General features: G+C 64.4%; 89 protein-coding genes and 1 pseudogene. 49 read left to right on the top strand and 41 right to left on the bottom strand.

The genetic code is table 11. The features are described from left to right. The 5 genes from ACS8YF_RS08580 to ilvN form a co-directional block, all read right to left on the bottom strand. Positions 1–1203, bottom strand: a 1203-nt coding sequence (locus tag ACS8YF_RS08580) for a hypothetical protein (protein WP_440849803.1), incomplete at its 3' end; no start/stop codon positions are given. A 429-nt stretch (positions 1204–1632) separates the two neighbouring features. Continuing rightward, positions 1633–2412 carry a CDP-alcohol phosphatidyltransferase family protein gene (locus ACS8YF_RS08575; RefSeq protein WP_440849802.1) on the bottom strand — a complete coding sequence of 260 codons (780 nt, stop codon included), beginning with the start codon at positions 2410–2412 and terminating at the stop codon, positions 1633–1635. Positions 2413–2469: 57 nt separating this feature from the next. Next, positions 2470–3126, bottom strand: coding sequence for a hypothetical protein (locus tag ACS8YF_RS08570; RefSeq protein WP_440849801.1), 657 nt, complete (start codon positions 3124–3126; stop codon positions 2470–2472). Between the two features lie 42 nt (positions 3127–3168). Beyond that, positions 3169–4185: a ketol-acid reductoisomerase gene (gene ilvC / locus ACS8YF_RS08565; protein ID WP_440849806.1), complete on the bottom strand. Its 1017-nt coding sequence runs from the start codon at positions 4183–4185 to the stop codon at positions 3169–3171. A 96-nt stretch (positions 4186–4281) separates the two neighbouring features. Further along, complete coding sequence (ilvN, locus tag ACS8YF_RS08560; protein WP_440849800.1) at positions 4282–4803, bottom strand: acetolactate synthase small subunit; 522 nt, start codon at positions 4801–4803, stop codon at positions 4282–4284. Between the two features lie 145 nt (positions 4804–4948). Between ilvN and ilvB the strand changes: the two genes are divergently transcribed. Beyond that, positions 4949–6793, top strand: coding sequence for a biosynthetic-type acetolactate synthase large subunit (ilvB, locus tag ACS8YF_RS08555; RefSeq protein WP_440849799.1), 1845 nt, complete (start codon positions 4949–4951; stop codon positions 6791–6793). 316 nt (positions 6794–7109) lie between these two features. On the opposite strand, the gene ACS8YF_RS08550 is transcribed toward ilvB, so the two are convergent. Then, positions 7110–7805, bottom strand: a complete 696-nt coding sequence (locus tag ACS8YF_RS08550; RefSeq protein ID WP_440849798.1) for a glutathione binding-like protein — start codon at positions 7803–7805, stop codon at positions 7110–7112. Between the two features lie 130 nt (positions 7806–7935). Between ACS8YF_RS08550 and ACS8YF_RS08545 the strand changes: the two genes are divergently transcribed. Both ACS8YF_RS08545 and ACS8YF_RS08540 read left to right on the top strand, forming a co-directional pair. Beyond that, positions 7936–8574: an SDR family oxidoreductase gene (locus ACS8YF_RS08545; protein ID WP_440849797.1), complete on the top strand. Its 639-nt coding sequence runs from the start codon at positions 7936–7938 to the stop codon at positions 8572–8574. After that, positions 8567–9250, top strand: coding sequence for a DNA-3-methyladenine glycosylase family protein (locus ACS8YF_RS08540; protein WP_440849796.1), 684 nt, complete (start codon positions 8567–8569; stop codon positions 9248–9250). Before ACS8YF_RS08545 ends, ACS8YF_RS08540 begins: the two co-directional genes overlap by 8 nt. 9 nt (positions 9251–9259) lie before the next feature. Here the strand turns inward: ACS8YF_RS08540 and ACS8YF_RS08535 are convergent, their stop codons facing one another. Continuing rightward, positions 9260–9577, bottom strand: a complete 318-nt coding sequence (locus ACS8YF_RS08535) for a trehalose-6-phosphate synthase (protein ID WP_440849795.1) — start codon at positions 9575–9577, stop codon at positions 9260–9262. On the opposite strand from ACS8YF_RS08535, the gene ACS8YF_RS08530 reads away from it, so the two are divergent. Further along, positions 9578–9742 carry a hypothetical protein gene (locus ACS8YF_RS08530; protein ID WP_440849794.1) on the top strand — a complete coding sequence of 55 codons (165 nt, stop codon included), beginning with the start codon at positions 9578–9580 and terminating at the stop codon, positions 9740–9742. 53 nt (positions 9743–9795) lie between these two features. On the opposite strand, the gene ACS8YF_RS08525 is transcribed toward ACS8YF_RS08530, so the two are convergent. Beyond that, positions 9796–9981 carry a hypothetical protein gene (locus ACS8YF_RS08525; protein WP_440849793.1) on the bottom strand — a complete coding sequence of 62 codons (186 nt, stop codon included), beginning with the start codon at positions 9979–9981 and terminating at the stop codon, positions 9796–9798. Between ACS8YF_RS08525 and otsB the strand changes: the two genes are divergently transcribed. Then, positions 9980–10744: a trehalose-phosphatase gene (otsB, locus tag ACS8YF_RS08520; RefSeq protein WP_440849792.1), complete on the top strand. Its 765-nt coding sequence runs from the start codon at positions 9980–9982 to the stop codon at positions 10742–10744. The two genes, ACS8YF_RS08525 and otsB, sit on opposite strands and share 2 nt — an antisense overlap. Positions 10745–11217: 473 nt before the next feature. Here the strand turns inward: otsB and ACS8YF_RS08515 are convergent, their stop codons facing one another. Then, complete coding sequence (locus tag ACS8YF_RS08515) at positions 11218–12222, bottom strand: NAD(P)H-quinone oxidoreductase (protein ID WP_440849791.1); 1005 nt, start codon at positions 12220–12222, stop codon at positions 11218–11220. A gap of 393 nt (positions 12223–12615) precedes the next feature. Between ACS8YF_RS08515 and ACS8YF_RS08510 the strand changes: the two genes are divergently transcribed. Both ACS8YF_RS08510 and ACS8YF_RS08505 read left to right on the top strand, forming a co-directional pair. Then, positions 12616–13077 carry an RT0821/Lpp0805 family surface protein gene (locus ACS8YF_RS08510; protein WP_440849790.1) on the top strand — a complete coding sequence of 154 codons (462 nt, stop codon included), beginning with the start codon at positions 12616–12618 and terminating at the stop codon, positions 13075–13077. 75 nt (positions 13078–13152) lie between these two features. Beyond that, a complete protein-coding gene (locus tag ACS8YF_RS08505; RefSeq protein WP_440849789.1) occupies positions 13153–13581 on the top strand; it encodes an acyl-CoA thioesterase in 429 nt (142 codons plus the stop codon). Positions 13582–13913: 332 nt separating this feature from the next. Here the strand turns inward: ACS8YF_RS08505 and ACS8YF_RS08500 are convergent, their stop codons facing one another. Beyond that, on the bottom strand, positions 13914–14981 hold the full coding sequence (locus tag ACS8YF_RS08500) for an SDR family oxidoreductase (RefSeq protein ID WP_440849788.1): 1068 nt from the start codon (positions 14979–14981) through the stop codon (positions 13914–13916). A 103-nt stretch (positions 14982–15084) separates the two neighbouring features. On the opposite strand from ACS8YF_RS08500, the gene ACS8YF_RS08495 reads away from it, so the two are divergent. From ACS8YF_RS08495 to ACS8YF_RS08480, 4 genes are all read left to right on the top strand, one after another. After that, positions 15085–16029: a LysR family transcriptional regulator gene (locus tag ACS8YF_RS08495; RefSeq protein ID WP_440849787.1), complete on the top strand. Its 945-nt coding sequence runs from the start codon at positions 15085–15087 to the stop codon at positions 16027–16029. Between the two features lie 68 nt (positions 16030–16097). Continuing rightward, the gene (locus tag ACS8YF_RS08490) at positions 16098–16877 is read left to right on the top strand and encodes a DUF1295 domain-containing protein (protein WP_440849786.1); all 780 of its coding nucleotides are present in this window, start codon (positions 16098–16100) and stop codon (positions 16875–16877) included. A 41-nt stretch (positions 16878–16918) separates the two neighbouring features. After that, positions 16919–17980 carry an SAM-dependent methyltransferase gene (locus tag ACS8YF_RS08485; protein WP_440849785.1) on the top strand — a complete coding sequence of 354 codons (1062 nt, stop codon included), beginning with the start codon at positions 16919–16921 and terminating at the stop codon, positions 17978–17980. A gap of 37 nt (positions 17981–18017) precedes the next feature. After that, positions 18018–18854 carry a hypothetical protein gene (locus ACS8YF_RS08480; RefSeq protein WP_440849784.1) on the top strand — a complete coding sequence of 279 codons (837 nt, stop codon included), beginning with the start codon at positions 18018–18020 and terminating at the stop codon, positions 18852–18854. A gap of 80 nt (positions 18855–18934) precedes the next feature. Here ACS8YF_RS08480 and ACS8YF_RS08475 read toward each other — a convergent pair whose 3' ends face one another. After that, positions 18935–20179, bottom strand: a complete 1245-nt coding sequence (locus ACS8YF_RS08475; protein WP_440849783.1) for a pyridoxal phosphate-dependent aminotransferase — start codon at positions 20177–20179, stop codon at positions 18935–18937. Positions 20180–20366: 187 nt separating this feature from the next. On the opposite strand from ACS8YF_RS08475, the gene ACS8YF_RS08470 reads away from it, so the two are divergent. From ACS8YF_RS08470 to ACS8YF_RS08430, 9 genes are all read left to right on the top strand, one after another. Beyond that, positions 20367–21383, top strand: a complete 1017-nt coding sequence (locus ACS8YF_RS08470) for a D-2-hydroxyacid dehydrogenase (protein ID WP_440849782.1) — start codon at positions 20367–20369, stop codon at positions 21381–21383. A 112-nt stretch (positions 21384–21495) separates the two neighbouring features. After that, positions 21496–22950: an NAD-dependent succinate-semialdehyde dehydrogenase gene (locus ACS8YF_RS08465; protein WP_440849781.1), complete on the top strand. Its 1455-nt coding sequence runs from the start codon at positions 21496–21498 to the stop codon at positions 22948–22950. A gap of 974 nt (positions 22951–23924) precedes the next feature. Beyond that, positions 23925–24938 (top strand): histone deacetylase family protein, encoded by a 1014-nt coding sequence (locus ACS8YF_RS08460; RefSeq protein ID WP_440849780.1) that lies wholly within the window; start codon positions 23925–23927, stop codon positions 24936–24938. A gap of 295 nt (positions 24939–25233) precedes the next feature. Then, complete coding sequence (locus ACS8YF_RS08455; RefSeq protein ID WP_440849779.1) at positions 25234–26157, top strand: J domain-containing protein; 924 nt, start codon at positions 25234–25236, stop codon at positions 26155–26157. Positions 26158–26164: 7 nt separating this feature from the next. Further along, positions 26165–26572: a hypothetical protein gene (locus ACS8YF_RS08450; protein ID WP_440849778.1), complete on the top strand. Its 408-nt coding sequence runs from the start codon at positions 26165–26167 to the stop codon at positions 26570–26572. 56 nt (positions 26573–26628) lie between these two features. Further along, positions 26629–27036, top strand: a complete 408-nt coding sequence (locus ACS8YF_RS08445; RefSeq protein ID WP_440849777.1) for an ester cyclase — start codon at positions 26629–26631, stop codon at positions 27034–27036. 166 nt (positions 27037–27202) lie between these two features. Further along, positions 27203–27445, top strand: a complete 243-nt coding sequence (locus tag ACS8YF_RS08440; RefSeq protein WP_440849776.1) for a type II toxin-antitoxin system Phd/YefM family antitoxin — start codon at positions 27203–27205, stop codon at positions 27443–27445. Continuing rightward, positions 27442–27705, top strand: coding sequence for a Txe/YoeB family addiction module toxin (locus ACS8YF_RS08435; protein ID WP_440849775.1), 264 nt, complete (start codon positions 27442–27444; stop codon positions 27703–27705). Before ACS8YF_RS08440 ends, ACS8YF_RS08435 begins: the two co-directional genes overlap by 4 nt. Positions 27706–27776: 71 nt before the next feature. After that, the gene (locus ACS8YF_RS08430; RefSeq protein WP_440849774.1) at positions 27777–28238 is read left to right on the top strand and encodes a hypothetical protein; all 462 of its coding nucleotides are present in this window, start codon (positions 27777–27779) and stop codon (positions 28236–28238) included. 128 nt (positions 28239–28366) lie between these two features. Here ACS8YF_RS08430 and purU read toward each other — a convergent pair whose 3' ends face one another. Then, complete coding sequence (gene purU, locus ACS8YF_RS08425) at positions 28367–29224, bottom strand: formyltetrahydrofolate deformylase (protein ID WP_440849773.1); 858 nt, start codon at positions 29222–29224, stop codon at positions 28367–28369. Positions 29225–29893: 669 nt separating this feature from the next. Here purU and ahpC point away from each other — a divergent pair. Further along, complete coding sequence (gene ahpC / locus ACS8YF_RS08420; protein WP_440849772.1) at positions 29894–30457, top strand: alkyl hydroperoxide reductase subunit C; 564 nt, start codon at positions 29894–29896, stop codon at positions 30455–30457. Between the two features lie 83 nt (positions 30458–30540). After that, positions 30541–32136 carry an alkyl hydroperoxide reductase subunit F gene (gene ahpF / locus ACS8YF_RS08415; protein ID WP_440849771.1) on the top strand — a complete coding sequence of 532 codons (1596 nt, stop codon included), beginning with the start codon at positions 30541–30543 and terminating at the stop codon, positions 32134–32136. Positions 32137–32250: 114 nt separating this feature from the next. On the opposite strand, the gene ACS8YF_RS08410 is transcribed toward ahpF, so the two are convergent. The 6 genes from ACS8YF_RS08410 to ACS8YF_RS08385 form a co-directional block, all read right to left on the bottom strand. Continuing rightward, a complete protein-coding gene (locus ACS8YF_RS08410; RefSeq protein ID WP_440849770.1) occupies positions 32251–33105 on the bottom strand; it encodes a 23S rRNA (adenine(2030)-N(6))-methyltransferase RlmJ in 855 nt (284 codons plus the stop codon). Between the two features lie 152 nt (positions 33106–33257). Further along, on the bottom strand, positions 33258–34844 hold the full coding sequence (locus ACS8YF_RS08405; RefSeq protein WP_440849769.1) for a gamma-glutamyltransferase family protein: 1587 nt from the start codon (positions 34842–34844) through the stop codon (positions 33258–33260). A gap of 21 nt (positions 34845–34865) precedes the next feature. Continuing rightward, positions 34866–35708 (bottom strand): sulfite exporter TauE/SafE family protein, encoded by an 843-nt coding sequence (locus tag ACS8YF_RS08400; RefSeq protein ID WP_440849768.1) that lies wholly within the window; start codon positions 35706–35708, stop codon positions 34866–34868. 6 nt (positions 35709–35714) lie between these two features. Then, on the bottom strand, positions 35715–37037 hold the full coding sequence (locus ACS8YF_RS08395; protein WP_440849767.1) for a TRAP transporter large permease: 1323 nt from the start codon (positions 37035–37037) through the stop codon (positions 35715–35717). After that, positions 37027–37569: a TRAP transporter small permease subunit gene (locus ACS8YF_RS08390; protein WP_440849766.1), complete on the bottom strand. Its 543-nt coding sequence runs from the start codon at positions 37567–37569 to the stop codon at positions 37027–37029. Before ACS8YF_RS08390 ends, ACS8YF_RS08395 begins: the two co-directional genes overlap by 11 nt. Further along, entirely contained in the window at positions 37569–38660 is a 1092-nt protein-coding gene (locus ACS8YF_RS08385) for a TRAP transporter substrate-binding protein (protein ID WP_440849765.1), read from the bottom strand. Before ACS8YF_RS08385 ends, ACS8YF_RS08390 begins: the two co-directional genes overlap by 1 nt. 360 nt (positions 38661–39020) lie before the next feature. Between ACS8YF_RS08385 and ACS8YF_RS08380 the strand changes: the two genes are divergently transcribed. Beyond that, positions 39021–39467, top strand: a complete 447-nt coding sequence (locus ACS8YF_RS08380) for an Lrp/AsnC family transcriptional regulator (RefSeq protein ID WP_440849764.1) — start codon at positions 39021–39023, stop codon at positions 39465–39467. A gap of 180 nt (positions 39468–39647) precedes the next feature. Here ACS8YF_RS08380 and ACS8YF_RS08375 read toward each other — a convergent pair whose 3' ends face one another. Next, positions 39648–40835: a sensor histidine kinase gene (locus ACS8YF_RS08375; protein WP_440849763.1), complete on the bottom strand. Its 1188-nt coding sequence runs from the start codon at positions 40833–40835 to the stop codon at positions 39648–39650. A 160-nt stretch (positions 40836–40995) separates the two neighbouring features. After that, positions 40996–41673 carry a murein L,D-transpeptidase catalytic domain family protein gene (locus ACS8YF_RS08370; protein ID WP_440849805.1) on the bottom strand — a complete coding sequence of 226 codons (678 nt, stop codon included), beginning with the start codon at positions 41671–41673 and terminating at the stop codon, positions 40996–40998. Between the two features lie 92 nt (positions 41674–41765). Between ACS8YF_RS08370 and ACS8YF_RS08365 the strand changes: the two genes are divergently transcribed. The 6 genes from ACS8YF_RS08365 (at position 41766) to ACS8YF_RS08340 (ending at position 47766) form a co-directional block, all read left to right on the top strand. Continuing rightward, the gene (locus ACS8YF_RS08365; RefSeq protein ID WP_440849762.1) at positions 41766–43505 is read left to right on the top strand and encodes a L,D-transpeptidase family protein; all 1740 of its coding nucleotides are present in this window, start codon (positions 41766–41768) and stop codon (positions 43503–43505) included. A gap of 344 nt (positions 43506–43849) precedes the next feature. Continuing rightward, the gene (locus ACS8YF_RS08360; protein WP_440849761.1) at positions 43850–44926 is read left to right on the top strand and encodes a GGDEF domain-containing protein; all 1077 of its coding nucleotides are present in this window, start codon (positions 43850–43852) and stop codon (positions 44924–44926) included. A 75-nt stretch (positions 44927–45001) separates the two neighbouring features. Further along, positions 45002–46087 carry a DNA polymerase IV gene (gene dinB, locus ACS8YF_RS08355; protein ID WP_440849760.1) on the top strand — a complete coding sequence of 362 codons (1086 nt, stop codon included), beginning with the start codon at positions 45002–45004 and terminating at the stop codon, positions 46085–46087. 81 nt (positions 46088–46168) lie between these two features. Then, positions 46169–46873, top strand: coding sequence for a glutathione S-transferase (locus ACS8YF_RS08350; RefSeq protein ID WP_440849759.1), 705 nt, complete (start codon positions 46169–46171; stop codon positions 46871–46873). After that, on the top strand, positions 46870–47526 hold the full coding sequence (gene tmpT / locus ACS8YF_RS08345; protein ID WP_440849758.1) for a thiopurine S-methyltransferase: 657 nt from the start codon (positions 46870–46872) through the stop codon (positions 47524–47526). Before ACS8YF_RS08350 ends, tmpT begins: the two co-directional genes overlap by 4 nt. Before the next feature lie 48 nt (positions 47527–47574). Further along, on the top strand, positions 47575–47766 hold the full coding sequence (locus ACS8YF_RS08340; RefSeq protein WP_440849757.1) for a hypothetical protein: 192 nt from the start codon (positions 47575–47577) through the stop codon (positions 47764–47766). A gap of 458 nt (positions 47767–48224) precedes the next feature. Here ACS8YF_RS08340 and ACS8YF_RS08335 read toward each other — a convergent pair whose 3' ends face one another. Then, positions 48225–49916: an NAD-dependent malic enzyme gene (locus tag ACS8YF_RS08335; protein ID WP_440849756.1), complete on the bottom strand. Its 1692-nt coding sequence runs from the start codon at positions 49914–49916 to the stop codon at positions 48225–48227. A 172-nt stretch (positions 49917–50088) separates the two neighbouring features. On the opposite strand from ACS8YF_RS08335, the gene ACS8YF_RS08330 reads away from it, so the two are divergent. Further along, on the top strand, positions 50089–51861 hold the full coding sequence (locus ACS8YF_RS08330; protein WP_440849755.1) for an SLC13 family permease: 1773 nt from the start codon (positions 50089–50091) through the stop codon (positions 51859–51861). Positions 51862–51874: 13 nt separating this feature from the next. On the opposite strand, the gene betA is transcribed toward ACS8YF_RS08330, so the two are convergent. The 7 genes from betA to tadA form a co-directional block, all read right to left on the bottom strand. Then, positions 51875–53539: a choline dehydrogenase gene (gene betA, locus ACS8YF_RS08325; RefSeq protein ID WP_440849754.1), complete on the bottom strand. Its 1665-nt coding sequence runs from the start codon at positions 53537–53539 to the stop codon at positions 51875–51877. A 151-nt stretch (positions 53540–53690) separates the two neighbouring features. Beyond that, positions 53691–55157: a betaine-aldehyde dehydrogenase gene (gene betB / locus ACS8YF_RS08320; RefSeq protein WP_440849753.1), complete on the bottom strand. Its 1467-nt coding sequence runs from the start codon at positions 55155–55157 to the stop codon at positions 53691–53693. A gap of 681 nt (positions 55158–55838) precedes the next feature. After that, positions 55839–58223 carry a mechanosensitive ion channel domain-containing protein gene (locus tag ACS8YF_RS08315; protein ID WP_440849752.1) on the bottom strand — a complete coding sequence of 795 codons (2385 nt, stop codon included), beginning with the start codon at positions 58221–58223 and terminating at the stop codon, positions 55839–55841. A gap of 285 nt (positions 58224–58508) precedes the next feature. Beyond that, complete coding sequence (locus tag ACS8YF_RS08310; RefSeq protein WP_440849751.1) at positions 58509–59837, bottom strand: DUF2254 domain-containing protein; 1329 nt, start codon at positions 59835–59837, stop codon at positions 58509–58511. A 115-nt stretch (positions 59838–59952) separates the two neighbouring features. Further along, positions 59953–61215, bottom strand: a complete 1263-nt coding sequence (locus tag ACS8YF_RS08305) for an aspartate aminotransferase family protein (RefSeq protein ID WP_440849750.1) — start codon at positions 61213–61215, stop codon at positions 59953–59955. A 130-nt stretch (positions 61216–61345) separates the two neighbouring features. Then, a complete protein-coding gene (locus tag ACS8YF_RS08300) occupies positions 61346–62509 on the bottom strand; it encodes an isocitrate/isopropylmalate dehydrogenase family protein (protein WP_440849749.1) in 1164 nt (387 codons plus the stop codon). A 71-nt stretch (positions 62510–62580) separates the two neighbouring features. After that, positions 62581–63198 (bottom strand): tRNA adenosine(34) deaminase TadA, encoded by a 618-nt coding sequence (tadA, locus tag ACS8YF_RS08295; protein ID WP_440849748.1) that lies wholly within the window; start codon positions 63196–63198, stop codon positions 62581–62583. Between the two features lie 44 nt (positions 63199–63242). Between tadA and ACS8YF_RS08290 the strand changes: the two genes are divergently transcribed. After that, the gene (locus ACS8YF_RS08290; RefSeq protein WP_440849747.1) at positions 63243–63956 is read left to right on the top strand and encodes an SDR family oxidoreductase; all 714 of its coding nucleotides are present in this window, start codon (positions 63243–63245) and stop codon (positions 63954–63956) included. 209 nt (positions 63957–64165) lie between these two features. Beyond that, the gene (locus tag ACS8YF_RS08285; RefSeq protein ID WP_440849746.1) at positions 64166–64918 is read left to right on the top strand and encodes a tetratricopeptide repeat protein; all 753 of its coding nucleotides are present in this window, start codon (positions 64166–64168) and stop codon (positions 64916–64918) included. Here ACS8YF_RS08285 and ACS8YF_RS08280 read toward each other — a convergent pair. From ACS8YF_RS08280 to ACS8YF_RS08240, 9 genes are all read right to left on the bottom strand, one after another. Next, positions 64898–65614 (bottom strand): hypothetical protein, encoded by a 717-nt coding sequence (locus tag ACS8YF_RS08280; RefSeq protein WP_440849745.1) that lies wholly within the window; start codon positions 65612–65614, stop codon positions 64898–64900. The two genes, ACS8YF_RS08285 and ACS8YF_RS08280, sit on opposite strands and share 21 nt — an antisense overlap. Before the next feature lie 12 nt (positions 65615–65626). Continuing rightward, positions 65627–66280, bottom strand: a complete 654-nt coding sequence (locus ACS8YF_RS08275; protein WP_440849744.1) for a TIGR02466 family protein — start codon at positions 66278–66280, stop codon at positions 65627–65629. Positions 66281–66417: 137 nt separating this feature from the next. Continuing rightward, positions 66418–68340 carry an ABC transporter substrate-binding protein gene (locus tag ACS8YF_RS08270; protein WP_440849743.1) on the bottom strand — a complete coding sequence of 641 codons (1923 nt, stop codon included), beginning with the start codon at positions 68338–68340 and terminating at the stop codon, positions 66418–66420. Positions 68341–68463: 123 nt separating this feature from the next. After that, positions 68464–68739 carry a DUF2160 domain-containing protein gene (locus tag ACS8YF_RS08265; protein WP_440849742.1) on the bottom strand — a complete coding sequence of 92 codons (276 nt, stop codon included), beginning with the start codon at positions 68737–68739 and terminating at the stop codon, positions 68464–68466. Between the two features lie 15 nt (positions 68740–68754). After that, on the bottom strand, positions 68755–69552 hold the full coding sequence (locus ACS8YF_RS08260) for a carbohydrate ABC transporter permease (RefSeq protein WP_440849741.1): 798 nt from the start codon (positions 69550–69552) through the stop codon (positions 68755–68757). 1 nt (position 69553) lies between these two features. Then, positions 69554–70438, bottom strand: coding sequence for a carbohydrate ABC transporter permease (locus tag ACS8YF_RS08255; RefSeq protein WP_440849740.1), 885 nt, complete (start codon positions 70436–70438; stop codon positions 69554–69556). Next, positions 70435–71541 carry an ABC transporter ATP-binding protein gene (locus ACS8YF_RS08250; protein ID WP_440849739.1) on the bottom strand — a complete coding sequence of 369 codons (1107 nt, stop codon included), beginning with the start codon at positions 71539–71541 and terminating at the stop codon, positions 70435–70437. The genes ACS8YF_RS08255 and ACS8YF_RS08250 overlap by 4 nt, the downstream gene beginning before the upstream one ends. 19 nt (positions 71542–71560) lie before the next feature. Next, positions 71561–72652: an ABC transporter ATP-binding protein gene (locus ACS8YF_RS08245; protein ID WP_440849738.1), complete on the bottom strand. Its 1092-nt coding sequence runs from the start codon at positions 72650–72652 to the stop codon at positions 71561–71563. Between the two features lie 212 nt (positions 72653–72864). After that, on the bottom strand, positions 72865–73662 hold the full coding sequence (locus tag ACS8YF_RS08240) for a DeoR/GlpR family DNA-binding transcription regulator (RefSeq protein ID WP_440849737.1): 798 nt from the start codon (positions 73660–73662) through the stop codon (positions 72865–72867). 272 nt (positions 73663–73934) lie between these two features. Between ACS8YF_RS08240 and glpD the strand changes: the two genes are divergently transcribed. The 9 genes from glpD (at position 73935) to ACS8YF_RS08195 (ending at position 84054) form a co-directional block, all read left to right on the top strand. Continuing rightward, on the top strand, positions 73935–75431 hold the full coding sequence (gene glpD / locus ACS8YF_RS08235) for a glycerol-3-phosphate dehydrogenase (protein WP_440849736.1): 1497 nt from the start codon (positions 73935–73937) through the stop codon (positions 75429–75431). 179 nt (positions 75432–75610) lie between these two features. After that, positions 75611–77113, top strand: coding sequence for a glycerol kinase GlpK (gene glpK / locus ACS8YF_RS08230; protein ID WP_440849735.1), 1503 nt, complete (start codon positions 75611–75613; stop codon positions 77111–77113). Positions 77114–77365: 252 nt separating this feature from the next. After that, complete coding sequence (locus ACS8YF_RS08225; RefSeq protein WP_440849734.1) at positions 77366–78031, top strand: Fe2+-dependent dioxygenase; 666 nt, start codon at positions 77366–77368, stop codon at positions 78029–78031. A 366-nt stretch (positions 78032–78397) separates the two neighbouring features. Then, the gene (locus tag ACS8YF_RS08220; RefSeq protein ID WP_440849733.1) at positions 78398–79909 is read left to right on the top strand and encodes an aldehyde dehydrogenase family protein; all 1512 of its coding nucleotides are present in this window, start codon (positions 78398–78400) and stop codon (positions 79907–79909) included. A gap of 113 nt (positions 79910–80022) precedes the next feature. Beyond that, positions 80023–80394, top strand: a complete 372-nt coding sequence (locus tag ACS8YF_RS08215; RefSeq protein ID WP_440849732.1) for an ArsR/SmtB family transcription factor — start codon at positions 80023–80025, stop codon at positions 80392–80394. After that, positions 80382–80792 carry an arsenate reductase (glutaredoxin) gene (gene arsC / locus ACS8YF_RS08210; protein ID WP_440849731.1) on the top strand — a complete coding sequence of 137 codons (411 nt, stop codon included), beginning with the start codon at positions 80382–80384 and terminating at the stop codon, positions 80790–80792. The genes ACS8YF_RS08215 and arsC overlap by 13 nt, the downstream gene beginning before the upstream one ends. Continuing rightward, on the top strand, positions 80792–81520 hold the full coding sequence (gene arsH / locus ACS8YF_RS08205) for an arsenical resistance protein ArsH (protein ID WP_440849730.1): 729 nt from the start codon (positions 80792–80794) through the stop codon (positions 81518–81520). Before arsC ends, arsH begins: the two co-directional genes overlap by 1 nt. A 28-nt stretch (positions 81521–81548) precedes the next feature. Continuing rightward, positions 81549–82859 (top strand): arsenic transporter, encoded by a 1311-nt coding sequence (locus ACS8YF_RS08200; protein WP_440849729.1) that lies wholly within the window; start codon positions 81549–81551, stop codon positions 82857–82859. 241 nt (positions 82860–83100) lie between these two features. Then, entirely contained in the window at positions 83101–84054 is a 954-nt protein-coding gene (locus ACS8YF_RS08195) for an anion permease (RefSeq protein ID WP_440849728.1), read from the top strand. Positions 84055–84137: 83 nt separating this feature from the next. On the opposite strand, the gene ACS8YF_RS08190 is transcribed toward ACS8YF_RS08195, so the two are convergent. From ACS8YF_RS08190 to ACS8YF_RS08180, 3 genes are all read right to left on the bottom strand, one after another. Further along, positions 84138–85940, bottom strand: a complete 1803-nt coding sequence (locus tag ACS8YF_RS08190; protein WP_440849727.1) for an NAD(P)-binding domain-containing protein — start codon at positions 85938–85940, stop codon at positions 84138–84140. Between the two features lie 41 nt (positions 85941–85981). After that, positions 85982–87061, bottom strand: coding sequence for a 2,3-butanediol dehydrogenase (locus tag ACS8YF_RS08185; protein ID WP_440849726.1), 1080 nt, complete (start codon positions 87059–87061; stop codon positions 85982–85984). Between the two features lie 196 nt (positions 87062–87257). Continuing rightward, positions 87258–89132: a sigma-54-dependent Fis family transcriptional regulator gene (locus ACS8YF_RS08180; RefSeq protein WP_440849725.1), complete on the bottom strand. Its 1875-nt coding sequence runs from the start codon at positions 89130–89132 to the stop codon at positions 87258–87260. Positions 89133–89284: 152 nt separating this feature from the next. Here ACS8YF_RS08180 and ACS8YF_RS08175 point away from each other — a divergent pair, with 152 nt between their 5' ends. Continuing rightward, positions 89285–90523 carry a YeeE/YedE family protein gene (locus ACS8YF_RS08175; protein ID WP_440849724.1) on the top strand — a complete coding sequence of 413 codons (1239 nt, stop codon included), beginning with the start codon at positions 89285–89287 and terminating at the stop codon, positions 90521–90523. 165 nt (positions 90524–90688) lie between these two features. After that, positions 90689–91444 (top strand): FadR/GntR family transcriptional regulator, encoded by a 756-nt coding sequence (locus tag ACS8YF_RS08170; protein WP_440849723.1) that lies wholly within the window; start codon positions 90689–90691, stop codon positions 91442–91444. On the opposite strand, the gene ACS8YF_RS08165 is transcribed toward ACS8YF_RS08170, so the two are convergent. After that, positions 91434–91721, bottom strand: coding sequence for a helix-turn-helix domain-containing protein (locus ACS8YF_RS08165; protein WP_440849722.1), 288 nt, complete (start codon positions 91719–91721; stop codon positions 91434–91436). The genes ACS8YF_RS08170 and ACS8YF_RS08165 overlap by 11 nt on opposite strands. 541 nt (positions 91722–92262) lie before the next feature. Between ACS8YF_RS08165 and ACS8YF_RS08160 the strand changes: the two genes are divergently transcribed. The 6 genes and pseudogenes from ACS8YF_RS08160 to ACS8YF_RS08135 all read left to right on the top strand — a co-directional run. Next, complete coding sequence (locus ACS8YF_RS08160; RefSeq protein ID WP_440849721.1) at positions 92263–93660, top strand: MFS transporter; 1398 nt, start codon at positions 92263–92265, stop codon at positions 93658–93660. Positions 93661–93714: 54 nt separating this feature from the next. Then, positions 93715–95238, top strand: coding sequence for an arabinosylfuranosidase ArfA (gene arfA / locus ACS8YF_RS08155; protein WP_440849720.1), 1524 nt, complete (start codon positions 93715–93717; stop codon positions 95236–95238). Positions 95239–95403: 165 nt separating this feature from the next. Continuing rightward, the gene (gene araD / locus ACS8YF_RS08150) at positions 95404–97137 is read left to right on the top strand and encodes an L-arabinonate dehydratase (RefSeq protein WP_440849719.1); all 1734 of its coding nucleotides are present in this window, start codon (positions 95404–95406) and stop codon (positions 97135–97137) included. Positions 97138–97147: 10 nt separating this feature from the next. Then, complete coding sequence (locus ACS8YF_RS08145; RefSeq protein WP_440849718.1) at positions 97148–97918, top strand: SDR family NAD(P)-dependent oxidoreductase; 771 nt, start codon at positions 97148–97150, stop codon at positions 97916–97918. 1 nt (position 97919) lies between these two features. After that, positions 97920–99074, top strand: a pseudogene (locus tag ACS8YF_RS08140) (fumarylacetoacetate hydrolase family protein); the annotation flags it as partial. Between the two features lie 57 nt (positions 99075–99131). Next, positions 99132–99484: aldehyde dehydrogenase family protein (locus ACS8YF_RS08135; RefSeq protein WP_440849804.1), on the top strand; the 353-nt coding region annotated here is incomplete at its 3' end.

The following is a 99484-nucleotide window of genomic DNA, read 5'->3' as shown; positions in this document are numbered from 1 at the left end:
CTGGCGCGGGGCCCGGGTCGCGCCGGCCAACGCCAACGCGACAAGTGCGGCCGACGCCATCAGGATGGCCACGCCCCGACTCGCCCAGACCAGCGCCGCCTGGGTCGACGGCTCGCCGCGGCCGAGTATCAGCAACGCGCCAGCCGCGGCGACACCGGCCAGCACATACACTCCGGCCGCCGGCAACGCGCCGCCGCGCGCTCCGGTCGACATCAGCGGGGTCGTCCACCAGAGCAGCACCAGTGGTGCGAGCGCGGTCACCGCCAGTGGCGGCGTGCGCGGCGCGCAAGACAGCACGACGGCGCCAATCGCCAGAATCGCCAGCAGCTGCCCCGCCATGCCCGCCGGCCGGCGCAGGGTTTCGGCTACGGCCATCAGGCTCGGCACGATGACGCCCGCGGCAATGATCGCGACGGGCACGGGCAGCGCGCTGCGCTCGATCGCGAAGTCGAGCTTGCGATACAGCCCCAGCCAGTGCGCGCCCGTGGGCAGACCGAGCACGCCCACGAACGTCAGCCCGGCGATGATCAAGCCCGCCAGCACGGTCAACCGCCGACTCGCGAACAGCCGCCACTCGCCGTGCGTGAGCCCGGCGTTCAGCCACACACCGAGCCCGACCGCGATCGCGTACACGCCAGAGCCGTCGTAGATGAGCACGACCAGGGCAAGCAGCAAGCCGAGCAACGCGCCCGCCCGAGGACGCTCCGCCGGCCGACGCGCCACCGCGTACAGGACGGCGGTCGCCGCGGCGTCGACGAGCAGACCCGGCGGCCCCGCCACGGCGGCCCAGAGCGCGGGCGAGGCAACAAACAACAGTGCCGCGAGCACCCCCGCCGATCGCGTTTCCGCCACCCGCACGACAACGGCCGCAACCAGCGCCGCCGCGAGCACATCGGCCAGGCGCAGCGCAAACAGCGCGCCCACCGCCGGGGCCGATTTCAGCACCACCGCGGCCGCAAGCAGGCAAACCAGCGGCCGATCCGGCGTGGCTGCCGCGCGCGCGATGAGATGGCGAAACGGTTCGCCCCAGCCCATGCCGGGCGTCGCCGTATCTTTCAGCCAGCTGAGGCTCGGGGCTTCCGCCGCCCCGACAGGCAACACCAGCGCCACCAACATCGCCGCGGCCAGAGCAACGATGGCGCCGCCCCAGACCCATGCCTGCCGCGCCGACCGCCGCGCGGGCTGTTCAGCCACCGGATTCATGCGACACGCCGGTCCGTGGCGGGGGGCACGCCATCGATATATCGACAGATCAGGCTCATGGGCACCCCCGCATCGGGTCGATCGCTATCAGCGTTGGATCGCGCATGCCGCGCGAAGTTGCACTCCAGGCCTAATGTCCTGCCCTGGGTATTTTGTCGCATTCAGCGAGGCGGCGCGCGTTCGTGGCAAGGCGCGACGCGCCGGCCAGGGCATCATCCCCCTGGCCAAGCGGCGCAACGCCGTCCACGGGCGCGCGCCGCCTCGCCCCGCACCCGATATCCCGAAGGGAACGCCTGTGCGCGCCCATCACCGCGTTGCGCCCCTTTGCCATAGCATAGGCACGGCATGCTATGGCGCAGTCGCGCGCCTTGTGCTGGGCGCGCACAGGCGTTCTGAATACGGCAAATACCCAGGGCAGGACACTGAACTCTAGGAGGATCCGCTGCGACCGGAACGCAGTCGATGGCGACGCCGCAGGGCCATGATCGGTCCGGACAAGGCGTACGCCAGAAAGCCCAGGAACAGCACGCGCGGCGGATCGAGCATGATCAGTACAAACGCAACCACCACGAACAGAATGTAGCGAAACGGCACGCGGTCGCCGATATTGAAATCCTTGAAGCTGTTGTAGCGCACGTTCGAGACCATCAGCCCCCCGGCGCCCACGGTGAACAGGAACACCGGAATCACCAGATCGCCGCCGGGGATGCCGAAGTCGGCCCCGACCCAGACGAACCCCACCAACAACCCCGCCGCCGCCGGGCTCGGCAGGCCGAGAAAGACTTTCTTCTCCAGCGCGCTGCCGCGGGTGATATTGAACCGCGCCAGGCGCAAGGCCGCCGCGGCGGTATAGAAAAACGCGGCCAGCCAGCCCAGCTTGCCGGCGACATTGCTGTAGGCGGCCAGCGTGTGGAGGCTGTACATGTAGGCCAGCAGGCCGGAGGCGAGCCCGAACGACACCAGATCGGCGAGGCTGTCGTACTGAATGCCGAAATCGGACTCGGCGTTGGTCAGCCGGGCCACGCGTCCATCCAGCATATCGGTGAGCATGGCCACGAATATGGCAATGCCCGCCACCGCGAACCGATCCTGCGTGGCCGCGATGATGGAATAGAATCCGGCAAACAGCGTGCCGGTCGTGAACAGGTTCGGCAACAGATAGATGCCGCGCTTGCGGCGGCTGCCAGGTTCGCTGGGGGATTCAGACATAGGCGCTAGTCTAGCGTATCGGCCGCCGGTCTCGCTCGGCCGAAATGGGCAAACCGATCAGGCGGCGCCGTCCAGCCGGGCCCGACAGCTGCCGTTCTTCTTGTGCACGAGCTTCGCCAATACGCAGGCCCCGGCACGCACATGATCGCCGAGCTCAACTTCCATGCGGCAATTCACGGGCAGGAACAATTCCACTCGCTGTGCCAGCCGACGCTTGCCGCAGCAGCGCCCCTGGCCCACCCGCTCGCCATAGCTGTTCCGGCACGGGCGTTCGCCCAGCAGGCTGCCGCGCCGGATCGCCATGACCAGTTCATCGCCCTCGTCGGTGCGGATCATCGAGGCCACGCCGCCGAGCCGCTCGACAGTTTCCCCGGCCAGCTCCAGCACCGTGCCCTCCACTGGCGAGCGCAGCAGATAGGCGCCGAACGGATTCACCCGAATGGCCACCTTGACCGCCTCGCGATCAAGATAGGGGTCGTAGCATTCACGCCGGTGAATGACGGTGCCATCCACCGGCGCAACCACCGACAGCGGTTCCGCCGGCGCATGCCGCGGCGAATCCCGGAAAAACAGCACGCAAATCGCCATGAGTACCAGCACCGGCAGTGCCACCCACACGCCGATGGCCGCATTGACGATCAGAAACACGATCGCCAGCACGAACAGCGCAGCCCAGCCTTCCGGGACTATCTGAAACAGCGTTTTGCGCTGCATACCGATCGCTCGCTTGAACTCGCGTTCGGGGCGGACACGTAATCAGTTACGTGTCTTGTCGACGATCTTGTCCTTGGCGATCCAAGGCATCATGCCGCGCAGCTTCTCGCCCACCTGCTCCAGTTCCGAGGCGGCGGCGTTGCGCCGGCCGGCCTTGAGCATGGGGCTGCCGGCCTGGTGCTCGGCCATGAACTCGCGCGCGAAGCTGCCGTTCTGGATCTCGGTGAGCATCTTGCGCATCTCGGCTCGGGTTTCGTCGGTGATCAGACGCGGGCCGCGCGAGATATCGCCGTATTCGGCGGTGTTGGAGATCGAGTAGCGCATGTTCGCGATGCCCCCCTCGTAGATCAGGTCCACGATCAGCTTGACCTCGTGCAGGCACTCGAAATACGCCATCTCCGGCTCGTAGCCGGCCTCGGTCAGCGTTTCGAAACCGGCCTGGATCAACGATACCAGACCACCGCAGAGCACGGACTGCTCGCCGAACAGGTCGGTTTCGGTCTCGGCCTGGAAGGTGGTCTCGATCACGCCGGCACGGCCGCCGCCGTTGGCCACGGAATAGGCCAGTGCCACGTCCTTGGCCTGGCCGGAGGCATCCTGGTAGACCGCGATCAGGCTCGGCACACCCCCGCCGTTCTCATAGGTCGTCCGTACCAGATGGCCCGGGCCTTTCGGCGCGATCATGATCACGTCGAGATCGGCACGCGGTTCGATCAGCTGGTAATGAATATTGAAGCCGTGCGCGAAACCGAGGGTCGCACCCTGCTTGATGTTCGGCTCGATGAGGTCGTTGTACAGAGACAGCTGGTGTTCATCCGGTGTGAGGATCATCACCACATCGGCCGAGGCGGTGGCCTCTTCGATGCTGGCCACGGCCAGGCCGGCGTCGGTGGCCTTCTTGGCCGAGGACGAACCCTCGCGCAGGCCGACCACGACGTCCACGCCCGAATCCTTGAGATTGTTGGCGTGGGCATGGCCCTGCGAACCATAACCGATGATCGCAACCTTCTTGCCCTGAATCAGGGACAGGTCGCCATCCTTGTCGTAATACACGGTCATGCTCACGGTTTTTCTCCTGCTGATGGTGTCGGCTCGGCTGGCGGGAGGTGCCAGCCGTTTCATTACAAATTCGCGGTATCGTTGCCGCCCGGCGTATCAGGACGCCGCGGCTTGCTCGTCTTCGGCGTGATAGCTCAGCCCGCCGCTGCCCGGCGTCATGGTCACGGCCCCACTGCGCGCCAGCTCGACCAGCATGCCGGCGTCCTCCAGTACCGCCACGAACCGATTGAGTTCGTCGCCACTGCCCAGAAAGCGCAACAACGTCAGGCCTTCCTCCTCGCTGATCACGCGCACATCGAACCCGGCGGCCATGGTCTCGACCGGCGTCGCGGCTGCGCCGCGCTGGATCTTGATCAATGCCAACTCGTATTCCAGATGCTCATCGCCGGTCATGTCCAGCACGTCGATCACATCGACCAGCTTGAGCAGCTGGCGGTTGATCTGCTCGACGACGTTTTCCGTGCCCCAGGTCACCAGCGTCAGGCGCGACATGGTCGGGTCCTCGGTGGGACCGACGTTGAGTGTTTCGATATTGAAGCCGCGCTGCGAGAACAGCCCGGCCACGCGTACGAGAGCCCCAGCCTCGTTGGCCATGAGGACGGATATCACATGTCGCATCGTGATCACCTCGCACGCACTGATTGGCAAAGCGCGCAAAATACGCCGATCCCCGGGGTGAAGCAAATCGATTGGCGCAACCGCAGGGGGAAAGCCGTACTTTCGGTTACAATCAGGGTTTTTCCACGTCGTTCGGAAAACTGCCATGACTGAACTGCACACCGCCCCCGCAACCCGCACGCCCCATCCGTTGACCGGCCGCGTCATGACCGGCGCCGAGGTGCTCGTGCAGGTGCTGGCCGACGAGGGCGTGGATACGGTATTCGGCTATTCCGGCGGCGCCATTCTGCCGACCTACGATGCCATCTTCCGCTTTAACGAAGAGCATCACGATCTGATGCCCTTGATTGTACCCGCCAACGAACAGGGCGCGGGCTTCATGGCCGCCGGTTACGCGCGCGCCTCGGGCAAGGTCGGCGTGGCGCTGGTGACTTCCGGCCCGGGCGCGACCAACGCGGTCACGCCGGTGCGCGACTCGATGGCCGATTCCGTGCCCATGGTGCTGATCTGCGGCCAGGTCGCACGCGCGGCCATCGGCACCGATGCGTTCCAGGAAGCGCCGGTCACCAACATCATGAGCTCGGCTGCCAAGCATGTGTTCATGGTCACCGACCCGGACAAGCTGGAAGCCACCGTGCGCACGGCGTTCGAGATCGCGCGCTCCGGCCGCCCGGGCCCGGTCGTGATCGATGTGCCCAAGGACGTACAGAACGCCGATTGCCGCTTCGCCGGATCCGGCGTGCTGCCGGTGCCGGGCTATCGCCAGCGCATGCGCGATCTGCGTTCGAACAAGCTCTCCGACGAAAAATGCGCCGAGTTCTTCCGCCTGCTGGGTGAATCCAAGCGCCCGCTGATCTATGCCGGCGGCGGCGTGATCAACTCCGACTCCGCCAACGAGTTGCGCGCCCTGGCCCAGGCCTATGGCATCCCCGTGGTCACCACGCTGATGGGTATCGGCGCCTTCGATACCACCGATGTCCTGTCGCTGCACATGCTGGGCATGCATGGCACGGCCTTCGCCAACTATGCAGTCGAGGACTGCGATTTCCTGATCGCGGTGGGCGCGCGCTTCGACGATCGCGTGGCCGGGCGCCCGGATGATTTCGCGCCCGAAGCCAAGGCGATCGCGCACTTCGATGCCGATGCCTCGGAAATCAACAAGGTCAAGCAGGTCGACTGGCATCACGTCGGCCTGTTCGCACCGAGCCTGGCCCGGGTACTGACCTATGGCCGCGAGCACGGCTTTGCCAACGATCTGGCCGACTGGCATCAGCATATCGCCGCGCTCAAGCACGACTATGCGATGAACTACGATCGCGACAGCACGCTGATCCAACCCTATGCCGTGATCGAAGAGATCAACCGGCACACCGATGGTCGGGCCGTGATCGCGACGGGCGTCGGCCAGCACCAGATGTGGGCCGCGCAGTATTTCGATTTCCGCGAGCCGCGCCTGTGGCTGACCTCCGGCTCGATGGGCACCATGGGCTTCGGCCTGCCGGCGGCCATCGGCGCGGCCTGTGCACGCCGCGACAAGCTGGTGATCGATATCGACGGCGACAGCTCGATCCGCATGAACATCGGCGAGCTGGAGACCGCGACCACTTACAACCTGCCGATCAAGGTCGTGGTGCTCAATAATGTCGGCGACGGCATGGTGAAACAGTGGCAGAAGCTGTTCTTCAAGGGCCGCCTGTCCGCCTCGGATAAATCCTTGCACAAGAAGAACTTCATCAAGGCGGCCGAGGCCGACGGCTTCGAGTTCGCCCGCCGCGTAACCGACCCGGCCGAGCTGCCGGCTACCGTCGCCGCCTTCCTCGACTTCAAGGGCCCGGCGTTCCTGGAAGTCATGGTCGATCCGGATGCCGGCGTCTACCCGATGGTCGGCCCGGGCAAGACCTACAAGCAGATGATCACCGGCGACTTCATCAACAATCGCTACAGCGACGATGCCGGCGATACCGACGTCGGGCCATCCGAGATGTTCTGATCGGTTCGCCGCGCTGACGTGAAAAGACCGGCCCTGAAAGGCCGGTCTTTTTTGGGCGTGCGCGTTCACGGCAGAAGATCGGGCCAAAAAGCATTGTCCGCAGATCGACGCAGATTCACGCAGATTCACGCAGATCAGGGACGACGGATTCGAGCGGCGGGGCCGTCGTCGTCATGTCGCCGGGCTTTCGATTCTCAGCCGGCCGACAGGACGGCGTTTGATCTTACCCCCCAATCCGCCCGCTCGCTCAAAACCCATTTGATTTCATTTGCGTCAATCCGCGTTCATTTGCGGACTGATTCCGTGGATATGCCGATCAACGTTTTTCGTACTGCTTGTTGCCGAACATGTTTTCCATGGCCTCGCTGTCCTGGCTGAGATCCGTGTGGTGATCGGCCAGCACCTGCAGACCTTTCTTCACGTTCTCGCGGTCGCCGATCATCTCGAACCAGCGCCGGACGTTCGGATAGTCGTCGATGTTCACGCCCTGGGTTTCGGCGGGTCGCAGCCACGGCCAGGTGGCGATATCGGCAATCGAGTAGTCGTTGCCGGCCAGGAACCTGGTGTCGCGCAGCCGCCGGTCCATCACGCCGTACAGCCGATTGGCCTCGTTCTCGTAACGCTTGACCGCGTATTCGATCTTCTCGGGCGCGTATCTGTTGAAGTGATGCGCCTGGCCCAGCATCGGCCCGATGCTGCCCATCTGGAACATCAGCCACTGGATCGCGTCATAGCGCTTGACCGGATCCTTCGGCAGCAGACGGTCAGCCTTGTCGGCGAGATACATCAGGATGGCACCGGATTCGAACAGCGCATACGGCTTGCCGTTCGGGCCATCCTGATCGACGATCGCCGGGATCTTGTTGTTCGGGCTGATCTTGAGAAACGCGTCGGCGAACTGGTCGCCCTTGCCGATATTGATCGGATGCGCGGTGTACGCCGCACCGATCTCCTCGAGCATGATGTGAACCTTGTGCCCATTGGGCGTGGTCCAGGTATACAGATCGATCATGGATGTCTTCCTCGGAGGACCGTAGCGATCCCCCTTGTAAAAAAGCGTCACACGCCAAAGGTTGTGAACATCGACACGGATTCAAGCCGCCGCACGATCGTCGGCTTGTCGACTCATTGAAGGAGCAATCATGCATGTATTGGTCGTAGGCGCCCACGGCAAGATCGGCCGTCGCTTCATCCATGCCGTCGACGGCAGCGGACACACCGCCCGCGCCATGATCCGAGACAGCGGCCAGATGGACGAAATGAAGGCCATCGGCACCACCGATGTCGTGGTGGCCGATCTCGAGGGCGATTGCAGCGCGGCGCTGGCCGGCTGCGATGCTGTGGTTTTCACTGCGGGTTCCGGCGGCCACACCCCGCCGGAGAAGACCGAGGACGTCGATCGTAACGGCGCCATCTCCATCATCGACCAGGCCGTATCGGCCGGCGTACGCCGATTCGTGATGGTGTCGTCGATGAACGCCGACACCCCGGAGAAAGGCGCGGAGAAGATGCAGCACTACTTCCGGGCCAAGGGCGCGGCCGACAATCACCTGCGCTCGACCGACCTGGAATACACCATCGTGCGCCCGGGCAAGCTCACCGAGGACGACGGTACCGGCCACGTGGATATTGCCAAGGATCTCGGCCGCTACGGCGAGATCCCGCGCGACGATGTGGCGCGCGTGTTGCTGATGACGCTGGATTCGCCCAACACCATCGGCCAGCACTTCGAAGTGCTGTCGGGCGATACGCCCATCGACAAGGCCCTGCTCGGTGTCTAGCGCCACCCATCCCACGGCGCCGCGCGACACGCGGCTGGCCTTCGACGCGGACGCCGCCGTGGCGCATCTGGCGGCGGCGGATCCGGTGCTCGGCGCGCTCATGCAGCGCGCCGGGCCGTATCGGCCGAGCACGAACGCCGCGCCGGACGTGTTTCATTCGCTGGTGCGCGCCATCGTGTACCAGCAGCTTTCCGGCAAGGCCGCCGGCACCATCCACGCCCGCCTGCTCGCAGCGTTGAACCACGGCGACGCGCCGGGCGCGGCCGCGATCCAGGCGACCGACGACGCCACGCTGCGCAGCGCCGGCCTGTCGGCCAACAAGCTTGCCGGCCTGCGCGCCCTGGCCGCGGCCCAGCTTGCCGGCGAACTGCCGGACGAGGCGCGCATCGACGAATACGACGATGCCGAACTGATCCAGCGCTATGCCGCGATCCGCGGCATCGGCCGCTGGACGGTCGAAATGCTGTTGATGTTTCATCTGGGCCGGCCCGACGTGATGCCGATCCACGACCTTGGCGTGCGCAAGGGCTACGCCCTGACCTATGGGCTCGACGATCTGCCCAAACCGAAGGCGCTGGAAGCCGCCGGCGAAATCTGGCGGCCCTATCGCTCGGTGGCCTGCTGGTATATGTGGCGCGCACTGGAGGCCGAGGGCGCCACGCCGCAGCCTCAGTAGGATCGCGTTCTACGCGGCCGCACCGGCGGCGCGCAGGAATGCCTCGACCCAATCGAAGGCATTGTGGCCCCGGATGATCTCGCGCATGGCCTGCATGCGCCGACGCCGTTCGGCGACCCGCATGCGGCAGGCCGCGTGGATACACTCGGCGGTCGAAACCACGTCATGCGGGTTGACCAGCAACGCATGCTCGCCGAGCTCGGCCGCCGCGCCGGCGAACTCGCTGAGGATCAGCACGCCGTTGCCGTCGCGCTTGGCCGCGCAGAATTCCTTGGCCACCAGATTCATGCCGTCCTTGAGTGGGATGACCAGCGCGATATCGGCCACTTGACTGATCGGCACCGTGCCGATACGCAGCTATCGTTGATGGCGCGCCAGGCCCGGGGCGCCGATCCGGATATCGATACCGCGCTCTCCAGCCTCGGTCTCGACATGCTCGAATGGCTACCCAGATATCGACCCGGCACGAAAATAGATGATTTTTCGGGTTGATACCGCGAGCATGCGATCGCATGCTCGCCGCGGCCACTGGCCGCGAAGCCGGATTAATAGCGCAGCGCCGGCGCATCACGGGGGTCCAGCGCCGATACCCGGCCGTCGGCGGCCGGATGGGCCCGCCAGCCGTTGTCTCCGGCTCCTGCCAACGACACGGGCAGCCGATTCGATACCATAATCAGACGATCACCACCGACTTGGCTGACTGCGTTGGACTCGCTATCTTGGCTCGCCATGACAAACCTGCCCGCCCCGGACGAAAGCTGGGCCCTGTTCCTGGATGTTGACGGCACCCTGATTGATACAGCGGGCCACCCGGACTCCGTTCAACCCTCGCACCGCCTCGGGGAAATCCTCGGCCGCACCGCCGACGCGCTGGACGGCGCCCTGGCATTGATTTCCGGCCGGCCGATCGCCGAGATCGACCGGCTCACCGAACGCGTCGCGCCGGCGGCTTCGGGCCTGCACGGGCTCGAACTGCGGACGCCTGCCGCCGGCTATGAAGGCCCGCAGGTCGACGTCGAAGATCTGCGCGCCGCGCGCGACCGGCTACAGCGGCTCGCCGCCGGGCACCCTGCGCTGTATTTCGAGGACAAGCAGGCCACGCTCGCCCTGCACTATCACAAGGCCGACGACACGACCCGCGGCGAGGCCGAACGCGCCGTGCGCGAAATCGTGGCCGAGGCCGACGGCGCATTGTCCCTGCTGGCGGGCAAGGCCGTGTATGAGATCAAGCCGGCACGCGGCGATAAGGGCCGCGCCCTGCAACGCTTGATGAGCGACCCGCCCTTCGCCGGGCGCTGCCCGGTGTATGTCGGCGACGATGTCACCGACGAAGCGGCGTTCGTGGCCGTGAATTCGCTCGGGGGCGTATCGGTACGGGTGGGCGGACCCGGCTCGAGCGCGGCACGGTATCGGCTGGACAGCGTAGACGAGGTACTGGAATGGCTCGAGCAGATCGCCACCACGCTGAAGACCCCGAGCCCGCGGCCGACCTGAATCTGGGCCTGACCGACAACGGCCGGATCGCGGCTCCGGTGGGTGCGCGGGCTCGCATCGTCTGGGGCTGTTTCCCCGATTTCCAGGGCGGCCCATTGTTCAGCCGGTTGCTCGACGACCGGGAACGCGGCTACTCGGCGATCGACATCGACGATTGCGTTGCGATAGAACGCGAATATCTGCGCAATACCGCCATCCTGCGGACCACTGGCGGCGCGGTCCAAATCGGCCATCGGGCGTACGGACGAGGCCCGGCGCCTGTTCGACAACATGCTCGAACATCGCAGCGATCCCGGCATGCTGTCCGAGGGTATGGATCCCCAGACCGGCGAACTGTGGGGCAACTATCCATAGACCTACAGCGTGGCCGGCATCACCAACGCCGCGCTGCATTTGTCGCGGCGCTGGGAGGAAGTGTTCTGAGTGGCCGCAGCCGGACGCCCCACGACGCCCGGCCCCGCGGCTCGGCGACGTCAGCGATTGCGCACCAGCAACAACTTGCCCAGGTGGCTGCCCGACTCCATCGCCGCATGGGCTTCGTTCGCCTGTGCGAAATCGAAGGTCTGGTCGATCATCGGCCGCAACCGACCGAGCTCGAACAGCGGCCGCAGCCGGTCGTCGAACATACGCGCCATCGCGATGCGGCGCTCCAGCGGCAGGCTGCGCATGGTCATCGCCACCAGCGACAGTCGACGCATAAGTAGCGTGGCCATGTTCAACTCGGTCTTGGCGCCGCCCATGATGCCGATCTGAACCTGGCGCCCTTCGTCACGCAGCGCGGCCAGATTATCCTCGAGCACCGCCGCGCCCACGAAGTCGAGTACCACATGCGCCCCGCCGGTCTGGTTGTGCACCCGTTCGGCCACGCCATCGACACCGTCGACGGCGCCCAGGTCGAAAGCCGTGCCCAGCCCGAGCGACTTGAACCGCGTGGCCAACTCATCGAGCCGTTCCTGAGCACGACTGGTCGCGATCGAACGACTGCCCAGGGCCGCGATCAACTGCAACGCGGCCACGCCGACGCCGGAGGTGGCCCCACGCACCAGCGCCCACTGGCCGGGCGCCAGCCCACCCTCGAGAAACAAGCCGCGGTAGGCCGTGAGAAACGCCTCGGGAACCGCGGCCGCCGAGGCATGATCGTAGTGCGCGGGCGGCATCATGGTTTCACGCTCGTGCACCACGACCTGTTCGGCGTAAGCGCCACCGCCAATCAGCCCCATGACCGGATCACCCACCTTGCGCGTGGTCACGCGCTTGCCCACGGCGGCCACCTCGCCCGCGTACTCCAGCCCCGGACGAAGCGGATCGAACCCCGCGGGCGGCGGATAAGCCCCCCGACGCTGCATGATGTCGGCACGATTGATGCCGATGGCCCGGATATCGACCAGCACCTCGTCTGGCCCGGGCTTGGGTGACTTTATATCCGCCAGGACCAGCTTCCGCGAGTCGTCCTTGTCGTCGATCAACCATGCGCGCATAGCGTTATTGCCTCGATGGATCAGTGAACATGCCCGCTCCGCGACAACCTGCCTGCGATGCCGCCGCGCCGGAGGAGCACAATACACATCCCGTGCCGCGCGGTGAACGGCTTGTTGACACACCCTCGGCAGCTCGCGGATAGATCGGGCCGGTTGCCGCAGGCACACGGCCGCGACGAAGCACCGTTCCAAGGGCGCCCCTCCGGAGCGCAAGCGATGATTCCACAAGGGCAAAGTTGTTGCCGTTGCCCGACCCACGGCGCGCCGCATGAAACGGCAACCGACCATAACGCGGGCTGAATGCTCACCGCGGATATCGCCCTTCTACCACCCGACGATTACGTTAAACTGCCCATCGACATTCTTTGCAGAAAGCCCGCCAGGGAGGATCGCATGTACAAGACCATCACCCTGTTCAGCGCACTTGTTCTGGCCGTCTCCATGATCGGCGGCTGCGCCAACTGGAAAAACTCCGACACCGGCACGCTGCTCGGCGGCGCGGCGGGCGGCGCCCTGGGCTCGCAGATCGGCAGTGGCACCGGGACCACCATCGCCACAGTGGTTGGCACGCTCGCCGGCGCGGCGCTCGGCAACAAGGTCGGCCAGCACTTCGACCAGAAGGATCGCCGGCAATTCGGCACTGCCCTCGAATCGAATCAGACCGGCAAGACCACGAGCTGGCACGATCCGAACAGCAACCAAAGCTACTCGGTGACGCCCACCCGCACCTATAAGCAGGGCAACCAGCCCTGCCGCGACTTCACCATGGACGCGAATATCAATGGCCAGCCGAAGAAGGTTACCGGCACCGCCTGCCGCCAACCGAATGGCACATGGAAGGTCGTGAACTCGTAACGGCGGCGATCACCATCGTATGATTCGAAAGCCGGGCCGGGTGCCCGGCTTTTTCATGTCCGAGGAGAATGCTGCATGCCCGAACGCCCTGCGCGCGATGCCTATGCGTGGTTCTGCGACATACCCACGCGCTGGATGGACAACGACATCTACGGCCACGTCAACAACGTCACCTATTACTCGTATTTCGATACCGCCGCCAATCGTTATCTGATCGAAGCCGGCGGCCTGGATATCCACGCCGATCCCGTAGTCGGCTTCGTGGTGTCGTCGAACTGTCGCTACCACGCGCCGATCGCCTTCCCCGAGGCGCTCGAGGTCGGGTTGCGTGTCGACCGGCTCGGCAACCGCTCAGTGACCTACGGACTCGCGATTTTCGCCGCCGGCGCCGAGACCGCCAGCGCCGACGGCGAATTCGTGCATGTATTCGTCGACCGGGCCAGTGGCCGCTCGACCGCCATGCCCGACAAGCTCGCTCGTGCGCTCGGCGAGCTCTGTCGGTAATACGGCTGCGGGGCCACGCTGTTCATTCGAACCACGGGGCAACACAGACGCTGGTTTCGCACTGATGTGCGAAACCGAGCCCGACCCTCGGCGCTTAAATCGACACATCTATTCCGAACCACACGCCAGGAATCAGTCGCCGAAACGAACCACCAGTCCAGTGACACCCTGAGAAGGCAGTCCGAAATGGCCCACCACAGAAATCCGGCCTGCCCAACCCCTTCCATGTCGTCACAGCATGAACAACCTCAGTCGGCCGCGAAGCGCGCGATACAAAAAGCCGGACAGGTTCACCCGGCCCGGCTCGTCATTCACAAGCGTCGCAAACGGCTTCAGCCAATCGGCGGAATGATCCGCTCGGCCGCCAGCCGATCAAACAGATCCAGGAACGACGCCCGCGTCTCGCGGTGCGCGTAAAAACCAAAGTCCCGGCACTTGTTCACGTCGTTGACGCATTCCTGCGTCCGGCCGAGATCGCCATCGGTATGCCACCAGGAGGCCAGCCGGGTCACGTCCGGCTCGATCAGGTCGTAGCGCTCGGCGATTTCGCGCCAGGTGCTCTCGATGCCGGCCATCTGCTGTTCGAGCGGCTGCGGCGTTTGCGGGCAGTCCGCCACTTCGAGGCCGAAGTGTTCGCCGATCTCGGTCCACATCCGGCGCCAGCGAAAGGTATCGCCATTGACGGTATTGAACGCCTGATTGGCCGCCCCCGGCGCGAGTGCGGCCCATTCCATCTGGCGGGCCAGCAACAGCGCATCGGTCATGTCGGTGAGATAGTGCCACTGTTCGGTCGAGCCCGGGAAGGTAAAGGTGCGACCGGTCTCGCGGCAGATCGAGGCATAAACGGCCAGCGTCGTGCCCATGTTCATGATGTTGCCGGGCGCATAGCCGACCACCGTATGCGGCCGGTGCACGTTCCAGGCGATGCCGTAGCGTTCGGCCACGTCACGCATGATGTCTTCGAGGGTGTAGTAGAAGTTCGGGCCCGGTACACGCTCGGCCGACTCGCGGAACGGCGTCTCGACCTGCCCGCTGCCATAGGCTTCGAAGGAACCGAGATACTGCTTGGTACCCGTGACCAGCGAGACATGCGTCAGGCGCTCGGGATCGAGCGCGGCGAACAGGTTGTTCATCATTGCGCCGTTGGCCTTGACGTTCTCGTCCTCCGAGTCGCGCTGGGTCCATGTGCAATAGAACACGTGCGTGATGGGCAGCCCCTTCAATGCTTCGGCACTGGCGGCTTCATCCAGCAGATCGGCCGATACGGGTACCACGCCCGGCGTCTTGGACGGACGGCGCGACAGACCGTAGACGGTCCAGCCGCTGGCCACCAGATACTGGGCGAGATTGCCGCCGGTGATGCCGGTGGCGCCGACGACGAGTGCGTTTCCCTTGCGCATAAACGTTGTTCCCGGCGGGCACGCCGCCGTGCTGGAAATGACACCGGCTATTGTGATCGACTGAGTGCTTGCAACAAGCGCGAACATCGCAAATATTTATTGCATGAAACGCAACCTCGACCTGAATGCGCTACGTACGTTCCGGTTGGTGGTCGACAGCGGCGGTTTTACCGCGGCCGCCCGTCGCAGTCACCGTGCCGTGTCGTCGGTTTCACGCCAGATCGCGGCGCTCGAGTACGGCCTCGGCCAGCCGCTGTTCCATCGTCACACGCGAGCGGTCGAACTCACCGAGGCCGGCGCCCGCTATATCGAGACGATCCGCCCGATGCTGGATCAGCTCGATGCGGCGACCGAAACCGTGTTCGAGCATGGCGACGAACCCGCCGGCGTGCTGGCGATCAACGCCCCGGTGGCGTTCGGCGAGCGCCAGGTGGTGCCGCTGGTGCACGGATTCACCCAGCGCCATGCCACGATCAAGGCCGAGCTGCGGCTGACCGATACGTTCGTCGACCCAATCAAGGCCGCCAGCGATATCACCTTCCGCGTCGGCCCTCTGTCCAACGCCGGCCTGGTTGCCCGGCCGCTCGCGCCGATGCAGTACCTGGTGGCCGCCGCCCCGCGCTATCTCGAGCGCCGCGGCGCGCCCCGGCGACCGGCCGAACTGCTCGATCACGACTGCCTGTTGTATCAGGGCGAATACGGCCGCCAGCGCTGGTACTGGCGCGAGACTGGCACGGCGCGCTTCAATCGCCTGGATGTCGACGGCCCGCTCTACAGCGACGATGCCACCAGCCTGCGCGCCGCCGCCAGCCTCGGCCTGGGGCTGGTCCTGTTTCCCAGCTGGCTGATCGAGACCGAATTACGCAGCGGTGCCCTGGTGCCCGTCCTGCCCGGCTGGCAATGGGAAGTGGCCGCCGAAACCCGCTCGATTCACATGCTGTACGCGCAGCCTCGGTTCTGTCCGCCCAAGGTCCGGGCCTTCGTCGACTACGTGCTGGAGACCATCGGCGACCCGCCGCGCTGGGACCGCTGGGCGGCGCCGGATTGAATCCTCCGGCCGCCGCCGGCCGTATAGCCACCTGTTAAGCTTGTTCACTCACCGATACAAGGACGCCCATGTCCGCCCTCGCCGTCTTCGGTACCGGTCTGCTGACCGCCGTCGCACTGCTCTTCATCGTCTGGCTCATTCAGTTGTTCACCCGCAACGCCGGCCTGGTGGACGTAGTCTGGTCGGCCGCCCTCGGCCTGATCGCGCTGGAATACGCACTGGCCGGCGACGCGCCGGTCGTCGCCCGCCTGCTCATGGCCGTACTCGCCATCACCTGGTCGTTCCGGCTGGCCGGTTATCTCGCGGCTCGCATGAAAGGGCAGCCGGAGGATTCGCGCTATGCCGCGGCACGCGAATCCTGGGGCACCCGGGCCAACCTCTACATGCTCGGGTTTTTCCTGCTGCAGGCCGTGATCGCGGCCGTGTTGTCGATTCCCCTGCTTGTCATCGCCTACATGGACGCCGGCCCGTCGCTTGTCACCGGCGCGCTGGCCGTCATTGTGTGGTTCGTGTCGGTGGTCGGCGAAGGCACGGCCGACGCCCAGCTCAAGGCCTTCAAGAGCAAGCCCGAAAACCGGGGCAAGGTCTGTCGCGAAGGCCTGTGGTACTACTCGCGTCACCCGAATTATTTCTTCGAATCCCTGCACTGGGTGAGCTATGTGGTACTGGCGATCGGCGCCGGCTGGTGGTGGGCGACGTGGATCGGGCCGGTGCTGATGGCGGTCCTGCTGCTCAAGATCTCGGGCATCCCGACGGTCGAGGGCCGGGATGCATCGCAAAAGCGTGAAGGCCACGATGAGTACCTGCGCACCACGAACGCGTTCATCCCCTGGCCGCCCAGGAAATAGAATCCACCCGCCAACACGCCAAGCGACAAGGAGCCGAGCGATTGGATAGTCTGCCCATTGAGGCCTGCGAACGCGGGCTCGTCCCGGATTTCATCGCCCGCGCCGGCATGCGCCGCCTGATCGGCCAGCGTCTGGCGACACCGGAAGCGAAGAACGCCGACAAGCGCCACGCGGCCATGCGCGCGTTTCTCGAACGCGCGAACTCGGGGCCGATCGCCCAGCACACCGCCGACGCGAATGCCCAGCACTACGAGTTGCCGCCCGCATTTTTCGAACAGGTGCTGGGCACGCACCTGAAATACAGCGGCTGCCTGTTCGAGCCCGGTATCGACGATCTCGATACGGCCGAACACGCCATGCTGGCGCTGACCGCCGACCGGGCGCGGGTGCGCGATGGTCATCGCATCCTCGACCTCGGCTGTGGCTGGGGCTCGTTCTCGCTCTGGGCAGCGCGGCGTTTTCCCCATGCCAGCGTTCGCGCGGTGTCCAACTCGAACACCCAGCGCGAATGGATCGTGGCGCGCGCGGCCGAGCGCGGGCTCGACAATCTGTCGGTCGAAACCTGCGACATCAATCACTTCGACCCGGGCGAACAGGTGTTCGACCGGATCGTGTCGATCGAAATGTTCGAGCACATGCGCAACTACCGCGAACTGTTCGCCCGCTGCGCGCGCTGGCTGGACGACCACGGCCGCCTGTTTGTGCATGTCTTCGCGCACAAGCATCTGGCCTATCGTTTCACCGACGACTCGGCCAGCGACTGGATGGCGCGTTACTTCTTCACCGGCGGCGTCATGCCGAGCGAGCACCTGTTCGCCCACTTCCAGCAGGATCTGCTGTTGCGCGACAGCTGGTGGTTGTCCGGCGCGCATTATCGCGATACCGCCAATGCCTGGCTGGCCCGCATGGATGCCAACCGCGATTCGATCATGGCCGTGATGCGCGAAACCTATGGCGAAGCCGATGCCGAACGCTGGTTCAACCGCTGGCGCATGTTCTTCATGGCCGTGGCGGAATTGTTCGGTTATCGCGGTGGCAATGAATGGGGTGTCGGCCATTATCTGTTTACCCCGCGTCGGGCCGTGGCGGACGTGCGTAGGTAAGCGATGTGCGGATAACAAATTAAGGAAGGAGCGCCCCATGCGCCGATCGCTGTGTCTGACTTCGAGCGCCGTGCTGGCCATTACCCTGGCCTGGGCCGCGGCAGCAGCGCCGGCACTGGCGCAACCCCACGCCGACCGCGTCAACGTCAAGGACAACGGCCTGACCTGCTTCAACGGCTACGCCTACACCCGCAAGGGCGGCGACTACCGTTACACCGAGCACCATGAAGTCAGACGCAGCCACGGCCGGATCACGACCTGGAACGTGACCTATATCGGCACGCACGGTCAGGTCATCGCCAGGAAACACATGAATTTCTCGGCCAACCCGACCGTGCCCACCTATCGCATGGTGATGCCAAAATCCGGCTACGCGGAAGGCATCCGGCACCACAATGGCCGCTGGACGATGTTCAAGCGCGAATCGGCCAATGCGAAGACCCAAACAAAGTCGTTTACCATCGACCCACCTATGGCCGCCGATTCCGGATTCAATCCGCTGGTGCAGCAGCACTTCGACGACCTGAACAGCGGCCAGACATTCACCTTCAAGTTCGTGGTCGCCGGGCGCCAGTCGGTGCTCGACCTCAAGGCCTACAAGACCGGCAACACCACCTTCGAGGGTCGGCCGGCGGTGAACTTCAAGGTCGAGCTGAACATGTTTCTGATCGGCAATTTCGTGCCCTCGCTCAAGCTGACCTACGATCCCAGGACCGAGCGCCTGCTGGAATACCGCGGCATCGGCAATATGCACAACGACCAGGGCAAGGTTTATCCGGTGCGCGTGCGCTACGACAGGCAGATGCCGGCGGTGGCGAAGGCGCACGGCGCGCCGGCCGCGCGTTGCGGGTCGACGGCCGCCAGCGCCTCCTGAGTCGTCAGCCGGGCGCCCAAGAAAAAAAGCCGCCCGGAGAAACCGGACGGCCTTTTCGTAACACGCGATGGCGGGCCGCGTCAGCCGTAGCGCGCGAACTCCGGCTGGCGCTCCAGCCAGGGCCGCATGCGCGCGAACGCTTCCTCGATCTTGTCCATGGAAGTGGAGTAGGAAATGCGCAGCAGATTGGACGAGCCTTCGCCGAAGGCATCGCCCGGAATCACGCAGACGCCGGTTTCCTCCAGCATGCGCATGGCGAGCTTGCCCGCATCCACACCGGCCGGCAGCGACGGCGCGATATAGAACGCGCCCTGTGGCCAGTAGCCGGTCAGGCCGGGCATGTCGCTCACCAGATCGACCACACGGTCGCGACGACGCGCATATTCGGTGACCATTTCCGTAATGCAGGACTGGTCCCCGTAGAGCGCGGCCACACCCGCCCACTGTGCCGGCGTACTCGCCACCGTGGTGGTGAACATGTGATAACGGCGCAGCGTGCGGATGGTGTTCTGGTCGGCCACGATCCAGCCCACGCGTAGCCCGGGCATGGCGTAGGTCTTGGAGAAACTCGAGACCACGGCCACGCCGTCGAGGTCGATCGCGCAGGACAGCACGCTCGGGAAGTCGATATCGTCGAGAATGAGGTTGTCGTACACCTCGTCCGAGAGGATCTCCACGCCGCGGTAGGCCGCTTCCTGGCACAACCACTCGATGGTCTCGCGCGGATAGACCGTGCCGGTCGGGTTCGACGGCGAATTGAGGATGATGGCGTGCGTGTTCGGCCCGATCATGTCGATGATCCGCTGGGGATCGATCTGATGGCCTTCGCTGGCCTTGGTCGGCACCGTGCGCACCTGGCCGCCGTTCATGCGGATCAGCGGTGCGTACAGCAAAAACGTCGGGTCGGCGATGATGAACTCGCGCCCGGGCGCCGCCATGGCGGTGATCATCAGATAGATGCCTTCCGTCGCCCCCGTGGTGACCAGGAAGTTGTCCTCGTCCAGCGTGCTGCGGTACTTCGCGTTGTAGTACTCCTTCAACGCCGTGAGCAGCTCTGGCAAGCCCGCATCCATGGTGTAGCCGGTCTGGCCGTTCTGCAGCGCATGGATATGCGCATCGATGATGTGCTGCGGGGTCGGAAAGTCCGGCTGGCCGATCGACAGATGCACCACGTCGTCCAGCTCCGCCGCCCGGTTGACCATGCGCCGGATGCCCGAAATCGGGATCGCGTGCATGGCCGGATTCCAGACCATCCGATCGCGGACATAACGCTTGCCGGGTTCCGGCGGCAGAACCTGCTCGCTGGATTCCAGATTCACAGCCATGACAACCTCTTGGTGGCGACTACCAGGGACATTCCCGGGGGATATCGATTCGAGCGTAGGCACCCCCACAGCCCCGGTCAAGCGGTGTTTTCACCACGAGTGACAAACCGTGTTGACGCGTGCTCCGGGCGCTGGGTACCGTGGCTTGACTATTCACCGAATCCGCGGCGCTCGCGGCGATCACAACATGGCAGACAACCGGGCCGATTCGAGCCGCGGCGCGCATGATTCCGCCGCCCTGCGCATCACGGTATTGAGCGATGCGCCCGATGGCCCGCCCGGTGTCGAGCGTCTGCGCGAGCACGCGGACGTGGCCCTCGCGCACGACGAGGCCAGTCTGCGTGCCGCCCTGCCCGGCAGCCGTATCCTGGTGGTCACCGATTTCCGCACCGACGCGCTCGAAGCCGCCTGGGATACCGCCGACCGCCTGGAATGGATCCACGCCACCAGCGCCGGCGTCGACCAGCTCATGTTCGATGCGCTGGTGGCGTCCGAGATCCCGGTCACCAACGCCCAGGGCATCTTCGACCGCAACATCGCCGAATATGTGCTCGCGCAGATTCTGATGTTCGCCAAGGACAGTGCGAACAACCTGCGCTACCAGCAGCAGCACCGCTGGGTGCATCGCGATACCGAAACCATCGAGACCAAACGCGTGCTGGTGGTCGGCGCCGGCTCCATCGGCCACAGTATCGGTCGCCTGTGCCGGGCCGCCGGCATGCAGGTGTCGGGGGTGGCACGGCGCGCGAAGGACGGTAACGAGGTGTTCGACCGGATCCACGCCCAGGACGATCTCGACGCCCTGCTGCCCAATGCCGATTATGTCGTGGTCGCCGCGCCGCTGACCGAATCCACCGAAGGCCTGTTCGATGCGCCGCGCTTCGCCGCCATGGCGCATCATGCGCGCTTCATCAACATCGGCCGGGGCCCGATCGTGGTCACCGAAGACCTGGTCGCCGCACTCGTGGCTGGCGAAATCGCCGGCGCCGCGCTCGATGTATTCGAGACCGAACCGCTGCCCGCCGACCATCCGCTTTGGGATATGGACAACGTCCTCATTTCCGCGCACATGGCGGGTGATTTCATCGGCTGGCGTGAAGCGCTGATGGATCAGTTCCTGGACAATCTCGAACGCTGGCGTGCGGGCGAGTCGCTGTTCAATCAGGTGAGTAAGCGCCATGGTTATGCCCCGGGCCGCGGCTGATGCGCGCCGACGACTGAAAACGATTGAAAACGGGCCGTGCGTCCCCGATCTTCGAGGCACGAAAGAATGCGGCGGGCTGATCGCCGACCCCTGACCAAGCAAAGGACTGCAAATGATCGAATCGTATCTGCTCAAACATGTCGCGGGTTACATCGACGGCCAGTGGGTCGAGGCCGACTCGAAAAAAACCGCCGAAGTGCTCAACCCGGCCAACGGCAAACGGCTGGCCGACGTGCCGTACATGGTGGCCGATGAAACCCAGCGCGCGATCGCCGCGGCCAAGGCCGCCCTGCCCAACGTGCCCGACGTGGCCACGCGCCGCGAATGGCTCGAGGACATGCGCGACGCGCTGATCGCCGAAAAAGAAGAGATCGGCCGCATCCTGTGCCTGGAGCACGGCAAGCCGTGGAAGGAAGCCCAGGGCGAAGTCGAATACGCCGCCAGCTTCTTCGACTACCACGCCGGCATGATGGAACAGGCCCTGGCGCCGGAAGTCCTGCCCGAAAAAGCCAAGAACTGCACCTGGACGGTCCACAAGCGCGCCATCGGCGTGGCCGGCCTGATCACGCCCTGGAACTTCCCCATCGGCATGATCGCCAAGAAGATCGCCCCGGCGATTGCTGCCGGCTGCCCGACGGTGACCAAGCCGGCCACCGAAACGCCGCTGACCATGATCGCCATGTTCCAGCTCATGCACGAACGGCTCGACCTGCCCCGCGGCATGGTCAACCTCGTGATGGGCAGCTCCAAGGACATCGGCGGCGAACTGATGAGCTCGCCTGACGTACCCATGATCTCGTTCACCGGCTCCACCGGCGTCGGCCAGCTGCTGATCGAACAGTCCAAGGACTGGGTCAAGAAACTCGGCCTCGAGCTGGGCGGCAACGCGCCGTTCATCGTGCTCGACGACGCCGACCTGGACTCGGCGGCCGATCACCTCATCGCCAACAAGTTCCGCGGCGGCGGCCAGACCTGTGTCTGCGCCAACCGCATCTACGTGCAATCGTCGGTCTACGACGCGTTCTCGAAAAAAGTCATCGACCGCGTCAAGGCGCTCAAGGTCGGCGACGGCATGGACGAAGACGTCGACGTCGGACCGCTGATCAATACCGCCGGCTTCGACAAGGTCAAGGACCACGTGCAGGATGCGCTGGCCAAGGGCGCCCAGCTGGAAGTGGGCAAGAACCCGGACGAACTGGACTCCGGCAAGAGCCTGTTCTACGCACCGACGGTGATCACCCAGGTCACGCACGACATGAAGTGCTGCACCGACGAAACCTTCGGCCCGCTGGTGCCGCTGATCAAGTTCGACACCGATGACGAAGCGCTCAAGCTCGCCAACCAGACCGAGTTCGGCCTGGCCTCCTACGTCTTCGGCAAGGACGCGAGGCGCGCCCACAAGATCATCGCCCACCTGCACTTCGGCCACTGCGGGCACAACACCGGCACCGGCCCGGCAGCGCACGCGCCGTTCGGCGGCATGCTGCAGTCGGGCATCGGCCGTGAAGGCGGTCATGATGGTCTGATGGAGTACGTGGAGTTGCAGACGGTGCCGAGCGCCGACTGATCGGCTTCGACGCTTCACGAGTACTGAGAGGCGGCCTTCGGGCCGCTTTTTTTGTGTTTGTTGTTCGGGGTTTTCTGGTCGGGTTTACTAAGACCGGTCGGAAAACGGCGTCGTGATTTCAGGCGATTACACCTCTACGGCGTACTGAATCAGCTATTCCGAATGCATCTGGCTTGGGGTTTCGCACTGATGTGCGACTCCCTTTCGTTTGCTTGTCCAAACGAAAGGAAGCAAAGGAAACGACACCCGCATCGGCGCCGGCTACGCCGGTACACTCCGATGCTCGCGACGACGGGATGCGGCAAAAACTCGGACGGCTTTGGCCGTCCTCAAACATCTTGCCGCACCGGCGCCGTGCGCCGGACACCCGTCGCCGCTGCGCGTCTCCGTCGCCTCAGACGGGCCCGAATACAGACCCCACCCCGCATACCTCGCACGCCGCATCTGTATTCGGGCTCCCTTGAGCGCAGCCATGCAGGTCGGATTAGCGAAGCGTAATCCGACGGGCAAGCTCAAGCCTGATTCCGTACGCATGGCAGTCGCGCTCGTATTCCGCCCCGTTAAACGGCGCTACCATCGGATTGCACCCGCAAAGCCAGCACCGTGTCCGAGTGCCCCTTTTTTTATTCCGTCGTTTTGGCACGCAAACGAAGGAACCCGCACCGAAGCGCAGCGCGAAACCAAACTCGCCCCACCCCGTGACTAGAAACAAGAACCGCCCTACCGGACCGCCCCACCCGTAACCGAGCCGGCAACACAGCACACCAACAGCGCGAACCCGAATCCCAAGCCCGTCATCAAGGCAACATCCCAACCGCCGAAACGCCCACGCCCCAGCGTTTCGCCACGCAATTAAACCCCGGGCCCAACCACCCCATTGCAGCCCCAAACACCCAAAGCGTATGTTGCCTACACGCGTTTCATTCAGCGGCCAGGCAAGGCCGCCAAATCCACCTCGGCAACGGACCCGCCCTGTGAAAGCCTACTTCGACGAAACCCAGAACCAGCACCACCCCAAGAGCTATCTCACCCGCGGCGCCATGCGCTCGCCGCAGGAAGTGCCGGCGCGTATTCCGCCCCTGCTGGCCGCGCTGAAAGGCCTGGGCGTCGAGCTCGATACGCCGCGCGACCACGGCATGAACCCCATTTCGGCCGTCCACGACATGGGCTATCTCCGCTATCTGGAATCCGCCCACCGCCGCTGGCCGGAAGACTGGGGCGAGGAAGTGATGTCCAACATCTACGTGCGCGAAGGCAACCCGATGAAGGGCATCCTCGCGGAGACCGCCTTCTACATCGCCGACGGCAGCTCGCCCATCGGCCCGAATACCTGGAAGGCCGCCTACACCAGCGCCCAGTGCGCCCTGTCCGCCGCCGACGATATCGCCGCCGGCCAGAAAGCCGCCTACGCTGTGTGCCGCCCGCCGGGCCACCACGCCCGCCCGGACGCCGCCGGCGGCTTCTGCTTCCTGAACAACGCCGCCATCGCCGCCAATTACCTGCGCGAAACCTACGACAAGGTCGCCGTGCTCGATCCCGACATGCACCACGGCCAGGGCGTGCAGGAAATCTTCTGGGAACGCGACGACGTGCTCTACGTCTCCATCCACGGCGATCCCACCAACTTCTATCCCGTCGTCAGCGGCTACGAAGAAGAACGCGGCGCCGGCCGCGGCTACGGCTTCAACCTCAACCTGCCCATGCCGCACGGTTCCAGCGAGCGCTTCTTCTTCGAAAAATTCGACCAAGCCCTCACCGCTATCCGCCTGTTCGAGGCCGACGTCATCGTTGTTGCTCTGGGCTTCGATACCTACTACGAAGACCCGCAGGCCAAGGTGTCCGTCACCTCCGAAGGCTTCCAGAAGATGGGCGCGCTGCTGGCGGCGACCGGCAAACCGATTTGTGTGATCCAGGAAGGCGGATACGACGTCGACCATTTGCAGGTCAATTCGACGCATTTCTTTACCGGGCTGCTGAAGGGCGGATAAACCCGCCGGGTCGTTCGCGCCGGGGCCGCCGGCAGGAAGCGGCGTTCCCGCCCGCCCCGGCGGCTCCGGTCCGACAGCGGCTTGCGCGGGCATTTCGGCATGACAGGCGCGTACCACTTACACTCCCTTTGGGGGTGTCTTAAACTGACTGCTGGTGTCATGGCGGTCATGGCGGGACTGCCGTGAGGCTGATGGAGTCATCAAACCAGGCCCGCCGCCCCAACGAGCCAGGGGATATCCAGAGTCGGAAACCAAGAATACGATGCGCCGTTCACGCTTTTCCGCTTTCGAGCTCATGTTGCTGCGAACGCATCGCCAGTGGGATACGGCGTCGCTGCTGTTGCTGGCATGGGTGTTCGTCAACAAGCGCATCGCGCTGGAAGAGGACCGGCGCTATCTGGAAGGGTTGGCCGGCAGCTACCGGCATACGGACGATCTCGATACCTTGCTGGCGATCGCCTCGAGTGGCGATTCCGCCGCTATCCAGCTCGCCGCCGAAGTATTGCGTGCCGAAGGCCACGATACGCCGTTGCACCCCCTGCTGCGCCAGGCGATCGGCCTCGCCACCAGCGCCGGCGAGCTCAGCCCGCGCAACCATCATATTCTGCGTTTTCTGGCCGACCTGTCGGCGGCCACGTCCGCGGTCTTCGCACAAATCTTCCAGGAAGTCACGGGCAGCGCCCTGACATCACCGGGCGACCCCAGCTGCGCGGCATATTGGCAAACCGGTGACGCCGAAGCCACAGCGGCGCGGCGGCCGGCCTGGCAGAACTGGCGTCGGCGCCGCCGCCGTCAGGTCGTCCGCGCCCGGCGACGCTGGCGGGCGCACCGCCGGGCCCGGGAACAAACCAGGGCGCGCGCCCGCCAGGCAGAGGCACAGGCGCGTCAGGAGCGGGCGCGGCAGCAACAGGCCCGCCAGGAAGACGCCCGGCGCGAGGAGCACTCGCATCGACGGCAGGAGGAGGAGCAGCACCGCCAGCAACAGCGCGACGAAGCCAGCGCGGCCGCCCGGCCCAACCACCGCATCCGCCTGGCCCTGAAAGTCCTTGAGCTGGACGAGACGGCCTCGCCGCCGGAAATCAAGCGCGCCTATCGCCGCCTGGCGCAACGCCACCACCCGGATCGCTTCCACGGCCAGGGCGAGCTGCGCATGGCGATCGCCTCGCGGCGTTTCCTGCGCATCAAGGATGCCTACGAATATCTTATGAGGCCGGTCTGACCCCGCTATGCGCGATCTCTACCGTCGTCTGGGCATTCCGGCAAACGCGGCCCGACGGGCCATCGCCCGCAGCGCCGCGCGCTGCGACAACCGCGCGCTCCAGACCGACGCCCGGCGCGTCCTGGGCGACCCGGCCCGACGCCAGCAATACGATGACCTGCACCGCCTGCTCGGCGAACTCGGCCGCCTGCGGGCCAACCTCGGCATGACCCACACCCCACATTGGCAAGGCGACGTGGCCAACGATTTCTCGGTGCCCGCCGAGCGCGCGCCCGCACGACTGAAACGGCTCGACGCCAAGCTGGCTGCCCTCCTGCGCCGGCATCAACGGCGCCGACAACGAACACTCGCCAGGGCGCTCGCCATCGCCCTGGCTCTGGCCGCGGCCTACGCCGCCGGCCGGCTGCTCAGCTGAGGAAACGGCCACAGGCCTCGCCTGCCTCGGCGGCAACTGACTTCGGCGTAATGTCCATGTCCAATACAGGCCAGGTTCGAAGGTTCTACGAAGTGTTATGGGACGCGCATGATAAATCTGCGATCCCATCCGTGCTCCATGAGTCATTTACGTTCCGTGGCTCGCTTGGCCAGGAAAAGAAAGGCCACGATGGCTTTGCGCAGTACGTCGACATGGTCCACGAAGCGCTGGGCGATTATCGCTGTATCACTCAACAACTTGTTTCCGAGGACAACAAGGTCTTCGCGAAAATGCTGTTTACCGGCATACATAAAGGCGATTTCATGGGCTTTTCGCCGACCGGTAAGCGAGTCGAGTGGCACGGCTGTGCGCTGTTTACATTCACTGGCCATCTAATCAGTGACGTTTGGGTTCTCGGCGACCTCAAGAATCTGGAATTGCAGTTAGAGCGGAATGCAATATAAAGGCGCCCTGCCGCGGACCGCCTAAAGCGCTGCCGCACTTTGCCTTCCCTCCACACGCTGCGCCGCTCCGATGTACTCGACCGTCGGCACGCTGCAAAGCGTTCGCCTTGACGTACGTACCCGAAGGCGTACAGTTGATGAAAGCCGAACACGCAAGAGGTGTGTCATGACCGGAATCACAGCAACTGAGGCGCGTAGCAACCTTTATCGGTTGATAGATGAGACCGCCGAATCCCACGAACCAATCGTCATCATGGGTAAGCGGAACAGAGCCGTTTTGGTATCCGAAGATGACTGGTCGGCCATTCAGGAAACGCTTTACCTGCTCTCCGTGCCCGGTATGCGCGAGTCTATTCGTGAGGGGATGAATACCCCCGTGGATGGATGCGATGCGGAGCTCGACTGGTGACATGGAAGCTGGTTTACACCAAGCAAGCACAGAAAGACGCAAGGAAACTTGCCTCCAGCGCCCTCAAGCCAAAGGCCCAGGAATTACTGACACTGATCGCGGAAGACCCCTACCGCAAGCCGCCTCCGTTCGAAAAGCTCATTGGCGATCTTGCTGGGGCTTATTCACGCCGCATCAACATTCAGCATCGCCTGGTATACCAAGTGCTCGAAAACGAGCGAGTGGTCAAAGTGCTCCGGCTCTGGAGCCACTACGAGTAAATCCATAACCCGTCACGGTTGCCGGACGATTTCCGCGCAGCGTCACGTTCGGCGAAACGGAGTTTGTCTCGATGAGTACGTTTGAGCCCTACGTAAAACGGCCGGTGAGATTCATTCGGCAACTCGACGCTTATGATTGGCGTTTGAAGGTCTATGGGCTTTCCGTCGTATCGGATGAGCTTATCGATACGGTGATCCAAGCCATTCCCGGCTATCTTCCAAGCCCGGCCGTAAACCGACATCGCTATGGCGTCGGTTTTTTAATTATCCACCGTAGTACCTTGCGTAACTGGTTTCTCTTGGACTGGTGGGAGCACGGGGACATTCTTTTTCACAAGTTGTTTTCTTCGCCATGGGATGAGCCGAAATCAATCTCTGCTGAGCAAGAAATGCCGGCCTTAGCTTGTGTTCACGAACTCCGCGTCATTGATTTTGAGAGTAAGGCCTGGATCAAGGCGCTTCTTCGAGAAAACCCACAGCCGAGTTTAGCGGAGTATATGAATTACAGATTCGATAATGACGCTGAAGCCTAGCAAATTCGGTCATACGCTCGCGCCGGTATGCGCCCCTCTCTAAGCCCCGTTTACATGAATCCGGGAGCTGTCGCCGGCGCGAGGCCGCGACCGCGATAGAGCGATAAGCCGCTGGTTTGCGCCGGGCTCTAAAGCACGATGGTGCGCTTGCCACTGATCATGACCCGATCTTCCAGGTGGTGTCGCAGGCCACGGGCGAGCACCGCCTTTTCGATATCCTTGCCGTAGCGGATCAGATCGCGCACGGAGTCGGTATGGTCCACGCGGGTGACATCCTGATCGATGATCGGCCCGTCATCCAGTTTGGCGGTGACGTAATGGCAGGTGGCGCCGACCTGCTTCACACCCCGTCGATAGGCCTGCAGATACGGGGCGGCGCCGACGAAGCTGGGTAGAAAGCTGTGGTGGATGTTCAGCACCCGCCCGCGCAGGCGCTCGCAGAGCGAGGCGGGCAGGATCTGCATGAAGCGCGCGAGAACCATCACTTCGCCTTCGGCCTCTTCGAACAACCGCTCGATTTCGGCGAAACCGGCCGCCTTGTCGGACTTGTCGATCGGCACGTGGTGGAATGGAATATCGTGCCATTCGGTCAGCCCGCGCGCATCCTCGTGGTTGGAAATTACACAGGGGATGTCGATGTCCAACTCACCCGACTGCCAACGCTCCAGCAAATCGTAGAGGCAATGCATCTGCCGCGATACCAGGATCACCACGCGCTTTCTGACCGCGCTATCGCTGATATGCCAGTCCATGTCCATTTCCCGCGCGAGCGATGCAAAGCGCCGCTGCAGTGCGTCCAGCTGGAACGGCAGTGAGTCGGCCCGCACTTCGACCCGCATGAAGAAGCGACCGGACTCCTCGTCGGAATGCTGGCTGGAGCGCAGAATCCAGCCGCCATGCTCGGCAATGAAGGTGGCAACACGCGCGACAATGCCGGTGCTATCCGGGCAGGAAAAACGCAAGGTATAAAAACGACTACGACTCATAAGACATTACGCTCGAAACAGGATTATCTTGAAAGAAGCCCGGATACGGCCGACCTGGAATAACCCCGGCCCACGAGCCTCGCCCGCCGGCCACGCATTCGGGTCTTGCGCTGCGAAGCTCGACAGTCCGATCCTCGACTGTATGCAACCCGCAGGATCGCCGTCACCAAGCGCAGCCGATCGGCGTTGTGGATTCGCGCGCCAGTCCTGCGGTCGGGATGAACCGTATCGCATAAGTCAAAACACATACCATACCCTGCGAGAGACGCATGCCCCCTGCTTCGCTCGGCTGTTGTGTTGATGCGGCGGAGCCCACCGGCATGACCGAGGCTCGACTGTGGCCCGCGCGCTTTAGGCCGGCCAGGCACCCACGGCCAGAACGATCGGGAAGGCGCGTGTGGTTCCATCGTCCAACGTGCGTTCCATATGGTGGGTGGTGGTGAACTGAACGTCGGTGAATCCCGCCGCCCTCGCTGTTGTGCGCACCATTCTCGACAAACGCCGCGATTACCTCGCGAACATGCGCACGTTTGGACGCGCGGCATTGTATTGCTCGCTCGATTATAGGTTAACGCTATTGATTTTATTCTAATAATAGATTTAATCTTGCGCCGAATTCACGCCAGAATACGACCTTCGTTTTAGTCCTTTCGCATTACAGGAGTGGATATGTCGCTGATCAATACGTTCGTCAAACCCTTCAAGGCTACCGCTTACCATAACGGTGAATTCGTCGAGGTCACTGAGGAGACGTTGCAAGGGCATTGGTCTGTGCTGTGCTTCTACCCCGCCGACTTCACGTTCGTGTGCCCGACCGAACTGGAGGACCTGGCGGACCTGTACGAGGAGTTTTCCTCGCGCGGCGTGGAGGTCTACGGCATCTCCTGCGATACCCACTTCGCGCACAAGGCCTGGCACGACACCTCGGATGCCATCAGCAAGGTGCAGTACCCACTGATCGGCGACCCGACGGGCACCCTCGCCCGCAACTTCCAGGTGATGGTCGAGGATCAAGGCGTTGCCCTGCGCGGGACCTTCCTGATCAACCCCGAGGGCCAGATCAAGCTGTTCGAGGTCAACGACGAAGGCATTGGCCGCGACGCCAACGAGATGCTGCGCAAGGTGCGCGCCGCGCAGTACGTGGCCGCCCACCCGGACGAGGTCTGCCCGGCCAAGTGGAAGGAAGGCGAAGAAACGCTGAACCCATCGCTGGATCTGGTCGGCAAGATCTGACCAGTCGATAGCGAACCCTTTCCGGTTCCCCGCGGCCGGCCCGGCGTGGCCGGTCGCTTTCGCAGTAATGGAGCGACCCTTTCATGCTGGATGACAACATCAAGCAACAGTTGACCGCGCACTTCGACAAGATCGCGCACGACATCGAAATCGTGGCATCGGTCGATGACGGCAAGGGCTCGGCCGACATGTTGTCGATGCTTGAGGAGCTCGCGGCTCTGTCGCCGAAGATCGCCCTGCACGAATCGCGCGATGACGACGAGCGCAAACCCTCGTTCAACGTCCGTCGCGCCGGCAGCGACATGCATATCCGCTTTGCCGGCATTCCCACCGGCCACGAATTCACCTCGCTGGTGCTGGCCCTGCTCCAGGCCGGCGGTCATCCGGTCAAGGCGAGCGAGTCGGTGATCGCCCAGATCGAGAATCTCGACGGCGAGTTCCACTTCGAGACATATATCTCGCTGTCGTGCCAGATCTGCCCGGATGTGGTGCAGGCCATCAACGTGATGGCGGTCCTGAATCCCAATGTGCGCGCCACCATGATCGATGGCGCCCATTTCCAGGATGAGGTCGAGTCTCGCGAGGTGATGGCGGTGCCGACGATCTTCCTGAACGGCGAGCCGTTCCACTCCGGCCGCATCAGCCTGGAAGAGATCGTCAACCGCATCGACGACAGCGCCGCCGAGCGCGATGCCGCCGAAATCGATGCCAAGGACGCCTTCGATGTGCTCGTGGTCGGCGGCGGACCGGCCGGCGCCTCGGCCGCGATCTATGCCGCTCGCAAGGGCATTCGGACCGGCGTGGTGGCCGACCGTTTCGGCGGACAGGTGCTCGATACCGCGGGGATCGAGAATTTCATCTCCGTGCCCGAAACCGAAGGCCCGAAACTCGCGACCCAGCTGGAACAGCATGTGCTGTCCTACGACGTGGACATCATGAAGCCGCAGACCGCGGCCGAACTCGTGCCGGGCGAACTGTTCGAGGTGAAACTCGATTCCGGCGCCACCCTGCGCTCGCGTTCGGTGATTCTTTCAACCGGCGCGCGCTGGCGGCAGATGCAGGTGCCGGGCGAAGCCGAATACCGCAACCGCGGCGTGGCCTACTGCCCGCATTGCGACGGCCCGCTGTACAAGGGCAAGCATGTGGCGGTGATCGGCGGGGGCAACTCCGGCGTCGAGGCGGCGATTGATCTGTCCGGTCTCGTCAAGCACGTCACACTCATCGAGTTCGAAGACGAACTGCGGGCGGATGCGGTGCTGCAGCGCAAGCTGCACAGCCTGTCCAACGTCTCCATCCTCACCCACGCCCACACCACGGAAGTGGTCGGCGACGGCAAGAAGGTCACCGGTCTGAAGTATCTGGACCGTGGCACGGACGAGCGGCACGAGATCGCGCTGGAAGGCGTGTTCGTCCAGATCGGCCTGATCCCGAACACCGATTGGCTCAAGGGCGTGGTCGATATGACTGATCGCGGCGAGATCATCACCGACGAACACGGCCAGACCTCGGTGCCCGGCGTGTTCGCCGCGGGCGATGTGACGACCGTGCCCTACAAGCAGATCGTGATCGCCATGGGCGAAGGCGCCACGGCTTCACTGGGCGCCTTCGACTATCTCATCCGCCATTCGGCGCCGGCCGAACAAGCCGAAACCGACGAACGCGAATCCAAAGTCGCCTGATTCGCCGCTCGCTCATGTGCATCTGAGCGGCCCGCAGCGATGCGGGCCGCTTTCTTTAAGTCACCCCCGCCCTGCCCGGCATGTCGGCGGGTGGCGGCCTTGAATGATTGCCCCCTACGCCCCCTGCGCGGTCAGCCAGGCACTGCGATGGCTGGCGCCGTCGCCGAGCAGTTTCGCCACCGTCTTGAACGTATCGTCCAGGCGTTGATCGAGCTGCCACGGCGGGTTCAGCAGGATGAGCCCGCTGCCATGCATGCCGTATTCGGCGGGCGGGGTGCCGAGGCGCAGTTCGCTATGCCAGAGCTTGGGAATACCGGATTGGCGCAGACTGGCCAACAGGCGTTCGTGGCGCCGCGCGCCCAGTAACGGATACCAGATGACGACCACGGCGTGGCGCGCCTTGCGCACGATATGGCGCAGCGCCTTGGCGACGTCCTGGTATTCATTCCTGAGCTCGTAGCTGGGATCGATCAGCACGCACAGGCGCGGCGTGTTCACGGGCAGCATTTTCCGCAACCCTTCGAGCCCGTCGGCATGCAGACGCTGCTGGCGCTTGCCCGCGGACAGCGCTTCGGCCTCGAGCGCCTGGTGCTCGGCCGGGTGCAGTTCGAACAGAGAGAGCTGGTCCTGTTTTCGCTGCAGATCGGCGAACCACCAGGGCGAGCCCGGATAGCGACGTAATACGGCCCCGCCCTGCAACGTCGCGAGCCGCCCCATCCAGTCGCCGAGCGGCGAATCCACGGCCACGGCATCGCGCTGCTCCCACAGGCGGGCCACGCCGTTGCGATATTCGCCGTTTTTCTGCATGGCCTTGTCGGCCAGTGGATACAGCCCCCGGCCGGCGTGGGTGTCGACCAGCGTGATGGCCGATTCCTTGCGCTGCAGCGTGCGGAGCAACGTATACAGCGTCAGGTGCTTGTGTACGTCGGCGAAATTGCCGGCGTGATAGGCGTGTTGGTAAGAGAGCATGAGAACGCGTTACGAAGCAGACCGCACAGCTTAGGTCTTGTTGCCGTTTCATACGAGGCCTGCGTTGGCAAAGCTACCGCCTGGCAGGCGACGATTCCCGGCTCTGGCAGGCCACAAGGGCCTGTCGTCCGGTATCGCCGGAAGATCACCGATCAGGCACCCGCAGCGATCCCGTCGCTCCTTGGATCGGCGCCGCCCTCGAACCAGCCGTCCGGGCGGTGGATCACGGCGCCGGCGTGGCCCATGGTGTCGCTGAAAGCATCCGCCAGAACCTCGGTGTCGTGGCCGGCGGCTCGCAGTTGTTCGACCAGATCGGCGCTGAAGCGCGATTCGAGTTTGAGCGTCGTACTGTTTTCGCCCCAGGTGCGGCCCAGCAACCAGCGCGGCGCGCTGATGGCCTGCTGGATGGGCTCACCGAAACGCGCGTAGCGCGTGAAGACAGCCGCCTGGGTCTGCGGCTGGCCTTCGCCGCCCATGGTGCCGTAGACCATGGTGCGTCCATCGGCGAACCGGGCGAGCGCCGGGTTGAGTGTATGGAACGGGCGACGGCCCGGCGCCAGCGCCTGGCGACCCTTCGGATCGAGACTGAAGCTGATGCCGCGATTCTGCCAGAGCACGCCGGTGGACGGCGACACGACACCGGAGCCGAATTCCCAATAGATGCTTTGAATGAAGCTCACGGCGCAGCCGTCGCGGTCGATGCAGCCCAGCCAGACGGTATCGCCGGGGGCGTCCGGTTGCGGCCACGGCAACGCCTGGGCCGGATCGATCCGGTCGGCGAGCGTGTCGAGATGGGCGTCGGTCAGCCAGGTCGCCGGGTCGCGGGTCATCCAGGCCGGATCGGTGACTTCGCGATCGCGGACGAGAAACGCTTGCTTGGTGGCTTCGACCAGCCCGTGCAAGTGGGCGAAACCCTCGCCCTCGGCCACGCCCAGACGGTCGAACAGGCCGAGAATCATCAGCGAGGCCAGGCCTTGCGTCGGCGGCGGCAGGTTGTACACATCGGCATCGTGCAGGGCGAGCGCGAGCGGCGCGACCTCGCGGGCGGCGAAGTCAGCCAGATCGCGCCGGCGCAACGGGCTGCCGGCGGCTTCGAGGTCGGCGGCCATGGCATCGGCGAGTTCGCCGCGGTAGAAGTCGTCCAGGCCGGCGCGCGCGAGCTGGTCGAGTGTATCGGCAAGCCGGGTCTGCTTGAGGACAGTACCGACGCCCGGCGGCCGGCCGTCGATGAATAAATGCTCGGCAAAGCCGGGCACGCCCACCAGTTCGTCGTGCTTGGCGGCGCCGAGCGCGGCCTGGCTTCGAGTGACGGCGATGCCGTGGCGGGCATGTTCGGCCGCGTCGGCCAACAACCGTGACAAGGGCAGTCGCCCGCCCCATTCCTGGCTGATGGCCTGGGCACGCGCCCAGCCGCCCACGGTGCCGGCGACGGTGAGCGCGGCCAAGGGCCCACGCGACGGAATGGTGTCGTGGCCGGCATAGAAGGCCCTGTCGGCCTGGGCCACGGCCGGCCCGCAAGCGTCGATGGCGCGCGGTGCCTCGCCGGGGCGCGAGATCAGCCAGAAGCCGTCGCCGCCGATGGAATTCATATGCGGATAGACGACAGCAATGGCGGCAGCGCTGGCGATCATCGCCTCGATGGCATTGCCGCCATCGCGCAATACATCCCGCCCGGCCTGGGCGGCCAGATGATGCGGCGCGACCACCATGCCGCGCCGACTCCGAAGGGTTTCCCGCACGATTTCTTCCTTTTCTAGTTATCAGCCACCAAACAAGTCCACAAACATACGCAAAGACGTGAGCAGGAGGAATAGCGCGAACACCTGACGTAGCCGCAATGGGTTCACACTATGCGCCAATCGCGCGCCGACCGGGGCCATGAGCACCGTGACGGGCACGATCAGCGCAAAGCCGATCAGATTGACGTAGCCGAGGCTGCCCGGCGGCCGGTGGGGCGCGCCGAGCCCGCTGATGACCATGCCCAGCGCGCCCGGCACGCTGATGATCAACCCGATGGCGGCGGCGGTGCCCACCGCCCGGCGCATGGGAACATCGAACAAACTCAGCAGCGGCACACTCAAGGTCCCGCCGCCGATACCCATCAGGCTGGAAAACCCACCGATCACGGCGCCGAGCGCCCACCGCGCCGGCTTGCCGGGCAAGCCCTCGGCCAAGGCGGCGCTGGAGACGCGCAACGCCATGTTCCGAGCCACGATCAACGCCACCACGGCGAACACGCCGGTGAGCACCGCGCCGCTGACCCACCCCGCCAGAGCGGTACCCACGAACACGCCGGCCACCACGCCGGGTGCCAGCGAGCGAAGCAGCCCGGGGTCGAGACTGCCGTGCTGATAATGCGCGCGCGCCGACACGATCGAGGTGGGAATGATGGTCGCCAGCGAGGTCGCCACGGCCACGTGCATGCGGACACCGCTATCGATGCCGAGCCATGCGAACAGGTTGTAGAGCACCGGCACGATCACGATACCGCCGCCGACACCGAGTAACCCGGCCATCAGGCCAGCCACCAGGCCGGTCGCGAGCAGCGCACCGGCCAATGCGGCCAGCCAGAGCAGGCCGTGGATGTCCATTGCGTGAATCATGACCGGCTACCAGCCGATGGCGTGCGGCAGCCAGATCGCGAGCGCCGGAAACACGCACAGCGCGATCACGGCCACGACCTGAATGCCGATGAAGGGCATCACGCCCCGGTATATATCCCGCGTGGTGATTTCCGGCGGCGCCACACCACGCAGATAAAACAGCGACCAGCCGAATGGCGGCGTCAGAAAAGAGGTTTGCAGGATCATCGCCACCAGGATGCAAAGCCAGGCCAGATTCACGCCGGACTGGGTGAAATACGGCAGGAACAGCGGCAGCACGATGTACGAGATCTCGATCCAATCGAGAAAGAAGCCGAGTACAAAAATCAGTAGGCCCATGAAGGCGATGCCGCCCCAAACGCCGCCGGGCAGCAGCGCGAACAGCTGATCGACCAGCACATCACCGCCCAGACCGCGAAAGGCCAGGCTGAACACCTGGGCCGCGATCAGAACGAACAGGGTCATGCCGGTGATCTTGAAGGTGGACAGTACCGTCTCGCGCATCACCTGATAGCTCAGCCGGCCGGAACAGAGCACAAGCACGATCGATCCCAGCGCCCCCATCGAGGCCGCCTCGGTCGGCGCGGCCACGCCGCCGATGATCGACCCGAGCACCAGGATAATCAGCGCCACCGGCGGCAATACCACCTTGACGAGATCGATCGCCAGACGGCTGGCACTCATCCCGGCTCGCTCGTCGGCATCGATCGGCGGCATGCGCTGCGGTTGCCTTATCGCCACAACGGTGAGATACACCAGATACAGCCCCGCGAGCATCAGGCTCGGGATCAACGCCCCGGCGAACAAAGTGCCCACCGAGACACCGGAGATATCGGACAGGATGATCAGCACCAGGCTCGGCGGGATGATCTGGCCCAGCGTGCCCGACGCGCAAATCGTGCCGCAGGTGATGCCCTTGTCGTAGCCACGCGCGAGCAGTGTGGGCAGGCTGATCAGCCCGACCGTGACCACCGTGGCGGCCACGATGCCGGTCGAAGCCCCCATCACGACGCCGAACACGATAATGGCCAGCGCCATGCCCCCCGGCCGGCTGCCCGACAGATGGCCGATGACTTCCAGCATGCGCTCGGCGAGCCGGGACTTTTCCAGCATTACCCCCATGAACACGAACAGCGGAATCGCCAGCAGTGTGTAGTTGGTGACCACGCCGTAGATACGCAGGGGCAACAGGTTGAACAGCGACTCCCCTGCGCCCGCGACACCGAACACGAGGCCGGCCGCGGTCAACGCAAAGGGCACGGGGATGCCCACCAGCAGCAGCGCGAACAGCGCACCGACCATGACCAGCGCCAGATATTCAACGCCCATGGGCGGCCTGCTGACGGGGGATGAGCGCACGAATCCCGAGCGCCATGCCTTCCAGCGCGATCAGAGCGAAACCCAGCGGGACGAACGCCTTGAGCAGAAAACGGTCGGGCAGGCCGCCGGGCGTGGCCGAGCCCTCGCCCATTTGATAGGCCATGGTGACGAATCTCATCGAGACATAGGCGATAAACACCGAGGTTGGAACGACGATCAGGAAGCACACCAGGATGTTGATCCAGCGACGGGCGCGCTCGGAAAAACCCTGGTAGAAGATGTCGACCCGGACGTGCTCATCCTGCTGCAGGGTGAACGGCGCGCTGAGCATGGCAATCACCGCCAGCAGATGCCATTCGAGCTGCTGCTCGGCAACCGAGCCGATGTGCCAGATGTAACGGGCCAGCACATCGCCGGCCACCAGCAGCACCAGCACGAGGGTAAGCCACGCACAAACGCGGCCCATCCAGTGGATGCCCCCGTCGATGCCGTCGGCGAGGCGGCCGATCGACCGCAGGAAGAAGTGGATCGACATGTGCATCAAAGGTTCTTGTCGAGCACCATCTTCTCGCTGATATTCAACCAGGCGTCGGCTTTCTTCTTGAAGTCGAAGTACGACTTGTTGACCTTCGCGACCTGCGGATCCTTCCTGACGTAATCGCTGAGGATGTCGTTGCTGGCGGTACGCAGATGTTCGAGCACGCCGTCCGGCAGCTGCTTGACCTTCACGCCGTCCTTGTCGACGAGATCGCGTAGCGCATCCGGATTGTTGGCGTTGCACCAGGCGAAGCTGATCTCATTGCAGGCCGCCGCACAGTTTTTGACCACGGCCTGCAGATCGGGCGGCAGACTTTCCCAGGCCTGCTTGCCGATCAGCAGCTCGGTCACGGTGCCCGGCTCGTGCCAGCCCGGGGTGTAGTAGTACTGGGCCGCGTTCTGCAGCCCGAGCTGTCGGTCGAGATAAGGGCCAACGAATTCCGCGGCATCGATCACGCCACGATTGAGCGCCGGGAAGATGGAGCTGCCGGGCAGCAGCTTGACGCTGACGCCCAGCTGCTCATAGACCTTGGCGGCCAGGCCGGGAATACGCATGCGCAGCCCCTTGAAGCTGTCCACGTTCTCGATCGGCTTCTTGAACCAGCCGGTCATCTGCATGCCGGTATTACCGCACGGTAATGCCTTCAGCCCGAAATCCGAATAGATCTCGTCCCAAAGCTCGATGCCGCCGCCGTTATACAGCCAGGCATTGACGCCGAGCGTGCCCATGCCGAACGGCACGGCGGCAAAATACTGGGCCGCAAATACTTTGCCGGACCAGAAATACGAATTGCCCCAGTTCATGTGCACAGTGCCGGAACGCACGGCGTCGAATCCGCCGAAAGCCGGCACCAGCGACTTGGCGGCATAGAAATCGATTTTGAGACGCCCGTTGGATGCGGCTTCCACGCGTTTGCAGAAGTCTGTCGCGCTGCCCGGGCCGGTGCTGTAGAACGGCGCCCCCGGACCGTACGCGCTGGTCATCCGCCAGTGGAATGTCTTTTTTTCGGCCGCACTCGCAATCATCGGCGCGGATGCCGCCCCGGCCAGCGCACCGGCCCCAGTCTTTAGAAAATCACGCCGCTTGATAGTCATCGCTTATCTCCGTTGTCCCGATTGCAATGTCAAAAAAGGAATCGCTATCCACCAGGCGCCAGGAGCAAGGTACGTGCCATGCCGAGAAAACAAGATAACTTTCTGTTTTTTATGATTAAAAAAAGAACTTTCGGTTCGGATGCGGACAAATGCCGCGCACCGGGATGCACCCGGTTGGTGCCGTGCCGCCGGAAGGCGAAATGACAATCGGAGCCGATTGACGGCCACCGCTCGCGTTTGTGCGGTACCGATCACCGGATGGCAGGGAAACTGCATGACGATGGGACGTGTGCTTCATCGTTTGTCAAAAACGCATCGAAAAAGCGCCCGCCCCCTTTCAGTGCGACTTCGAGGTGACCCATGGACGATCTGGACCGGCGCATTCTCGGCCTGTTGATCGAGGACGGCCGTCTTTCCTTTGCCGAGATCGGCCGACGGCTGGCGATCTCGCGTGCGCACGCGCGCGACCGTACCGCCAGCCTTCAGGCACGCGGCGTGATCGAGCAGTTCACAGCAGTGGTGAATCCGGAAAAGGTCGGGGTGGGAATCTCGGCGTTCCTGGACGCGAAAGTGGCGCCCACGCTGGTCGAGACGTTATGCGCCGAGTTGGCGCCGCTTTCGGAGGTGGTCAGTCTGTACTTGATGAGCGACATGCGCAGCCTGCACATTCACACGCTCACCCACACCGAAGCGGATCTCGACGCCTTCGTACGCGAACACTTCTTCGCCCGTGAGGGGGTGCAGTCGATCGACTGCACGCTGCTGCTACGGCGCATCAAGAACCGGCGCGGCGGACCGCGTATCTAGACCATATGGATTGCATCGCAATCCATATCAGGGGCCTGTTGCCGTTTCATACGGTACCGCCCCGGCATGGAAAACCCGCTCATGCCGGCTTGTGCCGTACTCAAGGCAACCCCGCATACGGATATGATCCCCGGCGCCCCCCCCCCCGGCCATCCGGACACCGGACAAGGCGTTCGCGTATCAGCGGCCGCCTTCGTCCACGGCTCGCAATGCCTGTTCGGGAACGCGGACCGTGACGATCATGCCATCGTCGGTGTAGGTCTGTAATTCGGCGTCGATGCGCTCGCCGAGCAGGGCGATCAATTCATGCCCGTTGCCCTGCGCCGTCACCGTAGGCGGCATACCCCGGCCGTTGTCGGCCACGGTGATGGTGAGATAGCCCCCTTCGCGCCGGAGCCTGACCTGCACGGTGCCCGACTGCCCTTGCGGAAAGGCATGCTTGGCACTGTTGGCGATCAGTTCATTGACGATCAGGGCGAGCGGGATAGCCCGGTCGAGATGGGCATGGGCGGATTCGATATCGGCCTCGATGCAGACATCCGAATGCTCGTTCTTATAGAACTGGTTGAGGTTGTCGCACAGTTCCCGGAGGTACTTGCCAAACTCGACGTCACGCGCCTGGCCGGACTGGTACAGATGCTGATGCAGGCGACCGAGCGTCGTCACACGGTTACGCACCGCGCGAAAACGTTGCTGGGCGAGCGAGTCTTCGAGGCGGGCGGTTTCGATCGACAACAGGTTGCTCACGACCTGCAGGTTGTTCTTGACCCGATGATTGAGCTCGTCGAGCAACGTTTCCTTTTCGCGCAGCAACACATCCTTGTCGTGCACGGCGCGCTCGAGCGCCTGCTCGGTCTGTGCGCGCTCGTGGGCGGAAGCCAGAACGTTGGCAAGCGATTGCAGGAACGCCGCGTCGTCCTCATCGAACACACGGTTGCGCACCGACGTGTCGGCCTCAAGCACGCCGAACGGCTCGCCATTACCCTGGATGATGACGTTGATCGCCTTGTCGACCCCGTGATCCGCCAGCACCCGGGGCGTACGAAAGCGTTGCTCGCCCAACAGGTGGTTGGCGATGACCGGCCGGCCCGTATGCAGGGCGTACCCCGCGGGCGAGTCGAGCCCGCCGCCGATCGTGGCATGGCCGACCACCCCTTCATGCCAGCCCACGCCGGCATATACGAGAAAATGGTTCTCGGCCGGCTGGTAGAGCAGAACCTTCGCCAGGCGCGAATGCACGCCTTCCGCGGCCAGACGCGAGGCCTCATTCGCCAGGGCCGCGAAGTCGCGGTTCTTCAACGCATACAGGCCGAACTCGGAGATCAGGGATTGCTGTCGCAGGCGGTATTCAATGGCTTGGTCTGTCATGTCACGCAAGCGGGCCAAAGTTCGTGGAACATGGACTCGATTCACGACCAGCGTACGCAGGATAGCTTACGCACGCTGAACGTCACCGGCTCGAATTCCCGCATTCGAAGCACGTCTGCCCGGTCGCCGCCCCGGAAGCCGCCGACGCCGGCTTCCAGACTCAGGGCGTACTGGCAACCAGTGTGGGTGCCGGGGCGCCATCGCAGTGCAGATATCGCGAATGCTTGATCCACGACGGCTTGGGGTAATACGCAAACACATACTGCCCATTCTTGAGACTGTTGATCAGCGGCTTGACCACGGCCGGCCGAACGGCCGGACAGCCCAGGCTGCGCCCCAGCCGTCCGACGCGATGGATGAAGGCAGGCGTGGCGTATGGCGCGCCGTGGATGACGATCGCGCGGCTGTAGGCGTTATTGTTGATGCCGGGTTCCAGACCTTTCAGGCGCAGTGCGTAGCCATCGTGCCCCTGGTAACTGTGCAGCGTGCGGAACAGACCCAGGCTGGACTCGTGGCTGTCCGGGACGTTGGAGAAATGCTCGGCCTCGTTGGCGCCGGTGGCCCGGCCATGCGCGACCCATTCCTTGAACAGCAGCTGCGGCTGCGATAGATCGAACACCCACAGGCGGCGCCGGGTTGACGGCAGCGAATAATCGATCACGGCCAACCGATCCGCGTCAGGCTGGCCGTGGTGCTCGGCACAGGTCATGGCCGAGGCCGCCAACGCCAGCACACGCGGATTGGCGCCCGGGGCCAGACGTTCGAGCATGGCGGTCAGACTGCCGGCGTGGGCCAGGCCGGCGCAGGCTGCCCAGCCGATCAGCACCCGGCCGAGCATCCGGGCCGGTCGCCACCGGCCGGCCGCATTTGGAGTAAAAAACCAGGCAAGACGCGACAGCAGCTTGATCAGCATCGGCATTGGATCCCGTGTTGGCACACGCGGCAGAGACCTTGATCCCGATCAATCCGTGCCGCGGCACAAGCGGCCATTATGGCGAAATGATGATCGGCGACAAGCATTTGAGGCAATTCCGCGTGGCGATCCGGCGCGATCTGACGGCTTTCGGCCTTGCCCTGCTGCTGTGGGCGCCGCAGGGCACGGCCTGGGCGCAGGCCGTGACTGAGCCGGCGATCGCCGCGCAACTGCAGGCCATGCTGCCCCATGTGACGGCCGAGCGCTCGCCCGCCGATGCCGGCATGGCACAGGTCCGGAATTTTTATGCCGCGCGCGATTTTCGCCCGGCCTGGGACGGGCCGGCAACGGTGCCCGCCTTCGTGGCGGCACTGTATACACTGGTCGACGACGGTCTGGCGCCGCGCGATTACGGCGCCGATCGACTCGTCGCCGCTTATCGTCGGGCCGATGCATCGAACCGCGCGACAGCCGTAACCCGCGCACGCTTCGATCTGAACGCGACCCGACTGTATCTGAGCGTGCTCGACGACCTGAACCGTGGCAAGGTCGACCCGGCACTGCTCGGCCCCAGCTGGGGTCTGCCGGTCGAACGCTACCGTCCCGACATGAGGTTATTGTCGCAGGCCGTGGACGCGCTGGACTTCGAACAGACGTTTGCCCGCGCGCGCCCGGCCCATGCCACTTACCAGCGGCTGCGGGCGGCACTGGCACGTTATCGTGATATCAAAAGCCGTGGCGGCTGGCCACAACTGCCGGCGGACTCGACTGTCCTGCATCCGGGTGATGTCGATCCTGCCGTGGCGGCGCTTCGTCGTCGGCTGGCGGCCATTGGCGAACCGGTGGCCGCATCGGCCCGGCCCGATCGTTACGACGCGATCCTGGCCGGGGCGATGCGCCGGTTTCAGGCCAACCATTATCTGACGGCCGATGCGGTTGTCGGCGCGCAGACACGTTCGGCATTGAATGTCGGGGTCGATGCACGCATCGACCAGATTCGCGTCAATCTCGAACGCGCGCGGCTGCTGCTGCATGACCTGCCCAGGTCTTTCGTGCTGGTCGATATCGCGGGTTATCAGCTCAGTTACTATCGTCCCGATGGCCGGATCTGGCGTACCCGCATTGTCGTGGGCCGGCCCTATCGCCGCACCCCGTCGCTGCGTTCGCAAATCACCCGGCTGACGTTCAACCCGACCTGGACGGTGCCGGCATCGATCACCCGACGCGAAATGCTGCCGCGGATTCGGCACGACCCGGGCTATCTCGCACGCGAACATCTGCGCGTTCTGTCGCCGTCCGGCACGCCGCTGGACCCGGCGGCGATCGACTGGTGGCATCCGCCCTCGATCGTTCTGCGACAGGCTGCCGGGCCGGACGACGCGCTCGGCCGCGTGGTGTTTCGCTTCGCCAACCCGTATGCCGTCTATCTGCACGACACGCCGGCCCAGGCCCTGTTCGGCCGCACCCGCCGTGCTTTCAGTCACGGCTGCATACGAGTGCAGAATGCGCTCGAGTTCGCCCGGCTTTTGCTCGCCGACGACCAGCGCTGGCGCGCCGACGACATCGAGCGCGTCGTGGGCTCGGGCAAGACCACCCGCGTCACCTTGCCCCGGCCGGTACCGGTGATCGTTCACTACTGGACGGTCGACGTCGGCGAAAACGGCCAGCTCGCCTTCAAGCCCGATATCTACACCCGCGATCGGGCCCTGCTGGCCGCGCTCGATCGGCCGCTCGACCTGGTGGGTACTCTGCGCTGACCCCGGCCCGGCAATCGGTTTCGTTGATGCGAGGTGCATCCGGCCGACGCACTTTCCCGCAGCAGGCGATGCCAGGCATTGCATGATGCATTGATGCCATGCCCGGGGCGGCGGTTGGCCGGAGCGGCGATCATGATCGGCATGCCGGGCGATTGCCCGACATCCCCGTCTCCGGAATGCCCGTCAGCGCCCTTGCCCGGGCAGCCGCCGGCCGCTTCCACGCATGGGGCTTGCCGGCACCGGACACGCGCGTTCCGGTAAACTCGCAGGCATCCCGCGCGGCAGCGATTCACGACGACCGGAATCGCGAGGGACCGGGAAGGCGGGGTCGGACTGGATCGATAGTGCGCAACACCCCGAACCGAAACCATACCGTCTCCGGGGTGCCGATCGGCCGCTCGCTCGACGAAACCATCGGCGTCCCCGGCCATTCCGCGCATCGCGCGGCCGTGCTCCGCCTCCTGCTGTGGATCACGACCGCGGGCTCACTTTTATTCACGGCATTGAACCTCGCCCATCACCACTGGGCGCTGGCCGTGATCGAGCTCGGTCTGGCGATCTATGCCCTGATATTGCTCAAGGCAAACCGCAACCGGAGTGACCCCGGCCACTACGCACTGGCCTATGTCATTCCGCTCAGCGCGGTTATCCTGTACGGCTATATCACCGTACCGCTCGACGATTCGATCTACGTCTGGATGCTCGTGGTGCCGATGGTGTCGTACATCCTGCTCGGCCAGCGGCAGGGGTTCGCTGTCACCCTGGGCTTTTTCACGCTCGCCGTGGTCGCTTCGCTGTTCAAGCTCGAAGCCACCGCCATCGACTGGGATACGGCGGCAATCAACCTCGTGGTCTGCTTCGTATCCGTCGCCGGCCTGGCCCATGTATATGAAGTCGTCCGCTCGGACGCCGAAGAGCGGCTGCGCACTTCAGCGCTTCGGGATTCCCTGACGGGCGTGTTCAATCGCACCGGCGTCAACATGCGCTTCGACCACCACACGCGGACGGCGGACGGCGAGTCCGCGCCACTCGCCTTGATCCTGCTCGATCTGGATCATTTCAAGCGCATCAACGATAGCCACGGCCATCAGGCGGGCGACGATGTACTGCGCCGCGTCGCACGCTGCATCGATGCGCAAACCGAGGCCCAGGACACCATCGGCCGCCTCGGCGGTGAGGAGTTCGTGGTCCTGCTGCCCGATCGCGGGCTCGAACAAGCCCGAGACATCGCCGAGCGCATCCGTTGTGCGATCGAGTCATCCCACGGCGCATTCGACATGGCACCGATCGAAGTCACGGCAACCCTCGGCGTGGCCGCGCGCGATCGTGATGAAAGCCTGGATACGCTGCTCGAACGCGCGGATGCCCGGCTGTATCGCGGCAAGCTCAATAATCGCAACCAGGTGGTCGCCACGGCATAGCACCACGCGGGCCGCGCTCCGGAAAATCGCCGGCGCCGGTTGCACCGAGCCGTTCGTGGCGGCATATATGCCGGCATGAGTACCCCAGGTTCAAATACCGTACGCAAGATCGTGCACGTCGACATGGACGCGTTCTATGCGTCGGTCGAACAGCGCGACCACCCCGAGCTGCGCGGCAAACCGGTGGTGGTCGCCCAGCGCAGCCCGCGTTCGGTCGTCACCGCCGCGAGCTACGAGGCCCGACCGTTCGGCATTCATTCGGCGATGCCGGCGTTGCGCGCGGCCAAACTATGCCCCGAAGCGGTGTTCGTGCCGCCGGATTTCGCGCGCTACAAGGCCGTTTCGGCCCAGATCCGCGAGATCTTCTTTCGCTATACGCCGCATGTCGAACCGCTGTCGCTGGACGAGGCCTATCTCGATGTCAGCGAGCCGCTGATCCCCTCGCCCTCGGCCACCGATACGGCGCGCGCGATCCGGGCGGCGATCCGCGAGGAAACCGGGCTGACGGCTTCGGCCGGCATCGCGCCGAACAAGTTCCTGGCCAAGATCGCCTCCGACTGGCGCAAGCCCGATGGCCAGTTCGTGATCAAACCGCATCAGATCGAACGCTTTCTGGTCGATCTGGCGGTCGGCAAGATTCCGGGCGTGGGCCGCGTGATGCGCGCCAAGCTTGCCGAAATGAATATCGCGACCGCGGGCGATCTGCGGGCGGCGGGTGCGGCGGTGCTCGTCGAGCGCTTCGGGCGTTGGGGCCAGCGCTTGTCCGAGCTGGCCGAGGGCATCGACGAGCGCCCGGTGAAAGCCCATCGCGAGGCGGTGCAGATTTCGGCCGAGGACACGCTGCGCGAGGATCTTCTGCTATCGGAACTGGCGCCGCATATCCAGCGCATGGCCGACAAGACCTGGGCCAGTTATCAACGCAAGGCCGAGCGCGTGGCCTGCACCGTCGTACTCAAACTCAAGACTTCGGACTTCCAGATCCTGACGCGCAGCTACACGCCGGTCGCCCCGCCCCGCAGCGCCGCCGAACTCACGGCCATCGCCTGCGCCCTGCGCGACCGGGTCGAGCGTGGCCCGAGCGAACGCTATCGGCTGGTGGGCGTGGGCCTGTCCGGATTCGTCGCGGATCATGAAGCCGTGCGCCAGACGGCGCTGTTCTGAATCGCCCCACCGCATCATCGCGCATTGACGCGGGCCGATCCCTTTGCTGCGATAGCAGGATAACTCGCAGCGGTACCAACCATGAGCTACAGGCTCTATTACTGGCCGAGCATTCCCGGTCGTGGCGAATTCGTGCGTCTGGCGCTCGAGGATGCGGGCGCCGAATACGTCGATGTGGGCCGCGACCAGGGGGCGACGGCCGTCGCACAGATGATCCACAACGGCGCGCATTTCGCGCCGCCGATTCTGGCCGACGAATACGAATCGGTCTCGCATGTGGCGCATATCCTGGCCTGGATCAGCCGCCCGCTCGAACTCGCGCCCGGCGACGAGCGCGATTTCCGGCGCATGCATCAGATGCAGCTCACGCTGACCGACTTCGTCGGCGAGATTCACGATACCCATCATCCGCTTGGCCCGAGTCTGTACTACGATGAGCAGAAAGAGGCCGCGGCCCGACGCAGTGCCGTGTTCATCAGCGACCGGCTGCCGAAGTTTCTCGATTATTTCGAGCGCATGCTGACCGACAACCCGGACAGCGACGAATGGGCCATCGGCCGGCGCTGCACCACGCTCGATCTGTCGCTGTTCCAGGTCATGCGTGGCTTACGCCATGCCTTTCCGAACGCCCTGTCGGCGAACGAAACACCGGCACTCGACGAACTCACGCGCCGGGTCGCCCGGCGACGGGGCATCGCCGCTTATCTCGATAGTGAGCGTTGCATCGACTTCAACGAGGACGGCATATTCCGCCACTACCCCGAACTCGACGGGCCGAACCGATGAAGCAGGACTTCTGGCTGGAACGCTGGGAAAAAAAACAGATCGGATTCCATCAGCCGGACGGCCATCCCTTGCTGCGCGAACACTGGCCGCAATTGTCGCTGGTGGAGACCAGCCGCGTACTCGTGCCCTTGTGCGGCAAGTCCCAGGACATGCTCTGGCTCGCCGAACAGGGGCATCGGGTCACCGGCATCGAGTTCAGCGCCATCGCCGCCCGCGAGTTCTTCGAGGAAGCAGGCCTGGGTTGGCGGCGCGAACGCAGCGGCGTCTTCGACTGCTTCATCGGCGATCGCATCGAGATTCGCGTGGGTGATTTCTTCGACCTGCCGCGCGCGGACCTGGCGCGTTTCGAGGGCTTCTACGATCGCGCCGCCCTGATTGCCCTGCCGGAGGGCATGCGCCGCGCCTACGTCGATCATCTGATGTCGGGGCTGCGTCGTGGCGCCACCGGCCTGCTGATCACCTTCGGCTACGACCCGGCGATCATGGACGGGCCGCCCTTCAACGTGGACGACGAGGACGTCGGCGAACTCTACGGCCGCTATGCCCATGTCGACCTGCTGGCCGAACGGCGCGGCCTGCCCGAGAACGATCACCTGCGCGGCCGTGGCCTGACCGACGCGCGCGACGCCGTCTACCGCATCGTAAGGCGCTGACGAAAAACCGACAAAAACGAAAAGAAGTCTTGTCGAATATCGCGATTCATGCTGAGACCGCGCCATCGCCCGTGCAAGAGCCGGTATGCCGCCCGCGTACTCAAACATCTCATGAACGTCTGGCCGCCTTTCGCCGCCCCCGGGCGGGAAACGGTACAGGCGACATTCGTGTTCGACGACGCCCTGCGCGCCGAAGCCATCGTCGCCACCGAAGACGGTGAAAAGTTCCTGCGCTGGTAAGAAAATGACATCACCACCGCCGACGGCGCGGTGATCGCTCGCGTGCGCAAGCAGCTCTATATCCGCCGCAAGCGCCACGACCGCTGATCGGGCCTCGGCGGGCGCCCGATGCATGTTTCGCGAATCACGATGCGCCCAACGTCTACGCTATTAATCCGGCATCAAAACAGCTGACTTGATCCGCTGTTTTCAACGCCTTCAAAAATAAAAGCCGGCGCCTGTCCGTCTTTTATTTTTGAAGGCTTCGCGGCCAATGGCCGCGGCGAGCATGCTCGCGCTATTAACCCGAAAAATCATCTATTTTTGTGCCGGGTTAATAATGAACGTGAGCCGCGCAAGAACGAAAAACGTTCTTTAATATCTGCGTAAATCTGCGTAAATCTGCGTTGATCTGCGTTGATCTGCGGATAAATGCTTTCAGAGAAAGGCAAAGTCCCCATGACCTGTTGCACCACGCGCTAGAACGCCGCCCGCCGATAACGCCGATAGCGCGGGAACCAGAAGTTGCGCTCCACCGACGCCCGGATCGCCTCGTCGGAAGACGACAGGGCCACGCCATCCTTCTGTGCCTGCTTGGCGACGGCAAATGCGATCGCCTTGGACAGATCACGCACATCGGACAGCGCCGGCAACAGGGCCCCGGTGTCCGAGTGGGCCAGCGGCGAGTTCTCGGCCAGCGCGCGCGAGGCGGCCATCAGCATTTCGTCGGTCACCTTCCAGGCATTGGCCGCGATCACGCCGAGCCCCACGCCGGGGAAGATATAGGCGTTGTTGCACTGGGCGATGGGAATCGTGCGGCCGTTGATCTCGACGTCGTCGAAGGGGCTGCCGGTGGCGACCAGCGCATCGCCGTCGGTCCAGGTCAGGATTTCTTCCGGGGTGGCTTCCACGCGCGAGGTCGGGTTCGACAGCGGCATCACGAACGGATGCTTGCACTGGCTGTGCATCTGCTTGATGACCTTCTCGGAGAACAGGCCGCGCTGACCGGACACGCCGATAAGCACGGTCGGCTCGGCGTTCTCCACCGTCGTCATCAAGGCCTCGTCGCCGAGATCGCCCGACCAGTCCGACAGATCGGCCTTGTTCTGGGCCAGTTTCCGCTGGAAGTCGTAGAGACTGTCCATGTCGTCGGTCAGCAGGCCCGACTTGTCGATCATGAAAATACGCTGGCGCGCCTCGGCGTCCGACAGCCCCTCGTCGACCATGGCCACGATGATCTGCTCGGCGATGCCGCAGCCGGCCGAACCGGCGCCGACGAACACGATGCGCTGGTCGGAGACCTTTTCCTTTTTCGCCTTGCAGGCGGCCAGCAGCGAGCCGACGCAGATCGCCGCGGTGCCCTGGATATCGTCGTTGAAGCAGCAGATTTCATCGCGATAGCGCTTGAGCAGCGGGTTCGCGTTGGTCTGGGCGAAATCCTCGAACTGCAGCAGGATTTTCGGCCAGCGCCGCTTGACCGCCTGAACGAACAGATCCACGAACTCGGCGTAGGCCTCGCCGGAAATCCGTTCGTGGCGCCAGCCCATGTACATCGGATCGTCCAGCAACTGCTGGTTGTTGGTGCCCACATCCAGCACCACCGGCAGCGTATAGGCCGGCGACACACCCCCACAGGCGGTGTACAGCGACAGCTTGCCGATCGGAATCCCCATGCCGCCGATGCCCTGATCGCCCAGACCCAGAATGCGCTCGCCATCCGTGACCACGATCACGCGCACGTTGTCCTTGGTGGCACTGCGCAGCATGTCGTCCATGCGATGGCGATCGGGGTAGGAAATGAACAGCCCGCGGTGATTGCGATAGATCTCGGAGAACTGCTCGCAGGCCTCGCCGACGGTCGGCGTGTAGATGATCGGCATCATCTCCTCGAGATGCTCCTCCAGCAGACGGAAGAACATGGTCTCGTTGTCATCCTGAATGCCGCGCAGGTAGATATGCTTGTCCAGCGCCGTGTCGCAGGCCTTGTACTGCTTGTAGGCGCGCTCGACCTGTTCCTCGATGGATTCGACGTTCTGCGGCAGCAGACCGATCAGGTTGAAGTCGACCCGCTCATCGGCCGAGAAGGCGCTGCCCTTGTTCAGAAGCGGCATTTCGAGCAGCGTCGGGCCGGCGTAGGGGATGTAGAGCGGGCGTTTTTCGCGATCGGTCATGGCGTCGGATGCGGGCGGCAATGAATGGGGTGCCTAGGATAACCTCTCTGCCCGGCTTGGCCACCCGGCCCAGCACAACAATCAACGCCCCGGTTCATCGTTGCGACAGCCGGCGCCGCCGACTATGGCCGGACCGTACAATGCCGTACGTCGCCCGCCAGCCTCCGTTTCGATGTCGATCCATGCCCTGATCACGCTCGTGGTGCTGACCGCCGTTCTGGTCACGCTCGCCCTCAGTTCGCTCGGCGCCGATCTGGTGCTCATGGCCGGCCTGGTGGTGCTGCTGGTGTTCGGCATCGTCTCCCCGGCCCACGCCTTGTCGGGTTTTTCCAACCCCGGGGTCGTGACCATTGCCGCGTTGTACATTGTGGTGGCCGGGCTGCGCGATACCGGGGCCACCGAATTACTCATCGGCCGCCTGCTCGGCCGCCCGCGTTCGATCCGCCATGCCCAGGCCCAGGTCATGCTGCCGACCACGCTGATGAGCGCATTTCTCAACAACACCCCGGTGGTGGCCGCGCTGATTCCGGTGATCGGCGACTGGGCCCGCAAGTACCAGTTGCCGGTATCGCAACTGCTCATGCCGCTGAGCTTTGCGGCGATTCTCGGCGGCACCTGCACGCTGATCGGCACCAGTACCAACCTGGTGGTGAATGCACTACTGATCCGCCAGACCGGCCACGGCCTGGGCATGTTCGAACTGGCCTGGATCGGCCTGCCGATCGCGCTCGCCGGTCTGGCGCTGATCATCGGCGCCAGTCGCTGGCTGATCCCCGACCGCCGCACACCGGCCGCCCAGCTCGACAATCCGCGCGAATACAGCGTGGAGATGATCGTGGCCGCCGACGGTCCGTTGCCGGGCCAGACCATCGAACAGGCCGGTCTGCGCCACCTGCCCGGCATGTTCCTGGCCGAGATCGAGCGCGACGGCGCGCTGCTGCCGGCGGTCTCGCCGCGCCAGCCGCTGGCGGCGCACGACCGGCTGGTGTTCGTCGGCATCGTGGATTCGGTGGTCGAACTGCAGCGCATCCGCGGGCTGATGCCGGCCACCGAGCAGATCTTCAAGCTGGACAGCCCGCGCCGCGCCCGCGTGCTGATCGAAGCCGTGGTATCGCCGAGCTGCCCGCTCATCGGCTCGAGCATCCGCGCCGGCGGTTTCCGTACGCGCTATAACGCGGTGGTGCTGGCCGTGGCCCGCGACGGCGAGCGGGTCCGGGCCAAGATCGGCGACATCGTGCTCCGCCCCGGCGATACGTTATTGCTCGAAGCCCGGCCCGCCTTCGTGGCCCAGCAACGCCATTCGCGCGATTTCTTCCTGGTCAGCCAGATCGAGAACTCGCAACCGCCCCAGCACCACAAGGCCTATACCGCGATCGCCGTGCTCGCGGCCATCGTGCTCAGCGTGGCGTTCGGGCTGATCGATATTCTGGAGGCCTCGTTACTCGGCGCCGGCGCGGTGCTGGCCTCGCGTTGCAGCACGGCGGAAGCCGCGCGGCGTGCGATCGACTGGCCGCTGCTGGTGGCGATCGCCGCGGCCATCGGCATGGGCGAGGCAGTGCAGAACACCGGGCTCGCCGCCGACCTCGCGCAGGCCCTGACCCACCTGGCCGGCCAGGGCACCCACGAAACGCTGGCCGCCCTGTTCATCACCACGGTGGTCATCAGCGCCGTGATTACCAACAACGCCGCCGCCGTGATCGTGTTTCCGGTGGCCGTATCGCTCGCCCACGGCGCGGGCGAGAACGTCATGCCGTATGTGATCACGGTGGTGATCGGCGCCTCGGCGAGTTTCCTCACGCCAATCGGCTACCAGACCAACCTGATGGTGTACGGTCCGGGCGGCTACCGCTTCATCGACTTCGTCCGTCTCGGCCTGCCGCTGACCGCGATCATCGGCGCGCTCACCGTGGTGCTCGTGCCGATGATCTGGCCCACCGGCGGCTGAGCCGGGCCGCGGCTCAGCGTTGACTGTGCTGCCAGTTCTCGGGCCGATACCAGGCCTTGTCCTCGACGATCGGCGTGCGGCCGCGCACCGCGTCGGCGATCTTCTCGGCGATCATGATGGTCGGCGCATTGAGATTGCCGGTGGTGATGCGCGGCATGATCGAGGCATCGACCACACGCAGCGATTCAACGCCATGCACCCGGCCCTCACCGTCGACCACAGCTTCGTCGTGATGGCCCATGGCACAGGTCCCCGACGGGTGGTAGGCGGACTCGCCCATCCGGCGCACCCAGGCATCGATCTCGTCGTCGGACTGCACCTCGGGGCCCGGGCCGAGCTCCTTGCCGCGATAACGGTCGAACGGCTTCTGCTCGATGATCTCGCGGGTCAGGCGGATCGAATCGCGCATTTCGCGCCGATCGCGCTCGGTGGCCATGTAGTTGAACACGATCTTCGGCGCGGCCTTGTAGAACGACGAGGCCAGCGTGACCTCGCCGCGCGACTCCGGCCGCATCGGCCCGACGTGGGCCTGGAAACCATGGCTGGTCGCCTTGGCACTGCCGTCGTAGGACACGGCCATCGGCAGGAAGTGATACTGGATGTTCGGATATTCGACGCCCGGCTCGCTGCGGATGAAGCCGCCGGATTCGAAATGGTTGGTCGCGCCCAGGCCCTTGCGCGTGAGCAGCCACTGGGCACCGATCCTGCCCATGGCCGTCGCGCTCTGCGCCGAATACAGCGTGATCGGTTCCTTGCACTCGTACTGAACGTAGACTTCCAGATGATCCTGCAGATTCTGGCCCACGTTCGGATTCTCGTGCACCGGCGTGATGCCGTGCGCCCGCAACTGATCCACCGGGCCGATGCCCGAGAGCATGAGGATCTGCGGCGAATTGATCGCGCCCGCACACAGCAGCACTTCGCGCTCGGCCTCGACCCTGGAGCGCGTGCCGAGATGATCGACCTCGATGCCGACCGCCTTCTTGCCGTCCATCAGGATCTTGCGCGTATACGTACGCGTCATCACCGTCAGGTTCGAACGCCGCATCACCCCGCCGCGCAGATAGGCGTTGGCGGTGGACCAGCGCACGCCGTCCTTGGTGGTCATGAACATCGGGCCCACGCCTTCCTGCTGGAAGCCGTTCATGTCTTGGGTGTAGGGATAACCCGCCGCCATGCCCGACTCGATGAAGGCGTGGTACAGCGGGTTGCGGCCCGGGCCGGTGGTGACGTGCAGCGGGCCGCCGGCGCCGTGATAGTCGTTTTCGCCCTGATCGAAATCCTCGGCCTTGCGGAAATAGCCGAGCACATCCTTGTAGCGCCAGTCCTCCAGGCCAAAGTCGTTGGCCCAGCCCTCGAAGTCGAGCGCGTTGCCGCGCACATACGCCATGCCGTTGATCGAGGACGACCCGCCCAGCACCCGCCCGCGCGGGCAATGCATGACGCGGTTGTCCATGTGGGGATCGGCTTCGGTGTGATAATTCCAGCTGTAGGTATCGCCGTTCATGGGATAGGCGAACGCCGACGGCATGTGGATGTAGATGGAGCGATCCATCGGGCCGGCCTCGACCAACAGCACCGAGACATCCTTGTCTTCGGAAAGCCGGTTGGCCATCACGGCACCGGCCGAGCCGGCACCGATGATCACGTAGTCGTATTTCTTCTTCGGGTTGCTCATGCGCTAGAAACCTCGTTTGAACCGGGCGTATCGATGATTCGCGTCAGATCGCGACGTAATCGTCGCAGCCCTCGCCGGGGCGCGTCGCCATCGACGACCCCGCGCGATCGCGGGGCCATGGCCGAACCACGCCCCGGCGCAACCGTACGCGTTAGTAGGGCGCTTCCACCGCACCGCGGGCAACGAACACACTCTTGATCCGTGTGTAGTGCTCAAGCGCACGCCGGCTGTTTTCCTTGCCGATGCCCGAGCCCTTGATGCCGCCGAACGGCATCTCGATCGGCGTGATGTTGTAGTGGTTGATCCAGCAGATACCGGCTTCCAGCTCGCCGATCACCCGGTGGGCGCGCTCGAGATCACGCGTGAACAATCCGGCCGCCAGACCGAACTCGGTGTGGTTGGCGCGCTCGATCACCTCGGCCTCGTCGGTGAACGACAGCACGGACATCACCGGACCGAAGATTTCTTCGGTGACGATCTTCATGTCATCGCTGCAGGCGTCGAACACGGTCGGCTGGATGAACACGCCGTATTCGCAGCCGTCCACCGCGACCTGTTCGCCGCCGATCACCAGCTTCGCGCCGCCGGCCTTGCCGGCCTCGATATAGTCGAGCACGATCCGGCCGTGTTCGGGGCTGATCATCGGGCCGACGTCGGTCTCGGCATCGGCCGGATTGCCGATCCTGAGTTTTTTCACCCGGGCGACGAGCTTGTCAAGGAACGCCTCGCGCACCGATTCGTGCACGAATACGCGTGTGCCGTTGGTGCAGATCTCGCCCTGGGTGAAGAAGTTGGCCAGCAGCGCCCCGGACACGGCATTGTCGAGATCGGCGTCGTCGAAGATCACCAGCGGCGACTTGCCGCCGAGTTCCAGCGACACGGTCTTGAGCGTACCGGCGGCATCCGCCATCACCTTCTTGCCCGTGTCCGCACCGCCGGTGAGCGAGATCTTGTCGATGCCGCGGTGGTTGGACATCGCCTGGCCGGCATCACCGAAGCCCTGCACGATGTTCAGCACGCCGTCCGGCAGCCCCGCTTCCTTGGCCAGCTCGGCCAGACGCAGCGCCGAAAGCGGCGTCAGTTCGGACGGCTTGAACACCAGCGTGTTGCCGGCCGCCAGCGCCGGCGCCGACTTCCAGCAGGCAATCTGCAACGGATAATTCCAGGCGCCGATCGCGCCAACCACGCCGAGCGGCTCGGGCCGGGTATAGAAGAAGCCGCCGTCGACTTCCTGATATTCGCCCTGAATCGAGCTGGCCTGACCGGCGAAGTATTCGAGGCAATCGGCGCCCGAATCGACGTCGGCTTCCGGCGTCTCGGCGATCGGCTTGCCGCCGTCCAGCATCTCCAGCCGCGCCAGTTCGTCGCGGTGCTCGCGCAGCAGGACCGACAACCGATGCAGAATCCGCCCCCGCTCGACACCACTCATGGCCTTCCAGGGGCCGAGGGCGGCGCGTGCCGCGGCCACGGCGGCATCGATATCCGCCGCGCCAGCCTTCGCCACCTGCGCCAGCGACTCGCCGGTCGCGGGATTCACCGTTTCGAAGAATTCGCCCGATTCGGCTTCGACGTATGCGCCGTCGATCCAGAGAAGTTTCCGCTCGCCCGCTGCTGTCATGCCTACCTACCGTGCCTATGACCGTGGAAAACCGACAATATTAACATGCGCCCATGACCGTTCTCTTGCGCTGCAATCTGCCCGCGCCCGGGTTTTCAACATCGCCCGGGGATAAGCCTGTGGATAACATCGGGGAGAAGCATCCCAGCCACCGTGCAACGAAGCCCGGAGCGGAATGAACATTTTATGACCAGCGCGCAGGCAGCAATCGACGCACGGCAAAATGAGACATCGCACCCCGCCCGGGCTGCCCCCCGGGGTTTTGCACACGGGGCCTGAACAAGCCTGTGGACAGCTCGGTGACAAACGCCGGGAACGCCTGCGATACGGGGGCTGCGAACGGTTTGATCAAATCCTGACCAGATCGCCATCGCCCCGGGCGCGAGCGCTGGCGGTGCCCCACACCGCGGCCGGCGACCGCGATCGGAACGGCTTGTCGCAGGAACGTGCATGCCCCGGTGCAAGGCGCTGAGCCGGCGCGCTTTTTCACAGACGCGCTGGACAAGCCTGTGTATAACTCTGTGGTAAACGCCGCAATCGCCGTCTCCACGCGCATTGCAGCGGACTGAGCAGTCCTTGACCAGTCGCCGCCCGCGCGCGGCTTCGCGACCGCCGGACGCGAAAAACCCGCGACCGGCAACCGGCCGCGGGTTTGGCAGCACGACAACGACTATGCCCGGATCAGGACGGCGCGTCGCCGGTTTCCTCCGGGGCCGCGTCGTCGCCGCGCCGCCGCCGCTTGGGCCGGTCGTTCGGGTCGTCGGCATCGATATCGGCATCGGCTTCCAATACCCGGATATTCGCCGCCGGTGCCTGCCCCTGGCGATCCTCGCCGAACCAGAGCGTCTGATGCGGGAACGGGATCTCGATGCCGGCCCGGTCGAAGTGGATCTTGACCAGGCGGTTGAACGCGCGGCCCACGCCCCACTGCGTACCGGGCTTGGTCTTGATCATGATCCGGATGTTGACGGCACTGTCGGCCAGCGCGGTCACCCCCGGCACGGTCATGTCCTCGAGGATGTTCGGCCCCACGTTCGGGTCGGACTTCAGATCCTCGAACGCCTCGCGCAGGTAGTAGATCGCGTTGTCGATATCCTCGCGATAGGCGATGCCATACTCGGTGCGGAAGTATGCCCAGTCACGCATGAAGTTCGACACCACGCTCGCCGAGGAGAACGGCACGATGTGGTAGGCGCCGTCGATGTCCCGAATCGACACCGAGCGGATGGTCAGGCGTTCGGCGGTACCGGTGACTCCGCCCACGCTGACTACGTCGCCCGTGTTCATGGCGTTTTCCAACTGGATGAATACGCCGGTGATGATGTCCTGCACCAGCTTCTGCGCACCGAAGCCGATGGCCAGGCCGAACACGCCGGCACCGGCGATCAACGGCCCGATGTTCACACCGATCTGCGACAGCGTGATCATGATGGTAAAGGTCGCGATCAGTATCGCCAGTGCATTGCGGAACAGCACCAGCAGGGTTTGCTGGCGCGCGCTCGGCGCCCCGCCGCCGGTGTTCGGGCTCAGACGATGCTCGATCACGCTGGCGGCGACGAGCCAGAACAGGGCCGCAGCGACCAGTATCACGGCCACCTTGAATGTCACCGAAATCGTCGTCAGGCCGGCAGTGGAGGTCAGCCAGGTATTGAGGTCGAACACATGCCAGGCATTCGCGACCACCGCCGCGAAGATCAAGAGAATGACCACCCGCACGGCCTTGAGCGCCGCCGGCACGTAGGAGTTCACCCGCGCCTCCAGCAACGGCAACTTGTCATGCAGCGACTCGGGAAAGGTGATGCGATGGCCGATGGCGCGGGATAACAGCCCCGACAGGCCGAAGCCGACCCCGGCGGCGACCAGGCTCTGAGCGGTGGCCGAAAGCATGAACGGCAATGCGCCGGCCGGATCGGCCTGGCTGGCGAAAAACAGCACGGAAAAATACACGACTGCGAGCAAGACCCAAAGCCGGGCGAACAGTCGATAAAGCACCGCGAAAAAACCGATGGAGGCACTCTCTGCCTTGTGAATCAGGCGTTCGGTGAGCAGACGGCGATTGGCGAAGATGACCTTGAGCGCATACACATAGGCAGCCCCCATGATGAGAAAAGTCAACACCGCCCCCATGAACAGCGACAGCTGGGCATTGACAACAGGCACGGCCACGAGCAGCCCGTAACCGACCACACCGACGAACCAGCGTAGCCGCAGGCTCCACCAGCGGGCCACGTCGGCGTCGACCTTGATCAGTCGCAGGCTATCGTAGCGTTCGGCGAACAATGCCCGAATCGCGACCTTGATCAACTCCACCAGCACGAAGGCGTTGATGAACAACGATTCCCGCGTGCCCATGCTGCCATGGTCACCGACGGCGTACAGGCCGACGAAATAGCCGGCGCTGCCGGCGGCCAGCACGACAGCCGTATCAACGGCGATGCCGACCAGGACGCCCGCCGCCCGGCGCAAGAGCCCGCGACCTTTGGCCCCGGCGGTGGCAAAGCGACTGATCCCGGAGAACAGCACCGTGGCCACCAGGCGTAGCAACAGAAACGCCACGATGGTGGCCGCGACTACCTCGGCGAATATCAGCAGCGCGCCGAAGAAGACGCCCGCATTGAACACGCCTGCACTGTGCTTGCCATTGCCCTTGTGCGCCAGCGCCACCACCGTGTTCCAGGCGCCGACGATATGGGCGCTGATGGTCTCCGACCAGGACGAAGTGATCTGTGCGAAGCGACGGGCAAACGAGGCGCTCTGCTTCGATACCGGCTGTTTCCGACCCGTGGCGGCTGGCCCGGACGCGCTGCCCTTGGCACCCGACTCGGCCTTGGCGGCCTGTCTCAGCTCCTTGATCAGCTGCTTGCGCGTCTTGTCGTTCTCCAGCAGATTGGCCAGCTGGTCCAGCGACACCGACTGATTCGCGTCACTCTTGGCGGCATTCTGGCTCTGCGGCGCGGCGGCATCGGCCTGAGACAGCGGCGCGAGCGCGAACAGACAGATCAGGGCGCAAGCGAGAAAGGCCGGCATGCGGCCAGCTCGCGAACACAGCGCTCGGTATGGGTCCATGGGCGTTCTACCTTGTGGCGATTTATCCGTGGATATCACGCCTGAGGCCGTCATGGCGAAACATGCGAGCGCCGGGACCCCAGACTCCAGCGGCCCATGATGCCGTCCCGTCGGTCATCAAACAATCGCGCACGACCGAGATCGCGGCATTCAGACGCTGCATCCCGGCACAAGATCGCGCTGATTACGCGGCCCGCGCCGTTCAATAAACAATGGCGCCGCGAATGATTCGACCCACGACTAGGTTCGCGATTGGCGCGGACGCGGACGCAACGGCAACAGACCCTAGTAAGGACTCGGCTCCTCGGGCAGGATACTGCCGACCTTGGCCAACGCGCGCCGGGTATCGTAGAAGCAATCGCGGATACGTTCGATGTCGGTGCTTTCCGACAAACCGTGGCCGGCGGCCTCGAGTATGGTTTCGGCATGGCGGGCCAAGGCGCGGCGCTCGAAGTCGCGCCGGGTCAACGGCGCCAGCTTCTCGATCACGCGGAGCACTTCCCGCATGGTGATGACGCTGGTCCGGCCATAGTTGCGAATGGGCATGAACGCCGCATCGAGCAGGTCGTGAAAATTCGGCACACGGATGACCAGCCGCATCTCGCCGTCCGGATCGGTCACCACCTCGGTGGGCATGGGCCGCGCGATCAATACTGCCAGCGACCGGCCGATGCGATTGACGCAATCCAGTGCCGTGAACGGATTGTTGAGCGCCGGGGAAAGCGCCCGCACCCCGATCTCGGCCATCTGGTTCACCGCGAACAACAGATCGTGATCGGTCATGCGGCTGCGCCCGAGCACGTATTCGCGGGCGGCATGACCGGCCGTATCCGGGTCGAGCCCGGCACCGTGCAGGCGAGCCAGCACGCCGCCGGGCAACACGTAATCGCCGTAGCTCACGCGCGATTCGATCACGATGTCGTGGCGCTGCGCGATCTCGAGCAGCGCCTCGACCCCGATCGCCTGCACATACCCGCCGTCGGGCGCGATCAGATCCTGCGTGCCATGACCGAGTTCGGGCGCCGGCGTGCCGTCGTCGCCCGCGTGGTCCGGATACATGCGGTCGATGGCCTGGTCGAATTCCACCCCTACCGTCTCCAGCACCTCCGGCGCAGCGAACAGCTGGGCCATGTGGTGAGTGAAATAGATCAGCGTGCAGGTCGCGAACAGCGCCAGCACGAAGCCCACGCTCAGCGACACGTCCGGCACGAACCGGTTCTCCGGATCGTTGCCGACCATGTGAAAGACGAGCATGCAGTAGACGAACGTGGCCAGGAAGATACCCAGCACGGCCTGATTGGCCCGGTCGCGCATGAAACTGCGGATCAGACGATGACCGAACTGGCTGGTGGCCAGCGTGAGCACGACCATCATGGTCGAGAACACCACCGTCGCGATCGCCACCATCGCGCCGGTGAGCGTCTGTAGCAGATTGGTGGCGCTGGTCGTGCCGCCGGAATAGAACAGGGCGTGCAGCACGCCGCCGGCCGGATGCAGTTCGTCGATCGTCAGCGTAATCGCGAACAGGATCAGCCCGGCCAGCATCATCAGCGAGGGCAGGAACCAGAAACTGGAGCGGGCCAGCTCCCAGAATTCGTGGACTCGTGCGCGCATACACGGCTCCTGCTGTACCCGGCGATCCGCCGCGGGTCAAGTGCGGCGTCCACCGGTAAAAAAAAGCCGCCGACCGCGGGGCGCGATCGACGGCCTGTCCCGCCCGATCAGGCGATCAGGCGGTGGCGTCGAGCGCCTTGGCGAAGATATCCAGCGCCTCGTCGATCTGATCGCGCTTGGCGACCAGCGGCGGCAGCCAGCGGATCACCTGCTTGCGCGGACCACAGCGCAGCAGCAGCAGCCCCGAGGCCTCGCAGGCCTTGACGATATGATCGGCGCGGCTGCCGTCGGGCTCGCCGTCCTTGTGGATCTCGCAACCGATCATGAAGCCCTTGCCGCGCACATCGGCGATGCACGCGTGATCGGCCGCCAGCGATTCCAGGCGCTGCTTGAGATGCGCGCCCTGCTCGGCCGCGTTCTCGACCAGGCCTTCCTCTTCGATCACATCCAGGGTCGCCAGCGCCGCCGCGCAGGCCACGGCATTGCCGCCGTACGTCCCGCCCTGCGAGCCGGGCCAGCCTTTTTCCATCAGCGCACGCGAGGCGCCGAAGCCGGACAACGGGAAGCCCGAGGCCAGTCCCTTGGCGGTCATCACGATATCCGGCTGCACATCGAAGTGGCTGTGCGACCAGAACTTGCCGGTGCGGCCATAGCCCGCCTGGACTTCGTCCACGCCGAGCACCAGACCGTGATGATCCGCGCGCTCGCGCAGCCCCTGCATGAAGCGGGTGTTGGCCGGCACGAAACCGCCCTCGCCCTGGATCGGTTCGATCAGGAAGCCAGCCGTGTCCTTCGGCGAGCTGATCGTGTCGAAGATATGATCCAGTTCACGCAGGCAGAAATCGGTCGCCTCGTCTTCCGACCAGCCATAGCGGAAGGCATTGGGGAACGGTGCCACCACCACGCCGCCCATGATCGGCTGCAGGCCGGCGGTATAAGCCGTGCCGGAGGTAGTCATCGAGGCGGCGCCCATGGTGCGACCATGAAAACCGCCATGGAATACCACGATGTTCGGGCGGCCGGTGGCATGGCGCATCAGGCGCATCGCGCCTTCGGCGGCCTCGGTGCCGGCGCTGGCGTAGAACATGGTATCGATGTCGCCCGGCATCTTCTCGGCCAGACGCGCCGAAAGATCCTGGATCGGCTTGTGCATGATCGTGGTGTACTGACCGTGGATCAGTTTGCCGACCTGCGCCTGGGCGGCGGCCACGACCTTGGGATGACAATGGCCGGTGCTGGTCACGCCGATCCCGGAGGTGAAATCGATGTAACGGCGACCTTCGGTATCGAACAGATAGCAGCCCTCGCCTCGCTCGGCGTAGACGTCGGTGGCCTGCTTGAGCAGTGGGGACAGGTGACCCGGGCGATTGGCCGTCATGGCTGTTCTCCTGACTGTGTTGGAACGTTTTCTGGTGGGTTGACAAGCGTAGCTGGCGGCGAGGCTAGACCTGTTGCGAAGCGGTTGCAATCCGTGCTTGTCGTTCGCCTCCGGCCGATCTCCTCCAGTCTTACGTACGCGCCTCGCGAAGCGCCGCCAGTACAGCGTCGCCGATCACGTCGGTGGCGCGCGCATCGCCGGCATGAGCGGCCAGGTCCGCCGCCACCGCGTTACGCAGACGCATGCCCGCGCGCGCGGCCACCGCGTCCTCCTCGCCCATCCAGTCGAGCATCATGGCCGCGGTCAGCAGCATGGCCGCCGGCCCCGCCTTGTTCTGGCCGGCGATATCCGGCGCGCTGCCGTGGGTGGGCTCGAACATCGGCGGGCGCGAGCGATCGGACGGGTTCAGGTTGGCCGAGGGCGACACCCCCATGCCACCGTTGAGCACCGCCGCCAGGTCGGTGAGGATATCGCCGTGCAGATTGGAGGCCACCACCACGTCGAACATCCACGGATGGGAGACGAACTTCATGCAGGCCGCATCGACCAGTTCGTGATGGGTGGCGACATCCGGATAGTCTTGCGCGATGGTCGCGAACATTTCCGTGTACATATCGCCCCAGAATTTCTGGGCGTTGCGCTTGGTGACCAGACACACCTGGCTGGCGTGCTTGTCGACGCCGAACTGGCGTTCGCGGCCTTCGCTCAGGCGCACGGCCGCGCGTGCCCGGGCCTGCTCGAAGGCATGCCGGATGATGCGGTCGGTGGCGCGATGGGTGAACACCGCGGTCTGGGTGACCACTTCATTCGGCGTGCCGGCGGCCAGCCGCCCGCCCTGGTTCACATACTCGCCCTCGCTGTTCTCGCGGATGACGAGCATGTCGATATCGGCCGCCCGGGGATCGGCCAGATACTGCGGCGCGCCTTCCAGCCGGCGTACCGGCCGTTCGCACACCCATTGATCGAAGCCCTTGCGGATCTCGAGCAATGGCGCCAGCGAATCCGAATCGGACAACAGATACCGATCCGGGTCGGTGGTCGGGCCCGGGTCGCCGAGCGCGCCCAGCAGGATCGCGTCGTAGCCGGCCAGCCGCGCCAGGTAATCGGCCGGGGCCGATTCGCCATGCGCTTCGTGCCACGCATGCGAGGGCCAGTCGAACGTATCGTAATCGATCGCCAGATCGGGCTCGACCTCGGCCAGCGCATCGAGCGCACGGGTGGCCTGGGCGATCACTTCGGGGCCGATGCCGTCGCCGGGCAGAACAGCGACGCGCCATGTCTTTCGTGTAGTCATGCGGCGAGGCTACCACCGCGGCCCGGCCTCGCCTATACATCCGAAAGCATGAGGCGCTGGCCGCTCGCCGCTCAGCGCCCGCTGGCGCGCCGTGCTCGAAAGAAACGCCGCAGGAGATCGGCGCTTTCATCGGCGAGCACACCGCCCCGGTGCGCCACGCGATGATTGAGCCGCGGCTCGTCGAACACCGCAAATATGGAGTGCGCCGCGCCGGCACGAAAATCGTCGGCGCCGTAGATCACGCGCGCGATGCGGGCATGGCCGATCGCCCCGGCGCACATGGCGCACGGCTCGAGCGTGCAATACAGCGTCGCCCCCGGCAGCCGGTAGTTGCCGACGGCGGCACACGCCGCCCGAATGGCCACGATTTCGGCATGTGCCGTGGCATCGCAGGCCGCGATCGGGCCGTTGCGGCCGCTGCCGAGCGCGATGCCGTCGCGCACGACGACCGCCCCGACCGGCACTTCACCCGCCGCCCCGGCGGCGGCCGCCAGATCGAGTGCTACGCGCATCCAGGAGGTATCGGCGTCGGAATCGACCGGGGCAGCGTCGGACATCACCAGCAAGCAGAACGTATCGGGCCATCCATTATGCCCGTTCGACAGCGGCTGTTCGCGCCGGGGCGCGGCAGCCACCGCCACCGCGGCGACACCCTCATTGCGCCCCCGGCCTTCACGCGCGCACGACACAGGGCTTATCGTTATATCCAAGGCAACCACGTGAGGAGACGACCATGGCGTCGCTGGTACAAACCCGGGTTCTGGTCATTGGTGGCAGTTCCGGCATTGGCGAGGCCGTGGCCCGCCGCAGCGCCGAATCCGGCGCCGAGGTGACCATCGCGTCCCGCTCGGCGGACAAGCTGGCGCACGCGGCCGAAAGCATCGGTCACGGGGTGCGCACGGCCGTGCTCGATACCGGCGACAATGGCGCGGTCGAGCGTTTCTTCACCGATAATGCGAGCTGGGATCACCTGATCGTGTCGTCCGCGGCCACGGCCCGCGGCGGCATGCGCACCATGACGCTCGACGATGCCTATGGTTCCATGGACAGCAAGTTCTGGGGCGCCTATCGCGCGGTACGCGCCGCCCGCATGGCCGACGGCGGCACCATTACGCTCGTCTCCGGCTTTCTGTCGGAGCGCCCGTCCCCGGGTGCCACATTGCAGGGGGCGATCAACGCTGCATTGGAAGGGCTCATGCGGGGTCTGGCACTGGAGCTGGCCCCGGTGCGCGTGAATGCGGTATCGCCGGGCATGATCGACACGCCCCTCTGGGACGATATGCCGCAAACGCGCAAACGCGAACTCATGACCGACGCAGCCGAGCATCTGCCGGTGGGCCGCGCCGGCCGCGCCGGCGATATCGCCAATGCCGTGCATTATCTGATGATCACCGGCTTTGCCACCGGCTCGGTGGTTCGCGTGGACGGTGGCGGCGCCATCGCCTGAGGGGGCCCGCGATCACGTCGCCCGGCGCGATGCCGCCCCGATCGATGCCCGGGCGCGCCGTCCGGCATCGCAGGCCGGGACCGGACGATGGCCGCGGCCGGTCGCAGCGCCCGGGTGGTCCGCCATGCTTGCGGCATGGGGCCTGTTGGGCCGGCCGTCGAGGCGCGATATATTGCCAAACAGACCGACCGCCCCGGAATCCATCGCCCATGCCACAGCCCCCCGCCCGCAACAGCGACCCCGCGCGACAGGCGAGCGCCGCTCAGGCGCTGTTCGATACGGTCTGCGAGCTGCTGCGGCGCGGCGATGAGCGCGCCAACACCCTGCTGCCCCGCCTGCAGGCCTATCCCGCCCATGGCCCGGGCTGGCTGCAACTCGGGCGCACGCTCACCGAACTGGGGCAATCGAACGCGGCCATGGTGGCATTCGATCAGGCCCTGGCCGCGCCGGAACCACCGCTGGCCGCCCTGCTCGAAAAAGCCGATCTCATGATCGCGGGCGGTGACGCGGCGGCTGCGGCAGACTGGCTGGCCACATTCCAGCGCCGCGGCGCGGATGATGTCCGGCTTCACCACAAACTGGGCCGTGCCCATTACGCGGCCGGTGACTGCGAGGCCGCGCGTACCGCACTGCGGGTCACGGTGGACAAGGCGCCGGATTTTGCCGAAGCCTGGTTTCATCTCGGGTTGGTCGAACAGGACCTGAACCGGCCGGCCGCGGCGGCGGCGGCGTATCGCCATGCGTTGTCCGCCCGACCGGAAATGTTCGAAGCGGCCCTCAACCTTGGCATCAGCCTGCAGGACAGCGGCGATATCGAGACTGCACTGGATGCCTATGCCCGGGCCGTGCGCATCAAGCCCGCGTGCTTCAATCGGGTGGCGCAAGCGCTGACCTCGGCGCCGACGGGGCAATTGTGGCTCGACCCGCGCGCGCTGCGTCGTTCACTGGCCAGGCGTGCGTGAACGCGGCGCCCGGTACTGCTTGCGGTAGATGCCCTTGTCGTCCAGCAATCGCCGTCCCAGGGCGTCGTAAGCCGCCGTTTCCTCGGCATCGAATGCCTGGAACACGTATTCGAGCGGCTCACGCTGCACCGGAAAGCACTGCACCACCGGCGTACCGCGCGCCAGAACGCCTTCGAAACCGGGCTGTGTCCAGATCGCGGGGAACAGGATGCCAACGTCATGGTATCGATCGGCATCGACCAGCCCCGACAAGGCCTGAAACGGCAGATCGGTACGGTTGGCCGGCGGCATGGCGAACAACGACCAGCCGTCCGGCAATTCGACGGTCCAGAAACTGTTGAACTTCACGATCACGCGATCGTCGGCATGAAACGGCGTGCCCTCGACCTGGGCCGGCACATGGAAACTCAGCGGCGCCCGCGGGTGCATGCGTGCTGCCGGTTGCGGCAACGACCAGTCCCAGGAAAACACCCCGTCCCGGACATGCACGTCGCAAGGCAACGTGAACACGAAGCCATGGGTCATCGCATCGACGAATGGCGGGCATTGCTTGACCGTGCGGATGTCGCCGCCGTGGGTCTCGGAATGAGCCGTACTCGGCATCTGCCGCAGCCAGTCCGGCAGCGCCGCGCGCGCCGCCAGGGGCTCGGGCAAGTGCCCTTGCAGATGAGGATCGCAACGAAAGATCACACGCATGCTTGCCGCCTCTTACGGCGAACGGCTGTCGCCGAGACTCAGGTTGAACGCGATGGAAATACGCTGCGCCGGCCCGAGATACGGGCGCACCTGATGATAAAGCCAACCCGGGAACAGCATGAGCAGTCCCGCACGCGGCGTGAACCGCACGTTCGTACCCCCGGTGTTGTGGCCGCCGTCCCTGAACACGAGTGAGGGCGCGTACATGGCCACGCCCGGCCCGCGAGGGTCCATGATTTCGAACTCGCCGCCGAACGATTCATCGCTCGCGCGGCCGCCGTCGTCGACGTAGTACGTGCCCGACCAGTACACGCCCGGGTGATAATGGAATTCGTTGGCGTGCCCGTGTTCATTGATATTGGCCCAGGCACGGGCCGACCAGTGGGCCCGTACAGGCTGACCCGAGCGATCCACGGTCAAGCGATCGGCCATCTGGCGCGCGGCCGCAAGCACTTCTTCCATGCGTGGACCGGCCCATTGGTCCACCGGACGACCGGAGTGCCAGCCGCCAAGATTCGACGCCGCGATCGATCCCTCGCGCGCACGTTCGGCGAGGATACGCTCCTTGAGATCGGCGTTACGCGCCGCGCTGTCGTCGAGCAGCGTCGCCGCGACCGGCGTGGCGAAGAAATGCCCGACCTGCATATCGAGTTCGGAATCGCTCATGGGTTGTTTCACCTCGTATCGAAACGCGCTGTCAAAGAATGGGCTACCACATGTTGCCGGGCCACAAAAAGACGCGGCCCGACGTAACACGCCGGGCCGCCTGCCATCACGAAGGATCGTTGATGACGCCTAACCCATCAACTTTTGCCCTTGGACGCGTGCTTACCGATCGATGACGGGTCGTTGAAGGCTTTCAACAACTCCTCGTACGGTAGCGTTTCGCCCGGCGGGTTCTCGTTGGCCAGTTTCGGCTTCGGGGAACCCGGCTGCTTGAGCCAGTACTCCTTGCTCTTCTTCGGATTGAGCTTCGGCGGCGCCACTTTTTCCAGACCCGCGATCTGGATCCGATGCATGACCTCGTCGAGCTCCTCGGCCACCTTGTCCATACCCTCCTGGGGTGTGAGGGCACCGCTGTTGATCTGCGCGATGTTCTTCCACCAGGCCGAGGTCATCTTGCCGTAGGCCGGGACGTTGGTACCGGTGGGTGTCCAGTACTTGTGCGCCGGGCTACGGAAGAATTCGACCAGGCCACCGAGATACGGCGCAGCCTCGCCCATTTCCTTGGAATTGATATCCGAAGTCCGGAACGGCGTCAGCGCCGCCCAGCTCTTGCGCAGGGAAACCGACTTGCAGATGCAGAACTGGGCATACAGCCAGCTCGCAGCCCGCTTTTTCGTCGGGGTCGTCTTGGGCAGGATCCAGGAGCCGCAATCCTGATAACCCAGCTTCATGCCCGCTTCCCAGTATGGACCGTGCGGCGACGGCGCCATACGCCATTTCGGCGTACCGTCGTCGTTCACCACCGGCAGACCGGGCTTGGTCATGCTCGATGCAAACGCGGTATACCAGAAGATCTGCTGGGCGATCTGGCCCTGCGCCGGCACCGGACCGGCCTCCGAGAAGGTCATGCCCGCGGCTTCCGGCGGCGCATACTTCTGCAGCCATTCCTTGTACTTGGTGATGGCATAGACCGCCGCCGGGCTGTTGGTCGCCCCACCGCGCTCGACGCTGGCGCCGACCGGATTCTGCGCCTCGTTGACACGAATGCCCCAGTCATCCACCGGGTGCCCGAATGGCAATCCCTTATCACTCATGCCGGCCATCGACAGCCAGGAGTCGTGGATACGCCAGCCAAGCGACGGGTCCTTCTTGCCATAGTCCATATGGCCGTAGATCCGCTTGCCGTCGAGGTGCTTGACATCGTTGGTGAAGAAGTCGGCGATGTCCTCGTAGGCCGACCAGTTGACCGGCACATCGAGCTCGTAACCGTACTTGGCCTTGAATCGCTTCTTCAGGTCCGGACGATCGAACCAGTCCTTGCGGTACCAGTACAGATTCGCGAACTGGCCGTCCGGAATCATGTACATCTTGTTGTCGAGCGGCCAGGTAACGAAGCTCTTGCCGATGAAGTCGTCCACATCCAGCGTCGACAGGGTGATGTCCTTGCCCTCGCCGGTGATGTAGTCGGTAATCGGAATCACATCGTCCATGCGGGGATGCGTACCGATGAAGTCGGAATCGTTGATGAACAGGTCGTACACATCAGTGCCCGTGGCCATCTGCGTTTCGAGCTTCGAGACGGTATCGCCTTCCTGCATCGTGTCATGGCTGACCTTGATGCCGGTGATCTGCTCGAACGCCTTCGACAGGATATTGGCCTCGAACTGATGCGTGCCGGTTACTTCCGACACGACATTGATCTGCATCCCGCGGTACGGCGCCGCGGCTTCATGCAGGAATTTCATCTCGGCCATCTGCTGATCCTTGGTCAGCGTGGACGGCTGGAGGAAATCGGTCACCCAGTTCTCGGCCGCTTCCATGCCCTTCTTGCCGCGACCGTAGTCCTTGTAACTCGGCACCTGGCCCAGCGGCGGCAGGCTGCTGATGCCGCCGGATGAAGCCGTGGCCGCCTGTGCAGAGGTGCCGATAAACGGAACCGCGGCCATGCCCGCGGCAGCGGCTGCCCCCGAACGCAGGAAATTGCGACGATTGGGATTGAATCCCCGCGGCGCCTTCTCCCCCGTCCGACCCTGCGGGTCGTCCTCATGCTTTTTAGTCATTTCGATCTCCTTCCGATCGCAGTATGAGCCGGCCCGAGCAAATACGAACCGGTGGTAGGGCCGCGCGCATCGCCTGCGAACCGTTGCGATGCGATCGGCCTGAAGTCTTGCGCTATAGCCGCGTTAGCCGAACAGTATGAGCCCGACGATCAGCAGCACGACCAGCACCAGCAGATACCAACTCGACAGCGGTACCAGCGCCACCCAGAGCGCGGTGAGATAGGCCGAGCTGAGCAGGCCGATGAACAGCCGGTCGCCCCGGGTGGTGCTCATGGGAATGATCCAGCCACGACGTTCGCGTGTGGGCTGAATGAATTGCCAGATCGTCATCACGATCAGTATGGCCACAATCCCGATGAAAAACGCGGCCGTGGGTACGGTCCAAAGCATCCATTGCATGTCGCGAACTCCTGACTAGACCCGACCCAGGGCGAAACCGGAGGCGATTCGGTGACGCACGAACCAAATCACCAGAACACCCGGGATGAGCGTGAGCGTGCCGGCAGCGGCGAGAATGCCCCAGTCCGTACCGGACGCAGTAAAAGCACTGCTCATCATGGTGGCGAAGGGCATGGCATTACTCGATGTCAGCGTGTTGGCCAGTAGCAGCTCGATCCAGCTGAACATGAAGCAGAAGAAAGCGGCCACACCGATACCCGAACCGATCAGCGGCAGGAAGATCTTGATGAAAAAGCGCGGCAGCGAATAGCCGTCGAGATACGCGGTTTCATCGATTTCACGCGGCACCCCCGACATGAAGCCTTCCAGTATCCAGACCGCCAGGGGCAGATTGAACAGGGTATGCGCCAGGGCCACTGCATACACCGTGTCGAACAGGTGGATGCTGTGATACAGCTGGAAATACGGAATCAGGAACACCGCAGGCGGCGCCATCAGGTTGGTGAGAAACCAGAAGAACAGGTGCTTGTCGGCGAGAAAATCGTAGCGGGAGAACGCATACGCCGCCGGAATCGCCAGTGGCAACGTAATCGCCACATTCAAGGCAACATACGACAACGAATGCAGGAACGACCCGGTCCATTTTTCGCTATTGAAAATGTCCTGATAGTGGCCGAGCGTCCAGTGGTTCGGCCACAACGTCAGCTGCGTCGTGATCTCGGTGTTGGACTTGAACGACATCATGACCAACCAGTAGATCGGGATCAGCAGGAACAGGATGAAAAGCGTCAGGCAAATACGACGAATCGTCATCTTATTGGCCTCCGTCGCTCGTGCCCACACGAGTCAGCACGATGTAGAACACATAGCTGATCAGCAGAATGATCAGGAAGTAGAGCAAACCGTAGGCGGCCGCCTTGCCGTAAGCGAACTGGCCGATGGCCGTATTCGTAAGCATTTCGGTCATGAAGGTCGTCGAGCTTCCCGGGCCGCCACCGGTCACCGTCAGGGGCTCGGCGTAGACCTTGAAGCTGTAGACGAAGCGCAACAGGATCGCGATCGTGAGCACGCCACGCAGCTTGGGCAGCTCGATGAAACGAAACACCGCCCAGCGCGAAGCGCCGTCGATACGCGCGGCCTGGTAGAACGCACCGGGAATGGCGCACAGCCCCGCATAGCACAGCAGCGCGATCAGCGACGTCCAGTGCCAGACGCTCATCAGTACCACCGTGAACCAGGCCGATAGACTCCCGGTGGCGTAGTTGTAGTTGATGTGCAGCACGTTATTGACGAACGCGCCGAACAGGCCGATATCGCCACGGGCGAAGATCTGCCAGATCAGCCCGACCACATTCCACGGCACCAGCAGCGGCAGCGCGAGCACGACCATGATCGGCCCGACCGCTCGCCCGCTGCGCGGCATCGTCAGCGCCACACCGATACCCAGCGGCACTTCGATCGCGAGCACGATTGCGGTGAACAGCACCTGGCGCCCGAGCGCGCCGCGGAACTCCTCGTTCGTCAGCGCATCGTGGAAGGTCGACCAGCCGATGAACGAGTGGGTGCTCATGTTGAACACGATCTGCAGGCTGTAATTGACCACCGCGATGAACGGGATCAACGACGAAAAAGCGACAAGCAGCGTGGCTGGCAGGACCAGGAACCACGCCTTGTTGTCGGCAAAACGGTTGTTGTTCATGCCGCCACCTCGACTTTGTGACCGATCAGACGCTCGTTGCGATACAGGCAAAGCCACTCGGACGGGAAATGCACGTGCAACGCGTCGTCCCGGATATGGGCGTGGGCGTCGGCGAGCTTGATCTTGAGTTCGTTACCGTCCAGATCGGCCGTCACCAGATGGAACTCACCCATATCGGCGATCGCGCTCACGTCGACCGCGAACCCCTCGCCCGGCGCTGCCGGCTCGACGAACTCGGGCCGGATGCCCAGCTTGTACTCGCCGCCATCCGCCTCGGCCGCCGCCTGCGCCTGAGCCGGTGTGAGCGCGATACGACGCTCGCCGACCACGGCCGAATCGCCGTCGATGCGGCATTTGATGAAGTTCATCCCGGGGCTGCCGATGAAAAACCCGACGAAGGTGTGCTCGGGCCGCTCGAACAACTCCTGCGGCGTGCCCACCTGTACGATTTCACCATCCGACATCACCACCACCTTGTCGGCGAACGTCAGCGCCTCGATCTGGTCGTGGGTGACATAGATCATGGTGTGGCTGAACTGCTTGTGCACTTCCTTGAGCTGACGCCGCAAGCGCCACTTCAGCTGCGGATCGATCACCGTCAACGGCTCATCGAACAGGATCGCCGAGGTGTCGTCGCGCACCAGTCCGCGCCCCATGGAAATCTTCTGCTTGAGTTCCGCGCCCAGCCCGCTGGCGCGGCGCTTGAGGACATCGCCGAGGTCAAGCATCTCGGCGACTTCCCGGACGCGGCGGTCGATGTGACTGCGCTCGACCTTTCGGTTACGCAGCGGAAACGCCAGGTTGTCGTACACACTCATCGAGTCGTACAGCACCGGGAACTGGAACACCTGTGCGATGTTGCGGCGCTCCGGCGACAGGTCGGTCACGTCGCGATCGCCAAAGAACACGCGCCCCTCGGACGGCTTGAGCAGCCCGGAACAGATATTCAACAACGTACTTTTGCCGCAGCCGGACGGGCCGAGCAAGGCATATGCCCCGCCGTCGTCCCAGCTGAAGTTCATCGGCTGCAGCGCATAATCTTCCGGCCGTCCGGCCTGGCCGGAATAGCTGTGCGCTACGCCGTCGAAACGAATCAAGGCCATAGTGGTTGGCTCCCTCGTCTTATCGGTCGGCGCCGGCTTCGGGCGAATGAACCAGCTGCTCGTCATGATCGAAGACGAACAACTTGTCCGGATGGAAACCCAGCGAAAGCGGGGCGCCGAGATCGTGCTGGTGAACGCCCAACTGCACGGCCACCCAGGGCCGGCCTTCCACCTGGCAATGCACGTACGTATCGGAGCCACTGATCTCGGTGACATCCACGGTCGTATCGATGCGCTGGCCGCCGGTATCGGGGTCGGGGTTGACGATTAGATGGGGCGGGCGCACGCCGAACAGGTACGAACCGTCGGCCAGCCCGGACAGCGCCGCGGGGCGCGCGGTGCGAAGCAGATCGCCCACGTGCAGCTCATCGCCCCGGATTTCGCCGTTGATGATGTTCATCGGCGGATCGCTGAACACACTGGCCACGTGCGTCGTGGCCGGGGCCGCGTAGACATTCGCCGCGTAGTCGTACTGCAGCAGGCGCCCCTCTTCGAGAACAGCGGTACGGCCGCCGAAGGCCAGCGCTTCCCAGGGATCGGTCGTGGCATAGACCACGATCGAACGGCGACCCTCGAGCGCCTTCGGCAGCTCTTCGCGTAAGGTCTCGCGCAGCTTGTAATCGAGATTGACGAGCGGTTCATCCAGAAGCACCAGCTCGGCGTCGCGAACCAGGGCGCGAGCCATGGCCGTACGCTGTTGTTGCCCACCGGACAACTCGGCCGGCAGACGATCGAGCATCGCTTCGATGTGCAGGCGCTCGGCCTCGGCGCGCACCCGACGATCAATCTCCGAACTCGACACGCCGGCGATTCGCAGGGGCGAGGCAATATTCTCGTACACCGTCAGCGACGGATAGTTGATGAACTGCTGATAGACCATCGCCACATTGCGCTTTCGCACCGGCCGGCCCGTCACATCCGTGCCTTCGACGACAACGCGCCCGCTCGTGGGCTTGTCCAGGCCGGCCATCAGCCGCATCAGCGACGTCTTGCCGGACAGCGTCAGGCCGAGCAACAGCGACAGCGAACCGCTTTCCAGCTCGAGATCCATCGGTGCGATGTGGGTCTCGCCGCCCACGACCTTGGACACATTGTCGAGCACTAGCGACATGGCCACCCTCCTCCAAAGTACCGTCGGCGGCTGCCGACCGCTGCCTCATCCGTATGCATCAAGAGATGCCCCAGTTATCACGTGGATCAGATACGTGTTGACGTCGCGTCAACCATTATTCGATTCGAGCTTAGTGTTCGAAACCGAACATGAACAACTAGTCAAAAGTCGTAGAGCCCCGAAACGAGCACCCCAAACCACCGTATGCCGCGCTAATCGGCGACATGCACCGATACACCGGCCTCGGCCAGCAGGTCGGCGAGCGGCTTCGGCGGCGCCACATCGGTAAACAGCGCGTCGATGCAGTCCACGATATTGCCGGCCCGCACCAGGGCATGACGGTTGTACTTGGTCTGGTCGGCGAGCAGAAACACGCGCCGGGCATTGGCGATGATCACGCGCAGCAGGCGTACTTCGCGATAATCGAAATCGAACAACGTGCCGTCCGCCTCGATACCGGAGATACTCATCAACGCGTAATCGACCTTGAAATTGTTGAAGAAATCCAGCGTCATCTCGCCGGTCACGCCGGCGTCGATCGAGCGCACCGTGCCCCCGGCGACCATGACCTCGGCATCCTTGGAAGCCGAGAGCATGCCCGCGATCTGCAGATTGTTGGTGATCACGCGCAGCCCCTTGTGTCCGGCCAGTGCCCGCGCGGTTTCCTTGGTCGTGGTCCCCAGGGTGAGAAACAGCGACGCGTGGTCGGGAATCTCGCGCGCCACCAGTTCCGCGATCTTGCGCTTGCCTTCCAGATTGAGCACCTGGCGGGCCTCGTAGGCGAGATTCTCGACGGTCGAGGGCAAACCCGCGCCGCCGTGATAACGCCGCAACAACCCGGCCTTGCACAGCGCATTGACGTCACGACGCGCGGTCTGTTGCGTGATATCGAAACTGCGCGCGAGCGCTTCGATGGCGACGAAGCCCTGCTGCTCCACCAGATCGACGATCTCGCGCTGGCGCGGCGTCGGCGTTTGTTCATCCGAAGCCGGACGATTGGGCGTTGTCACTCCACTCTCTCCTTTCGGATCCGATCAACACGATCCCCGATGTCGCGGCCCATGCTTCGAAGTCGCACCCGTGTTTGTCCCGCCCGGCCCGGGAACCGCCGGGGACCGGCAAACCGCTGGCGTCCTTATGTTCAAGCCCGGGCCGCACAGCACACATACTCGAAATTGCATGTTAGCCGGCTGCTCACCTATCGCCCTCTACAACTTTTGTTGTATTTTTGTTTTCGCTTTCGAACTCTAAGGTTTTAATCCGAACATAAGGCGATCCCGATATGAGCACTCCGCAAACGTATGACCTGATTGTGGTCGGTGGTGGCATCAATGGCGCCGGCATCGCCCGCGACGCCGTGGGTCGAGGCCTTTCGGTTCTGCTGTGCGAGGCAGACGACCTGGCGAGTCATACGTCCTCGGCTTCGACGAAGCTCATTCACGGCGGGCTGCGATACCTCGAGCAGTACGAATTCAAGCTCGTGGCCAAGGCCCTGTCGGAGCGCGAAGTGCTGCTCAAGGCCGCGCCGCACATCATCTGGCCGATGCGATTCATCCTGCCGCATCAAAAGCATCTGCGTCCGGCCTGGATGATCCGTACCGGGCTGTTTCTTTACGACCATCTCGGCGGCCGTCAGACCCTGGCGGGCTCGCACGGCGTGAAATTCGACGACCACCCGGCCGGCGCGCCGCTCAAGCCCGAGTTCAACAAGGGTTTTGTCTACTCGGACGCCTGGGTCCAGGATGCGCGGCTGGTCGTGCTCAACTGCATGGATGCCGCCAACCGCGGCGCCACCATCATGACGCGCACGCGCTGTGAATCCGCCACGCGCGGCGCCGATGGCTGGCAGGTGACACTCAAGACCGCCGCCGGCGAGACCATCGAAGCCAAATCGCGCGGGCTCGCCAACGCCGCCGGCCCCTGGGCGGTGCGTTTCCTCGACGATGTGGCGACGATGAACCACCAGTACGCGCTTCGGCTGATCAAGGGCAGTCACATCGTGGTACCGAAGCTGTTCGATCACGACTACGCCTACATCTTCCAGCAGCCGGACGGACGCATCGTGTTCGCCATTCCCTACGAACAGGATTTCACCCTGATCGGCACCACCGACGTGGAACACGAAGGCGCGCCCGGCAAGGTCGCCATCGAGCAAGACGAGATCGCCTATCTCTGCGAGTCGGCGAACCGCTACTTCGAGCAGTCGATCGCGCCGGACGACGTGGTCTGGAGTTATTCCGGCGTGCGCCCGCTGCTCGACGACCGCGAGGACAACGCCAGCGAGATCACCCGCGATTACCGCATCCAGCTCGATACCGACGGCGCCCCGCTGCTCAACGTCTTCGGCGGCAAGCTGACGACTTTCCGCCGCCTGGCCGAGGACGCCGTCGACCAGATCGCGCCCGAACTCGGCAACCAGCACAAGGCCTGGACCGGCAACGGCCATCCGCTGCCCGGGGGTGAGGAATCCAGGCCGCAGCATCTGTTCGAATCATTGCAGGCCAGTCATCCGTTCATCCCCCTGGGCATGGCGAATCGCATGGTGTTCAACTACGGCACGCGCGTGCGCGATATCGTCGCCGGGGCGAAAAGCCTGGACGACCTGGGCGAGCACTTCGGCGCCGGCCTGTACGCAGCGGAAGTCGATTATCTATGCGAGCACGAATGGGCGCGCACGGCCGAAGACATTATCTGGCGCCGCTCCAAGCTGGGTCTGCGGCTGGCATCCGGCGAGGTGGATCGGCTGACGGCCTATCTGCGCGAGCGTGCCCCCGCCTGAGCACGGCGCCCGATCTGCCGCCGGCTTTGATTCGGGTTACCTTGGGCCGGGCAATCCGCCGTTGAGCGGTTCATCCGCGGCCACCGGGCGGCGTCGCCGGCCGGTCCCGACAAACGCCTGCGATGCGGTGTCGCGCGCATGAAACGAAGCAAGCGCCGCGCGCTTCAAAGGAGAGAGCGATGGACAAGAAATACATACTCGCCATAGACCAGGGCACGACCAGTTCGCGTTCGCTGCTGTTCGACCGCAATGGCCGGATCGCAGGCATCGCGCAACGCGAATTCGAACAGATTTTCCCGCGCCCGGGCTGGGTCGAGCACAATCCGCGCGACATCATGACCAGCGTGCTCACCACGCTCACCGAACTGATCAACAACACCCAGGTCGACGTCTCGGAGATCGCCGGCATCGGCATCACCAATCAACGCGAGACCACGGTCGTCTGGGACAAAAAGACCGGGCAACCGGTGTACAACGCCATCGTCTGGCAATCGCGGCACTCGGCCGAGATCTGCGACGAACTGCGCGAAGCCGGCCATACCGGGATGATCCGCGACAAGACCGGGCTGGTCATCGATGCCTACTTCTCGGGCACCAAGCTGAAGTGGATCTTCGACAACGTGGATGGCGTGAAGGAAAAAGCCGAAAGCGGCGACCTGCTGTTCGGCACCATCGACACCTGGCTGGTCTGGAACCTGACCGGCGGCGACGTGCATGTCACCGACGTGACCAATGCCTCGCGCACGATGATGTTCAACATCCGGGACCGCCAATGGGACCCGCAACTGCTCGAACTATTCGGTGTACCCGAGGCCATGCTGCCGGCGGTGAAGTCGAGCAGCGAAACCTATGGCCACGTTCAGCCCAAGTATTTTTTCGGCAACGAGATTCCCATCGCCGGCATGGCCGGGGACCAGCAGGCCGCCCTGTTCGGCCAGGCCTGCTTCGAGCCGGGCATGGCCAAGAACACCTACGGCACGGGCTGCTTCACGCTGATGAACACCGGCACCGAGGCCACCGCCTCGGAAAACGGTCTGCTGACCACGATCGGCTGGGAGATCGACAGCACCATCGAATACGCCCTCGAAGGCAGTGTTTTCGTGGCCGGCTCCGTGATCCAGTGGTTGCGCGACGGGTTGCGCATGCTGGGCAAATCATCCGATTCGGAAGCCTATGCCGAGCGTGCCGGCGACAATGACGGCGTGTACATGGTGCCCGCATTCACCGGCCTCGGCGCGCCCTACTGGGACAGCAACGTCCGCGGCGCCGTGTTCGGGCTGTCGCGCGGCACCACCAAGGAGCATTTCATACGCGCGGCCGTGGAATCGATCGCCTATCAAAGCGCCGATGTCCTGCGGGCCATGCAGGCCGACGCCGGCCTCAATCTGGCCGAACTGCGTACCGACGGCGGCGCGATCGCGAACGACTTCCTCGCCCAGTTCCAGGCCGACATTCTCGGCGTGGACGTACTGCGCAGCGAAGTCAGCGAAACGACCGCGCTCGGTGCGGCCTATCTGGCCGGCCTGGCCGTGGGCTTCTGGGAATCGCGCGAACAGATCGCCGAGCAATGGGCCATCGAAACGCGTTTCACACCGGCCATGCCGAGCGGCAAACGCGAACAACTCGTCGCCGGCTGGGAGCGCGCGGTACGGGCCACCATGGGCTTTCGCGTGGATTCGTGATGGCCGCCCGCCAACCCACGCCGTTTTTCAGTCACGCATCTCCTCCGATGCGATGGCTTCGCCGGGACCGTCCCGGCGAGGCTTTTCTGCCGGGCCAGGCGCCGCATGCGGCGCGGGCTCATCCCGCTGCCACGGCGCCCGCCGCCAATCTTTATGCGCGCGCGGCCGGGTGCGGTAATGTCAATGCAAGCCGAAGCGCATGCCTGAATTGCGCTCGCACCGGTTCGCGCGTTTCCAAGCCAGGTCAATTCCATGATAACCCAGATCAAGAAACTGCTCGACGAAGCCCAGACCCGCAAGGCACGCGCGTTCGTTGAAAACGCCGAGTTCGTGGAAGGCAAGGCCACCAACCGCGGCTCGAACATCAAGAACAACGAGCAGATCAGCGAGGGCGATTCCGAGCAGTCGGAAATCGGACGACTGGTGGTCCAGGCCCTTCTGAATAACGACGACGTTCTCAACACCGCGTTCCCCCGCGGCATCCCCGGCCCCACCTTCTCCCGCTATCAGCCCGGCATGTACTACGGGCTGCATATGGACGAAGCCATCATGAACACCAAACCGAAACCGTTGCGCACGGATCTGTCGGTCACGGTGTTTCTGTCCGCCGCCGACGAATACGACGGCGGCGAACTCGAACTGTGGACCGGAACCGACCCGCAGCTGGTCAAGCTCGATGCCGGCGACGCGGTGATCTACCCCACCGGCCTCATCCACCAGGTCCGGCCGGTGACCCGCGGCACGCGCTATGCCGCCGTGACCTGGATACAAAGCCAGATCCCCGAGCTCAAACACCGCCAGATTCTGTCGCATTATTATCACCTCGTCGCCCGCATGGGGCACAAGGCCGACGAAACCGATCGCCTGTTGATGGAATCCGTGCGCACCGGGCTGTACCGGATGTGGATGGAACTCTGATCGGCGCACGGGGCGGCGCCTACGGCCCCGCCTGTTCAGCGCCCCGCCCCGCGGCTGGCCCCGCCGGGCGACGATGAGCGCGTTGCTATCGACGACGACGGCTCCGCGCCGCCCGGCCACCATTGGATGGCCTGCGCATGCCGCGCCCCGCGGCGCGCGGGTGTGGCAGCCATGCTGCAACACCTGTGGCGACCGAGGCAGCGGTTTACACCGCAGCCAATGCGTGCAAGGCCGGATTGCAGGGCATCGCGGCGCCCCATTCCAATGGCGCGAAATTTGCGCTATCACAGGGGAACCGGCGTTCAGGAAAACGCGCCGCCTCGCTCCGCGAGCGGAGCATCCAAAACCATAATGAGGAGATCGGTTATGTGCGCAGTCGCAGCCCGTGAAGTCCAACTCGAATCCAGTGTCCGCCAATTCATCGACACCCCACGCAAGATGCTCATCGGCGGCCAATGGGTGGCCGCCGAATCGGGCAAGACCTTCGAGGTCTACAATCCCGCGACCGACCAAGTGGTCGCCCATGCCCAGTCCGCGGCGAAGGCCGATGTCGACAAGGCCGTGAAGGCGGCCCGCAAGGCCTTCGATGATGGGCCGTGGACCCGGATGTCGCCGGCCGAGCGCGGCCGCATCGTCTGGAAGATCGGCGACCTGATCATGGAACACCAGGAAGAGCTCGCCCAGCTGGAAGCACTCGACAACGGCAAGCCCATTTCCATTGCCCGGGCGGCCGACGTGCCGCTGGCCGCCGAACTGTTCCAGTACATGGCCGGCTGGGCGACCAAGCTCAACGGCGAGCAGATCGGCATCACCGTGCCCTACGCGCCCGGCGCCCAGTGGCATGCCTACACCCGCCGCGAGCCGGTGGGTGTATGCGGGCAGATCATTCCCTGGAATTTCCCGCTGCTGATGGCGGCCTGGAAACTCGGCCCGGCCCTGGCCTGCGGGAATACGGTGGTCATGAAACTGGCCGAGGAAACGCCGCTATCCGGCCTGAAGCTTGCCGAAATCATGCAGGAGGCCGGCGTGCCCGACGGCGTGGTCAACATGCTCACCGGCTTCGGCGAGGAGGCCGGCGCGCCGATCGCGGCCCACCCGATGGTCGACAAGATCGCCTTCACCGGCTCGACCGAAGTCGGCCGCCTGATCGTGGATGCGGCCAAGGGCAACCTCAAGAAGGTTTCACTCGAGCTGGGCGGCAAATCGCCGAACATCGTGCTCGATGACGCCGATCTGGAAAAAGCCATTCCAGGCGCGGCCAACGCCATCTTCTTCAACCACGGCCAGTGCTGTGCCGCCGGCTCACGCCTGTTCGTACACGAAAAAGTCTACGACCAGGTGATCGAAGGCGTGGCTGAGTACGCCCGCAACATCAAGCTCGGCCCGGGGCTCGATCCGGAAACCCAGATGGGCCCGCTCGTCTCCCGGACCCAGCTCGAGCGCGTCACCGGTTATCTCGAAGCCGGCCGGAAACAGGGCGCGACGGCTGCCGCCGGCGGTGAACGCGCCGAGGGCGAGGGCTACTTCGTCAAGCCGACGGTGCTGGTCGACGTCTCCGACGAGATGAGCGTCTATCAGGAAGAAATCTTCGGGCCGGTGGTGGCGGCGACGAAGTTCAGGGACGTGGACACCGACCTCATCAAGCGCGCCAACGACACCGTATTCGGCCTGGCCTCGGGCGTCTGGACCCAGGACATCGGCAAGGCACACCAGCTCGCCGCCAAGATCCGGGCCGGCACGGTGTGGGTCAACTGCTACAACATCTTCGACGCCGCCCTGCCCTTCGGCGGCTTCAAGCAGTCCGGCTGGGGCCGCGAGATGGGTGAGCAGGTGCTGAACAACTACACCGAAACCAAGGCCGTCGCCGTGTCGCTCTGACACCTCGCTGCGCGCACCCATCGGCCGGCTCCCTCGCGGGCCGGCTTTTTTGTGCCCGGCGCCGGGGTCAGCCGCCATTGCGCCCGGGTTTATATGTCCATATTATTGGACATATGGACGAATTTGACGCCATCGAGTGTTTCTCGGCGCTCGCCCAGCAAACGCGGCTTGCGGCCTTTCGCCTGCTGGTCCGGCACGAGCCGAATGGCCTGCCGGCGGGTGAAATCGCGCGCCTGCTGGACGTGCCCCACAACACGATGTCGGCGCATCTGGCGGTGCTGACGCGGGCCGGTCTGGCGATGTCGCAACGCCGCAGCCGATCGATCGTCTACCGCGCGGACCTGACGCACATGCAGGACACCGTGCGCTTTCTCGTGCGCGACTGCTGCGCCGGCCGCCCCGAAATCTGCGAACCATTGCTGGATTCGCTGGCCGAATCCGCCCCGGCGCCCGACAACCGAAAGGACCCGCCATGCAACCGATGATTTACCACAACCCCAACTGCGGCACCTCGCGCAATACGCTGGCGATGATCGAGGCCTCCGGCGAGACGCCCGAGATCGTCGAATATGTCGATAATCCCCCGTCGCGGGCGCGCCTGCTCTGGCTGCTCGAGCAAATGAACATGCCCCCGCGCGACCTGCTGCGCCGCAAGGGCACGCCGTACGACGACCTCGGCCTGGACGATCCTGCCCTCACCGACGCGCAACTGATCGACGCCATGCTGGCCCATCCGATCCTGATCAACCGGCCGATCGTGGTGACCGACAAGGGGGTGTGCCTGTGCCGCCCGTCGGAGCGCGTGCTGGACCTGCTGGATGCGCCGGTCGGCCGTTTCACGAAGGAAGACGGCGAAGTCGTCACGCACTCGCAGAGCGCGTGATGGTCGATCATTTCAGTCTTCACGATCTGCCGAATATCGATCCGGACGCGCTGCACCCCATTGATATCGACGCACTGGTCGGCCCGGATGCCGCCCGGCACGCGCCGCGCATTCTGATCCTCTACGGCTCGCTCAGAGCGCGCTCCTACTCGCGCTTTCTGGCCGAGGAAGCGGCCCGCCTGCTGCGCTGGTTCGGCTGTGAGGTGCGGCTATTCGACCCAGCCGGCCTGCCCCTGCCGGACGATGCCGAGGCCGATCATCCGAAGGTACAGGCGCTGCGCGACCTGGCGACCTGGTCGGAAGGCATGGTGTGGATCAGCCCGGAACGTCACGGCGCGATGACCGGCATCATGAAAACCCAGATCGACTGGATACCGCTGTCGCTGGGCGGGGTCCGGCCCACCCAGGGCAAGACGCTGGCGGTCATGGAAGTTTCGGGCGGCAGCCAGAGCTTCAACGCGGTCAACCAACTGCGGGTACTGGGCCGCTGGATGCGCATGGTCACAATCCCGAACCAGTCCTCGGTGCCCAAGGCATTCGGCGAGTTCGACGACGACGGCCGCATGAAGGATTCGCCCCTGTATCGACGCGTGGTCGACGTCTGCGAGGAACTTGTGAAATTCACCTGGCTGATGCGCGACCGCGGCGATTATCTGACCCGCCGCTACTCCGAACGCGTGGAAAGCGCCGAACAGACGTCCAAACGCGTCAATCAAGTCGCGCACTGAATCGCTTTTCTCCTCCGGAGTTTCCGCCATGCTGGCGCTCGCCATCTTCATCGTCACCCTCGTGCTCGTCATCTGGCAGCCGAAGAATCTCGGCATCGGCTGGAGCGCGCTGGGCGGTGCCGCCGTGGCCCTGGCCACCGGCGTGGTGCACGGGTCCGACGTTGCCGTGGTCTGGCATATCGTCTGGGATGCCACCTTCACGTTCGTCGCGCTGATCATCATTTCGCTGATTCTCGACGAAGCCGGCTTTTTCTCCTGGGCGGCGCTGCATATCGCGCGCTGGGGCAACGGGCGCGGGCATTTACTGTTCCCGCTCGTCGTACTGCTGGGTGCCGTGATCGCCGCGTTCTTTGCCAACGACGGCGCCGCCCTGCTGCTCACGCCGATCGTGATCGCGATTCTGGTCCGGCTGGAATTCTCCGCCGCGGCGGCCCTTGCCTTCATCATCGCCACCGGCTTCATCGCCGATACCGCCAGCCTGCCGCTGGTGATCTCCAATCTGGTGAATATCGTCAGCGCCAATTTCTTCGGCGTCTCGTTCGATCGCTATGCCATCGTCATGGTGCCGGTCGACCTGGTGTCGATCGCCGCCACGCTGGCCGTGCTCTGGCTGGCCTTCGGCCGCCGGATGCCACGGCGCTATCCGGTCGACGCGCTGGCGACGCCGGCCAGCGCGATCGTCGACCCGCAGGTATTCCGCGCCGCCATGCCGGTGCTGGAAGCGCTGCTCGTGGCTTATTTCGTCCTTGCGCGTTGGCATGTGCCTTACTGCCTCGTGACCGGTAGCGGCGCCCTGGCCCTGCTCGCCATCGCCGGGCGCTGGTGGCGCGGCGGGCGCGGGGCCCGTGTTCCGCTCGGCCCGGTCATGCGGAACGCGCCCTGGCAGATCGTGCTGTTCTCGATCGGGATGTATCTGGTGGTCTACGGGCTGGGCCGGGCCGGACTGACCGATTACGGCGCGACCGTGCTCGACTGGCTGGGGGCGCAAGGCGCGATCGTGGCCACGCTCGGCACGGGGTTTCTATCGGCCTTCGTGGCCTCGGTGATGAACAATCTGCCGTCGACGCTCGTCGGCGCGCTGGCCATCAAGCAGGCCCAGGTGCCGGAGCTCACCCGCGAGCTGATGCTCTATGCCAATGTGATCGGTAACGACCTCGGCCCCAAATTCACCCCGATCGGCAGCCTGGCCACCCTGTTGTGGCTGCATGTGCTGGCTAACAAGGGCCACCGCATCGGCTGGGGTCAATACATGAAGGTGGGGCTGGTGCTCACGCCGCCCGTACTGCTGGCCACACTCATGGCTCTGGCGATCTGGCTGCCGCTGGTGGCGTCACCGTGAACGAAACCGGTCGACCGCTTCCGCGCCAGCCCGGTTCGCAGTCGACCTCAGGCGGGCGAAGCACCAGGCGGGGCAGCCCCGCACCCGCGACGGGGCCCGCCGCCATCATGGCGCTGCCCCTTGGTCATGAAAAAATCATCGCCGGTCCGCAGCCTGACGGCGCCTGCGGGCGCTCGCGGCGGGCACGGCTCCGCTTGACGCCTTCGGCCAGGATCATTGCCAACCATAGACCGGAGGCCACATGAGCCTGATCGCGATCGCGTTGATTGTCGTGGCGTTCGCCTTTGCCTGGAGCATGGGCGCGCACTACACCGGCGCCTGCATGGGCATGCCGTATGCGGCGAACACGATTCGCCTGCGGCCAGCGCTGCTGCTGATGGCACTCTTCACCCTGCTCGGCGCGACCTTCCTGAGTCACGCCGTACTCACCACGGTCGGTCACGGCATCGTCGGCGCGCCACGAATCAGCGTTGGCGCGGCGTTGTGCATCGTCGCCGTCGCCTTCGCGCTCACGACCTGCTTCAATCTGTTGCGCATCCCCACCTCCACCATTCAGATTCTCGTGTTCGCGGTGGCCGGTGTCGGCATGTCGCTCGGTCTGCCCATCCGTTGGGGCACGATTGCGCGCCTGGTGGTGCTGTGGGCAGCCGCGCCGCTGGAGGCCCTGGTGTTGGGGTTTGTCTTCACGCATATCCTGAGTCGATGGCCCGCGGCCGGGAGCCAAGGCCATCCGGCCATCGCCCGCGCCCTGCTGGCGGTCGGTGTCCTCGCCTCGCTGACCATGGGCGCCAACGACGTGTCCAACGCCACTGCCGTGTTTCTCAGTACGCATCTGTTCGGGGTATTCGCGGCGGCTTTCGTGGGCGGCCTGGGCCTGGCGCTGGGCGTGCTGACCTGGGGCAAGCCGCTGCTGGAAAAAGTGGCGTTCGATGTCGTGAAGATGGACCTGCCGATGGCCACCGCCGCACAGGGTGTGCAGGCGATGGTGGTCCTCGCGGCGGTGGCTTTTGGCTACCTGACGTCGATGAATCAGGCACTCGTGGGGGCCATGGCCGGCGCCGGGCTGGCCCGCGGACGCGACACCGTACAGTGGCCGGCGGTGAAGGGGATTTTGAAAGGCTGGCTGATCGGGCCGAGCGCCGGGTTCCTGTGCGGCTATGGCGCCGCATTCATTGTGCGCTGGACCGGAGGCTGAACGGGCCTTGCCCGCCGGTTCCGCTCCCGGGCCGGTCGAAAAAATGCGGGGCCGGAGCCCCGCAAAGTCCGGAGGAGCCGGAATCAGCTCAGGTGATGGGTTTCCTGCAGGCCATAGACCGGGGTCGGAATGCCTTCCATCCGGGCCTTGAGCTGCAGTGCCAGGTAATGGGAATAGTGGCGCGACTGGGCCAGATTGCCACCGTGGAACCACAGGCCTTCCTGCCGGGTCGGTTTCCACATGTTGCGCTGTTCGCCTTCCCACGGCCCGGGGTCCTTGGGCGTATCGGAGCCCAGCCCCCAGACCTTGCCGACCTTGTCGGCCACGTCCTGTGAGATCAGATCGGCCGCCCAGCCATTCATCGAACCATAACCGGTGGCATAGATGACGACATCGGCCGGCAGTTCACGGCCATCCTCGAGCACGACACTGTGCTCGGTCAGTTCCTTCACATCGGCGCCGCTGGCCAGCTTGATCCGGCCATCGATGATGAGCTGGGACGCGCCGACGTCGATGTAGTAGCCGGACGCTCGCCGCAGATACTTCATGAACAGGCCGGAACCGTCCGGCCCGAAATCGAGCATGAAGCCGGCGTCTTCCAACTGTCGATAGAACTCGGCGTCTTCCGCGCGGATGGCATCGAAGATCGGCTTCTGGAAGTCGGCCATGATCGCGTAGGGAATGGAGGCAAACAGCAGATCGGCCTTTTCCGTGGTGATGCCGTTGGCCACGGCCTCCTCGGAATACAGCGGGCCCAGCGCATGCTTCATCAGCGATTCAGAGCGCGAGATGTGCGTGGACGATCGTTGCACCATGGTCACATCGACCCCGTGTTCGGCAAGCGCCGCACAGATGTCGTGCGCCGAGTTGTTGGCACCGATCACCACGACCTGCTTGCCCTCCATGCCGTCCGGCCCGGGGTGCTCGGACGAGTGTTGCAGGATGCCCTGGAAGCGATCCTGGCCCGCAATGGTCGGCCTATTCGGCTTGGCCGACATGCCAGTGGCAAGGACCAGCTGTTTGGGATGGAGCGTGATTTCTTCTCCGTCCCGGTCGACGACCACGGTCCAGGTCTGGGTGTTCTCGTCGTAGCTGGCCCGCCTGGCCTCGGTCGAACCCCAGAAGTTCAATTCCATGACCCGGGCGTACATTTCCAGCCAGTCGCCGACCTTGTCCTTGGGCGAGAACACCGGCCAGTTATCGGGGAATTTGATGTACGGCAGATGGTCGTACCACACCGGGTCGTGCAGACACAGCGACTTGTAACGCTTGCGCCAGGAATCCCCCGGACGTTCGTTCTTCTCGACGATGAGCGCCGGCACGCCGTGCTGGCGCAGGCGTGCGGCGAGCGCAATGCCCCCCTGCCCACCGCCAATGATCAGCACATAGGGCTGGGTAGTCACGCCGAGCTCGGCCAGCTCGGCCTCCCGCTCCTCGGCCCAGGTGGGCTCGCCCTGGTGTTCGCCGTGTTTGGCACCCAAGGGACGCGAATGGCCTTTCGGCTCCTCGTACCCCTTGAGTTCGTGCATCGTCGTGAGCAAGGTCCAAATCAGGCCGTTCTTGAGCCGGATATAGCCGTAACCACGCGCCACGCCCGTATCGAATTCGATGAAGCCTTCGGTGATGCCGTCGGCATGCGCGGGCTCCTCGTTGTCGTCCACGGTCCAGTCGGCGGGCTGTACGTCGTCGAGCCGGTTTTCCAGCATGTCGCGAATTTGTGCCTTGCCTTCGACCGTCTTGATGTTCCAGGTGAAGGCAACGAGATCGCGCCAATAGCAGTCGTCGGCGAAAAGCTCCAGCGCCTCGTCGATATTTCGATTGATAAGCGCCTTGTTGAGCGCCGACAGCACGTTCTGGATCTTGGTGCCTGCGGCAGTGTCCAGCATGGTTTTCTCCTCTGTGTTTCGCTGTTGTCGGAATAATCGGGTCAGGCCGCGTTCTCGAGATCAATCAGGATCTTGAGTTCGGTGCCGGCCGGGTCGAGCAGCGCGTCGAAGCCGTGTGCGACCGCCTCGTCGAGTGGGATACGGCGCGTCACCGCCCGTTCCGACGGGATCTGTCCGCTGGCGATCAGCCGGCAGACACGCGGCCAGTACCAGGTCGGGTAGCACCACGAGCCGCGCACATCGATGTCCTTGAACGTCACATCGAACCAGTTGAGCGGGTTTTCGCCCGCATGCAGCCCGGTCTGCACGATCACGCCCTGCTTGCGCACGGCGTCCAACGCCGATTTCAACGCCTGCTCGTTGCCGGCGCATTCGATGGCGACGTCGCAGCCGACATGGCCTTCGCTATGGTCGCGCACGACATCGCCCACCGATTCGCTCTTCGCGTTGATGGCGACCACCCCGGGCACCGCGGTCTCTGCCAGCTTGAGCCGGGTCGGATTCACATCCGAGATGAACAACTGCGTGGCGCCCGCCGCGCGTGCGGCAAGCAGCACCAGAATGCCAATCGGGCCGGCCCCGGCGACCAGCACGCTGGAACCGGCGGCCACGCCGCCCCGGTCGCAGGCATAAACAGCCACGGCAGTCGGCTCGACCAGCGCAGCCTGTTCGTCGGTCATGGCCTCGGGAATCACCTGCACGTTGTAGTCGTTGACCAGCGCGCCACCCGACATCCCGCCGTAATCCCAGGACAGGCCCACCAGCGCCAAGCGCTCGGACAAATGAAACAACCCGCGATCGGCGAAATAATCGCCGGCACGCGGCATGATCAGCGGTTGGATCGAAATCCGATCACCGACCGCGGCGTTGGTCACGCCGTCGCCCACGGCGGTCACCACCCCACCGAATTCGTGGCCCAGCGTCTGCGGTAGCTGCGCTTTCGAATAGGGATGGGGCGCGGTCGGAATGAAAATGGGCCCGTAGGCGTATTCATGCAGATCGGTACCGCAGATGCCGCAGAAGCGGTTGGCGACGACGACCTGACCTGGTGCCGGATCATGCGGGGGCTCGACTTCCTCGAGCCGTAAATCCCGGGCGGCGTGGAATCGCAGTGCTTTCATCGATCTCCTCATTCGCAGGGTGGACCGTGTCGCTGACATGGCGCGCAAACGCGCTCTGGAGAAGATATGGCAAGCGTCGTGCCGTTAATTCATCACCTTGTTTTAAAACAATTATTCATCAGGGTATGCGGCCACGGTCGCGGCGCGTGCCACAGGGTGTTGCCACAGGTGTGGCAGTCGATTGCGGACCGAAAAATCAGTGCGTACGCAGGCGTTTGAGGCGGCGATGAACCGTCGTACGGTCCACGCCGAGCCGGCGTGCGAGTTCCGAAACATTACCGCCGCACTCGGCCAGCCGGGCTTCCAGGCCGGCACATGCCGACGACACGCCGATCTCGTCGGGCAGGTCGTGCATTTCGATGGTCGGCGGCTCGCACAGGGCCGCGGCCACCGCCAGTGCGTTACGCAGTTCGCGCACGTTGCCGGGCCAATGATGCGCCGCCAGCCGGCGCCGCGCCGGCCCGGAAAGACGATATCGCTCGCCGTGCTCGGCGCCGAGTTCGGCCAGGATCGTATCGGCCAACGTATTGAAATCGCCGCGCTCGCGCAGTGGCGGCAGTTTCAGCACGGCGGCGTTGAGCCGGTAATACAGATCCTCACGGAAATCGCCGGTCGCCACCCGGTCGGCCAGTGGCGCATGGGTCGCGGAGATCAGATGAATATCGACAGGACGCGATTCCAGCGCGCCGACCGGGGTCACGCAGCGTTCGGCCAGCACGCGCAGCAGCCGGCTCTGCAGCGCCAGCGGCATATCGCCGATTTCGTCGAGAAACAGCGTGCCGCCGTTGGCGGCGTCGATCAGCCCGCGCTTGCCTCCCTTGGCCGCGCCGGTGAAGGCATTCGGCGCATAGCCGAACAGCTCGGATTCGATCAGATGCTCGGGGATCGCCGCGCAGTTCACCGCGACGAACGGGCCCGGGTCGGGGCGCGCGGCATGCACGGCGCGGGCGAACACCTCCTTGCCGGTGCCGGTTTCGCCCTGGATCAGCACCGGTAGATCACGCCGGGCGAACCGGGCAGCGCGGCGTGCCAGGCGCGTCATCGTCTCATCCGCGCCGGCCAGGCGAGCCAGCGAGTCCGGCATGTCATCGCGCGGCGCCGGCACGGTGGCACGAAGGGTTTTCGGCGCACGCGTTGCCGGCGGCTCGGCACTGGCGAACAGGCGCGGCTGGCCGCCGGCGAACAGGAGCCGATCACGGGCCGATTGGCCACGCATGTACTGATCGAGCATCTCGGCATCCAGGTCGAACAGGGTATCGATCGGCTGGCCGATCAGTTCCGCGCCACTGTGCTCGGTCAGGCCGATGCGCTGCGACAAGGCGCTGAACGCCGCATGCGTCATGCCGCGGATCTGCCCGCCGCCATCCACGGCGATGGCGGCTTCCGGATCGCTGTCGATGAAATCGGGCGAACGCGACAGGCGCAGCAGCCAGTGCCCTTCGGCCTGGCTCATCAGGTTGGCCAGTTCCACCCGCCGCGCGGTGGCGATCACCAGATGCCGCGCCAGCTGCTGGCTCGACCGTGGTACGGCCGAGCGCAGCTGCGAGATATCCACCACCGCCACCAGTTCGCCCAGGGTGTCGAATACGGGCGCGGCCGAACAGGTGAGCCCGATATGCGCCGGATCGAAATGATCGTCCCGGTGCACGGTGATCGGCTGACGCGAGACCAGGCAGGCGCCTACCGCACATGTCCCGCTTCGATCCTCGGCCCAGTCCGCGCCCAGGTACAGGCCGGCATCGCGCAGCGCCGGATCGAGCTTGGGGTTGCGGTAGTGCGCCACGGACACGCCGCGCGCATCGGACAACAACAGCACGTAGTTGTGCCCCGCCACCTGCTCGTAAAGATGATCCAGCGCAGCGCGGCTTATGCGGATCAGTTCCTCCGCCTGCTGCTGGTGCTCGCGCAATTCGGAGCCCGGCACGATGTAGGCATTGCCGCGCTGGCTCGGATCGAGTCGATATTCGTGCAGGCAACGCAGCCAGGAATTGACCACCAGGCCATCCCGGCTGGATGGCTGTCCGGCGGCAACGCGCTCGATTTCCTTCAGATGGGCACTGATCGCCGACATGGCCTCACCTCCGGCCCGACGATGTCACCGCGCGCGGCGCGCGTGCTACCCGACGTTAGTCGGCCGCCGCCCGGGTACTTTTCACATCGACGGCAAGGCCCGGTATTGGCAGCGGCGATACAATGATTCCATCACGTGCAATCGATTGGATCATGTCGGATATTCGCAATCCCGAGCGCCCGGCGCGCGCGCTCGAAATACCGCCGGCGCCCCGGACGGGCGCGACCGCCATCGCGGGCGGCATCAGTCTCGCGCTGCTCGCCGTGCTGTTTGCCGGCTATGGCTTCGCGCAGGGCGTTCTTTATGTCGTGGCGCTCGGCCTGGGCGTCGCGCTCTACCATGCGCGCTTCGGCTTCACCTCGGCATTCCGCCAGCTCATGGCCGTCGGCCAGGGGCAGACGCTGCGCGCGCATATGCTCATGCTGGCGGTGGCGAGCCTTTTATTCGCGCCGCTGATGGCGCTCGGCACCACCGCCTTCGGCGGCCCGTTGTCGGGTTATGTCTTTCCGGTGGGGCTGTCGGTCGCCTTCGGCGGGTTCATCTTCTGCATCGGCATGCAGCTCGGTGGCGCCTGCGCATCGGGCTCGCTGTATACGGTCGGCTCCGGCCAGACCTCGATCCTGATCACGCTGTTCGGCTTCATCGTCGGCTCGGTCTGGGGTGCCCACGATTTCGGCTTCTGGCTGCAGCCGGACTTCGTCTGGAAGAAGATTTCGCTGGCCGATACGTCCTGGGGCTATACCGGCGCGGTGATTCTGCAGTTCATCATCATCGGCGCGATCGTGGCCGCGACCTGGCTGGTCGAGCGCCGGCTGAATCCGCCGCCACGCAAGGGTCCGCCAAGCGAACGGGGGCTTAAGCGCGTACTGCGCGGCGCCTGGCCGCTCTGGGCCGGCGCCCTCGCGCTCGCCGTGCTCAACGCGGCCACGCTCTGGCTGTCCGGCAAACCGTGGGGCATAACCAGTGCGTTCGCGCTCTGGGGGTCGCAGGCACTGTCGGCGCTGGGCGTGGATGTCGGCAGCTGGTATTACTGGTCCGGCCCGCATGCCGGCGGCCTGCACACCCCCATTCTGTCCGACCGCACCAGTGTGATGGACATCGGCATCATCTTCGGTGCGATGGCCGCCTCGGCCTGGGGCGGCACGTTCAGGATCGCCACCGACCTGCCCTGGCGCATCATCGCGGCCCGCCTGATCGGCGGCGTGCTCATGGGCTACGGCGCCCGGATCGCCTTCGGGTGCAATATTGGCGCCTACTTCGGCGGTATCGCCTCGTTTTCGCTGCACGGCTGGCTTTGGGGCGCGGTCGGTCTGCTGGGCACCGTGGTCGGCATCAAGTTGCGGCCCGTGTTCGGCATGAGCGTTCCAAAACTGAGCGACAGCAGTTGCTGACAACGGGCGCCGCGGCCGCCCGGTCGAGCTTCCGGGCGCGTCGGAATCGTTCACGCGGGCCGGTTCTGCAAGGGCTGGCACGCCGGGGACGGGGCCATGGCGTGCTAACATCCAATGCCAAGCTCTGCGACCCCATCGCCCGCTCAACCGCTCGCCCGACACTTCATGAGTACGACCCGTTTGCCTCGCAGCGATTTCAACCTGACCGATCGGCTCGTATCCGATATTTTCTCGGGGCGCTACAAGCCGGGCGATTTCATTCCCAAGGAAATGCAGATCTGCGAGCAGTTCAACCTGAGCCGGACGGTGGTGCGGCGTCATCTTTCCCAGCTTGTGGACGGCGGTATCATCGAGCGGATATCCGGCTATGGATCGCGCGTTCGCGAGTACTCGGAGTGGCACATCCTCGATCCGCTCGTCACCGATTGGATGACGCGCTTTGCCGCCCCCAACGAGGAAATTCAACGCGAGGTGCTGTCATTTCGCCTGAGCGTTGAACCCCATGTGGCCATGGCCGCCACCCGCCAGGCCAACGCCCACGACCTGGTCGCGATCGAGGAAGCCTTCAACGGTATGGCCCGCACGCTCAAGGAAGCCAAGAGCGGCGAACGACGACGCCTGGATAGCGAGTCGGACGTGGCCTTTCATGTGGCCATCTTCCGTGCGACGCACAACATCGTCTGGTCTCAGCTGTCGCATATCCTCCGCCCCTCGATTCACCTCCTCGTGGTCGAGTCGAACGTCAGCGCAAGCGATCCCGAAGACAGTCTCGAGCGTCATCGGCGACTGATGGAAGCGATCCGCATGCGCAAGGTCGAGGATGCCTTCTACGCCGCCCATGCGATTCTGGAAGGCACGAGTCTCGCCCTGGGACTTGCGCACACGCGCCCGGAAGTCATTCCCGTCAGTCTCAGCGACTGAACGACGTCAGGTTCGTTATCCAGCCTCTTGATCGAGCTGCCAGCCATCGCGTTATCGGGCACGTGATTCGCGGATAACGAACCGCCCTTCCACAGTGGGCCCCGTACAACGTCTTATTAGGGCTGAGCTTGGACGACCGGCCCGGCGGCCGAGTGTTCACCAAGCAGTCGGAGCCATCGGCATTGAATACGAGAAGCCAGCTGCGCAGGGCCCGGACATCCATAGCGTTCAGACGCGCGGCCTCGCTACCGCTCAAGCCCTCGCACACGCCGGCCACCGCCAGTAAACGCCGCGCTCGGTTCGCATCACGAGTCTGGCACGCGAGTTCGCGTAGCTCATCGGCACTCTAGGCCCTGATCATCTCGCAAAAGCCAGGCCTTGGGTATGGCGTTTCCGGTCGTGATCGCTGATCCGCTACTGCGTCATTATCGTAACGTCTTGTTTTCATGAATGGGCGTAAGACAAAAGTCCATGTTGAACATTACTGATTAATGTTTGAACATTTTTAGCAGTCGTGCACTGTATCTTGAATCGAATACAGCGGCGCGCCGCTCGCAGGAGACCACAATGCCTATTTTTACAATACACCTCAGCGTCAATTATTTTGCGTCAAAAATGACAACGTTGTCATTTAACGCCGGCCGAACTCGCCAGCTGGCATGGCAACCGGCAAACCGCTGGTCAAGCGGCGACGATTCCCGTTTCACCGACCGATAGATCGCGGCGACGCGTGGTCGTGAATCGCGACGCCTAGCTCTCAATGCAAGCCGGCATTTCAAGACCGGCCACACTTCAAGATTCCGAGATGGAGGAGAACCATGACCCGCGAGCCGATTACGCGCCGGGAGAAACTCGGCTTCGGCATGGGCGATGCTGCAAACAACATGTCGTTCGCTGCCGTCGTCATGTATCTGTCCTATTTCTACACCAACATCTACGGCATATCGCCAGCGGCGGTCGGCACGATCTTCATATCCATGCGGGCGATCGACGCGATCACTGACCCCTTCATGGGCATGATCGCCGACCGTACGCGCAGCCGCTGGGGCCGATTCCGGCCTTATCTTCTATGGTTTCCGCTGCCGCTTACGGCCAGCTGCATCCTGATGTTTACCACGCCCGACTGGGGCAATACCGCCAAGGTGATCTACGCCGCGGGCACGTACTCGGTGATGTCGCTGCTGTACACGGCTGTGAACATCCCCTACTGCTCGCTCGGGAGCGTGATTACCGACGACAACCAGGAGCGTGTCTCCTGCCAGTCGTATCGGTTCGTGATGGTCGGCCTCGTCTATATCTTCCTGACCACCTGTGTACTGCCCCTGACTCAATTCTTCGGCGGTGGCAACGACGCCACCGGGTTTCAGATCACGATGACAATCATCAGCGTGGCGGCGCTGGGCATGTTCATGTTCTGTTTCAGCAACGTGCGGGAACGGATCGTGCCGACTCACGAAAAACGACGTTCGTTTCGAGCCTCGCTGGCCAGCGTCGTGCGCAACCGGCAGTGGCTGATCATCCTGGCGATCACTTTCTTCGAAGCGCTGCAGTTCTTCGTGCGCCAAGGAGCCGCCATCTACTACGCGCAGTATGTGATGGGGTTCGACACGACGCTGATCTCGGTCTTCATGACCGGCGGCGTGGTCGCCAGCATTCTCGGCACCGCGACCTCCGGCTTCTATACACGTCGACTGCAGAAGAAATGGGTGTTCTGCTTCAGCTCGTTGCTGTTGGCGGGATTCTCCGTCGTGCTCTACCTCGCGACCGGCACCAGTCCCGTGCTGATGGGTGGTCTGTTCTTCATCATCAATTATCTCCACGGCATCGGCGCGCCGATCTCCTGGGCGATGATGTCCGACGCCGACGACTACGGCGAATGGCAGAGCGGCGAAAAGAACACCGGGACCACCATCGCCGGCAATCTCTTCTTTCTCAAGCTCGCCCTTGCAATCAGTGGCGGCATCACGGGCTACTTGCTGTCGCTGGGCGGCTATCACGCAGACGCTGCCCAGCAGGGCGACTCGGCGATCTTCGCGATTGTGCTGCTGCTCACCCTCATCCCCGCTGCGGTCAACGTCCTTCTGGCCGCTGCGATCTGGGCCTTCAAGGTCGACGACCGGCTGGTGGCGCGAATCCGCACCGATCTGAATACCGCCTCGTCCGACACGGACCCGAGCGACTACGGCGATCTGGCCTACGATTCGCCCGGACGCTGAAACCCACCACAGCGACACAAAACACTGTAAACAGCCTTTTCGAGGAGTTCGAGCATGCAAGCGAAGATTACGGCCCATCCGCGATTCATCCGGGCACGCATCGATGACCGGCTCTATGGTGCCTTCATCGAACATCTCGGCCGCGCGGTCTACGGCGGCATCTACGAGCCCGATCATCCAACGGCGGATGCCCGTGGCTTTCGCACCGACGTACTCGATCTCGTACGCGAGATCGGCGCGCCCGTGGTGCGTTACCCTGGCGGCAACTTCGTGTCCGCCTACAACTGGGAGGACGGCATCGGGCCGGTCGAGCAACGCCCCACTCGACTCGATCTGGCCTGGCACACGCGCGAGTCAAACGAAGTCGGCATCCACGAGTTCGCCGACTGGTGCGATGCCGCCGGCATTGACATGATGCTGGCCGTCAATCTCGGCTCGCGAGGTATCGACGCCGCCCGCAATTTCGTTGAGTACGTCAATCATCCCGGCGGCAGTCACTGGAGCGATCGGCGTATCGCCAACGGTCGGGCCGAGCCCTGGAACGTCAAACTGTGGTGCCTCGGCAACGAAATGGACGGGCCGTGGCAGATCGGACACAAGACGGCTGACGAATACGGCCATCTGGCCAACGAAACCGCCAAGGCGCTGCGCGCCTTCGACCCATCGCTGGAACTGGTGGCCTGCGGCTCGTCCAACGCCGAGATGCCAAGCTATCCCGAATGGGAAGCCAAGGTGCTCGATCGCTGCTACGAGTCGGTCGACTACATTTCCCTGCACATGTATTTCACCAACTACGCCGACGATGTGGTCGACTATCTCGCCCTGTCGGAAAAGATGGATCGGTATATCGGATCAATCGCCGGGGTGATCGACTACATCAAGGCCAAGAAGCGATCGCGGCATCAGGTCGCAATCTGTTTCGATGAATGGAACGTCTGGTACCACAGCACCGAACAGGACAAGAAGGTGCTGGAAGGCGATGACTGGCCATTCGCCCCACCGCTGCTTGAGGATGTCTACAACTTCGAGGATGCCCTGTTAATCGGCTGCGTTCTGAACACGCTCATCCGCCGTGCCGATCGGGTCAAAATCGCCTGCATCGCCCAGCTGGTCAACGTGATCGCCCCGATCATGACGGAGACTGGCGGCCGCGCCTGGCGCCAGACCATCTTCTACCCCTACTACTTCGCAGCACGCTATGGTCGCGGTGTGGTGCTCGACCTGGACGTCGAGGCCCCCCGATACGACACCACCGACGAACGCAACGTGGCCGCACTCGACATCACCGGAGTGCACAACCCGGACGAGAGCACGATCACTTTTTTCGCCGTCAACCGATCGCCTGACGACGCGCTCGCCATCGACCTCGATTTGAGAGCTTTCGGCTCGATCGGGCTGATCGAACACCAGGTACTGCGCCACACCGATACCAAGGCCTTCAATACGGCCGAACGACCGCACGAGGTGGCCCCGGCGCCCGGCGAGGGGATTTCCTGCGATAGATCGCGCCTCACCGGCCGTATCGAGCCGCTGACCTACCACCTGATTCGGGTCGAAGTTGGCGCTGATCAGCCGTGAACGAGCGCCAGCCGCAACGAATCCGCAGAGCGCCACCGGGGCAATCGTTCCCAGGCTCGCCACGATGCTCGCCACATCAAGCGAGCCCCTGCATTAAAACGAAAGTCTATGTTGAACATATCTCCAACATGTCTGACATTAGTTGCCTGCTACAGGAGTTAGATGATGAGCGACGGACAGAACGGTAATCCCAAACGCCGATCCCAGGCCTGGTTCGGCGGCCACGACCGCGACGGCTTCCTGCACCGGAGCTGGATGAAGAACAGCGGGCTGCCCGACGATGCATTCGATGGCCGGCCGGTGATCGGGATCTGCAACACCTTCTCCGAATTCACCCCCTGCAACGCGCATTTCCGGGGTCTGGTCGAGCACATCAAGCGCGGCATTCTGGATGCCGGCGGTACGCCGCTGGAATTCCCGGTGTTTTCCTGCGGCGAGACGCTGCTGCGCCCGACCGCCATGCTGTTTCGCAACCTCGCGGCCATGGACACCGAAGAAGCCATCCGCGCCAACCCGATGGACGGCGTGGTGCTGATGTGCGGCTGCGACAAGACCACGCCCTCGCTGATGATGGGCGCGGCCAGTTGCGATCTGCCCACCCTGGTGGTTTCCGGCGGGCCCATGCTCAACGGCCGCTTCAAGGGGCGTCAGCTCGGCTCCGGCACCGACGTCTGGAAGTTCTCCGAGGACGTCCGCGCCGGCAAGATGTCGCTGGATGATTTTCTCGCCGCGGAATCCGGCATGCATCGCGCGGCCGGGCACTGCATGACCATGGGCACGGCCTCCACAATGGCCTCGATGGCCGAGTCGCTGGGCATGGCCCTGCCCGGCAACGCCGCGTTTCCCGCGGTGGATGCGCACCGCAACCGGCTCGGCCGCATGTCGGGCCGGCGTATCGTGGAAATGGTCGAGGAAGACCTCAAGCCATCCAGGATTCTTACCCGCAAGGCGTTCGAGAACGCGATCCGCACCAACGGCGCGATCGGCGGCTCGACCAACGCCGTGATTCACCTGCTGGCGCTCGCGCGCCGGGTCGGCGTCGACATGCATCTGTCGGATTGGGACAAGCTCGGCCACGACGTGCCTTGCCTGGTCGACCTGATGCCCTCGGGCCGCTTCCTGATGGAGGATTTCTGTTACGCGGGCGGTCTGCCGGCGCTGATGAAGCAGATCGAGGATCTGCTGCACACCGACGCGCTGACCGTGAACGGCCATACCGTCGGCGAGAACCTGGCCGACGTGGAATGCTTCGATCATGAAGTGATCCGCAAGCGCGACAATCCGGTCAACGAGCGGGGCGGCATCGCCGTGCTCAAGGGCAATCTCGCCCCGGACGGCGCCGTGCTGAAACCCTCGGCGGCCACCGCCGAACTCATGACCCATCGCGGCCGGGCCGTGGTGTTCGAATCGATCGAGGACTACAAGGCCCGGGTCGACGATCCCGATCTGGATATCGATGAAACCTGTGTCATGGTGCTCAAGGGCGCGGGTCCGAAGGGTTACCCGGGCATGGCCGAAGTGGGCAATATGCCGCTGCCGACCAAGATTCTGGAAAAAGGCGTGCGCGACATGGTACGCGTGTCCGATGCCCGCATGTCGGGCACCGCGTTCGGTACGGTGGTGCTGCATGTCTCGCCCGAATCGGCCGCCGGCGGTCCGCTGGCCCTGGTCGAGAACGGCGACATGATCGAGCTGGACGTCGACAACCGCCGCCTGCATCTGGACGTGGACGACGCCGAACTCGAAGCGCGTCGCAAGCGTTGGACCGCCCCGCCGCCGGCGATGGACAGCGGTTACCAGAAACTGTACTTCGACCACGTGCAGCAAGCCGATCTCGGCGCCGATCTGGACTTTCTGGGCGGTTGCCGCGGCGCGGCGATCCCGCGGGAAAACCACTGATCGGCCCGCTATGAGTCAATCCGCAATCTATCCCAGCCTGGAAGGCCGAACGGCATTCGTGACCGGCGGCGGCAGCGGAATCGGAGCCGAAGTGGTTTCGGCGCTGGCACGGCAAAAGGCGAACGTCCACTTCGTGGATATCGACGAGGCCGCCAGCGAGGCGCTGGTCGACCGGTTGCAGCGGGAGTCGAGCATCTATCGCGTGGCGTTCACGCCCTGCGATATTCGCGACGTGGACCGCCTCCAGCAGACGATTCGCAACGTCGAGGTCGAACACGGCGCGATTCGCGTGCTGATCAACAATGCCGCCAACGACGATCGCCACGACTGGCAGTCCGTGACCCCCGACTACTGGGACGAGCGCATGGCGATCAATCTGCGCCCGCAGTTCTTCGCCATTCAGGCGGCAGCCCCCGGGATGGCTAAAGCCGGGGGCGGTTCGATCATCAACTTCGGATCGATCAGCTGGAAGGTCGCCCTCGGCGGCATGCCGGGCTATACCACGGCCAAGGCCGCCATCCACGGCCTGACCCGCGGCATGGCGCGCGATCTGGGCGAATCCAATATCCGCGTCAATACGATCATTCCGGGCGCCATCATCACCGAGCGTCAGCTCGACAAGTGGATCACACCCGAGGACGAGGCCCGGATCCAGGCCAACCAGTGCCTCAAGCAACGATTACTACCCGAGCACGTCGCGCCGACCGTGCTGTTTCTCGCCGCCGACGACAGCGCCGGCTGCACCGCCCACGAATATTTTATCGACGCCGGTTGGGGCTGAAATGGATCTGATCGAACTGTCCGATTGTCTGCCACAGGATCTGGACCGGGCCGTACTCGTCGGCCGCGTCTGGCGCACGGCCCCGATCGACGGTCCGGCCCTGATCGCCGTGCGCGGCGGCGAGGTCGTGGACATCAGCGCTCATTGCCCGACCATGACCGATCTGCTCGATCGCGACGATCTGCTCGAGGTCGCCGCGCGGGCGCCGGGCGAGGCGCTCGGCAACGTACGCGACTGGCTCACCCAGTCGCTGGAAACCGATTCCGGCGAGCGCCTGCTCGCCCCGGTCGACCTGGCCGCGGTCAAGGCTTGCGGTGTGACCTTCGCGGTCAGCCTGCTGGAGCGCGTGATCGAGGAACAGGCCGGCGGCGATCCGGCCAAGGCAGCCGAAGTTCGCAGCCAGCTGCACGAACTCATCGGCGAGGATCTGTCGCAGATCGTGCCGGGATCGGACGCCGCCATGGAACTCAAGAAGGCGCTGATCGAACGCGGCGCCTGGTCGCAGTATCTGGAAGTCGGCATCGGCCCGGACGCCGAAGTCTTCTCCAAATGCCAGCCCATGGCGGCGGTCGGTTTCGGCGCCGAGGTCGGGCTACACCCGTCGTCGGCCTGGAACAACCCCGAGCCGGAGATCGTGCTGGCGGTGGATTCCACCGGACGCACCCGGGGTGCCACGCTCGGCAACGACGTCAATCTGCGCGACCTGGAAGGCCGCAGCGCCCTGTTGCTGTCCAAGGCCAAGGACAACAACGGCTCGGCCTCGCTCGGCCCGTTCATTCGTCTGTTCGATGATCATTTCGATATCGATGACGTGCGCTCGGCACGCGTGCGGCTGGTCATCGAAGGCGCGGACGACGGTTTCCGGCTCGACGATGCGTCCGACATGCGCGAGATCAGCCGCGATCCGCTGGATCTCGTATCGCAAGCGCATGGTTCGCATCACCAGTATCCGGACGGCTTCGTGCTGTATCTCGGCACGATGTTCTCGCCCACGCTCGATCGCGACGGCGAAGGTCAGGGTTTCACGCACCACATCGGCGACCGCGTGACCATCGCCACGCCCACGCTCGGCGCACTCGTCAATCGCGTGAACCGCAGCGACGCCATTCCGCCGTGGACCTTCGGCGCACGCCGTCTTTTCGAACATCTCGCGCGGGGGCGGCAGGGCAGCGCCCCGCAATCGAACGACACCGCTTTCAATCAGGAGTCCCCCATGCCCGAACTCACCGGCCAGCAATTCATTGGCGGCGCCCGCGTGGCAGCCGGCCAGAACACGCTTGCCAGCCGTGCAGCCGAGGACAACGCCCCTTATAAACAGGATTTCTTCGAGGCCACCCCGGAGGAAGTCACCGCGGCGGCCCAGGCCGCCCATGACGCCTTCGATACCTTCTCCACCACCGATCCGGAAACCCGCGCGGCGTTTCTCGAAGCCTGTGCCGACGAGATCGAAGCGCTCGGCGATACGGTCATTCGCGAAGCCATGCGCGAGACCGCCCTGCCCGAGAAACGTCTGACCGGCGAAGTCGGCCGAACGACGGGTCAGCTGCGGCTGTTCGCCAAGGTCCT

Origin of the sequence: Salinisphaera sp. SWV1 (assembly GCF_052044155.1) — a bacterium.
GTDB lineage: Bacteria > Pseudomonadota > Gammaproteobacteria > Nevskiales > Salinisphaeraceae > Salinisphaera.
Note: the sequence above shows the minus strand (reverse complement) of the source record. Positions and strands in the feature narration are given on the sequence as shown.

Bases quoted from the DNA above. Each gene is read 5' to 3' on its own strand.
- ACS8YF_RS08575 (WP_440849802.1), bottom strand. From the start codon at position 2,412: ATGTCTGAATCCCCCAGCGAACCTGGCAGCCGCCGCAAGCGCGGCATC.
- ACS8YF_RS08570 (WP_440849801.1), bottom strand. From the start codon at position 3,126: ATGCAGCGCAAAACGCTGTTTCAGATAGTCCCGGAAGGCTGGGCTGCG.
- ilvC (WP_440849806.1), bottom strand. From the start codon at position 4,185: ATGACCGTGTATTACGACAAGGATGGCGACCTGTCCCTGATTCAGGGC.
- ilvN (WP_440849800.1), bottom strand. From the start codon at position 4,803: ATGCGACATGTGATATCCGTCCTCATGGCCAACGAGGCTGGGGCTCTC.
- ilvB (WP_440849799.1), top strand. From the start codon at position 4,949: ATGACTGAACTGCACACCGCCCCCGCAACCCGCACGCCCCATCCGTTG.
- ACS8YF_RS08550 (WP_440849798.1), bottom strand. From the start codon at position 7,805: ATGATCGATCTGTATACCTGGACCACGCCCAATGGGCACAAGGTTCAC.
- ACS8YF_RS08545 (WP_440849797.1), top strand. From the start codon at position 7,936: ATGCATGTATTGGTCGTAGGCGCCCACGGCAAGATCGGCCGTCGCTTC.
- otsB (WP_440849792.1), top strand. From the start codon at position 9,980: ATGACAAACCTGCCCGCCCCGGACGAAAGCTGGGCCCTGTTCCTGGAT.
- ACS8YF_RS08525 (WP_440849793.1), bottom strand. From the start codon at position 9,981: ATGGCGAGCCAAGATAGCGAGTCCAACGCAGTCAGCCAAGTCGGTGGT.
- ACS8YF_RS08515 (WP_440849791.1), bottom strand. From the start codon at position 12,222: ATGCGCGCATGGTTGATCGACGACAAGGACGACTCGCGGAAGCTGGTC.
- ACS8YF_RS08510 (WP_440849790.1), top strand. From the start codon at position 12,616: ATGTACAAGACCATCACCCTGTTCAGCGCACTTGTTCTGGCCGTCTCC.
- ACS8YF_RS08505 (WP_440849789.1), top strand. From the start codon at position 13,153: ATGCCCGAACGCCCTGCGCGCGATGCCTATGCGTGGTTCTGCGACATA.
- ACS8YF_RS08500 (WP_440849788.1), bottom strand. From the start codon at position 14,981: ATGCGCAAGGGAAACGCACTCGTCGTCGGCGCCACCGGCATCACCGGC.
- ACS8YF_RS08495 (WP_440849787.1), top strand. From the start codon at position 15,085: ATGAAACGCAACCTCGACCTGAATGCGCTACGTACGTTCCGGTTGGTG.
- ACS8YF_RS08490 (WP_440849786.1), top strand. From the start codon at position 16,098: ATGTCCGCCCTCGCCGTCTTCGGTACCGGTCTGCTGACCGCCGTCGCA.
- ACS8YF_RS08480 (WP_440849784.1), top strand. From the start codon at position 18,018: ATGCGCCGATCGCTGTGTCTGACTTCGAGCGCCGTGCTGGCCATTACC.
- ACS8YF_RS08475 (WP_440849783.1), bottom strand. From the start codon at position 20,179: ATGGCTGTGAATCTGGAATCCAGCGAGCAGGTTCTGCCGCCGGAACCC.
- ACS8YF_RS08470 (WP_440849782.1), top strand. From the start codon at position 20,367: ATGGCAGACAACCGGGCCGATTCGAGCCGCGGCGCGCATGATTCCGCC.
- ACS8YF_RS08465 (WP_440849781.1), top strand. From the start codon at position 21,496: ATGATCGAATCGTATCTGCTCAAACATGTCGCGGGTTACATCGACGGC.
- ACS8YF_RS08455 (WP_440849779.1), top strand. From the start codon at position 25,234: ATGTTGCTGCGAACGCATCGCCAGTGGGATACGGCGTCGCTGCTGTTG.
- ACS8YF_RS08450 (WP_440849778.1), top strand. From the start codon at position 26,165: ATGCGCGATCTCTACCGTCGTCTGGGCATTCCGGCAAACGCGGCCCGA.
- ACS8YF_RS08445 (WP_440849777.1), top strand. From the start codon at position 26,629: ATGTCCAATACAGGCCAGGTTCGAAGGTTCTACGAAGTGTTATGGGAC.
- ACS8YF_RS08440 (WP_440849776.1), top strand. From the start codon at position 27,203: ATGACCGGAATCACAGCAACTGAGGCGCGTAGCAACCTTTATCGGTTG.
- ACS8YF_RS08430 (WP_440849774.1), top strand. From the start codon at position 27,777: ATGAGTACGTTTGAGCCCTACGTAAAACGGCCGGTGAGATTCATTCGG.
- purU (WP_440849773.1), bottom strand. From the start codon at position 29,224: ATGAGTCGTAGTCGTTTTTATACCTTGCGTTTTTCCTGCCCGGATAGC.
- ahpC (WP_440849772.1), top strand. From the start codon at position 29,894: ATGTCGCTGATCAATACGTTCGTCAAACCCTTCAAGGCTACCGCTTAC.
- ahpF (WP_440849771.1), top strand. From the start codon at position 30,541: ATGCTGGATGACAACATCAAGCAACAGTTGACCGCGCACTTCGACAAG.
- ACS8YF_RS08410 (WP_440849770.1), bottom strand. From the start codon at position 33,105: ATGCTCTCTTACCAACACGCCTATCACGCCGGCAATTTCGCCGACGTA.
- ACS8YF_RS08400 (WP_440849768.1), bottom strand. From the start codon at position 35,708: ATGATTCACGCAATGGACATCCACGGCCTGCTCTGGCTGGCCGCATTG.
- ACS8YF_RS08395 (WP_440849767.1), bottom strand. From the start codon at position 37,037: ATGGGCGTTGAATATCTGGCGCTGGTCATGGTCGGTGCGCTGTTCGCG.
- ACS8YF_RS08390 (WP_440849766.1), bottom strand. From the start codon at position 37,569: ATGCACATGTCGATCCACTTCTTCCTGCGGTCGATCGGCCGCCTCGCC.
- ACS8YF_RS08385 (WP_440849765.1), bottom strand. From the start codon at position 38,660: ATGACTATCAAGCGGCGTGATTTTCTAAAGACTGGGGCCGGTGCGCTG.
- ACS8YF_RS08380 (WP_440849764.1), top strand. From the start codon at position 39,021: ATGGACGATCTGGACCGGCGCATTCTCGGCCTGTTGATCGAGGACGGC.
- ACS8YF_RS08375 (WP_440849763.1), bottom strand. From the start codon at position 40,835: ATGACAGACCAAGCCATTGAATACCGCCTGCGACAGCAATCCCTGATC.
- ACS8YF_RS08370 (WP_440849805.1), bottom strand. From the start codon at position 41,673: ATGCTCGGCCGGGTGCTGATCGGCTGGGCAGCCTGCGCCGGCCTGGCC.
- dinB (WP_440849760.1), top strand. From the start codon at position 45,002: ATGAGTACCCCAGGTTCAAATACCGTACGCAAGATCGTGCACGTCGAC.
- ACS8YF_RS08350 (WP_440849759.1), top strand. From the start codon at position 46,169: ATGAGCTACAGGCTCTATTACTGGCCGAGCATTCCCGGTCGTGGCGAA.
- tmpT (WP_440849758.1), top strand. From the start codon at position 46,870: ATGAAGCAGGACTTCTGGCTGGAACGCTGGGAAAAAAAACAGATCGGA.
- ACS8YF_RS08340 (WP_440849757.1), top strand. From the start codon at position 47,575: ATGCTGAGACCGCGCCATCGCCCGTGCAAGAGCCGGTATGCCGCCCGC.
- ACS8YF_RS08335 (WP_440849756.1), bottom strand. From the start codon at position 49,916: ATGACCGATCGCGAAAAACGCCCGCTCTACATCCCCTACGCCGGCCCG.
- ACS8YF_RS08330 (WP_440849755.1), top strand. From the start codon at position 50,089: ATGTCGATCCATGCCCTGATCACGCTCGTGGTGCTGACCGCCGTTCTG.
- betA (WP_440849754.1), bottom strand. From the start codon at position 53,539: ATGAGCAACCCGAAGAAGAAATACGACTACGTGATCATCGGTGCCGGC.
- betB (WP_440849753.1), bottom strand. From the start codon at position 55,157: ATGACAGCAGCGGGCGAGCGGAAACTTCTCTGGATCGACGGCGCATAC.
- ACS8YF_RS08315 (WP_440849752.1), bottom strand. From the start codon at position 58,223: ATGGACCCATACCGAGCGCTGTGTTCGCGAGCTGGCCGCATGCCGGCC.
- ACS8YF_RS08310 (WP_440849751.1), bottom strand. From the start codon at position 59,837: ATGCGCGCACGAGTCCACGAATTCTGGGAGCTGGCCCGCTCCAGTTTC.
- ACS8YF_RS08305 (WP_440849750.1), bottom strand. From the start codon at position 61,215: ATGACGGCCAATCGCCCGGGTCACCTGTCCCCACTGCTCAAGCAGGCC.
- ACS8YF_RS08300 (WP_440849749.1), bottom strand. From the start codon at position 62,509: ATGACTACACGAAAGACATGGCGCGTCGCTGTTCTGCCCGGCGACGGC.
- ACS8YF_RS08290 (WP_440849747.1), top strand. From the start codon at position 63,243: ATGGCGTCGCTGGTACAAACCCGGGTTCTGGTCATTGGTGGCAGTTCC.
- ACS8YF_RS08285 (WP_440849746.1), top strand. From the start codon at position 64,166: ATGCCACAGCCCCCCGCCCGCAACAGCGACCCCGCGCGACAGGCGAGC.
- ACS8YF_RS08280 (WP_440849745.1), bottom strand. From the start codon at position 65,614: ATGCGTGTGATCTTTCGTTGCGATCCTCATCTGCAAGGGCACTTGCCC.
- ACS8YF_RS08275 (WP_440849744.1), bottom strand. From the start codon at position 66,280: ATGAGCGATTCCGAACTCGATATGCAGGTCGGGCATTTCTTCGCCACG.
- ACS8YF_RS08270 (WP_440849743.1), bottom strand. From the start codon at position 68,340: ATGACTAAAAAGCATGAGGACGACCCGCAGGGTCGGACGGGGGAGAAG.
- ACS8YF_RS08265 (WP_440849742.1), bottom strand. From the start codon at position 68,739: ATGCAATGGATGCTTTGGACCGTACCCACGGCCGCGTTTTTCATCGGG.
- ACS8YF_RS08260 (WP_440849741.1), bottom strand. From the start codon at position 69,552: ATGACGATTCGTCGTATTTGCCTGACGCTTTTCATCCTGTTCCTGCTG.
- ACS8YF_RS08255 (WP_440849740.1), bottom strand. From the start codon at position 70,438: ATGAACAACAACCGTTTTGCCGACAACAAGGCGTGGTTCCTGGTCCTG.
- ACS8YF_RS08250 (WP_440849739.1), bottom strand. From the start codon at position 71,541: ATGGCCTTGATTCGTTTCGACGGCGTAGCGCACAGCTATTCCGGCCAG.
- ACS8YF_RS08245 (WP_440849738.1), bottom strand. From the start codon at position 72,652: ATGTCGCTAGTGCTCGACAATGTGTCCAAGGTCGTGGGCGGCGAGACC.
- glpD (WP_440849736.1), top strand. From the start codon at position 73,935: ATGAGCACTCCGCAAACGTATGACCTGATTGTGGTCGGTGGTGGCATC.
- glpK (WP_440849735.1), top strand. From the start codon at position 75,611: ATGGACAAGAAATACATACTCGCCATAGACCAGGGCACGACCAGTTCG.
- ACS8YF_RS08225 (WP_440849734.1), top strand. From the start codon at position 77,366: ATGATAACCCAGATCAAGAAACTGCTCGACGAAGCCCAGACCCGCAAG.
- ACS8YF_RS08220 (WP_440849733.1), top strand. From the start codon at position 78,398: ATGTGCGCAGTCGCAGCCCGTGAAGTCCAACTCGAATCCAGTGTCCGC.
- ACS8YF_RS08215 (WP_440849732.1), top strand. From the start codon at position 80,023: ATGGACGAATTTGACGCCATCGAGTGTTTCTCGGCGCTCGCCCAGCAA.
- arsC (WP_440849731.1), top strand. From the start codon at position 80,382: ATGCAACCGATGATTTACCACAACCCCAACTGCGGCACCTCGCGCAAT.
- arsH (WP_440849730.1), top strand. From the start codon at position 80,792: ATGGTCGATCATTTCAGTCTTCACGATCTGCCGAATATCGATCCGGAC.
- ACS8YF_RS08200 (WP_440849729.1), top strand. From the start codon at position 81,549: ATGCTGGCGCTCGCCATCTTCATCGTCACCCTCGTGCTCGTCATCTGG.
- ACS8YF_RS08195 (WP_440849728.1), top strand. From the start codon at position 83,101: ATGAGCCTGATCGCGATCGCGTTGATTGTCGTGGCGTTCGCCTTTGCC.
- ACS8YF_RS08190 (WP_440849727.1), bottom strand. From the start codon at position 85,940: ATGCTGGACACTGCCGCAGGCACCAAGATCCAGAACGTGCTGTCGGCG.
- ACS8YF_RS08185 (WP_440849726.1), bottom strand. From the start codon at position 87,061: ATGAAAGCACTGCGATTCCACGCCGCCCGGGATTTACGGCTCGAGGAA.
- ACS8YF_RS08180 (WP_440849725.1), bottom strand. From the start codon at position 89,132: ATGTCGGCGATCAGTGCCCATCTGAAGGAAATCGAGCGCGTTGCCGCC.
- ACS8YF_RS08175 (WP_440849724.1), top strand. From the start codon at position 89,285: ATGTCGGATATTCGCAATCCCGAGCGCCCGGCGCGCGCGCTCGAAATA.
- ACS8YF_RS08170 (WP_440849723.1), top strand. From the start codon at position 90,689: ATGAGTACGACCCGTTTGCCTCGCAGCGATTTCAACCTGACCGATCGG.
- ACS8YF_RS08160 (WP_440849721.1), top strand. From the start codon at position 92,263: ATGACCCGCGAGCCGATTACGCGCCGGGAGAAACTCGGCTTCGGCATG.
- arfA (WP_440849720.1), top strand. From the start codon at position 93,715: ATGCAAGCGAAGATTACGGCCCATCCGCGATTCATCCGGGCACGCATC.
- araD (WP_440849719.1), top strand. From the start codon at position 95,404: ATGAGCGACGGACAGAACGGTAATCCCAAACGCCGATCCCAGGCCTGG.
- ACS8YF_RS08145 (WP_440849718.1), top strand. From the start codon at position 97,148: ATGAGTCAATCCGCAATCTATCCCAGCCTGGAAGGCCGAACGGCATTC.